Source organism: Halochromatium salexigens (assembly GCF_016653295.1).
Lineage (GTDB): Bacteria > Pseudomonadota > Gammaproteobacteria > Chromatiales > Chromatiaceae > Lamprobacter > Lamprobacter salexigens.
The window spans coordinates 1-114,211 of sequence record NZ_NHSF01000059.1; the positions used below are offsets into that span (position 1 = coordinate 1).

Annotated in this window: 105 protein-coding genes and 3 pseudogenes (1 of these 108 cut by a window edge); 60 read left to right on the top strand and 48 right to left on the bottom strand. The window is 63.6% G+C overall.

What is annotated here, in order from left to right:
* The first annotated feature begins 268 nt into the window (after positions 1-268).
* From efp to CCR82_RS19115, 4 genes are all read left to right on the top strand, one after another.
* Entirely contained in the window at positions 269-841 is a 573-nt protein-coding gene (gene efp / locus CCR82_RS09870) for an elongation factor P (RefSeq protein WP_201245570.1), read from the top strand.
* Positions 838-1,818 (top strand): EF-P lysine aminoacylase EpmA, encoded by a 981-nt coding sequence (gene epmA / locus CCR82_RS09875; protein WP_201245572.1) that lies wholly within the window; start codon positions 838-840, stop codon positions 1,816-1,818. Before efp ends, epmA begins: the two co-directional genes overlap by 4 nt.
* 169 nt (positions 1,819-1,987) lie before the next feature.
* Positions 1,988-2,191: a hypothetical protein gene (locus CCR82_RS09880; protein WP_201245574.1), complete on the top strand. Its 204-nt coding sequence runs from the start codon at positions 1,988-1,990 to the stop codon at positions 2,189-2,191.
* An 11-nt stretch (positions 2,192-2,202) separates the two neighbouring features.
* Positions 2,203-3,237 (top strand): diguanylate cyclase, encoded by a 1,035-nt coding sequence (locus CCR82_RS19115; protein WP_201245576.1) that lies wholly within the window; start codon positions 2,203-2,205, stop codon positions 3,235-3,237.
* 47 nt (positions 3,238-3,284) lie between these two features.
* On the opposite strand, the gene asd (CCR82_RS09890) is transcribed toward CCR82_RS19115, so the two are convergent.
* Both asd (CCR82_RS09890) and CCR82_RS09895 read right to left on the bottom strand, forming a co-directional pair.
* Entirely contained in the window at positions 3,285-4,178 is an 894-nt protein-coding gene (asd, locus tag CCR82_RS09890; protein ID WP_201245582.1) for an archaetidylserine decarboxylase, read from the bottom strand.
* Positions 4,171-4,839: an SCO family protein gene (locus tag CCR82_RS09895; RefSeq protein WP_201245584.1), complete on the bottom strand. Its 669-nt coding sequence runs from the start codon at positions 4,837-4,839 to the stop codon at positions 4,171-4,173. Before CCR82_RS09895 ends, asd (CCR82_RS09890) begins: the two co-directional genes overlap by 8 nt.
* Before the next feature lie 339 nt (positions 4,840-5,178).
* Between CCR82_RS09895 and msrB the strand changes: the two genes are divergently transcribed.
* The 3 genes from msrB (at position 5,179) to CCR82_RS09910 (ending at position 7,349) form a co-directional block, all read left to right on the top strand.
* Positions 5,179-5,577 (top strand): peptide-methionine (R)-S-oxide reductase MsrB, encoded by a 399-nt coding sequence (gene msrB, locus CCR82_RS09900; protein ID WP_201245586.1) that lies wholly within the window; start codon positions 5,179-5,181, stop codon positions 5,575-5,577.
* Positions 5,578-6,771 (top strand): D-alanyl-D-alanine carboxypeptidase, encoded by a 1,194-nt coding sequence (locus CCR82_RS09905; RefSeq protein WP_201245588.1) that lies wholly within the window; start codon positions 5,578-5,580, stop codon positions 6,769-6,771. It begins immediately after the preceding gene.
* Positions 6,772-6,920: 149 nt separating this feature from the next.
* A complete protein-coding gene (locus CCR82_RS09910; protein WP_201245590.1) occupies positions 6,921-7,349 on the top strand; it encodes an FKBP-type peptidyl-prolyl cis-trans isomerase in 429 nt (142 codons plus the stop codon).
* Between the two features lie 110 nt (positions 7,350-7,459).
* On the opposite strand, the gene CCR82_RS09915 is transcribed toward CCR82_RS09910, so the two are convergent.
* Positions 7,460-7,993: an EF-hand domain-containing protein gene (locus CCR82_RS09915; protein ID WP_201245592.1), complete on the bottom strand. Its 534-nt coding sequence runs from the start codon at positions 7,991-7,993 to the stop codon at positions 7,460-7,462.
* A gap of 219 nt (positions 7,994-8,212) precedes the next feature.
* Between CCR82_RS09915 and CCR82_RS09920 the strand changes: the two genes are divergently transcribed.
* From CCR82_RS09920 to CCR82_RS09930, 3 genes are read left to right on the top strand one after another with little or no spacing between them, the layout of a single operon-like run.
* On the top strand, positions 8,213-10,021 hold the full coding sequence (locus CCR82_RS09920; RefSeq protein WP_201245594.1) for a glutamine--tRNA ligase/YqeY domain fusion protein: 1,809 nt from the start codon (positions 8,213-8,215) through the stop codon (positions 10,019-10,021).
* The gene (locus CCR82_RS09925; protein ID WP_201245603.1) at positions 10,018-10,599 is read left to right on the top strand and encodes a DUF1569 domain-containing protein; all 582 of its coding nucleotides are present in this window, start codon (positions 10,018-10,020) and stop codon (positions 10,597-10,599) included. Before CCR82_RS09920 ends, CCR82_RS09925 begins: the two co-directional genes overlap by 4 nt.
* Before the next feature lie 11 nt (positions 10,600-10,610).
* Positions 10,611-11,288, top strand: a complete 678-nt coding sequence (locus tag CCR82_RS09930) for an LOG family protein (RefSeq protein ID WP_201245610.1) — start codon at positions 10,611-10,613, stop codon at positions 11,286-11,288.
* 55 nt (positions 11,289-11,343) lie between these two features.
* Here CCR82_RS09930 and CCR82_RS09935 read toward each other — a convergent pair whose 3' ends face one another.
* From CCR82_RS09935 to CCR82_RS09955, 5 genes are all read right to left on the bottom strand, one after another.
* The gene (locus CCR82_RS09935) at positions 11,344-11,703 is read right to left on the bottom strand and encodes a hypothetical protein (RefSeq protein ID WP_201245612.1); all 360 of its coding nucleotides are present in this window, start codon (positions 11,701-11,703) and stop codon (positions 11,344-11,346) included.
* A gap of 30 nt (positions 11,704-11,733) precedes the next feature.
* Positions 11,734-13,299, bottom strand: coding sequence for a cryptochrome/photolyase family protein (locus CCR82_RS09940; RefSeq protein WP_201245615.1), 1,566 nt, complete (start codon positions 13,297-13,299; stop codon positions 11,734-11,736).
* Between the two features lie 17 nt (positions 13,300-13,316).
* A complete protein-coding gene (locus CCR82_RS09945; RefSeq protein ID WP_201245617.1) occupies positions 13,317-13,649 on the bottom strand; it encodes a type II toxin-antitoxin system RelE/ParE family toxin in 333 nt (110 codons plus the stop codon).
* Positions 13,642-13,929 carry a type II toxin-antitoxin system Phd/YefM family antitoxin gene (locus CCR82_RS09950; protein WP_201245619.1) on the bottom strand — a complete coding sequence of 96 codons (288 nt, stop codon included), beginning with the start codon at positions 13,927-13,929 and terminating at the stop codon, positions 13,642-13,644. The genes CCR82_RS09945 and CCR82_RS09950 overlap by 8 nt, the downstream gene beginning before the upstream one ends.
* 78 nt (positions 13,930-14,007) lie before the next feature.
* Positions 14,008-14,940, bottom strand: a complete 933-nt coding sequence (locus CCR82_RS09955; protein WP_201245621.1) for a histone deacetylase family protein — start codon at positions 14,938-14,940, stop codon at positions 14,008-14,010.
* Positions 14,941-15,039: 99 nt separating this feature from the next.
* On the opposite strand from CCR82_RS09955, the gene CCR82_RS09960 reads away from it, so the two are divergent.
* A complete protein-coding gene (locus CCR82_RS09960) occupies positions 15,040-17,733 on the top strand; it encodes a bifunctional acetate--CoA ligase family protein/GNAT family N-acetyltransferase (RefSeq protein WP_201245622.1) in 2,694 nt (897 codons plus the stop codon).
* Between the two features lie 49 nt (positions 17,734-17,782).
* Here the strand turns inward: CCR82_RS09960 and CCR82_RS09965 are convergent, their stop codons facing one another.
* The 3 genes from CCR82_RS09965 to CCR82_RS09975 form a co-directional block, all read right to left on the bottom strand.
* The gene (locus CCR82_RS09965) at positions 17,783-18,097 is read right to left on the bottom strand and encodes a DUF3240 family protein (protein ID WP_201245624.1); all 315 of its coding nucleotides are present in this window, start codon (positions 18,095-18,097) and stop codon (positions 17,783-17,785) included.
* Positions 18,098-18,159: 62 nt separating this feature from the next.
* Positions 18,160-19,164 carry a sodium-dependent bicarbonate transport family permease gene (locus CCR82_RS09970; protein ID WP_201245631.1) on the bottom strand — a complete coding sequence of 335 codons (1,005 nt, stop codon included), beginning with the start codon at positions 19,162-19,164 and terminating at the stop codon, positions 18,160-18,162.
* Between the two features lie 156 nt (positions 19,165-19,320).
* Positions 19,321-21,030 carry a SulP family inorganic anion transporter gene (locus CCR82_RS09975; RefSeq protein WP_201245632.1) on the bottom strand — a complete coding sequence of 570 codons (1,710 nt, stop codon included), beginning with the start codon at positions 21,028-21,030 and terminating at the stop codon, positions 19,321-19,323.
* Positions 21,031-21,206: 176 nt separating this feature from the next.
* Between CCR82_RS09975 and CCR82_RS09980 the strand changes: the two genes are divergently transcribed.
* Complete coding sequence (locus CCR82_RS09980; protein ID WP_242513393.1) at positions 21,207-22,121, top strand: TonB-dependent receptor; 915 nt, start codon at positions 21,207-21,209, stop codon at positions 22,119-22,121.
* A 29-nt stretch (positions 22,122-22,150) separates the two neighbouring features.
* Positions 22,151-23,224, top strand: a complete 1,074-nt coding sequence (locus CCR82_RS09985; RefSeq protein ID WP_201245633.1) for an EAL domain-containing protein — start codon at positions 22,151-22,153, stop codon at positions 23,222-23,224.
* 11 nt (positions 23,225-23,235) lie between these two features.
* Here the strand turns inward: CCR82_RS09985 and msrA are convergent, their stop codons facing one another.
* Genes msrA through CCR82_RS10015 form a run of 6 tightly spaced genes read right to left on the bottom strand, consistent with a single transcriptional unit; the run spans position 23,236 to position 30,120 of the window.
* Entirely contained in the window at positions 23,236-24,522 is a 1,287-nt protein-coding gene (gene msrA / locus CCR82_RS09990; RefSeq protein ID WP_201245636.1) for a peptide-methionine (S)-S-oxide reductase MsrA, read from the bottom strand.
* A gap of 27 nt (positions 24,523-24,549) precedes the next feature.
* Positions 24,550-24,738, bottom strand: a complete 189-nt coding sequence (locus CCR82_RS09995; RefSeq protein ID WP_201245637.1) for a hypothetical protein — start codon at positions 24,736-24,738, stop codon at positions 24,550-24,552.
* Between the two features lie 29 nt (positions 24,739-24,767).
* Positions 24,768-28,223, bottom strand: a complete 3,456-nt coding sequence (locus CCR82_RS10000; protein WP_201245638.1) for an efflux RND transporter permease subunit — start codon at positions 28,221-28,223, stop codon at positions 24,768-24,770.
* Positions 28,216-29,331 (bottom strand): efflux RND transporter periplasmic adaptor subunit, encoded by a 1,116-nt coding sequence (locus CCR82_RS10005; protein ID WP_201245639.1) that lies wholly within the window; start codon positions 29,329-29,331, stop codon positions 28,216-28,218. The genes CCR82_RS10000 and CCR82_RS10005 overlap by 8 nt, the downstream gene beginning before the upstream one ends.
* 34 nt (positions 29,332-29,365) lie before the next feature.
* Positions 29,366-29,632 (bottom strand): hypothetical protein, encoded by a 267-nt coding sequence (locus CCR82_RS10010; RefSeq protein ID WP_201245641.1) that lies wholly within the window; start codon positions 29,630-29,632, stop codon positions 29,366-29,368.
* Positions 29,633-29,679: 47 nt separating this feature from the next.
* Positions 29,680-30,120, bottom strand: a complete 441-nt coding sequence (locus tag CCR82_RS10015) for an FKBP-type peptidyl-prolyl cis-trans isomerase (protein WP_201245643.1) — start codon at positions 30,118-30,120, stop codon at positions 29,680-29,682.
* Between the two features lie 161 nt (positions 30,121-30,281).
* Here CCR82_RS10015 and leuC point away from each other — a divergent pair, with 161 nt between their 5' ends.
* The 16 genes from leuC to CCR82_RS10095 all read left to right on the top strand — a co-directional run bounded on the left by leuC (position 30,282) and on the right by CCR82_RS10095 (position 47,459).
* Complete coding sequence (gene leuC / locus CCR82_RS10020; protein WP_201245644.1) at positions 30,282-31,700, top strand: 3-isopropylmalate dehydratase large subunit; 1,419 nt, start codon at positions 30,282-30,284, stop codon at positions 31,698-31,700.
* A gap of 3 nt (positions 31,701-31,703) precedes the next feature.
* Positions 31,704-32,354 carry a 3-isopropylmalate dehydratase small subunit gene (gene leuD / locus CCR82_RS10025; protein ID WP_201246034.1) on the top strand — a complete coding sequence of 217 codons (651 nt, stop codon included), beginning with the start codon at positions 31,704-31,706 and terminating at the stop codon, positions 32,352-32,354.
* A gap of 143 nt (positions 32,355-32,497) precedes the next feature.
* Complete coding sequence (gene leuB, locus CCR82_RS10030; protein WP_201245645.1) at positions 32,498-33,577, top strand: 3-isopropylmalate dehydrogenase; 1,080 nt, start codon at positions 32,498-32,500, stop codon at positions 33,575-33,577.
* Between the two features lie 51 nt (positions 33,578-33,628).
* Positions 33,629-34,744, top strand: a complete 1,116-nt coding sequence (gene asd, locus CCR82_RS10035) for an aspartate-semialdehyde dehydrogenase (RefSeq protein WP_201246035.1) — start codon at positions 33,629-33,631, stop codon at positions 34,742-34,744.
* Between the two features lie 86 nt (positions 34,745-34,830).
* Complete coding sequence (locus CCR82_RS10040) at positions 34,831-36,495, top strand: type IV pilus assembly protein FimV (protein ID WP_201245646.1); 1,665 nt, start codon at positions 34,831-34,833, stop codon at positions 36,493-36,495.
* Positions 36,492-37,358 (top strand): tRNA pseudouridine(38-40) synthase TruA, encoded by an 867-nt coding sequence (truA, locus tag CCR82_RS10045; RefSeq protein WP_201245647.1) that lies wholly within the window; start codon positions 36,492-36,494, stop codon positions 37,356-37,358. Before CCR82_RS10040 ends, truA begins: the two co-directional genes overlap by 4 nt.
* 31 nt (positions 37,359-37,389) lie before the next feature.
* Positions 37,390-38,016: a phosphoribosylanthranilate isomerase gene (locus tag CCR82_RS10050; RefSeq protein ID WP_201245648.1), complete on the top strand. Its 627-nt coding sequence runs from the start codon at positions 37,390-37,392 to the stop codon at positions 38,014-38,016.
* Positions 38,000-39,250, top strand: a complete 1,251-nt coding sequence (gene trpB, locus CCR82_RS10055) for a tryptophan synthase subunit beta (protein ID WP_201245650.1) — start codon at positions 38,000-38,002, stop codon at positions 39,248-39,250. Before CCR82_RS10050 ends, trpB begins: the two co-directional genes overlap by 17 nt.
* Positions 39,247-40,080, top strand: coding sequence for a tryptophan synthase subunit alpha (gene trpA, locus CCR82_RS10060; RefSeq protein ID WP_201245651.1), 834 nt, complete (start codon positions 39,247-39,249; stop codon positions 40,078-40,080). The genes trpB and trpA overlap by 4 nt, the downstream gene beginning before the upstream one ends.
* A gap of 22 nt (positions 40,081-40,102) precedes the next feature.
* Positions 40,103-41,044, top strand: a complete 942-nt coding sequence (gene accD, locus CCR82_RS10065; protein ID WP_201246036.1) for an acetyl-CoA carboxylase, carboxyltransferase subunit beta — start codon at positions 40,103-40,105, stop codon at positions 41,042-41,044.
* A 27-nt stretch (positions 41,045-41,071) separates the two neighbouring features.
* Entirely contained in the window at positions 41,072-42,364 is a 1,293-nt protein-coding gene (locus CCR82_RS10070; RefSeq protein WP_201245653.1) for a bifunctional folylpolyglutamate synthase/dihydrofolate synthase, read from the top strand.
* Between the two features lie 41 nt (positions 42,365-42,405).
* Positions 42,406-43,083 (top strand): SPOR domain-containing protein, encoded by a 678-nt coding sequence (locus CCR82_RS10075; RefSeq protein ID WP_201245655.1) that lies wholly within the window; start codon positions 42,406-42,408, stop codon positions 43,081-43,083.
* Positions 43,084-43,095: 12 nt separating this feature from the next.
* Positions 43,096-43,587, top strand: a complete 492-nt coding sequence (locus CCR82_RS10080) for a CvpA family protein (RefSeq protein WP_201245657.1) — start codon at positions 43,096-43,098, stop codon at positions 43,585-43,587.
* Positions 43,588-43,595: 8 nt separating this feature from the next.
* A complete protein-coding gene (gene purF / locus CCR82_RS10085) occupies positions 43,596-45,113 on the top strand; it encodes an amidophosphoribosyltransferase (RefSeq protein WP_201245660.1) in 1,518 nt (505 codons plus the stop codon).
* Complete coding sequence (locus CCR82_RS10090; RefSeq protein WP_201245662.1) at positions 45,110-46,327, top strand: O-succinylhomoserine sulfhydrylase; 1,218 nt, start codon at positions 45,110-45,112, stop codon at positions 46,325-46,327. Before purF ends, CCR82_RS10090 begins: the two co-directional genes overlap by 4 nt.
* A gap of 133 nt (positions 46,328-46,460) precedes the next feature.
* Positions 46,461-47,459 carry a CHAD domain-containing protein gene (locus CCR82_RS10095; RefSeq protein WP_201245664.1) on the top strand — a complete coding sequence of 333 codons (999 nt, stop codon included), beginning with the start codon at positions 46,461-46,463 and terminating at the stop codon, positions 47,457-47,459.
* A gap of 32 nt (positions 47,460-47,491) precedes the next feature.
* Here the strand turns inward: CCR82_RS10095 and dapE are convergent, their stop codons facing one another.
* The 3 genes from dapE to dapC form a co-directional block, all read right to left on the bottom strand.
* Positions 47,492-48,640 carry a succinyl-diaminopimelate desuccinylase gene (gene dapE / locus CCR82_RS10100; protein WP_242513394.1) on the bottom strand — a complete coding sequence of 383 codons (1,149 nt, stop codon included), beginning with the start codon at positions 48,638-48,640 and terminating at the stop codon, positions 47,492-47,494.
* A 75-nt stretch (positions 48,641-48,715) separates the two neighbouring features.
* On the bottom strand, positions 48,716-49,549 hold the full coding sequence (dapD, locus tag CCR82_RS10105) for a 2,3,4,5-tetrahydropyridine-2,6-dicarboxylate N-succinyltransferase (protein WP_201245665.1): 834 nt from the start codon (positions 49,547-49,549) through the stop codon (positions 48,716-48,718).
* Between the two features lie 103 nt (positions 49,550-49,652).
* The gene (dapC, locus tag CCR82_RS10110) at positions 49,653-50,849 is read right to left on the bottom strand and encodes a succinyldiaminopimelate transaminase (protein WP_201245666.1); all 1,197 of its coding nucleotides are present in this window, start codon (positions 50,847-50,849) and stop codon (positions 49,653-49,655) included.
* 140 nt (positions 50,850-50,989) lie between these two features.
* On the opposite strand from dapC, the gene CCR82_RS10115 reads away from it, so the two are divergent.
* Positions 50,990-51,379, top strand: coding sequence for a VOC family protein (locus CCR82_RS10115; RefSeq protein ID WP_201245669.1), 390 nt, complete (start codon positions 50,990-50,992; stop codon positions 51,377-51,379).
* Here the strand turns inward: CCR82_RS10115 and CCR82_RS10120 are convergent.
* From CCR82_RS10120 to map, 3 genes are read right to left on the bottom strand one after another with little or no spacing between them, the layout of a single operon-like run.
* Positions 51,364-51,969 carry a hypothetical protein gene (locus CCR82_RS10120; protein WP_201245671.1) on the bottom strand — a complete coding sequence of 202 codons (606 nt, stop codon included), beginning with the start codon at positions 51,967-51,969 and terminating at the stop codon, positions 51,364-51,366. The genes CCR82_RS10115 and CCR82_RS10120 overlap by 16 nt on opposite strands.
* A gap of 20 nt (positions 51,970-51,989) precedes the next feature.
* Entirely contained in the window at positions 51,990-54,653 is a 2,664-nt protein-coding gene (glnD, locus tag CCR82_RS10125; RefSeq protein ID WP_338073146.1) for a [protein-PII] uridylyltransferase, read from the bottom strand.
* Complete coding sequence (map, locus tag CCR82_RS10130; protein WP_201245673.1) at positions 54,650-55,492, bottom strand: type I methionyl aminopeptidase; 843 nt, start codon at positions 55,490-55,492, stop codon at positions 54,650-54,652. The genes glnD and map overlap by 4 nt, the downstream gene beginning before the upstream one ends.
* Positions 55,493-55,943: 451 nt before the next feature.
* On the opposite strand from map, the gene rpsB reads away from it, so the two are divergent.
* The 16 genes from rpsB to CCR82_RS10210 all read left to right on the top strand — a co-directional run bounded on the left by rpsB (position 55,944) and on the right by CCR82_RS10210 (position 71,197).
* Entirely contained in the window at positions 55,944-56,678 is a 735-nt protein-coding gene (gene rpsB, locus CCR82_RS10135) for a 30S ribosomal protein S2 (RefSeq protein WP_201245675.1), read from the top strand.
* 95 nt (positions 56,679-56,773) lie between these two features.
* Positions 56,774-57,667, top strand: a complete 894-nt coding sequence (tsf, locus tag CCR82_RS10140; protein WP_201245678.1) for a translation elongation factor Ts — start codon at positions 56,774-56,776, stop codon at positions 57,665-57,667.
* A gap of 28 nt (positions 57,668-57,695) precedes the next feature.
* The gene (pyrH, locus tag CCR82_RS10145; RefSeq protein ID WP_201245680.1) at positions 57,696-58,424 is read left to right on the top strand and encodes a UMP kinase; all 729 of its coding nucleotides are present in this window, start codon (positions 57,696-57,698) and stop codon (positions 58,422-58,424) included.
* Positions 58,421-58,978 carry a ribosome recycling factor gene (gene frr / locus CCR82_RS10150; RefSeq protein WP_201245682.1) on the top strand — a complete coding sequence of 186 codons (558 nt, stop codon included), beginning with the start codon at positions 58,421-58,423 and terminating at the stop codon, positions 58,976-58,978. Before pyrH ends, frr begins: the two co-directional genes overlap by 4 nt.
* A 51-nt stretch (positions 58,979-59,029) precedes the next feature.
* Positions 59,030-59,806, top strand: a complete 777-nt coding sequence (gene uppS / locus CCR82_RS10155) for a polyprenyl diphosphate synthase (protein WP_201245684.1) — start codon at positions 59,030-59,032, stop codon at positions 59,804-59,806.
* Positions 59,796-60,653 (top strand): phosphatidate cytidylyltransferase, encoded by an 858-nt coding sequence (locus CCR82_RS10160; RefSeq protein WP_242513395.1) that lies wholly within the window; start codon positions 59,796-59,798, stop codon positions 60,651-60,653. Before uppS ends, CCR82_RS10160 begins: the two co-directional genes overlap by 11 nt.
* A gap of 14 nt (positions 60,654-60,667) precedes the next feature.
* Positions 60,668-61,855 (top strand): 1-deoxy-D-xylulose-5-phosphate reductoisomerase, encoded by a 1,188-nt coding sequence (ispC, locus tag CCR82_RS10165; RefSeq protein ID WP_201245686.1) that lies wholly within the window; start codon positions 60,668-60,670, stop codon positions 61,853-61,855.
* A gap of 6 nt (positions 61,856-61,861) precedes the next feature.
* Positions 61,862-63,226: an RIP metalloprotease RseP gene (gene rseP / locus CCR82_RS10170; RefSeq protein WP_201245687.1), complete on the top strand. Its 1,365-nt coding sequence runs from the start codon at positions 61,862-61,864 to the stop codon at positions 63,224-63,226.
* A gap of 233 nt (positions 63,227-63,459) precedes the next feature.
* Positions 63,460-65,724 (top strand): outer membrane protein assembly factor BamA, encoded by a 2,265-nt coding sequence (bamA, locus tag CCR82_RS10175; protein ID WP_201245688.1) that lies wholly within the window; start codon positions 63,460-63,462, stop codon positions 65,722-65,724.
* A 42-nt stretch (positions 65,725-65,766) separates the two neighbouring features.
* Entirely contained in the window at positions 65,767-66,258 is a 492-nt protein-coding gene (locus CCR82_RS10180; RefSeq protein ID WP_242513396.1) for an OmpH/Skp family outer membrane protein, read from the top strand.
* Between the two features lie 13 nt (positions 66,259-66,271).
* Positions 66,272-67,348: a UDP-3-O-(3-hydroxymyristoyl)glucosamine N-acyltransferase gene (lpxD, locus tag CCR82_RS10185; protein WP_201245690.1), complete on the top strand. Its 1,077-nt coding sequence runs from the start codon at positions 66,272-66,274 to the stop codon at positions 67,346-67,348.
* Positions 67,349-67,390: 42 nt separating this feature from the next.
* Complete coding sequence (fabZ, locus tag CCR82_RS10190) at positions 67,391-67,825, top strand: 3-hydroxyacyl-ACP dehydratase FabZ (protein WP_201245691.1); 435 nt, start codon at positions 67,391-67,393, stop codon at positions 67,823-67,825.
* Between the two features lie 3 nt (positions 67,826-67,828).
* Positions 67,829-68,599, top strand: a complete 771-nt coding sequence (gene lpxA / locus CCR82_RS10195) for an acyl-ACP--UDP-N-acetylglucosamine O-acyltransferase (protein WP_201245692.1) — start codon at positions 67,829-67,831, stop codon at positions 68,597-68,599.
* Between the two features lie 10 nt (positions 68,600-68,609).
* Positions 68,610-69,851: a lipid-A-disaccharide synthase gene (gene lpxB / locus CCR82_RS10200; protein ID WP_338073147.1), complete on the top strand. Its 1,242-nt coding sequence runs from the start codon at positions 68,610-68,612 to the stop codon at positions 69,849-69,851.
* A complete protein-coding gene (gene rnhB, locus CCR82_RS10205; RefSeq protein ID WP_201245693.1) occupies positions 69,844-70,476 on the top strand; it encodes a ribonuclease HII in 633 nt (210 codons plus the stop codon). The genes lpxB and rnhB overlap by 8 nt, the downstream gene beginning before the upstream one ends.
* Before the next feature lie 163 nt (positions 70,477-70,639).
* The gene (locus CCR82_RS10210; RefSeq protein ID WP_201245694.1) at positions 70,640-71,197 is read left to right on the top strand and encodes a TlpA family protein disulfide reductase; all 558 of its coding nucleotides are present in this window, start codon (positions 70,640-70,642) and stop codon (positions 71,195-71,197) included.
* Between the two features lie 10 nt (positions 71,198-71,207).
* Here CCR82_RS10210 and CCR82_RS10215 read toward each other — a convergent pair whose 3' ends face one another.
* From CCR82_RS10215 to CCR82_RS10225, 3 genes are read right to left on the bottom strand one after another with little or no spacing between them, the layout of a single operon-like run.
* Positions 71,208-71,555, bottom strand: coding sequence for a hypothetical protein (locus tag CCR82_RS10215; RefSeq protein WP_201245695.1), 348 nt, complete (start codon positions 71,553-71,555; stop codon positions 71,208-71,210).
* Between the two features lie 11 nt (positions 71,556-71,566).
* Complete coding sequence (locus CCR82_RS10220; RefSeq protein ID WP_201245696.1) at positions 71,567-72,826, bottom strand: hemolysin family protein; 1,260 nt, start codon at positions 72,824-72,826, stop codon at positions 71,567-71,569.
* A 4-nt stretch (positions 72,827-72,830) separates the two neighbouring features.
* On the bottom strand, positions 72,831-74,363 hold the full coding sequence (locus CCR82_RS10225) for a hemolysin family protein (RefSeq protein WP_201245697.1): 1,533 nt from the start codon (positions 74,361-74,363) through the stop codon (positions 72,831-72,833).
* Between the two features lie 139 nt (positions 74,364-74,502).
* On the opposite strand from CCR82_RS10225, the gene ubiG reads away from it, so the two are divergent.
* The 3 genes from ubiG to CCR82_RS10240 all read left to right on the top strand — a co-directional run bounded on the left by ubiG (position 74,503) and on the right by CCR82_RS10240 (position 76,913).
* Positions 74,503-75,267 carry a bifunctional 2-polyprenyl-6-hydroxyphenol methylase/3-demethylubiquinol 3-O-methyltransferase UbiG gene (ubiG, locus tag CCR82_RS10230; protein WP_201245698.1) on the top strand — a complete coding sequence of 255 codons (765 nt, stop codon included), beginning with the start codon at positions 74,503-74,505 and terminating at the stop codon, positions 75,265-75,267.
* Entirely contained in the window at positions 75,264-75,875 is a 612-nt protein-coding gene (locus tag CCR82_RS10235; protein ID WP_201245699.1) for an NAD(P)-dependent oxidoreductase, read from the top strand. The genes ubiG and CCR82_RS10235 overlap by 4 nt, the downstream gene beginning before the upstream one ends.
* 69 nt (positions 75,876-75,944) lie before the next feature.
* Entirely contained in the window at positions 75,945-76,913 is a 969-nt protein-coding gene (locus CCR82_RS10240; RefSeq protein ID WP_201245700.1) for a CPBP family glutamic-type intramembrane protease, read from the top strand.
* Here the strand turns inward: CCR82_RS10240 and CCR82_RS10245 are convergent.
* The 4 genes and pseudogenes from CCR82_RS10245 to CCR82_RS19120 all read right to left on the bottom strand — a co-directional run bounded on the left by CCR82_RS10245 (position 76,910) and on the right by CCR82_RS19120 (position 82,354).
* Positions 76,910-77,107 (bottom strand): hypothetical protein, encoded by a 198-nt coding sequence (locus CCR82_RS10245; RefSeq protein WP_201245701.1) that lies wholly within the window; start codon positions 77,105-77,107, stop codon positions 76,910-76,912. The genes CCR82_RS10240 and CCR82_RS10245 overlap by 4 nt on opposite strands.
* Positions 77,108-77,127: 20 nt before the next feature.
* A partial coding sequence (locus tag CCR82_RS18685) for an ISAzo13-like element transposase-related protein (protein ID WP_242513397.1) occupies positions 77,128-77,586 on the bottom strand: 459 nt, incomplete at its 5' end.
* A 1-nt stretch (position 77,587) separates the two neighbouring features.
* Positions 77,588-78,131: pseudogene (locus CCR82_RS19345) on the bottom strand (ISAzo13-like element transposase-related protein); the annotation flags it as partial.
* A 395-nt stretch (positions 78,132-78,526) separates the two neighbouring features.
* The gene (locus CCR82_RS19120) at positions 78,527-82,354 is read right to left on the bottom strand and encodes an Lcl domain-containing protein (protein ID WP_201245704.1); all 3,828 of its coding nucleotides are present in this window, start codon (positions 82,352-82,354) and stop codon (positions 78,527-78,529) included.
* 523 nt (positions 82,355-82,877) lie between these two features.
* Here CCR82_RS19120 and CCR82_RS10270 point away from each other — a divergent pair.
* The 3 genes from CCR82_RS10270 (at position 82,878) to CCR82_RS10280 (ending at position 87,612) form a co-directional block, all read left to right on the top strand.
* On the top strand, positions 82,878-85,946 hold the full coding sequence (locus CCR82_RS10270; RefSeq protein ID WP_201245705.1) for a DUF349 domain-containing protein: 3,069 nt from the start codon (positions 82,878-82,880) through the stop codon (positions 85,944-85,946).
* Between the two features lie 113 nt (positions 85,947-86,059).
* Entirely contained in the window at positions 86,060-86,848 is a 789-nt protein-coding gene (locus tag CCR82_RS10275; protein WP_201245706.1) for a DUF2189 domain-containing protein, read from the top strand.
* A 98-nt stretch (positions 86,849-86,946) separates the two neighbouring features.
* Positions 86,947-87,612, top strand: a complete 666-nt coding sequence (locus CCR82_RS10280) for a sulfotransferase family 2 domain-containing protein (RefSeq protein WP_201246041.1) — start codon at positions 86,947-86,949, stop codon at positions 87,610-87,612.
* A gap of 91 nt (positions 87,613-87,703) precedes the next feature.
* Here the strand turns inward: CCR82_RS10280 and CCR82_RS10285 are convergent, their stop codons facing one another.
* The 8 genes from CCR82_RS10285 to CCR82_RS10315 form a co-directional block, all read right to left on the bottom strand.
* On the bottom strand, positions 87,704-87,940 hold the full coding sequence (locus CCR82_RS10285) for a glutaredoxin domain-containing protein (RefSeq protein WP_201245707.1): 237 nt from the start codon (positions 87,938-87,940) through the stop codon (positions 87,704-87,706).
* 43 nt (positions 87,941-87,983) lie between these two features.
* Entirely contained in the window at positions 87,984-88,979 is a 996-nt protein-coding gene (locus tag CCR82_RS10290; RefSeq protein WP_201245708.1) for a tyrosine recombinase XerC, read from the bottom strand.
* Positions 88,980-88,983: 4 nt separating this feature from the next.
* Positions 88,984-89,676 carry a DUF484 family protein gene (locus tag CCR82_RS10295; protein ID WP_201245709.1) on the bottom strand — a complete coding sequence of 231 codons (693 nt, stop codon included), beginning with the start codon at positions 89,674-89,676 and terminating at the stop codon, positions 88,984-88,986.
* Positions 89,673-90,506: a diaminopimelate epimerase gene (gene dapF / locus CCR82_RS10300; RefSeq protein WP_201245710.1), complete on the bottom strand. Its 834-nt coding sequence runs from the start codon at positions 90,504-90,506 to the stop codon at positions 89,673-89,675. Before dapF ends, CCR82_RS10295 begins: the two co-directional genes overlap by 4 nt.
* Positions 90,507-90,577: 71 nt before the next feature.
* On the bottom strand, positions 90,578-91,906 hold the full coding sequence (gene lysA / locus CCR82_RS10305) for a diaminopimelate decarboxylase (protein WP_201245711.1): 1,329 nt from the start codon (positions 91,904-91,906) through the stop codon (positions 90,578-90,580).
* 7 nt (positions 91,907-91,913) lie between these two features.
* Positions 91,914-92,147 carry an LPS translocon maturation chaperone LptM gene (lptM, locus tag CCR82_RS10310; protein ID WP_201245712.1) on the bottom strand — a complete coding sequence of 78 codons (234 nt, stop codon included), beginning with the start codon at positions 92,145-92,147 and terminating at the stop codon, positions 91,914-91,916.
* 72 nt (positions 92,148-92,219) lie between these two features.
* On the bottom strand, positions 92,220-92,348 hold the full coding sequence (locus CCR82_RS18930) for a hypothetical protein (protein ID WP_276570561.1): 129 nt from the start codon (positions 92,346-92,348) through the stop codon (positions 92,220-92,222).
* Between the two features lie 131 nt (positions 92,349-92,479).
* Complete coding sequence (locus tag CCR82_RS10315) at positions 92,480-93,022, bottom strand: L,D-transpeptidase family protein (RefSeq protein WP_242513398.1); 543 nt, start codon at positions 93,020-93,022, stop codon at positions 92,480-92,482.
* Positions 93,023-93,234: 212 nt separating this feature from the next.
* Here CCR82_RS10315 and CCR82_RS10320 point away from each other — a divergent pair, with 212 nt between their 5' ends.
* The 8 genes from CCR82_RS10320 to CCR82_RS10355 all read left to right on the top strand — a co-directional run bounded on the left by CCR82_RS10320 (position 93,235) and on the right by CCR82_RS10355 (position 102,613).
* The gene (locus CCR82_RS10320; RefSeq protein ID WP_201245713.1) at positions 93,235-94,326 is read left to right on the top strand and encodes an alpha/beta fold hydrolase; all 1,092 of its coding nucleotides are present in this window, start codon (positions 93,235-93,237) and stop codon (positions 94,324-94,326) included.
* Positions 94,327-94,373: 47 nt separating this feature from the next.
* Entirely contained in the window at positions 94,374-95,888 is a 1,515-nt protein-coding gene (locus tag CCR82_RS10325; RefSeq protein ID WP_201245714.1) for an SDR family oxidoreductase, read from the top strand.
* Positions 95,889-95,952: 64 nt separating this feature from the next.
* Positions 95,953-96,342: a CBS domain-containing protein gene (locus tag CCR82_RS10330; RefSeq protein ID WP_201245715.1), complete on the top strand. Its 390-nt coding sequence runs from the start codon at positions 95,953-95,955 to the stop codon at positions 96,340-96,342.
* 104 nt (positions 96,343-96,446) lie between these two features.
* Positions 96,447-99,044 carry an ATP-dependent chaperone ClpB gene (gene clpB / locus CCR82_RS10335; RefSeq protein ID WP_201245716.1) on the top strand — a complete coding sequence of 866 codons (2,598 nt, stop codon included), beginning with the start codon at positions 96,447-96,449 and terminating at the stop codon, positions 99,042-99,044.
* The gene (locus CCR82_RS10340) at positions 99,041-99,505 is read left to right on the top strand and encodes a DUF29 domain-containing protein (RefSeq protein ID WP_201245717.1); all 465 of its coding nucleotides are present in this window, start codon (positions 99,041-99,043) and stop codon (positions 99,503-99,505) included. The genes clpB and CCR82_RS10340 overlap by 4 nt, the downstream gene beginning before the upstream one ends.
* Positions 99,506-99,729: 224 nt before the next feature.
* The gene (locus CCR82_RS10345) at positions 99,730-100,002 is read left to right on the top strand and encodes a hypothetical protein (protein WP_201245718.1); all 273 of its coding nucleotides are present in this window, start codon (positions 99,730-99,732) and stop codon (positions 100,000-100,002) included.
* Positions 100,003-100,156: 154 nt separating this feature from the next.
* A complete protein-coding gene (locus CCR82_RS10350; protein ID WP_201245719.1) occupies positions 100,157-101,746 on the top strand; it encodes a nitrilase-related carbon-nitrogen hydrolase in 1,590 nt (529 codons plus the stop codon).
* 108 nt (positions 101,747-101,854) lie between these two features.
* Positions 101,855-102,613, top strand: coding sequence for an MlaE family ABC transporter permease (locus CCR82_RS10355; protein ID WP_201245720.1), 759 nt, complete (start codon positions 101,855-101,857; stop codon positions 102,611-102,613).
* 268 nt (positions 102,614-102,881) lie between these two features.
* Here CCR82_RS10355 and CCR82_RS10360 read toward each other — a convergent pair whose 3' ends face one another.
* The 10 genes and pseudogenes from CCR82_RS10360 to CCR82_RS10390 all read right to left on the bottom strand — a co-directional run.
* On the bottom strand, positions 102,882-103,130 hold the full coding sequence (locus CCR82_RS10360) for an AbrB/MazE/SpoVT family DNA-binding domain-containing protein (protein ID WP_201245721.1): 249 nt from the start codon (positions 103,128-103,130) through the stop codon (positions 102,882-102,884).
* Positions 103,123-103,443 carry a hypothetical protein gene (locus CCR82_RS10365; protein ID WP_201245722.1) on the bottom strand — a complete coding sequence of 107 codons (321 nt, stop codon included), beginning with the start codon at positions 103,441-103,443 and terminating at the stop codon, positions 103,123-103,125. The genes CCR82_RS10360 and CCR82_RS10365 overlap by 8 nt, the downstream gene beginning before the upstream one ends.
* A gap of 225 nt (positions 103,444-103,668) precedes the next feature.
* Positions 103,669-104,733 carry an RNA-guided endonuclease InsQ/TnpB family protein gene (locus CCR82_RS10370; RefSeq protein ID WP_420827327.1) on the bottom strand — a complete coding sequence of 355 codons (1,065 nt, stop codon included), beginning with the start codon at positions 104,731-104,733 and terminating at the stop codon, positions 103,669-103,671.
* A pseudogene (locus tag CCR82_RS19350) lies at positions 104,734-104,820 on the bottom strand (hypothetical protein); the annotation flags it as partial.
* Between the two features lie 46 nt (positions 104,821-104,866).
* A pseudogene (locus CCR82_RS19355) lies at positions 104,867-105,325 on the bottom strand (IS607 family transposase); the annotation flags it as partial.
* A 77-nt stretch (positions 105,326-105,402) separates the two neighbouring features.
* Positions 105,403-105,498, bottom strand: coding sequence for a hypothetical protein (locus tag CCR82_RS19360; protein WP_420827328.1), 96 nt, complete (start codon positions 105,496-105,498; stop codon positions 105,403-105,405).
* Positions 105,499-105,548: 50 nt separating this feature from the next.
* On the bottom strand, positions 105,549-105,698 hold the full coding sequence (locus tag CCR82_RS19125; protein WP_476702791.1) for a DUF6883 domain-containing protein: 150 nt from the start codon (positions 105,696-105,698) through the stop codon (positions 105,549-105,551).
* Between the two features lie 721 nt (positions 105,699-106,419).
* Entirely contained in the window at positions 106,420-106,905 is a 486-nt protein-coding gene (locus CCR82_RS10380; protein ID WP_201245725.1) for an Lcl C-terminal domain-containing protein, read from the bottom strand.
* A gap of 322 nt (positions 106,906-107,227) precedes the next feature.
* The gene (locus CCR82_RS10385; RefSeq protein ID WP_201245726.1) at positions 107,228-107,593 is read right to left on the bottom strand and encodes a four helix bundle protein; all 366 of its coding nucleotides are present in this window, start codon (positions 107,591-107,593) and stop codon (positions 107,228-107,230) included.
* A 49-nt stretch (positions 107,594-107,642) separates the two neighbouring features.
* A protein-coding gene (locus tag CCR82_RS10390; RefSeq protein ID WP_201245727.1) for an Lcl domain-containing protein crosses the window boundary here: on the bottom strand, positions 107,643-114,211 show its 3' portion. 547 nt of this gene lie beyond the right edge of the window; 6,569 of the gene's 7,116 nt are visible here — the last part of the coding sequence; the start codon falls outside the window, past its right edge; the stop codon is at positions 107,643-107,645.

A 114,211-nucleotide genomic window follows, 5' to 3' on the forward strand; every position in this document is an offset into this window, starting at 1 on the left:
TAGCGAACACCGGGGGCGTCGGTGTGGCTGTGGGGGTGGGCTTGAGAACCATCGGCTAACAACTCAAGTTTCAACCGCTTTCAGAAAAGCTACTGGTAACATGAGGGTTTCAAATTTGGAATTGCTGATCTCCCCACCAAGGTCTGCCATCGCTGTTGGTTTCGCGCTACTATATCGGGTTGATTTTCTATCCGGTTGCGGCGCCCAACGGCTCGACGTTGCCGGATTTCCATCGTGTTGATGGCAAGATGCACTGCAAGGGGACCTGATGGCAAATTACAAGACCAATGAATTCAAGGGCGGGCTGAAGATCATGCTCGACGGTGATCCTTATACGATCGTCGAAAACGAGTTCGTCAAGCCGGGCAAGGGCCAGGCCTTCAATCGCGTCAAGGTGCGCAACCTCAAGACCGGTCGCGTGGTGGAGCGCACCTTCAAATCCGGCGACTCGGTCGAGGCCGCCGATGTGCACGAAACCGACCTCCAGTTCCTCTACTACGACGGCGAACTCTGGCACTTCATGGACCCGAGCAGCTTCGAGCAGTTGACCGCCGATGAGGCGGCGCTCGGCGAGGCCTCGAAATGGATCAAGGAGCAGGATCTGTGCAATGTGACCCTCTACAACGGCCAACCGATCAGTATCGAGGCGCCGAGCTTCGTGGTGCTCGAGATCACCGACACCGATCCCGGCCTCAAGGGCGACACCTCGGGCGGCGGCGGTAAGCCCGCAACGCTCGAGACCGGCGCGGTGGTCAACGTGCCCCTGTTCGTGCAGACCGGCGAGATGATCAAGGTCGACACCCGCACCGGCTCCTACGTCTCGCGCGCCAAGGACGAGTGACCGTCCAGTCCTGGCCGCCGAGCGCCGGGCTTGGCGTCCTGCGCGCACGCGCCCGGATGCTACATCGGCTGCGTGCGTTCTTCGCCGAACGTGGCCTGTTGGAAGTCGAGACGCCGGTGCTGTCCCAAGCTGCGGTGACTGATCCAGCGCTCGCCTCGCTGAGCACGATCTGGGCGGGCTCAGCGGGAGCGCAAGGCGAGCGGCTCTACCTGCAGACCTCGCCAGAACTGCCGATGAAACGGCTGCTTGCGGCAGGCAGCGGCCCGATTTATCAAGTCTGCAAGGTGTTCCGCGACGGTGAACGCGGGCATCGGCACCATCCGGAATTCAGCCTGCTCGAATGGTACCGCCCCGGTTGGACGCTCGAGGCGCTGATCGACGAGGTCGCGGCACTGGTGCGGTGGCTGCTCGAACGGCCCGCGCTCGAGGTCGAGCGCATCCGCTATCGTGACCTCTTTCGCGAGCGCCTGCGGGTCGATCCCCTGCAGGCCGAGGTGAGCGCATTACAGGCAGCAGGGCAGGCGGCGGGCCTGAGCGGCTGCGACGGACTGGAGCTGGATCGCGACGGCTGGCTGGATCTGCTGATGAGCCGGTGTCTGGAGCCCGAACTCGGGCGCGATCGTCTGACCTTCGTGCGCGATTATCCCCCGAGCCAGGCGGCCTTGGCCCGCGTGCAGCCGGGTCCGCACCCAGTCGCGGCGCGCTTCGAACTCTATCTCGACGGCATGGAGCTGGCCAACGGTTTCGATGAGCTGACCGATGCTGGCGAGCAGCGGGCGCGCTTCGCGGCCGACCTGGACGCGCGGCGTGCGGCCGGCCTGCCGCAGCCGCCGCTCGACGAGGCCTTCCTCGCCGCGCTGGAGTCGGGCCTGCCGCCGACCGCCGGCGTGGCGCTGGGCCTCGATCGGCTGCTGATGTGTGCAATCGGAGCGGAGCATATCGATACAGTGCTCGCGTTTCCGGTCGAGCGGGCCTGAGGACAGGTCGCGACGGGCCTCGATCGAGATGAAGCCGTTGGCGTAACCGTAACTGTGAATGAATCCTCAGAAGAAAGTGGGGTGGCTGTGCTTAATTAAGTAAAGAGGATGACGAAAGCGCGCTTGTCTGCCAAATGAACGGTTGCCGAACGCTTGCTCGGAGACGGCCATGAACACAAGAGCCCCCATCGCTCTGGGCGCGCTGGCGTTCTCGTTCTGCGCGATGCCGCTGCGCACCTCGGTGCAGGCGGCCGAGCCGTTGGTCACCGGTCCGGCGTGGTCGGATGACGTGCAGGCTCGTATCGACTGCGTCCACTCATCCGCAGATTCCAGTGTCCTCAGGACGGCGGCATGCCTGGCGGTGATGCAATGAGCAGCAGAGTCGTGAGGGATCACACAGCGTCCTGGAGTCATCCTGAGGGGTTGTTGCGGGCGGTCGGTAACGGATTCATCGCGCTGACCATCTTGGCGGTGGTCGCGGTGACCTGGATGAGCTATGACCACCACCTGAGGTATTACTGCGGTTATCTGCGCATCCTGAGTCAGATGAGGGCGCAGCATATCAGCGAGCGTATCATCTCGCGTCATCCTGAATCCTGGAAGCACGAAGCCGCACGCATCGAGGCGCTGCTCGGACGCCAGCGCCCGGAGGCGCATCTTTCGTTGGAAGAATGCGTCTATGACAGCGACGGTCGCTTGATCGCTGCGGTCGGTGCCTGTCGCGGCGCCCCCTGTTTGCGAGAGCACGCCGAACTGCGCGACGCTGGGGTGAGCGTTGGGATGCTCGAGATTCGCATGGAATTGAATCCACTGGTGCGCCGAACGGCCATGATCGGCACCGTCGCCACGCTGATGGGCCTGGTCGCCATCGGCCTCTTCGGTTGGTTCCCGATGCGCGGCTGGCGCGAATCCCAGCAGCGAGTCTGCTTCTTGGCCGAGCATGATCCGCTCACCGAGCTGCTGAATCGTCAAGCCGCAGAACGGGTCTACGCACACGAGCGTGCACGCGCCTCCAGGCATGAGCTGGCGCTGTCGGTGCTCATCTTCGACATCGACCATTTCAAACGGATCAACGACAGCTATGGCCACGAACGCGGCGATCAGGTACTGCGCGCCCTGACGGCGCTGGTCAGTGAGCAGCTGCGCGCCAGCGATACCCTGGTGCGTTGGGGAGGTGAGGAATTCGTGATCATTGCACCGCACACGACGGTGGATCTGGCAGTGCAGTTCGGGGAAAAACTGCGAGCCGCAGTGGAAGCGGCGCACGTCGGTATTCCGGAGGCGGTCACGATCAGCATCGGCATCAGCCCCTGTGAGCGCACGGATAGCCTGCCTGCGGCCGTTGATCGGGCGGATGAGGCGCTGTATCGGGCCAAACGCGCAGGACGGAATCGGGTCGAACGGGCCGAGTCAGGTTGACGGCGGTCACGACGCAGAGGGGCGCGGATCAGGCGCAGGGCGTCGACTCACTGGATCTGCCCAATGGCGCTGCCAGCGCGGACCTGGGCGCCTGGGATCAGCGCCGAAGCCCAGGTCACGGCCTCGGCGCCGAACAACAGGATCACGGTCGAGCCCATGTTGAAGCGGCCGAGTTCGTCGCCGCGCGCGAGCCGGATGGGCCCAGATCCTGCCTCGGTGACAGTGACCGCCTTGATCCGTGGTGGCGTCATCCGGCCGGCCCAGACCGTCTCGATGCTGCCGACGAAGATCGCACCGACCAGGACCACGGCCATCGGTCCGGCGGCGGTCTCAAACAGGCAGACCACGCGCTCGTTGCGGGCGAACAGGCGCGGCACCCCGGCGACAGTGGTCGGATTGACGCTGAACAGCCGGCCCGGCACCTGAATGGTGCGGACCAGCGCGCCGCCGAGCGGCATGTGGATGCGATGATAATCGCGCGGTGACAGATAGAGCGTCGCGAAGCGCCCGTCGCGAAAGCGCGCCGCGAGCGCGCCATCCCCGCCGAGCAGGTGATCGAGCCGATAGCGCTGGCCCTTGGCCTGCAGCAGCTGCTCGGCACGGATGGCGCCGACCGCGCTGACCCGCCCGTCGACCGGACAGGCGATTGCATCCGCCGCTTCCGGCAATGGGCGCACCCCCGGACGCAGCGCGCGGGTGAAGAAGGCATTGAAGGTCGGATAGGCGCGCGGGTCCGGCTCCTCGGCTTCCTCGAGCGCGACTCGGAACAGCCGTGCATAGAGCTGGACCACCCAGGGCAAGAGCCCTGGCAGCCGGCGCTGGGTCAGCCAGTGCATCGCGTTCGACAGCGCATGCTGCGGCAGCCCGTATTGCAACAGCACGAACAGTCGCGCGCCGATCCCGGTGCGCTGGGTGCTGTCGGTCGCGGGTGACTCAGGCATCGTCCGGCTCGGTTGCGGGCGGGAAGGCATCCGGGCGCTCGGCCAAGCGCGCGAGGTCGGCCGCGATCTGCGCGGCGGGCTGGCTGCCCGGGAACAACGCCACCAGGCGCGCCTGCGGGCCGATCAGGAACAGCGGTGGCGGCTGCTCGTGATCAGCGGCATCGGCATCGGTATCAGCATCGCCATCGCCGCCGGCCCCCAGCGCCTGCTGGAGGCGCTCGAACTCGTCCTGGCTGGTGCTGAGCACGGAGAGATTGGGAGTCAAGCGCTCGAAATCGCGGGCCAACCTGGGCGCATCGTCTGCGCTGATCAGGAGTAGTTGAAGGTGTTGGCGTACCTCGGGCTGATCGGCGACCCGGTTGGCGATCTCGATCAGGCGCGCCACCCCGCGGTGTCCAGCCGCGCTACCGGGCGAACCGAAGGCGATCAGCGACCAGTGACCGCGCAGATCGGCGTGGGTGATGGTCCCCTGCGGCCCCCGTAGCGTCTCGAAGGCCGGGAGCGCCACGGGCGCGCGCATGAGCACGCCGTCGATGCGTAACGGAGCCTCATGCTCCCGCTGGAATTGATTGCCCCATTGATAACCGACGAGGAACAGGCCGACGGCGGCGAGGGCCATGATCAAGCGGGCGACCAGCGGGCGTGAGGAACGACGCCTCATCGAGGATGCCGCGCACGGGCGAGACCGCGCCGACCGGCGACCCGGCCTCGGGCGACACGGCCTCGAAAGGTGCGGCGTAACGACGCCGAGCGCGGGCGCGGGTAGACATCGGTGGGGTCGGACCCCATCAAGGTGCGTACTGGGAGCTGGAAGGGCCTGATGGGCATAGCGGTATCAGCGGTATCCAGGCAGGTGGCGAGCGCCCGGCGGCGCCCTGTCCGACTCGCGAGTATAACGACGCAAGGATCGCCGTCTCAACCAGGGGTGCCCACTGGGTCAGCCGCCCAATAGCCGCGGCCCCGCAGCCCTTTGTCATCGACCATTCAATGAGGCCAAGCCATGACCGACAAGATCGAAAAGACGGATGCCGAATGGCGCGCGCAGCTCAGCGCCGAGCAATATCGGGTGTTGCGCGAACATGGCACCGAGCCGGCTTTCACCGGTGCCTATTTCGACACCAAGACGCCGGGGCATTATCGCTGCGCGGCTTGCGAGGCTGAGCTGTTCGGCTCCGAGGAGAAGTTCGACTCCGGCACTGGTTGGCCGAGTTTCTACGCGCCGCTCGCCGAGTCTGCGGTCGAGACCCAAACCGATGGCAGCCTCGGCATGCGCCGCACCGAGGTCCACTGCGCCCGCTGCGGCTCGCACCTCGGGCATGTGTTCCCGGATGGCCCGAAACCGACCGGCCTGCGCTATTGCATCAACTCGGTGTCACTGGCGTTCGAGCCGGAGGCCTAGGTGTTGGTCAGGGTCTTACTGGCCAGCGCGCTGCTCTGGCTCTCCGGTCTCGCGCCCAGCCTGGCGGGACCGGTCGAGGAGGTGCTGGCCTTGCCGGAGGCGAGCCTGGTGCTCAGCGATGGGCAGCGCCTGCTGATCGCCGAGCAGCCCGATCGGCCGCTGGTGCCGGCATCGACCATGAAGCTGGTGATCGCCCTGGCGGCGATCGAGCGCTGGGGGCTGGCGCATCGCTTCGAGACGCGCTTCTACCTGGGGCCTGATGACCGGCTCTGGGTGCGCGGCGGCGGTGATCCCTATCTGGTCTCGGAGGAACTGGATCGCGTCGTCGCCGCGCTGAAGGCCGCTGGCGTGCGCGCCGTGACGGGCATCGGGCTCGACGCGGAGTTGTTCGGGACGCAGGTGCTGATCCCCGGGCGTTCGTCGAGCAACAATCCCTATGACGCGCCGGTGACCGCGCTTGCGGTCAATTTCAATACCGTCAGCCTGCGGGTCGCGGGTGGGCGTGTCCAGAGCGGCGAGGCGCAGACACCGCTCACCCCGACCGCGCAACGGCTTGGCCGCGGGCTCGGCGAGGGCAAGCATCGGGTCAATCTGGTCGATGGCGAGACCGCGCTTGCGCATTTCGGCGAGGTCCTGACGGCGAAGCTGCAACAGGCTGGGGTCCGCGTCGAGGGACTGTCCGCGCCTGGGCGGGTGCCCAGCTCGGCGCGGCTGATTTACACCCATCGCAACGGGCTGACGCTTGAACAGGTGCTCGAGAACATGCTCCAGTACTCGACCAATTTCGTCGCCAATGACCTGTTCCTGCTGCTCGGCGAGCGCGAGGGGCGGGCGCGCATGGCCGACGCCCAGCGCACAGTGGAGCAGTGGGCGCGGCAGACCTTCGGTTGGCGTGCGTTTCGCATCGAAGACGGCGCGGGCCTTTCGCGCGGCAACCGGCTCAGTGGACGCCAGATGCTCGATGTGCTCGAGCGCCTGCGGCCCTATCGCGCGCTGCTGCCAGCGCAGGACAACGACCCCGATGTGCGCGCCAAGACCGGCACGCTGCGCGGTGTCAGCACCTATGCGGGGTTCGTGCGGCGTGGGCGCGAGTGGCGGCCCTTCAGCCTGATGATCAACCAGCCGGTCGCCTATGGCTTGCGCCTTCAGGTCGCGAGTGCGTTGGCGCGGGGGCAGGGGCTGACTGGAGACTGATCTGGCGGAGGGCTCAGGGCCGCTGATGGCCTGCTTCGGTTTGCGCTCGGGGCGAGGCTCGTCTAAGGTGACTGGAACATCCTTGCTCGTGCCTGTTCTGGCGCGGGCCGTCATGCACCTTCATCCGAACCAACCCTTGGAGACGTTCTATGTCTGAAGCAAAAAGCGGCGATACCGTCAAAGTCCATTACACCGGCACCCTGTCCGATGGCACCGAATTCGATTCCTCGCGCGGCCAAGAGCCGCTCGAGTTCACCCTCGGGCAGGGGCAGATGATCAGCGGCTTCGAGGACGCGGTGCTCGGCATGGCCCTCGGTGAGAACAAGACCGTCACCCTCGCCTCCGAAGAGGCCTATGGTGAGCGCAACGAGGCCATGGTGCAGGAAGTGCCGCGCAGTGCCATCCCGCCGGAGATCGAACTCACCGAGGGCATGCTGCTGCAGGCACAGGGGCCGGACGGCGAGACGCTGCGCTTCACCGTGGCCGATTTCAACGAGGAGGCGGTCACGGTCGACGGCAACCATCCCCTCGCTGGCCGTGATCTGACCTTCCAGCTCGAACTGGTGCAGATCGCCTGAGTCGGTCACCACCAAGGTCTAGGGGCAGGGGGACCGAGCGATCGCAGCCATCGCTGCGGCCCGCCCCTAGGCGAGGCGCGCCGTCCCTGGCCGCGTCTGCGGGCAGGTGCTTACTGGTGCGGATTCTCCGTGCCCTGCTGCTGCATCTTCTGCATCTGCTCTTGCATCTGGCGCTGCATCTCATCGAAGAACGCGGTCGCCTCTTCCATGGTCGCAACACCGTCGCCATCAGCATCCATGCGTTGGAAGGAATCCATGGTCGGCTGTTCGAATTCCTCCAGGCTCACTTGGCCGTCGTCGTCCTGATCGAGGTTCTTGACGAAAGTCTCGCCTGGGTCCGGCATGCCGCGCTCTTTCATCGCTTCGAGCATTTCGGCCGGCACCTGCTCGTTGAACGCCGTACCGGCTTCCTCGACGCTGATGAAGCCGTCGTCATCGGCATCGGTCTCGGTGAAACGCGGCTGCTGCGGTGCGAGTGCCTCCTCGAGGCTGACCTTGCCATCGCCGTCGCTGTCGAGCTGCTGAATGAACGCCTCGGCGGGCTTGGCCTCGGTCCCGGCAGGTGCGGCCTCTTGGGCGAGGGCGCTGCCCGTGACCAAGGTTCCGGCAATCGCAAGGGCAAGGATCGACGTGGCTCTCTGCATGATCTGGCTCCGTGGGTGATGAATTGAGCGTGCGAACTCTCGGCCAGCGATGATCAAGCGATAGGCAAGTCACCGTTGTGCCGAGCTGGCGACAGGGTAGTGCTCCTGAGGCGTACTGGCAAACGCAGGGTTCAATGAAGGGCGGCAAGCCAGTATGCTGAGCGCTTTTCGCTCGCGGCTGGTGATCCCTGGCCGCTCGGGCCTTGGATGCTTCTCGCTATGGCTGATTCTGTCTCGACGCCGACCCGGACCAACTTCATCCGCCAGATCGTCCAGGACGACCTGGCGCGCGGTCAACACGCCCGCGTGATAACACGCTTTCCGCCCGAGCCGAACGGCTATCTGCACATCGGCCACGCCAAGTCGATCGTGCTCAACTTCGGACTGGCCGAGGACTTGGGCGGGGTCTGCCATCTGCGCTTCGACGATACCAATCCGGGCAAGGAAAGCCCCGAGTTCGTCGCGGCCATCAAGGCCGATGTGCGCTGGCTCGGTTTCGACTGGGGCGGGCCGGTGCGCTTCGCATCGGACTATTTCGAGCAGCTCTATGGCTTTGCGCTCGAGCTGATCGAAAAAGGGTTGGCCTACGTCTGTGACCTCTCGGGCGAGGAGACCCGCGCCTATCGCGGCACCCTGACCGAGCCCGGTCGCGACAGCCCCTATCGTGATCGCAGTATCGACGAGAACCGGGATCTGTTCCGGCGCATGCGCGCCGGCGAGTTCCCGGACGGCGCCCGCACCCTGCGCGCGAAGATCGACATGGCGGCGCCGAACATCAATCTGCGCGATCCGGTGCTCTATCGCATCCGCCACGGCGTGATCCATCATCAGACCGGCAGCGAGTGGTGCCTGTACCCGACCTACGACTACACGCATCCGATCTCGGATGCGCTGGAAGGCATCACCCATTCACTGTGCACGCTGGAGTTCGAGGATCACCGCCCGCTCTACGAGTGGTGCGTGGCCAACGTCTCGGTGCCCTGTCAGCCACGCCAGATCGAGTTCAGCCGGCTCAATCTCGAGTACACGGTGATGAGCAAGCGCTTGCTGACGCAACTGGTCTCGGAGCGGATCGTCGCCGGCTGGGATGATCCGCGTATGCCGACCATCGCGGGGCTGCGCCGGCGCGGTTTCACGCCGGGCGCGGTGCGCGGTTTCTGCGAGCGCATCGGCGTGACCAAGGCCGATAATTTGGTCGAGATGGGCGTGCTCGAGAGCGCGATCCGCGATGAACTCGATGCCAGCGCGCCGCGTGCGATGGCGGTGCTCGATCCGCTGCGGGTCGTGCTCACCAACCTGCCGGCGGACGCGCCCGCTGCGGTACAGGCGCGCAATCACCCGAAGGATGAGGCGATGGGATCGCGCGCGGTGCCGCTCGGCTCGGTGCTGTTCATCGACCGCAGCGATTTCGAGGAAACGCCGCCGAAGGGCTTCAAGCGCCTGATCCCCGAGGGCGAGGTGCGGCTTCGCAATGCCTATGTGATCCGCTGCGATGAGATCATCAAGGATGCCGATGGGGCGGTGATCGAACTGCGCTGTTCGGTCGACCCCGACACCCTCGGCAAGAATCCTGAGGGGCGCAAGGTCAAAGGCGTGATCCATTGGGTCGCGGCCGAGACGGCGGTTCGCGCCGAAGTGCGGCTCTATGATCGCCTGTTCACCGTCCCCCAGCCTGGCGCTGGCGAGCGAGACTTTCGCGAGGACTTGAATCCCGACTCCTTGCACACCCTCAGCGGCGCGCTGCTCGAGCCCAGCCTCGCCGAGGCGCAGCCGGGCGCGCGCTTCCAGTTCGAGCGCGAGGGCTATTTCGTCGTCGATCCCGACTCGACGCCCGAACGGCCGGTCTTCAACCGCACGGTGACCCTGCGGGATACCTGGGCGAAGGCGCAGGGCGCCGGCACTCATGGCGCTAGGGGCCAGGGGGCCGGCGTTCAGAGGTCAGGAGGCCACCAGCAGGCGTCATCAGTGGACGGTAAGGCTCAAGCCGCTTTAGCGCCGGATATCGGTGCATCCGGAGGCGCCGCATGAATTCGACAGCGCCGCCTCCACTCGAGCTGCCAGGTGCTGGCATTGGCTGGTTCGAGCGCACATTGCTTGGGGCGGGCATCCGCGCGGCGGATCGTTTCATCGGCAAGGATCGGCTGACGCGGATGTTTCGCCAGGAGGCCGAGCGCGCCATGGTGGTGGCGCGCGGCCTGAGCGAGGCGCAGGGGCGTGAGCGGGTGAGGATCGAACGCTTCATTGGCATCGAGGACAGTAGTCGCGACTGGTCGGTGTACATGACGCTCGAGCATCTGGTGATCGTCAACACCGCCATCGCCGCGATCTTGCCGCAGCTCTATTCCAACCGTGTGGTCGGCACCCAGGTCAAGATCGAGGAGGTTAAACCGGTGCCAGAGGCCGGTCCAGAGCAGATCGACGACCTTGCCGCCTTGGTCGACCGTTACACCGACATCGTTGACAAACTGGGCAACTTGCGTACAGGAGCCGGGCTCCCGCATCCCTGGTTCGGTACACTCTCGGCGGCGCAGTGGCACGCGCTAGCGACCACCCATAACAGCACCCATCGGCGTCAGATCGAGCGCATCAAGCAGGCGTTGAGCTGAGATCCATCCTCATGCAAGATGCACCACCGAAGACGCCGGAGTCGGAACGCGAGCGCGAGCTGCTGTGCGGTGCCGATGATCTGCTCGCTGACTTCGATCGCGGCGTGACCGTCTTCAATGAGTTCGTGCAAGGCTGCCGAGGCCTGTTTGATCTCGGGCGCAGCGTGACGGTCTTCGGCTCGGCGCGTTTTACTGACGGGCATCGCTGGTATCAGCTCGCGCGGGCGATCGGCGCCGAACTGGCGCGTGCGGGCTGTACGGTGATCACTGGCGGCGGCCCCGGCCTCATGGAAGCTGCCAATCGCGGTGCTCAGGAGGCGGGTGGCCTGAGCGTCGGCTGCAATATCCGCTTACCGCATGAGCAACAGTCCAATCCCTACCTCGATCGGGTGCTGACCTTCGACTACTTCTTCGTGCGCAAGGTCATGCTGCTCAAATACTCATCGGGGTTCGTGTTCCTGCCCGGCGGTTTCGGCACCCTCGATGAATTGTTCGAGACCTTGACGCTGATGCAGACCGGCAAGGTCGAGGCGTTTCCGTGCGTCGCCGCAGGCACGGCGTTCTGGCAGCCGATGCTGGAGGTCGTGATGACGCAGCTCTATGAGGCAGGCACGGTCGCGCCGGGGGAGGTCGATCTCGGTCTGCTCGATGATCCGGCTGAGATCGTTGCTCATTTGCGCTTGGTCTGATCCTTGGCTTTGTTGACTCTTTCGGCTCCCTCAGTCTGTCGGTCACGCTCGCTCATCACACTTCAGAAGCATTCCAGTTGCTGAACGCCAGCAGCCAGGAATCGATGCCCGGGTTGCGCACGCCTTGCGCGCGCAACGCCTCGCCGATCTCGATCATCAGTGTGCGGAACTCGCGCACCTCCTGTTGCCAATGCGCTGCCGGCAATTCTGGATGATCCGCCATCGTCTCGGCCGCCAGAGAGCCAGCCCCGGCCCACCAATCATTGCCATCGAGCTGCGCGAGAGCCTGTTGTGGTGATGTCCGCAGTAAGACGCTGAGCCCATGCACTTCCGCCGCGCGCGGGTGCTTGATCCGGTCAAGCAACTCAGCAAGCTGCGACAACGGTGTCGATAGCGGAGTGTTGAACGTCGTCATGGCCGGTTCCTGTTGGCGGTTGTCGTTGCGCTATTTCGTCCTCGCGGACGCTGAGACCCGATCATAAGCCGCCAGGGCCTCGGCACGGCTTGCCTTGAGATCGATGATCGGTGCCGGATACTCGCAGCCGAGCCGGATGCCGCATTGGGCCAACAGGCTCGCCGGGGCCTGCCAGGGCTGATGGATCAGCCGATCCGGCAGCTTGGCAAGCTCCGGACACCAGCGCCGCACGTAGCGCCCCTGGGTGTCGAAGCGCTCGCCTTGGCGCACCGGGTTGAAGATGCGGAAATAGGGCGCGGCATCGGCGCCGCAGCCGGCGCTCCACTGCCAGCCTTGGGTGTTATTGGCCAGATCGGCGTCGACCAGGGTGTCCCAGAACCAGCGCGCGCCTTCTTGCCAGGGCAGGCGCAGGTTCTTGGTCAGCAGCGAGGCGACGATCATCCGCGCCCGGTTGTGCATCCAGCCGGTGTGCCAGAGTTCGCGCATGCCGGCGTCGACGATCGGGATGCCGGTGCGCCCGCGCTGCCAGGCTTTGAGCGGGGGTTCGGTGTCGCCGCTGCGCCAGGGGAAGTCGGCGAAGCGTGGGTTCAAGGGCTCGCTTGGGGTGTGCGGGAAATGATAGAGCAGTTGATGGCTGAACTCGCGCCAGCCCAGCTCGCGCAGATAGGGCTCGGCGATGGCTTGGTCGGCGAATACTGCATCGGGGTCGGAGCTAGAGCCGGAATCAGAGCCGGAGCTGGGGCCGGAACCAGAGCCGAGGTGGGCCTCGCGAATCCGGGCCAGGATCTGGCGCGGACCGATCTCGCCGAAGTGCAGATGCGGCGAGAGCCTGGAGGTGCCAGGTTCTGCCGGCCAGTCGCGGGACTCGTGATAGGAGCAGATCGCGTCGATGAGGAAGCGCTCGAGCGCCTGCCACGCGCCAGCCTCGCCCGGCTGCCAAGCCTCGCGCAGACCCTGATCCCAGGGGATGCTCGGCTGCAGCGCGAGTGCCTCGACAGCGAGCCCGTCGATCGCATTTGGAACCGGCGGCAAGGTCTCAGGTGGCGCGGCTGGTGGCGCGTCTAGTGCTACGGCTGGTGCTGGCGCGGACCTGTGCGCAGTCTCCGTACGCTCCGCGAGCTGCGGCCCGAGCCGGCGCCAGTAGGGCGTGAACACGCGATAGGGCTCGCCGCTGCCGGTCTTCAGCGTCCAAGGCTCGCAGAGCAGTGCCGCGTTGTGGCTCGCGCAATCGATCCCGTCGGCGCGCAAGGCCTGTTTGATCCGGCTGTCGCGGGCGATGAGCGCCGGCTCGTAGCAGCGGTTCCAATGCACTTGGGAGGCGTCGGTCTCGGCGATCAAGGCGCGCAGGGTCGCCAGACTTTCGCCCTGGCGGATGATCAGCCGGCTACCAAGGCGCTGCAGATGCTCGCTGAGCGCGCACAGGCTCTGGTGCAGCCACCAGCGGGAAGCCGCCCCCGGTTGCCATGGCGCTGCTTCGTCAGGCGCATGGAGATAGACCGGAATCACGCGCTCGCCGCGAGCGAGCGCCGCCGCGAGGGCCGGATTGTCGCCGAGCCGCAGATCGCGACGCAGCCAGACGAGGGCCGTGGTGGGCATGGGGATCTGTTATGTGCTCAGGAAGACGGTCGAACCAAGCGTTCGAGCAACACCGAGTGCAAGTCTCGCCGCCCGTCAAACACGGCCATGACCAGCACCAGATTGCCCTCGATGCGGTAGACCAGGCGCCAAGGGCGTTCGATCAGCTCCCGATAGTGGTAGACATCGGCCGAGCGCAATTCGGGCACCACGCGGCCCCGCTCAGGGTTGTCTAACAGGGTGTCCGCCCGCGCCTGCAACCGATCGAGCACGTCAAGCGCATTGCCGATGGTGTCCTCGGCGATCCAGCTGACGATTGCATTCAGGTCGCGCTGAGCGGTGCGCGTCCAGCGCACCTCGGGCTCAGCCATCTTGCACGTCGGGCTGCGTCTGCAACCGCGTGCGCAGTGCCGCGAAGACATCCGCCTGTGGCGCCGTCTCCCCGGCGCTGACATCCCGCTCGCCCTCGGCCATCAGCTTTAGTATCAGCATGGCCCGCTCGCGCGCTTGGTACTGCGCGTAGTCCTGCACGACGGCGCGCGCGCGACCATTCTGGGTCAGCACCAGTGTGGCGGACTGATCCCGCGCCTGGTCTAGCAGCCGGGTAGCTTCGGCCTTGAACTGGCTGAGGCTCAGCACGTCTTCGCTCATCGGGGTAACCATATTCGGATTGAATTCAGTTGGCTCGATGCTATAGCCTGACCGAGGCGTCGTCAACGACCGCGTCATTTATCCATGCCCAATCAATTCATCGATATGCACCGCGACACTGCGCCCGAGCGCCGACATGCTATAGCCGCCTTCGAGACAGGAGACGATGCGCTCATGTGCGTGGCGCACCGCGATCTCGCGCAACTGCGAGGTGATCCAGGCATAGTCCGGCTCGCGCAGCATGAAATGCGCCATATCATCCTCGGCATGACCATCGAAGCCGGCCGAGATCAGGATCAACTCCGGGGCAAAAGCCTCTAGCCGTGGCAGACAGTGCGCCTCCATCGCCGCGCGGAAGGCCTCGCCGTTGGTGCGCGACGGCAGCGGCAGGTTGATCACATTCGATGCCGTCGGGCCGGCACCGGAGCCGGGGTAGAATGGATGCTGGAAGCTGGAGCAGAACAGCACCCGCTCATCGCCGGCGAAGATGTCCTCGGTGCCGTTGCCGTGGTGGACGTCGAAGTCGACGATGGCGATGCGTGAGAGTCCATGCGCGTTCATCGCGTGCGCGGCGCCGACGGCGACATTGTTGAAGAAACAAAAGCCCATCGAGCGCGCACGTTCGGCATGATGGCCGGGCGGGCGCACCGCGCAGAAAGCGGCGTGATGACGATCGCTCATCACCAGATCGACCGCCAGGATCGCGCTTCCGGCCGCGTGCAGCGCCGCGCTCAGCGAGCCGCTGCACATGGCGGTATCGCCATCGACCCAGACCAGCACATCATCGACGCTCGGTGCGGCCTCGAACAGGGCGTCGACGTAAGCCGGCTCATGCACCGCCAAGAGTTGCTCACGGCTGGCCTTGGGCGCGTCATAATGGGTCACCAGCATCTCCATGCCGGAGGCGATCATGCGATCCGAGATCGCGTGCAGGCGCTCCGGCACCTCGACATGGTGCGCGCCCATCTTGTGCTCGAGACAGTCTTGGTGAGAGATAAAGGCCAGATTCATGGGGCGCTTACTCAGGTGCTCGGGACGGTAGTCCGAAAGCTTAATCCCTTTGTCACACTTTTGCCTTGTTACCCGATTCGCCCCAGGAGGGGCCAGCCGATGCGACTCTCCGATGTCGACCAGCTTTTCGTTCCCGATGCGGTCGCGGTCTTTGGTGCCAGTGATCGCGAAGGCTCGGTCGGCGCCATGGTCTATCGCAACGTCCTCGCCGGTGGCTTCAAGGGCCCCTGCTATCCGATCAACCCCAAGTATGAGACGGTCGATGGCCAGCCCTGCTGGAAGGATCTGGCGGCGCTCGATAAGCATGTCGACCTGGCGTTGATCGCAACCCCAGCCGAGGCGGTGCCAGGGATCTTGGATCAATGCGGCGAGTTCGGGGTGCGTGCCGCGGTGGTGCATTCGGCCGGGTTCTCCGAGCAGGGTGATCGCGGTAGCGCGCTGCAGGAGCGGCTGGTGGAGGCGGCGCGGCGCAACCGGATTCGGGTGCTGGGGCCGAATTGCCTGGGCGTGATGCGGCCTGCGCACGGGCTGAACGCGACCTTTGGTACCGAGCTGCCACGGGCCGGCAACGTAGCCCTGGTCTCGCAATCCGGGGCGGTCTGCGCGGCGATGCTGGATCGCTCCGGGCCGCGTCGGCTGGGTTTTTCGGCGGTGGTCTCGCTCGGCGCGGCGGCCGATGTCGATTTCGGTGACGTGCTCGATTATCTGGCGCTCGATCCGCAGACCCAGAGCATCCTGCTCTATGTCGAGGGAGTGCGCGATGCGCGTCGCTTCATGAGCGGTCTGCGCGCGGCGGCGCGGCTGAAGCCGGTGGTGGTGGTCAAGACCGGTCGGCATCCGGCCGGCTCGCGCGCGGCGCGCTCGCACACCGGCGCCTGGGTCGGCTCGTCCGAGGTCTTTCGCGCGGTGCTCCAGCGGGGTGGCGCGGTGCAGGTCGAGCGGCTGGCGCAGTTGTTCGCGGCGGCACAGGTGTTCGGTGCGGGCCGGCGTCTGGCCGGCAATCGCATCGCCGTGGTCACCAATGGCGGTGGTCCCGGCGTGCTGGCGGCCGATCGGGCGGTCGATCATGGACTGATCCTGTCCGAGCTGACGGAGGCCACGCGCGCCAAGCTCGGGCAGGCGTTGCCGGATCATTGGTCGCATGGCAACCCCATCGATGTGATGGGCGATGGCTCGGCGCAGCGTTATCGCGATGCCCTCGAGGCCTGCCTCGCGGATGAAGGCGTCGATGGCGTGATCGCCCTGATGGCGCCCCTGGCGACCAGTGATCCGACCACCGTGGCGACGGAGGTGATCGAGGTCGTGAAGAAGACCCGCAAGCCGGTACTGACCTGCTGGATGGGCGAGAGCCGCGTGGCCGAAGCGCAGACGCTCTTCGCCGAGCACGGCGTGCCGCATTTCGAGTCGCCCGAGGTGGCGGTGGATGCGATGTCGTTCCTCGCCGAGCAGCGCCGCAATCGGATGCTGCTGATGCAGTCGCCGGGGCCCTTGTCGCAGCAGCTCGGGCCGGATATCGAGGGCGCGCGGCTGATCATCGAGGGCGTGATGGCCGAGGGGCGCAAGGTGCTCGGCACCATCGAGGCCAAGGCAGTGCTGTCGGCGTTCCGGATCAACAGCACCCAGGCGGTGCTGGCGCGCTCGCCGAACGAGGCGCTGATCGCCGCCGAGTCGCTCGGCTTCCCGGTGGTGATGAAGATCAACTCGCCGGATATCCGCTATAAATCCGATGTCGACGGCGTGCGCCTGGGGCTAAGCGATGCGCAGAGCATTCGCCGCGCCTATACCGAGCTGACCGAACGCGCGCAGAAGCTGCGACCACAGGCGCAAATCCAAGGCGTGACGGTCGAGCACATGGTGCCGACCCGCGCCGCGCGCGAGCTGATGGTCAAGGTGGTGCGCGATCCGATCTTCGGCCCGGTGATCAGCTTCGGCGCCGGTGGTACCGATATGAAGGTGCTCGAGGACAGGGCGCTCGGCCTGCCGCCGCTGAATGCCTTCATCATCCAGACCATGATCGAGCATACGCGGGTGGCGCGGCTGATGGGCGCCTACAGCAACATGCCGCCGATGAACCGGCAGGCGCTCTCACGCATCCTGCAGCGGGTCTCGGAGATGGTCTGCGAGCTGCCGGAGATCATCGAACTCGAGATCAATCCGCTGATCGGCAATGACCTGGACGTGATCGCCGTCGATGCCCGCGTCCAGGTCGATTACCGCCCGCCACAGATGCCGGTCTACGGGCACATGGCCATCCATCCCTATCCGCAGCATCTGATCGAGCAGGTGCCGCTGCCGGATGGCACCGATCTGACCATCCGCCCGATCCGCCCCGAGGATGCGCAGATGGAGCAGGATTTCGTGCGCAACCTGTCGGATCAGACCAAGTATTTTCGCTTCATGCAGACGATCAAGGAGCTGTCGCCCGAGATGCTGGTGCGCTTCACCCAGATCGACTATGACCGCGAAATGGCGCTGATCGGGGTGATCCGCGCGCCTGACAGCGAGGGCGGGGGACAAGAGCAGGAGGTCGGTGTCGCGCGCTACATGGCGCATCCGGGCGGTGATACCTGCGAGTTCGCGATCGTGGTCGCCGATGCCTGCCGGCGGCGCGGGGTGGGTGCGCGGTTGATGCGCTCGCTGATGCAGAATGCGCGCAACAAGGGGCTGCGGATCATGGAGGGCGAGGTCTTGAGCGCGAACTCGCGCATGCTGGCGCTGGTCAAGTCGCTCGGTTTTCGCATCGAGACCGATCGCAATGATCCGACCGTGAAGCTGGTGTCGAAGGTGCTATAGGGCACTTTGCCGACGTCGATGCCATCCCTGGCGACGGTGCAGGACAGCCTCACAGGCTGTGCGCGTACAGCACCTCGATATCATCGAGGTAGATGAGACCCGAGAAGTTGTCGAAGAATTTGTCGGCGACCTGCTTGGCGATCGAGCGGGCGACGTCGTCGCTGGCAGTGATGACCTCGATCTTGATGTTCGAGAAGGTATCCGAAACGGCCGGCTGGCCGGATGAGCGGGTATTGCGGCTCCCAACACCGCCGGCGGCCATCACGGTGTAACCGGTGGCGCCGCCGGCCTGGATGATCTTGGTGACCTTCTCCAGCAGCACCTTCTCGGTGATGATGACGAGCTTCGTGGCCTTTTGTGTCATGACGTGCTACCTAATTCTGTTGCGTTAAGCCTACCGGTGGATCGACGCGGCCGGGAGCGCCCTCAGGTGCCGAAGACCGCCTGTGCGAGGCCGATATAGAGCGGGATGCCGAGGGCGATCGCGACCGGGGTGCCGACGCTCGTCGATGAGCCGATGTAGGACGAGGGGTTCGCCGTCGGTATTCCAGCACGCAGCGTCGGCGGTCCGGAGATATCCGAGCTCGAGCCCGCGATCACGGCGAGCAGCACCACACCGCCGGGGCTGAAGCCGACCAGATAGTGGGCGATGGTCCCCAGCCCGAAGGCGATCAGGCCGTTCATCAGGGGCGCGATGGCCGCGTAGACGGCGAACCAGTGGGCGACGCGTCGCAACTCATTCAGCCGGGCATAGGCCTCGATGCCCATGATCAGCATCAACACCGAGAGCAGACCACGGAATAGTGGCTCGTAGAAGCTCTCGAAGACCCGATCGGGGTTCGTGAACAGCCCGAGGGCAATCCCGAGCAGCAAGGCCGAAAGCGCCGAGCCCTGCAGGCTTTCCTTGACGATCGGCCAGATCGCGACCTTTTCGCCGGCCCCGTCCTTCTTCTTCAGGTAGACACTGGCGAGCACGATGGCCAGGACCAGGGCCGGGATATCCATGAACGGATACAGCGCGACGGCCCAGGGCTCGTAGGGGATGCCTTCAGATTCCAGCACCACCGTGCCCGCGGCGAGGGTCGAGCCGCTCACGGCGCCGAATAGTCCGGCTGTCGCGATGCCGTCCTCGGTGCGAATGCCGGGCAGCAGCGCCAGGGTGTAGCGTCCGATGATGACGATCAAACAGCCCATGACCACCGCGATCAACGCGGGGAGCAGCATCGCCCCGATGTCGGCCTCACCGATGGCCATGCCCCCCTTCAGGCCGACCTTCATCAGCAGCATGAAGACGATGAACTTGTAGATCGCATCCGGGATCGTCAGCCGTGAGCCAAGCGCGGCGATCAGGATGCCACCCAACAGGAACGCCAGCGTTGGCGACTGCAGTTGGTGCAGGAAGCGTGCACCGAAATCGAGTAATACGTCCACGTTCTTCACTCCTCGTTGTTGATACGACTCGGAGAATGGAGGATATGGGCAGTCGGCCCCGATCGGTCATCGAACTTTCATCGCCGGCGGATCGATGAAGATCGATCGGTTCGTCAAATTCGATAGATTCTTCCGCGAAGCCCGAATGTATCAGCATCAGCCCGATTGGCCCCCTGGCGGTGGATCCCTGCGCTGTCCGGCTCGCTCGGAAATGGCGCGCTTGAGCGCATCGGAGCGCGCGTCGATCCAGTTCTCGAGCGGGATGACCTTGGCCAGGCCGAGGTTCTTGAGGCGTTTGCGCGGCTGCTCATGGAGCCCGGAAAGATAGACCCGGCAGCCATGAGCGAGTGCCGCGCGCAGCACCTCTTCGACCGCGAGCGAAGTGGTCACGCCGAGATGCGGGACATCGGTCATGTCGACCACCAACGAGCGCGTTTCGACCAGCTCGTGCTGTTGACGGGTCACGGCCTTGGCGGCGCCGAAGATCAGCGGTCCGCTCAAACAGAGCATGACGACACCGTTGCTTGGATTGCGCAGGATGCGTTCTTCCTCGGGATTGGCATGGGGGCAGCTCAGGCCGTCCTCGGTATGCGGTAGTCCGAGCACGCGCACGCCTTCCGATTGCAGATCGGCCAGCCGGCGGATGGTCAGCACATTGGCCACGAACAGGCCGATGCCGACGGCGGTGATCAGATCGACGAAGACGGTCATGGCGATGACGCCGTACATGATCAGCGCGCCGCGAATCGAGACCCTGTGCGCGCGTCGCAAGAAGCTCCAGTCGACGATGTCGAGGCCGACCTTGATCGCGATGCCGGCTAGCACGGCCTTTGGGATGGGTTCCACCAAGGCGCTGGCGCCGAACACCACGACCGCGAGGATCAGCGCTCTGGTCAGGCCGGAGAGGGCGGTGCGGGCGCCGGTCTGGATATTGACCACAGTGCCCATGGTGGCGCCAGCGCCGGGTAAGCCGCCGAACAGGCCGGACGCCATGTTGCCGAGCCCTTGACCCATCAGCTCCTTGTCCGAGTTGTGCACGGAGCGGGTGAGACTGTCGGCGATGACCGATGTCAAGAGCGCATCGATCGAGCCGAGCAAGGCCAACACCAGGGCATTGATGACGATGGTCTGCAACTGACCAGTGCTGAAGGTGGGGATCTGCAGCGAGGGCAGGCCGCCGGGCACGGCACCGATGGCACGATAGGGGGCGCCCTCGAACAGGGTGGGCAGCAGGTAGATCGCCGCCAGGGTGCCGGCGATCAGCACCAGGAGCTGCGGCGGGATGATGCGCCCGAAGCGCTTGGGCATCAGCACCAGGATCGCCAGCGACAGCAGCCCGAGCGTGGCCTCGGCGGGGTTGACCTCGGCGATGAGCGAGGGCAGGGCCGTCAACGCGCCGAGGACACCGCCGGTCGGCGGGTCGTGGCCGAGCAGCGGTGGCAGTTGGATGATGATCAGGATGAAGCCGATGCCCGACATGAAACCGGAGATCACCGTGTAGGGCATCATGGTGACGTAACGCCCGAGCTTGAGCAGGCCGAACGTCAACTGGAACAGGCCGGTGAGCATGACGGTGGTGAAGGCCATGGCCATGCCGTGTTCCGGGTTGGCCGCCGTCATGGTGGCGATGACGGCGGTGAAGACCACGGTCATCGGCCCGGTCGGCTCCGAGATCAGCGTCGGCGTGCCGCCGAACAGCGCCGCGAACAGGCCGATGAGCACGGCACCATAGAGGCCGGCCTCGGCGCCGGCACCGGAGGCGACGCCGAAGGCGAGCGCCATCGGCAGCGCGATCACGGCTGCGGTGACGCCCCCGAAGAGGTCGCCCTTGAGGTTTCCGAGATTGATCTGATTGAAGATGCGCATGGGTCTGCGTTCACCCCCTGCAGTGATTTGGTGTGAGGTGTGGCGCGCTAGAGTAAAGCTTGGAGGCCGGGAACCGAAATCGAAAACCCGGATCGATGCTATAGAGAACTCGGCGTTATACTATCCGTCGGTCGTGATCTGCTCTGGTTGCCGTTCGCCGTTACTGGGTGCCCTGTATGCGCTGGTCCACATTGTTGCTCGCCTTCCTGACGTCGTCGACCGCACTGTTGGCCGTCGGACCCGCGCGCGCGCAGCCGGGCGCCGATGCCTGGCGCTTGCGCCTCGAGTCCGGTGCCCTGCACCGGTGGCAGACCGACATCGACGCCGGCGGCGAGGTCGAGGTCGATGCCTGGTCGGTGCGGTTCGGCGCGGATCGCGCGGTGGCGCCGGATCTGCGCCTGGGGCTGTCGCTGGGTTATGACGAGCGCCAGTATCGTTTCCACGGCGCGAGCGGCTTTGGCGCCCTGGAGCCCTGGTCCGATGTGCGCGACCTGCGCCTGAGCGGCAGTCTGAACTGGAAGGCCAGTGAGCGCTGGAACCTCTTTGCGGTGCCAACCCTGGGCTGGTTCGCCGAGGAGGGGGCTGATCTGGACGCTGGTCAGAGTGGCGGCCTGCTTGCGGCGGCGAGCTATCGGGTCAATGAGCGCCTCAGCATCGGTCCCGGCTTCGGGGTCTTCTCCGCGCTCGAGGACGAGACTGATTGGTTCCCGGTCCTCGCCATCGACTGGCAGCTCAGCGAGACCTTGGCGCTGCGCACCGGCGGCGGCTTCGCCGCGACCCGGGGGCCGGGCCTGGTGCTGGACTGGCGCCCCACGGAGCGCTGGGCGCTGAAGCTCGGCGCGCGCTACGAGAAGGCGCGCTTTCGGCTCGACGACCGCGGCATTGCCGTGGGCGGCATCGGCCAGGAGACCTCGGTGCCGGTCTATCTCGGCGCGACGCGCCGCTTTGGCGCGCAGTTGAGCCTGAGCGTGATCGCTGGTGTAGAGTTCGCCGGCGAGCTGCGGCTCGAGGATGCCGATGGTGATCTCATCGACAAAACCCACTACGATTCGGCGCCTTTTGGGGGCGCGACGCTCGATCTTCGCTTTTGACCGCACGACTTCCATGATGGAGCGCTTCAATGACGAACGAACATGACTGTGAGCGCTGTGGTCCGCCGCGGTCGCCGCGTCAGGAGCCCGGGCGGCTTTTCATCTGGCCGCCGCTCGGGCATACCAAGCAGAAGCTGCGCGCCGCGTTGAAGGCCAACGCCCTCGCGAGCACCGAGACCCCGGATCAGACCGGTCTGATCATCCCCGTCGGTGGCGAGGACCATGCCGCCTTGGCGACCTTGCTCGCCGCGCAGACGACCCGGGCCGAGGCGCATGACAGCCGTGCCCTATTCATGGCCGGAGAAGGGGAGCCTGGCTTCGCGCAGTTGCGCCAGGTCGAGAGCCTGGAGACCTATATCGCGCGCGGGCGCGGCGCTTGGCTGCAGGAGATGCTGCACGCCCAGCGCGTCACCACCCATTTCCAGCCGATCTTCCATGTCGCCGAGCCCGATCGGGTCTTCGCCCATGAGTGTCTGCTGCGCGGCATCGACGAGCAAGGAGCGCCAGTGTCACCTGGCCTGATGTTCGAACTCGCCACGCAAGCCGATCTGGTCTTTCCGTTGGATCGCCTGGCGCGCATCACCGCCGTGCAGCATGCTGCGGCACATGAAGTCAGCAGCCGGATCTTCATCAATTTCACCCCAGCGGCGGTCTATGATCCGGTGAACTGTCTGCGCACCACCGTGGCGGCGGTTGAGAAGGCCGGACTGGAGCGTGAGCGCATCGTCTTCGAGGTCATCGAGACCGAACGGATCGGCGATCCCGAGCATCTGGCCAACGTGCTTCGCTATTATCGCGATGCCGGCTTCAGGATCGCACTCGATGACCTTGGCGGCGGCTACGCGGGGCTTGGTCTGCTGCCCAGCCTGCGCCCCGACTTCGTCAAGCTCGACCGCTCCCTGATCGATGGGGTGAGTCAAAACCGGGTGCAGGCGATCATCATCGAGCGCGTGACCCAGATGGCGCACGACCTCGGCATCGAAGTGGTGGCCGAGGGCGTCGAGCAGGCCGAGGATCTGGCTTGGCTGCAAGAGCACGCCGTCGATTACGTGCAAGGCTTTTTCCTGGCTCGGCCAGGGCCAGAGCCCCATACAGCGCCTTGAATCTGTAGCGCTCAGTCGCGATCCGGCACGAAGCTCAGCACGTTGCCATTGATGCAGTAGCGCTTGCCGGTCGGTGGTGGGCCGTCGTCGAAGACGTGGCCGAGGTGGATGCCGGAGCTGGCGCTGCGCACCTCGGTGCGGCGCATGCCATGGGAGCGGTCTTCATGGTAGGTCAAGGCCCCTTCGACCGGATTGAAGAAGCTCGGCCAGCCGCTCTTGCTCTCGAACTTGGTATCGCTGCGAAACAGCGCCGCGCCGGTGATCGGATCGACGAAGACACCGGGGCGCTTCTCATCCAGGTGCGAGCCGCTGAAGGCGCGCTCGGTGCCTTGCTCGAAGGCGATGCGCTGCTGCTCCGGGGTCAGGATCTGGAAGCCGAGCCATTGCCAGAAGCGCGCTTTATCGCCCTTGTAGCCGGTGTAGCGCGAGATTTCCTTGCCGTCCTCGAACAGGACCATGGTCGGGGTGGCGAACAGATCCTTCTCCAGCATCCAGCCTTCAGGTGGGCGCGGATTCAGGGTCGTGACCACTGGCACCGCTGAGGACCAGCTTTCGAGCACCTCGGCACGGAATGCCTGACAGAACGGACAGTCTTCGGCCTCGAACACGATGAGCTGGCGTTCGGCATCGAGGTCGCTGGCCTGCAGGCGATCGGCCTGCGGCTTGGCGGTCTCGCCTTGATCGGAACCAGGATAGGCGACCTCGGTGCCGCCGAGCCCACAGTAGCCATCGGGGTTCTTCGTCAGATAGTCCTGATGATAGGTTTCGGCGCGATTGTAGTGGCGCAGGGGGGCGATCTCGGTGGTGATCGGGCCGAAGCCGGCCGCGCTCAGCGCCTGCTGATAGGCGTCGCGGGTCTCGAGGGCGACGGCGCGTTGTGCCTCGTTGGAGACGTAGATCGCGCTGCGGTAGTTGCTGCCGACATCGTTGCCCTGGCGATCGCCTTGGGTCGGATTGTGGCTCTCCCAGAAGCCGATCAGCACCCGCTCGAGGCCGACCTGCTCGGGATCGAAGGTCACCTTGACCACCTCGGCATGATTACGTGCATCGCTCTTGCCGCGCTGGATGCGCTTCTCGAGGTTGAGCACGTCGCGATAGCTGGCGCGCTCGGCATCGCCGCCGGCATAGCCGGACTCGACATCGAGCACACCTGGGATCTCGGACATGCGCTTCTCGGCGCCCCAGAAGCAGCCCATGCCGAGGACGATCGACTCGGTCGCGGCCAGGGCCTGCAGGGGCAGGGTGACGACAAGGGTGGCGAAGAGGACGGAGGTCAGACGGCGGGAAAGCGAACGCATGGGTTTGTTGGCCTGATATTGACGGAGCTAGCGTCTAGGACCATCGCGAGGGTGGAGTTGTTTCATCAGTGAGCTACGGAAATGGCTCGACCTTTCGAAGGAGTCCATCGCTTCAAGCTCGCCGGGAATCGGCTCCGACAACTGCCAGATCACGACCTCGATCAGCACGCCGTTATCGAACTGTTCCTTCTTTCGATAGATCGCCTTCGCGGGCATGCTGGTCGAGCCTGTTTGCTGTCGATCGTTTAGCCCGTCGCAGTCCGAATCCACTCCACCCGCTTGCGCATCACCCCATAGTAGACCACCGGGATCACCACCAGCGTCAGCACCGTGGAGACGAACAGGCCAAACAGCAACGACACCGCCAGGCCCGAGAAGATCGGGTCGCTGAGGATGAACGAAACCCCGGCCATGGTCGCCAACGCCGTGAGCACGATCGGCTTGGTACGCACCACCGCCGAGCCGATGACCGCGCGTTCCAGCGGGTCGCCGGCGCGCACCTGCTGATTGATGAAGTCCACCAGCAGGATCGAGTTGCGCACGATGATGCCGGCGAGCGCGATCATGCCGATCATCGAGGTGGCGGTGAACTGGGCACCGAGCAGCGCATGGCCGGGCAGGATGCCGATGATGGTCAGCGGGATCGGCGCCATGATGATCAGCGGCACCACATAGCTGCGGAACTGGAACACCACCAACAGATAGATCAGCACCAGCCCGAAGGCATAGGCAATGCCCATGTCACGGAAGGTCTCGTAGGTGACCTGCCATTCACCATCCCATTTGATGCTGGGCTCATAGGGATTCTCCGGCTGGCGGGTGTACCACTGCGAGAGATCCGCATCAAGCTGACCGGCGATGATGAAGAGCCCGTACAGCGGACTGTCGATCTCGCCGGCCATGTTGGCGGTGACATAGACCACCGGCAGCAGATCCTTGTGGTAGATGCTGGACTCGCGCTGGCTGTCGACGACCGTGACGATCTCCGACAGCGGCACCAGCTGGCCGCCGCGCGAGCGCACCCGCAGCGCCAGCACCTGATCCAGATCGGCCTTGTCGGCCTCGTCGTATTCGACCCGGATCGGCACCGCGTACTTGACGTTGGCGCCGTGCAGATAGGCCATGTCCTCGCCACCGAGCACGCTGGCCAGAGCCTTGGCGACGCTGGCCTGATCGACCCCGAGCTGCGCCGCCTTGGGACGGTCGACCACGAGCACGAACTTGCGCCCTGGGTACTCCATCGAGTCATCGATATCGACGATGTCATCGGTGCCAGCGAAGACGTCGCGCACCTGCTCGGCAAGGGCCATCTGCTCGTCATAGTCGATGCCATAGATCTCGGCGACCAGCGGCGCGAACACCGGCGGTCCGGGCGGGATCTCGACGATCTTGGCGTTACCGCCATGGCGCTCGGCGATTGCCTGCAGCGGCTCGCGCAGTCGCAGCGCGATGGCGTGGCTCTTGTCCTCGCGCTGCTCGTCGGCGACCAGATTGACCTGTAGGTCGCCCTGATGGGCCTGATCGCGCAGATAGTACTGGCGCACCAGGCCGTTGAAGTTCATCGGCGAGGCGGTGCCGGCATAGGCCTGATAGTCGGCGACCTCGGGCTGCGTCTCCAGGTAATGCCCCAGCTCTCCGAGCACGCGCGCGGTCTGCTCCAGGCTGCTGCCCTCGGGCATGTCGAGCACGACCTGCAGCTCGCTCTTGTTGTCGAACGGCAGCATCTTCAGGATCACCATCTGACTCAGTGGGAGCAGCAGCGAGGCGCCGATCATGAGCAAGATGCCGGCCAGCAGCAGCCAACGGTTGATCAGGCCGCGTCGCCCTTCCAGGAACGGCGTGATCACCCGATCGAACAGCCATTGCAGCTTCGGATTGGCCTCGTCCTCTTCCGTTTCGTGCTTCTGATGCGCTGGTGCCGACTCGTTGCCAGCGGCGAGATGCGGGTTGGTCCCATCCTGTGGTGACGCAGCACGGCTCGGCGCGTATGACCCAGCTTGATGAGCGTGGTCGGCGAGCGCGGCATCATGGCGCCGGCCGAGCACCTGATAGGCGAGCCAGGGCGTGAGCACGAAGGCGACAGCCTGAGAGATTAGCATCCCCATCGAGGCGTTGATCGGGATCGGGCTCATGTAGGGTCCCATCAGCCCAGAGACGAAGGCCATCGGCAGCAGGGCGGCGATGACGGTGAAGGTGGCGAGGATGGTGGGGCTGCCGACCTCGTCGACCGCGCCTGGCATCAGGTCGAGCATCTTGTGCCGCCCGATGGCCATGTGGCGGATGATGTTCTCGACCACGACGATGGCATCATCGACCAGGATGCCGATCGAAAAGATGAGCGCGAACAACGACACCCGGTTGAGGGTGAAGCCATAGGCCCAGGAAGCGAATAGGGTTAACATCAGGGTGACGATGACCGCTCCGCCGACCACCAGCCCGGCGCGCCAGCCCATCGCCAGCGCCACCAAGACGATGACGGTGATCGTCGCGGAGCCCAGCTCGGTGATCAGCTTGCGCGCCTTGGCATCGGCCGTTTTCCCATCGTTGCGGGTGATGCTGACCTCGACCCCGTCGGGGATGAAGATGCCATCGAGTTGCTTGAAGCGCGCGATGACCTGCTCGGCGACGGCCACCGCATTGGTGCCTTCCTGCTTGGCCACGGCGATGGTGACCGCCGGGGTCGTGCCGGCCAGCACTTGGCCGTCGGCGGCGGTGACCGCGTCGACACCGGAACGATCAGCGGTGCCCGCACCCGGGCCCGCGCCCATCCAGACATAGGCCTGGGGCACCTCGGGGCCGCGCTCGATGCGGGCGACTTCACGCAGATAGACCGGGCGCCCGCCGTGCATGCCGACCACCAGTTCGGCGATATCATCGACGCTGGCGAGCATGGTCCCGGCCTGGACCCGAATCTCGCGGTTATCGGCGACGATGGCGATGTCGTCCCGACTGCTGTTGCCCGCCTGCAAGGCGCGGCTCAGGTCGCTTAGGTCGATGCCGTGCGAGGCCAGCGCCTGCGGATCGAGGATGACCCGCATCACCTGTTGCGGGGCGCCCACCGTGTAGACATCGCGGGTGCCGGCGACCCGTTTCAGTTCCTGCTCGATCGCATGCGCGACCTGCCCTAGCTCATAGGCGCCGAGCTGCTGATCCGCCGACCAGAGGGTGGCGGTGAGGATGGGCACGTTGTCGATGCCCTTGGGTTTGATCAGCGGATCGCCAACGCCGAGGCCTTCGGCCAGCCAATCGGCGTTGGAATTGACCTTGCTCCACAGCCGTACGATGGCCTCGGTGCGGTCCTCGCCCACCTCGAACTGGACCGAGATCAGCGCCATCCCCGGGCGCGAGACCGAGTACACATGCTTGACGCCCTGGATCTCGGAGAGCACCTGCTCGGCCGGGCCGGCGACCAGGTGTTCGACCTCGCTCGCCGAGGCACCGGGGAAGGGGATGAAGACGTCGGCGAAGGTGACGTTGATCTGTGGCTCTTCCTCGCGCGGCGTCATGAGGATCGCGAACAGCCCGAGCAGGAGGCCCACCAGCGCCAGCAGCGGCGTGATCTTGGCATCCTGAAAGCGTTGCGCGATGCGCCCGGAGATGCCAAGCGTCGTCTGCTGGCCCGGTGGAGCTGTCGCTCCGTCGGAGCTGGTGGCCTCAGTGGTTCCAGCGCTGTTCTCTGTTGTAACCTGGGACTCAGCCATCTTGGCGATCCTGGCGGTTCGCCTCCGCTTGGCGTTTGAGCGCGACACCGGCGGCGACGGGATCGAGCGCGACCCGCTCGCCTGGGCTCAGGCCGGAGAGCACGACGATCTCGCCATCGAGGCTCGAGCCGGTGCGAATCTTGCGCAGGTGGATACGGCCGTCGTCGCTGACTACATAGGCACCGGTGACCTCGGAGCGGTAGACCACGGCGGCGCTGGGGATGGTGAGTGCCTCCTTGTCACCGGTGACGATGGCGGTCTTGACGAACATGCCGGGGAAGAGCCCCTCGGTGTTGGTCTCCAAATCGGCGCGCACCTTGAAGGTGTTCGAGCCAAGATCGGCGAACGGGAAGACCGTAATGCGGCTTGGCTCGGCGATCTCGCCATTGGGTAGATAGATATTGATCTCGCCGCGCTCGCGCACCGCCGGGATCGCGCTCTGTGGCACATCGATGATCACCCGCAGCTCCTCCAGTGAGATCCCGCTCATCACTGGGCTGCCCGGGCTGGCCACCTCGCCAAGCTCGACATGGCGGCGGATGACGATGCCGGAGTAGGGGGCGCGAATCTGGGTGTATTCGAGCTGCTCCTGCGCCTGCTCCAGGTTGGCTTGCGCGGCTTCGAGACGGGCCTCGGCACTCTCGAGGTCGGCCTCGGCCTGGTCCATCGCCGACTCGGAGACGTTCTGCTGCTGATAGAGCCCTTGGATACGGGCGTACTCGTCGCGCGACTGCTCGAGCTGCGCCGAGGCCGATCGCAGCTCGGCGGCCGCTTGCGCGAGCCGTGCCCGATGCTCGGTATCGCGCAGACGCACGATGACCTCGCCCTTCTCGACGAAGTCATCGACATCGTACAGGATCTCCTCGACCTGACCGCTGGTCTGCGCCGAGACCGTGGTGCGATGGATCGCCTCGACCACGCCGTCGAGGCGGTATTCCTTCGGCACGACGCGATAGCGGACCTCAGTGGTGGCGAAGGTGGTGCTGGTTGGGTCTTGGCTCGGATCGGCATCGTTTGAGCCAGCATCGGTCGCGTTGCTGATGGCGATATGCGAGAACAGCAGCAGGGCGAGGGTCGCCAGCCGCCGGAGTCTTGGGTTCGATGGCATCGATGGACACTCCTTAAATTAGTATTTCCTAATATTAAGCCAGAAGCTCGTCCGGTGTCGTCGCGCGATTGCTCTCGAGCATGCGTTGGAAGTGCTTGGGGTCTCGTTTCAGGATGTCGACGTATTCATCCAAGAGCGTGGTCCAGTCCGGGCCGCCATGCTCTTGAAACTTGGCCAGCGCGACTAGCAGAATTTTCGCTGCTGCGCGGAGTTCGCGTTGGTCTCCCTCGCCGTAATGCTGCACCAGTTCGGCGTAGAGGGCTTCGACACGCTCGATTGGAGGCTGGACGTCTTTGGGCATCGGCAGTTGGCCTAGCGTGCTACTGGGTTTTAGGTGCTTAGTATAATTCAGAAGACATCGAGCACCTGCGCGTGGATGCGCAGTCTACGGCGCGCGAGTGGGTGATTGAAGTCGATCTCGACCTCGGTGTCGTCTGCGGTCAAGACGGTGCCGGGGGTCTCCTGTCCACCCGGGGTTTGGAACTGGATGACCTGGCCCGGCTCGAGCATGAATCCCTTTGGTAGATCACTGCGCGGAACCCGATGCTTCAGCGCCCCATCCGGGGTGCCGAAGAGCGCGGCGCCATCGGCTAGCATCTGCTCGTTGGCGCCGGGCTCTAAATCGACCAATAGGCTCTCAAGGCCGGATGCGAGCGTGCCATCGCCCATCCGGAAACGAATCGGTTCGTCGCCGAAGCTTGATAAGACTTCGGTGCCGTCATCGAGATAGACCGCGAGATGGAGGGTAACCTGTCTGCCCGGACCGATCTTGACGATGTTGGTATTCAAGCGTGGGAGGCCTCGCGTCTGTTTGCGACTCAGCTCAGTATGCCGCTCTTCGCGCAGCCATGTCTTGCGCCAATCGCGGGTGACTGTGTAACGCACGCATTGAGCCTTTCGCGCCGGCGGTTTATCCTGCACGGCTTCTTTTTCGATCGGAGCAACGCCCGATGGCGGCTCAAACCAACCCACCAAGAACACTTTTCGACAAGATTTGGGATGACCACATCGTGCGCACGGACGAGCACGACACCGCGTTGCTGTACATCGACCGCCAGCTGGTGCATGAGGTGACCTCGCCGCAGGCCTTCGAGGGGCTCAGGCTCGCCGGCCGCAAGCCGCGCCGCCCTGAGGCCAACCTGGCGGTGCCGGATCACAACGTGCCGACCAGCGATCGGCATCTCGGCATCGTCGATCCGATCTCGCGGCTGCAGGTCGAGACGCTCGAGGCCAACTGTCGCGAGTTTGGCATCCAACTCTTTGCCATGGGTGATCCCCGCCAGGGCATCGTGCACGTGATCGGTCCCGAGCAGGGTCTCACGCAGCCTGGTATGACCGTCGTCTGCGGCGACAGCCATACCTCGACCCACGGCGCCTTCGGCGCGCTCGCGTTCGGCGTCGGCACCTCCGAGGTCGAGCATGTGCTGGCCACCCAGTGCCTGCTGCAGCGCAAGCCCAAGAGCATGCTGGTCAGCGTGGATGGCGAGCTTGGTCGTGGCATCACCGCCAAGGACGTCGTGCTGGCGATCATCGGCGAGATCGGCACCGCTGGCGGCACCGGCCATGTGATCGAGTACGCCGGCGATGCGATCCAGGCGCTGAGCATGGAAGGCCGGATGACGGTCTGCAATATGAGCATCGAGGCCGGCGCGCGCGCCGGGTTGATCGGTATCGACGAGAAGACCATCGACTATCTGCGCGATCGCCCGCGGTCACCGAAGGGCGAAGTCTTTGAACAGGCGGCCGACTACTGGCGCTCGCTGAACAGCGATCCTGGCGCCGAGTACGACCGCGTGGTGCGCATCGATGCGGCCAATATTCGCCCGCAGGTGACCTGGGGTACCTCGCCTGAAATGGTGGTGCCAGTGGACAGCGAGGTTCCGAATCCGGATGCGGTGGCCGATCCGGTCAAGGCTGGCAGTTATCGCCATGCGCTGACCTACATGGGCCTAGAGCCGCTTACGCCGATCGCCGAAATCGGTATCGACAAGGTCTTCATCGGCTCCTGCACCAACGGTCGCATCGAGGACCTGCGCGCGGCGGCCGAGGTCGCCAAGGGGCGCCATGTCGCCGATTCGGTCATGCTGGCGATGGTGGTGCCGGGCTCGGGTCTGGTCAAGCAGCAGGCCGAGGCCGAGGGGCTCGACCGCATCTTCATCGACGCCGGTTTCGAGTGGCGCGATCCGGGCTGCTCGATGTGTCTGGCGATGAACGCCGATCGGCTTGAAGCCGGGGAACGTTGCGCCGCAACCAGCAATCGGAATTTCGAGGGCCGCCAGGGGCAAGGCGGACGTACCCATCTGGTCAGTCCAGCGATGGCCGCCGCGGCCGCCGTCGCCGGGCGCTTCGTCGACGTGCGGGAGTTTTAGATGATGCAACCCTTCGAGACCTTTCGCGGTGCGGTGATGCCGCTCGATCGCGCCAATGTCGATACCGATGCGATTATCCCCAAGCAGTTCCTGAAGTCGATCCAGCGCACCGGCTTTGGTGCGAACCTGTTCGACGAGTGGCGCTATCTGGACCACGGCGAGCCGGGGCAGGACTGCGCGGGCCGACCGCTAAACCCGGACTTCGTGCTCAATGATCCACGCTATGGCAAGGCCAAGATTCTGCTTGCGCGGCATAACTTCGGCTGCGGTTCCTCGCGCGAGCATGCGCCCTGGGCGTTGGCCGATCATGGGTTTCGGGTGCTGATCGCACCGAGCTTCGCCGATATTTTTCGTCAGAACGCCATCAAGAACGGTCTGTTGCCGATCGTGCTCGATGAGCAGACCATCGATGCGCTGTTCGCGCTTGCGGGCGGCGCTGTTCCGCTCGAGATCGAGGTCGATCTGAAGGGACAGCGCTTGCAGCCCAGCAGCGGCGAGCCGATCGCCTTCGAGATCGATGCCTTCCATCGCCATTGCTTACTTAACGGGCTTGATGACATCGGCCTAACGCTGGAGCGCGCCGACGAGATCGCCGCCTACGAGCAGCGGCGCCAACAGCAAGTGCCCTGGCTGTTCGCGTCGGCTGCAACCTAGCAGCTCGATCTTGCAGGCATGCACTGAGCGCCTCCGGCTGCGGATCGTCCAGCCAGGACTCCAGCGGCAAGTGGTCTAGCCTAGCAACGGAGAGCGAATCGCCAAATGGGCACTTTTTAATACACAATTTGGAGCGAACAGGTTTGACCAAGAAGATTCTGATTTTGCCCGGCGATGGCATCGGCCCCGAGATCGTTGCCGAGGCCGTGAAGCTGCTCGATTGCCTGCGCGCTGATTTTGGCCTCGCTGTCGAGACCGAGACCGCCTTGGTTGGCGGTGCCGCCTATGACGACTGCGGCTTGCCGCTGCCAGAATCGACGCTGGATCTAGCCAAGTCCGCCGATGCGGTACTGCTCGGCGCTGTCGGCGGCCCCAAGTGGGAGCCGCTCGAGATCGCGCTGCGCCCGGAGAAGGGTCTGCTCGGCCTGCGCGCCGGGCTTGGCCTGTTCGCCAACCTGCGCCCGGCGATCCTCTATCCGCAGCTTGCCGAGGCCTCGACCCTGAAGCCGGAAGTGGTCGCCGGGCTCGATATCATGATCGTGCGCGAACTCACTGGCGGTATCTATTTCGGCCAGCCGCGCGGTGTCGAGACGCTGGCCAGCGGCGAGCGGCGCGGCATCAATACCCTGGTCTACACCGAATCCGAGATCGAGCGCATCTGCCGCGTCGCCTTCGACACCGCGATGCGGCGCAACCGGCGCCTCTGCTCGGTGGACAAGGCCAATGTGCTCGAGTGCACCGAGCTCTGGCGTGAGGTCGCGATCCGCGTGGGCCGTGACTACCCGGAGGTCGAGCTCAGTCATATGTATGTCGATAACGCGGCGATGCAGCTGGTGCGCGCGCCCAAGCAGTTCGACGTGATGGTGACGACCAACATGTTCGGCGACATCCTCTCTGATGCGGCGGCAATGCTGACCGGCTCGATCGGCATGCTGCCCTCGGCCTCGCTGAATGCCGAGAATCAGGGCATGTACGAGCCGATCCATGGCTCGGCGCCGGACATCGCCGGTCAGGGCGTCGCCAATCCGCTCGCGACCATCCTCTCGGTAGCGATGATGCTGCGCTACTCGCTGTCTGCGCCGGAGCATGCAGATCGGATCGAGCAGGCTGTCTCCAAGGTGCTCAATCAGGGGCTGCGCACGGGTGATATCGCCGCACCTGGCACGACGGCGGTCGGCACGGCCGCGATGGGCGATGCGGTGCTCGAAGCGATTCGTGCTTAGGCTGGCTAGTCAGGCTCGCTGAGTCTTATTGATAACAGAGGTTAGAGCGTGATGAATCGGGTCGGTTTCGTTGGCTGGCGTGGCATGGTGGGCTCGGTCCTAATGGATCGGATGCGCGATGAGAATGACTTCGCGCTGATTCCCGAGGCGCGCTTCTTCTCGACCTCGCAACAGGGTGAACCGGGGCCTGATATCGGGCAAGGCGCCCAGGCGCTGCTCGATGCCCATGATTTCGACGCCTTGGCCGGGATGGACGCGATTGTCACCTGCCAAGGCGGCGACTACACCGAGCAGGTCTTCGAGACGCTGCGCGGACGCGGCTGGCAGGGCTATTGGATCGATGCCGCCTCGACGCTGCGCTTGCGTGAGGACAGTACCATTGTCCTCGACCCGGTGAATCTCGAGGTTATCAAGCATGCGTTGGACGCCGGCAAACGCGATTTCATTGGCGGCAATTGCACGGTGAGCCTGATGCTGATGGCGATCGGCGAGCTGTTGCGGCGCGATCTGGTCGACTGGGTTAGCGCCATGACCTATCAGGCCGCTTCGGGTGCCGGCGCGCGCAACATGCGTGAACTGCTCGCGCAGATGGGCACCTTGCAGACTAGCGTCAGCGACCTGCTGGCCGATCCGCGCAGCTCGATCCTCGATATCGACCGCGCGGTGACCGCGACCATGCGCGCCGGGACCTTCCCGAGCGAGCAGTTCGGCGTGCCGCTCGCCGGCAGTCTGATCCCCTGGATCGACAAGCCGATGGATAATGGCCAGTCGAAAGAGGAATGGAAGGCTGGGGTCGAGACCCACAAGATCCTAGGCCGCGCGGAGAACGCGATCCCGATCGACGGCACCTGCGTGCGCATCGGCTCGATGCGTTGCCACAGTCAAGGGTTGACGATCAAGCTCAAGCAGGCGATGCCCATCGATGAGATCACGACGATGCTCGCGGAAGCCAACGACTGGGTGCGGGTCATCTCGAACGAGCGCGAGCAGACGATCGCCGAGCTCTCGCCGGCGGCAGTGACCGGGACCTTGAGTATTCCGGTCGGGCGCCTGCGCGCGATGGCGCAGGGGCCAGCGTTTCTTAACGCCTTTACCGTCGGTGATCAGTTGCTTTGGGGCGCGGCCGAGCCCTTGCGCCGGATGCTTCGCCTCCTGCTCGAGCGTTGATGACGGCACCTATAGACACTCGGAAAGACTCTAGCTCTTGGACTGTCCTATGGCCATTTTCGCGATAAGCGACCGACTGTTAGAGGATGAGTTCCTCCACGGCGTCTAAAGCTCTGGGCGGGTTGCTCGCCGTCTTCCTGCTCCTGCCCGCCGCGCGAGTTCCCGCGCTGGATGTTGGCGAGCTGCGCACGCGGTCGGCGTTGAATCAGCCCTTCCACGGCGAGATCGATCTGCTCGATGTTAATGAGTCGGACCTTGACCAGGTCGAGGCGCGCCTTGCCCGCCCAGCGGCCTTCGAGCAGGCTGGGCTCGAACGGCCAGCATTCCTGACCGAGCTGCGCTTCACGCCGATGATCGGTCCAAAGGGTGGGCCGATCATCCAAGTCATCAGCCGCGCGCCGATTCGCGAACCCTATCTGGTCCTATTACTCGAGCTGCTTTGGCCGGGCGGGCGATTAGTGAAAGACTATGCGGTGCTGCTCGATCCGCCAGCGGTTTCATCCCCGCGCGCCGAACGCGCGACGGGGGTGCTCGAACGCGATTTTCCATTGCGCTATGGGCCAGTGCCTGCTGGGGTGGGACTCACCGAGGTTGGGAGACGTCTGGCGATGCCCGGCGCCACCTTGGAGCAGCTCGCGCTCGCGTTCCATCGCAACAGCCCGGGGGCCTTCGTCGACGGCAACATCAATCGTCTGCGGCAGGGAGCCGAGCTGATCATCCCAACGCGCGCCGAACTCCTCGCACTCGATCCCGAAGCCGCGCGTGAGCAGTATTGGGCTGCCGCCGCTGGTGCGCGGATCGCGCAGGTGCCACTGACTGATGTGGATGCGCGTTTGACCGATGCCAGCCAGGAGACGACTGGACGCACGGGCGCTCGGGTTGCGCGTACCGAACAACCACCGGTTGAGGCCGCGGGGCCGGCGCTGGCTCCAGAGGTTGGGGCCGATGAGGCGGCGTTAGTGCCAGAGCCTGGGACAGAGGACAAGGCGCCAGCACCAGCGGTCGGGGCAAAAGGGCTGGCGCCGACACCAGAATCCGAGTCGGGCGCGTCCATGGCGCTGCTCGAGGCCGAGCTATTGCTGATGCGCGAGCAGAGCGAGGCCAATCGTCAAGAGGCCACGGAACTGCGGGCGCGGGTACAGGAGCTAGAGGCGCGGTTGAGCACTATCCGCCGGTTGCTCGAACGGCGCAATGCGCAACTGGCTAACCTCGCCAATACGAATCTCGTCGCGGAGGTGGAGCCGATGCCTCCCAAGCCTGAAGCGGCGTTCGAGCAACAGTCTGCCGATGCCGCCGATGACGGCTCGCATCCGGCTGAGCAAGCGTCCGGGCTTGATCCGAGCACGACCCTTGCTGCCGGGCGCAACGCTATGCCTGGCTGGGCGCTACCCCTGGTCGCTGTCGTGCTGCTCTTGACGTTGCTCGGTTTTGTCCTGCATCGGCGGCGCAAGCAGGAAGAGTCCGCTGTGATGCTGGACTCCGCGGTCACTCGGGAGGCGCTAGACCCAACAGGACAGGATGAGGAGCTGTCTCTTGAGCTTGATGAACTCGAGCCAATGACCGATGCCGCGTCGGCCGAGTCATCGGAATCGAGGTTAGAGACAATCGCCGCGGGGAACGATCGGCCGAAAGACGACGCCGAGGAGGACGACTCACTCATCGCAATGCCGGTCGTCGAGGTGAACGATGTGGCGACCGAAGATGTCCCCGAGACGCGCTGGCACTTGGAGAGGGACGGGGACGGACGATGAGCTTGACCCATAAGACCGAGGGTCTTGCGCCGAGACGCATTGTGTTAGGCATCGAATACCTCGGCACCCCGTACTGTGGCTGGCAGTACCAGCATCATGCGCTCAGCGTGCAGCAGGTGCTGGAGGAGGCGCTGGCACGGGTCGCTGATCAGCCGGTGCGGGTGCATTGCGCCGGTCGCACCGATGCCGGGGTGCACGCGACCGGGCAGGTGGTGCATTTCGAGACCACGGCCGTGCGTTCCGAGCGCGCTTGGACGCTCGGCGTGAACGCGCACCTGCCCGATGAGGTCGCGGTGCGCTGGGCGCGCGCGGTCGATGCCGATTTCCATGCGCGCTTCTCGGCGGTGGCGCGGCATTATCGCTATCTGATCCTGCGCCGACCGGCGCGCTCGGCGCTCTGGCATCGGCGCGCCTTCTGGACCCATCGGGCGCTCTCGGTGGCGCCGATGCGCGAGGCGACGGCAGCGCTGATCGGGCGCCACGACTTCACCAGCTTTCGTGCCTTGGCCTGTCAGGCGAAGAGCCCGGTGCGCACCCTGCACGCTCTCGATCTGAGCGAGCGCGGCGACCTGCTGGTGCTCAGCGTCAGTGCCGACGGCTTCCTGCATCACATGGTCAGGAATCTGGTCGGGGTGCTGCTGGCGATCGGGCGCGGGGAGCGGCCGGTCGACTGGGCCGCCGAGCTGCTGGCGCTGCGCGATCGGGCGCAAGGTGGGGTCACGGCGCCGGCGCATGGGCTCTATCTGGTGCGGGTCGATTACCCGGCGGCCTTTGGGTTGCCGTCCGCTGCCGATGAGGCGGGAGTCGCTGCGCTGATGGGCGATGATCCAAGGCCAGACGAAAACCTGCCGGCTATGCTCTAATGCGCGGTTTGCGACGTAGACGGCGCGATCGATGCGAACACGGGTCAAGTTCTGCGGTCTCACCCGGCTCGACGATGTCGAGGCGGCGGTGGCGCTCGGGGTCGATGCGATCGGGCTGGTTTTCCATCCGGCGAGCCCGCGCGCGGTCGAGATCGAGCAAGCGGCGCGGCTGGTGAACGCGCTGCCGGCGTTCGTCAGCGCGGTCGGGCTGTTCGTCGATGCCGAGGCCGCGCGGGTGCGTGCCGTGCTCGAGCGGGTTGCGCTCGATGTCCTGCAGTTCCACGGCGCCGAGCCGCCCGCGTATTGCGCCGGCTTCGCCCGGCCTTGGATCAAATCGATCGCGGTCCGCGCCGGGGTCGATCTCGCGGCCGAAGCGCACCGCTATGCCGGCGCGCGCTCACTGCTGTTCGATACCTATGATCCCGCGCTCGCTGGGGGTACCGGACGCTGCTTCGATTGGGGATTGGTGCCCGCGCGGCAGGCGCGGCGCAGCATCCTCGCCGGTGGGCTCACGGCTGCCAACGTGGCCGAGGCGATTCGCCAGCTGCGCCCTCATGCGGTCGATGTGAGCGGCGGGATCGAGCAGGCGAAGGGGCTCAAGGCCCCTGACAAGATGACTGATTTCATGAAAGGTGTACGTGATGGCGACCAGAGCTGATGATCTCGCACAGGGCGTGCCGTCCGCGCTGACGGCGGCGCCCTATCAGTGGCCCGATGCCCGCGGCCACTTCGGCCCCTATGGCGGCATGTTCGTGCCCGAGACGCTGATGCATCCGCTCACCGAGCTGCGTCAGGCCTACGAGCGCTACCTGGCCGATGCGGACTTCCTGCGCGAACTCGATGCCGATCTGCGCGACTACGTCGGCCGCCCGTCGCCGGTCTACCATGCCGAGCGCTGGAGCCGCGAGCTGAGTGGCGCGCAACTCTTCCTCAAGCGCGAAGACCTCAATCACACCGGCGCCCATAAGGTCAACAACACCATTGGTCAGGCGCTGCTGGCGCGGCGCATGGGCAAGACCCGCATCATCGCCGAGACCGGCGCGGGCCAGCATGGGGTCGCCAGCGCCACCGTCGCCGCCCGGCTCGGGCTCGAGTGCGTGGTCTACATGGGCGAGGTCGATGTCGCGCGCCAGGAGGCCAATGTCTACCGCATGCGCCTGCTCGGCGCTGAGGTGGTCGCGGTCAAGTCCGGCACCCGCACGCTCAAGGACGCGCTCAACGAAGCGATGCGCGACTGGGTGACCAATGTCGACAACACCTTCTACATCATCGGCACCGTCGCCGGCCCGCATCCCTATCCGGCCATGGTGCGCGACTTCCAATCAGTGATCGGCCGCGAGGCGCGCGCGCAGATGATCGAGCAGACCGGGCGCCTGCCCGATGTGGTCATGGCCTGTGTCGGCGGTGGCTCCAATGCCATCGGACTCTTCCATCCGTTCATCGAGGACCAGGAGGTCGCGATGATCGGCGTCGAGGCCGCTGGCGATGGGCTCGCCACCGGCCGCCATGCCGCGCCGCTCTGCGCTGGCGAGCCCGGCGTGCTGCACGGTAACCGCACCTATCTGATGGAGGACGCCAACGGCCAGATCCGCGACACCCATTCGATCTCGGCCGGGCTCGATTATCCGGGCGTTGGCCCCGAACATGCCTGGCTCAAGGACAGCGGCCGTGCCCAGTACGTCGCGGTGACCGACGACGAGGCCCTGGCCGCCTTCCACGGGCTGACCCGCACCGAGGGCATCATCCCGGCGCTCGAGACCAGCCATGCGCTGGCGCAGGCGGCCAAGCTGGCGCCGACGCTGCGCAAGGATCAAAGCATCCTGATCAACCTCTCGGGGCGCGGCGACAAGGATATGCAGACCGTTGCGCGCATGGATGGGCTCGAGCTATGAGCCGTATCCAGACCCGCTTCGAATACCTGCACGCGCAGGGTCGCACCGCGCTGATCCCGTTCATCACCGCCGGCGATCCCTCGCCTGCGGTGACGCTGGAACTGATGCATCGGATGGTGGCCGCCGGCGCCGATCTGATCGAACTCGGGGTGCCGTTCTCGGACCCGATCGCCGATGGGCCGGTGATCCAGCGCGCCACCGAGCGCGCCTTGGCGCAAGGCGTCTCGCTGCGCGATGTGCTTGGCATCGTGCGCCGCTTCCGCGAGACCGACAGCGAGACGCCCGTGGTCTTGATGGGCTATCTGAACCCGATCGAGGTGATGGGCAACGCGGCCTTCGCCGAAGCCGCGCGCGAGGCCGGCCTGGACGGCGCGCTGATCGTCGATGTGCCGCCGGAAGAGAGCCACGAACTGGTCGATGCGATCAAGGCGCAGGGACTGGACCTGGTCTATCTGCTGGCGCCGACCTCGGATGCCGCGCGCATCGAGGCGATCGCCGAGGTCGCCTCCGGCTTCGTCTACTATGTCTCGGTCAAGGGCGTCACCGGCGCGAACACGCTGGATATCGATGAGGTCAGCGCCAAGCTCGACGCGATCCGCGCGCGCATCGCGCTGCCGGTCGGGGTCGGCTTCGGCATCCGCGACGCCGCGACTGCAGCCCAAGTGGCGCGGGTGGCCGATGCGGTGATCGTCGGCAGCGCGCTGGTCGGTCGCATCGAGACGCTGGCGGAGCAAGGCCAAGCCACGCGCATTCCCACGGTGATTGGCGATTTCCTCGGCGAGCTAAGGGCCGCGATCGACGCGACCGACAACGGAGGCCAGCATGGCTGAGAAGACTGCCCGCGGTGAGGCAATGAGCTGGTTCGAGAAACTGATCCCGAGTCGCATCCGTACCGAGGCGATCAGCAAGCGCGCGGTCCCGGAAGGACTCTGGGACAAGTGTCCGGGCTGCAACGCGGTGCTCTATCGCGCCGAGCTGGAGCGCAATCTCGAGGTCTGCCCGAAATGCGGGCATCACAACCGGGTGGTCGCGCGCAAGCGGCTCGAGCAGTTCCTGGACCCGGAATCGAGCGAGGAGATCGGCGCCGAGCTGGACTCGACCGATCCACTCAAGTTCAAGGACATGAAAAAGTACAAGGATCGGCTCAGCCAGGCGCAGAAGCAGACCGGCGAGAAGGAAGCGCTGATCGCCATGCGTGGCCGGCTCAAGGGCATGGCCTGCGTGGCCGCTGCGTTCGAGTTCCGTTTCATGGGCGGCTCCATGGGCTCGGTGGTCGGCGAGCGCTTCGTGCGCGGGGTCGATGCCGCGCTCGAGCTGGAGGCGCCCCTGGTGTGTTTCTCCGCCAGTGGCGGTGCGCGCATGCAGGAGTCGCTGTTCTCGCTGTTCCAGATGGCCAAGACCAGCGCGGCGCTCGGCAAGCTGCGCGAGGCACGGCTGCCGTTCATCTCGGTGATGACCGATCCCACCATGGGCGGTGTCTCGGCGAGTCTGGCGACGCTCGGGGATATCAATATCGCCGAGCCGGGCGCGCTGATCGGCTTCGCCGGTCCGCGCGTGATCGAGCAGACGGTGCGCGAGACCCTGCCCGATGGCTTCCAGCGCAGTGAATTCCTGCTCGAGCATGGGGCCCTGGACCAGATCTGCGATCGCCGCGAGCTGCGTGATCGGATCAGCGACCTGGTCGCGATGCTGATGCGCCGCTCGGTGATCGACGACGCCCCGGCGGCGGACAGCCCTGGCGCGAACGAATTGGCCGTGGTCGAGGCGCGCACCATGCCGCCGGGTCCGCTCTGAACGCAGCGCCCAGGCTGGTCGGGGCTGATGCGCTTTGAAACCCTAGCCGACTGGCTGGCCTGGCAGGAGACACTGCATCCGAGCCGGATCGATCTGCGGCTCGAGCGCGTGAGCGCGGTCTGGGCGCGGCTGCATCCAGAGCTAAGGCCGGGCGCACTGCCCTGTCCGGTCATCACCGTCGGCGGCACCAATGGCAAGGGCTCTTGCGTGACCTATCTCGAGGCCTGGTATCGAGCCGCCGGGTATCGCTGTGGCGCCTACACCTCGCCGCACCTGTTGCAGTACAACGAGCGCGTGCGTATCGACGGCGAGATGGCGAGCGATGCGGCATTGTGCGCAGCCTTCGCGCGCATCGATCAGGCGCGCGGAGAGGCACCGCTGACCTATTTCGAGTTCGGCACCCTCGCGGCGCTGGATTGCTTCGTGCGGGCCGAGGTCGAGATCGCCCTGCTCGAAGTCGGGCTCGGCGGTCGTCTGGACGCGGTCAACATGATCGACGCCGATGTCGCGCTGGTCGCCAGTATCGGCCACGACCATGCAATCTGGCTCGGTGACACCCTGGAGCAGATCGCCTTCGAGAAGGCCGGTATCTTCCGCCCGGGGCGGGCGGCCGTGATCGGCCAGCGCGATGCCCCGGCACGGCTGCGCGCGCGCGCTGAGGAGGTCGGCGCGCTGCCGCTGCAGCTTGGTCAAGAGTTGGATTGGAGTATCGCCGAAACCGGTCAATGGACCTGGCGCGGGCCGCACGGCAAACAGCATCGGGCACTCCCGACGCCTGCGTTGCGCGGTCGCTGCCAGCACGACAACGCCGCCGCCGCGCTCGGCGCCTTGGAGCAATTGCGCGATCGGCTTCCGGTCAACGTCGCGGCGCTCCGCCAAGGCTTGTTGCGGGTCACGCTCGGCGGGCGTTTCACGGTGTTGCCCGGGCAGCCGACCTGGGTGCTCGATGTGGCGCATAATGATCAGGCAGCGCTGGCGTTGGCCGAGAACCTTGCCAGCTATCCCTGCCACGGGCGCCGGTTCGCGGTGCTCTCACTGCTCGCCGATAAGGATCCGCGCGCGGTCATTGGCCCGCTTGCCGGGCTGATCGCGCACTGGCATCTGGGGCCGGCAGCCAGTGAGCGGGCCATGCCGCTGGCGCGCATCGAGGCGGCCTTGAGCGAGGGTGCGCCAGCGGCGACCTGGCGATCGCATGCGGATCTGGAACAGGCACTCGCCGCCGCTGCGGCCGAGGCCGAGCCAGCGGATCTGATCCTGGTGTTCGGCTCCTTCGTCACCGTCGAGGCGGCACTGCGCAGGTTGAGCCCGGCTGCTGTATAATTGCGACTGTTTTATGAATTGCACCCCGGGGCACCATGCAGATGGATGAAGCGGCCAAGAGACGGTTGGTCGGCGCGGCAGTGCTGGTCGCGTTGGCGGTGATCTTCGTGCCGATGCTGGTCGAGCGCGACGACACCGGTCTCGGCGAGCCGATCCTGATCCCGGAGGCCCCCGAGGACGAGGCCTGGCGCGAAGACGACCCGCGCGCCCTCGAGCCGCCGGCGGATGAGCGGCTTGCCGAGCCCGAAGACTTGCCGATGCCGCTCCCCACGCCAGAGCCGCCGGCGTCGGAGCCGGACGCCGAGGCGTCTCAGGACTGGACCTCGATACCGCCACCACCCGAGCGGGCCGAGCCCGCCGAATCGCCAGCCGCGCCGGCGCGGGCCGAACAGCGCGCGGATGCCTCCGCCTCGGCGGCAGCGGACAACAGCCGAGACCGCTCGACATCGACCCCGGCCGGACCCAAGCCAGTGCCAGCCGGTGCCCGCGCATGGGTCATCCAGGTCGCGAGCCTTGGCTCATCGGAGGCGGCGCGCGACCTGCAAGACGAGCTGCGCGGCAAGGGCTATCCCGCCTTCATCGAGCAGGCCGAGGTGGGAGGGCGTCGCTATTATCGGGTCCGGGTCGGCCCGGAGGTCGAACGCGCGCGGGCTGATCGCCTCGCCGAGCAGCTCTCGGCCGACACCGGTGGTCAGCCATTGGTGCAACGCTATCCTTGAGCGGTGAGCCCTATGATCTGGGTCGATTACGTCATCATCGCCATCATCGCGCTCTCGGCGCTGATCGGATTGGCGCGGGGGCTGGTTCGGGAGGTGATCTCGCTCCTGGTGTGGGGTGCCGCCCTGTTGGCAGCCTGGACGTTCTACGAGCCGGTGGCGCTCGAGCTGGCGCCGTGGATCTCGACGCCCTCGGTGCGCATCGCGGTGGCGGTGCTGATCCTGGTGCTTGGCGTGCTCATCGCTGGCGCCGTGCTCGGTTATCTGCTGGCGACCCTGGTCGACAAGACCGGGCTCGGCGGCACCGACCGGCTCATGGGGATGCTCTTCGGTGCCGCGCGCGGTGGTGTGTTGGTCGCCTTGGTGGTCTTCATGGCCTCATTGACGCCGCTCACCGAAGATCCCTGGTGGGATCAATCGCAACTGCTCGATCACTTCAAGGTCCTGGCCGATTGGATGCTGGAACAGGTACCGCCCGATGTCTACGAGCGCATCAAAGCGCTGTGAGTTAGTCCATGTGTGGAATCGTTGGCATCGTCGGCAAATCGCCGATCAATCAGATCCTCTATGACGCGCTGCTGGTGTTGCAACATCGCGGCCAGGACGCCGCCGGCATCGTCACCAGCGACAGCAAGAAGCTGCACATGCGCAAGGATACCGGCCTGGCGCGGGATGTCTTCCGTACCCGGCACATGCTGCGCCTGCGCGGCAACATGGGCATCGGCCATGTCCGCTATCCGACCGCTGGCGGCTCCTGCTCCTCGGAAGCACAGCCGTTCTACGTCAACTCGCCCTATGGGATCGTGCTCGCCCATAACGGCAACCTGACCAACGCCGAGGAACTCAAGCGCGACGTCTTCGTCGACGACCTGCGCCACATCAATACCGAATCCGACTCCGAGATCCTGCTCAACGTCTTCGCCCACGAGCTGCAACTGCAGAACAAATTGCGCATCGACGAGCAGGACATCTTTCGCGCCGTCGAGGGTGTGCATCGACGCTGTCGTGGCGGCTACGCGGCGGTGGCGATGATCCCGGGCTTCGGTGTCTTCGGCTTTCGCGATCCGCACGGCATTCGGCCGGTGGTCTATGGCAAGCGCGAGACCGAAGCCGGCGAGGAATACATCATCGCCTCCGAGAGCGTGGCGCTCGATACCATCGGCTTCGAGCTGATCGGCGACGTCGCGCCGGGCGAGTGCGTCTTCATCGACCGCGAAGGCCATCTGCACACCAAGCAATGCGCGCCGCAGCCGGTGCTCTCGCCCTGTATCTTCGAGTTCGTCTACTTCGCGCGGCCCGATTCGATCATCGACAACATCTCGGTGCACAAGGCGCGCTCGCGCATGGGCAAGAAGCTGGCGGCGAAGATCAAACGGGTTTGGCCAGGGCATGACATCGATGTCGTGATCCCGGTGCCGGATACCAGCCGCACCGCCGCCTTGCAACTGGCCAATCATCTCGGCGTGCCCTATGCCGAGGGCTTTATCAAGAATCGCTACATCGGCCGCACCTTCATCATGCCCGGCCAGCAGGTGCGCAAGAAATCGGTGCGCCAGAAGTTGAACGCGATCGATCTCGAGTTTCGCCGCAAGAACGTGCTCTTGGTCGATGACTCCATCGTGCGTGGCACCACCTCGCAGCAGATCATCCAGATGGCGCGTGATGCCGGCGCGCGACGCGTCTACTTCGCCTCGGCCGCACCGCCGGTGCGCTACCCGAATGTGTACGGAATCGATATGCCCTCGGCGAGCGAGCTGATCGCGCACGCGCGCAGCGAGGCCGAGATCGAGCGCGAGCTGGGCGCCGACCGGCTCTTCTTCCAGGATCTCGATGATCTGATCGATGCCGTGCAGAAGCGCGGCAAGAGCCTGGTCGACCGTTTCGATACCTCGGTCTTCGATGGTATCTATGTGACCGGTGATGTGACCCCGGACTATCTCGAAGAGCTGGAGCGAGCGCGCAGCGATGGCGCCAAGCAAGAGCGCCGCTCGGGTCAGGACGAGACCGTGATCGAACTCTACAACACCGCATGAAGCTCGCCACGCGCGCGATCCGCACCGGCCATCAGCGCACTGGCGAGGGCGAGCACTGCGAGCCGATCTTTGCCACCTCGAGCTTCGTCTTCGCGAGCGCGGCCGAGGCGGCGGCGCGCTTCTCCGGCGCGCAGCCGGGCAATATCTACTCGCGCTTCACCAATCCGACCGTGCGCGCCTTCGAGCAGCGGCTCGCCGCGCTCGAGGGGGGCGAGGCCTGTGTCGCCACCGCCTCTGGCATGGCGGCGATCCTGGCCACCTGCATGGGGCTGCTGCAGGCTGGAGACCGCATTCTCGCCGCGCGCAGCCTGTTCGGCAGCACCACCATGCTGTTCGACAAGTATCTCGCCCGCTTTGGTATCGCCACCGACTACGTCCCGCTCAGCGATCTCGACGCCTGGGCCGCTGCGATCCGGCCCGAGACCAAGCTGCTGTTCGCCGAGACCCCCTCGAACCCGCTCACCGAGCTGGTCGCGATCCGCCCCCTGAGCGAGATCGCCCATGCCCACGGCTGCCTGCTCGCGATCGATAATTGCTTCTGCACGCCGGCGCTGCAACGCCCGCTCGAGCAGGGGGCCGATCTGGTGATCCACTCGGCGACCAAGTACCTGGACGGACAGGGTCGTTGCGTCGGCGGCGCGGTGGTCGGCCCTGCCAAGCAGGTCGGCGAGGACGTCTTCGGCGTGGTGCGCACCGCCGGCCCCTCGCTCAGCCCCTTCAATGCCTGGCTGTTCCTGAAGGGCCTGGAGACCTTGCACCTGCGCATGCACGCGCATGCGGCGAGCGCACTGACACTGGCGCGCTGGTTGGAAGCGCATCCGGCGGTGGCGCGTGTCTATTATCCGGGGCTGCCCGACCATCCTCAGCATCATTTGATCGCGGACGGGGCGAGCGCCGGGGCGCAGGCGCAACAACGAACCGGCGGTGGAATCATCGCCTTCGAGGTCACGGCGCCGCAGCCGAACTGGGCGCGCAAAGCGGCCTGGTCGGTGATCGACGCCACGCAGTTGCTCTCGATCACCGCCAATCTCGGCGACACCAAGACCACCATCACTCACCCAGCGACCACCACCCACGGCCGGCTGAGCGCCGAGGCGCGGGCCGAGGTCGGGATCGGCGAGGGGCTGATCCGCCTCGCCGTCGGGCTCGAGGATGTGGCCGACATCCAGGATGATCTCGCGCGCGGTTTGGATGCCCTCGAAGACCGGCGTTGAGCCTGCTCGCCCCGCTCATCCAACGAGCGGACGCGCATGGCGCAAACCTTCGTCGTCACCGGTGATCAGGCCAGCGGCGCGGGCCGCGCCCACCCGCGTGCGTGTCCATACATACCGCCAAGGGAGCAACGCGATGCAAGAACACGAGCAAGTGGATGAACTCGATCCGGCCCAGCGTGCCGATCAGGCGAGCAAACAGATCCTGCGCCGGCTGCTCGGGACCATCGAGGCCAATGTCGAGGGCGCGCGCCAGAACCGCGACAGCGAATACCTGCATGATCTGCGCGTCGCGACCCGTCGCACGCGCTCGGCGCTGAGCCAGATCAAGGGCGTCTTTCCCGAAGCTACCGTCACCGATTTCAAGGCGCGTTTCGCCTGGCTGCAGCAGGTGACCGGGCCGGTGCGCGACCTCGATGTCTATCTGCTCGATTTCCCGACCCTGCGACAGCGCCTGCCGACGTCCTTGCAGCCGGATCTCGAGCCCTTGTACCAGTTGCTGCTCGCGCAACATGCCGAGGCCCAACAGCAGCTGGCGTTGGATCTCGCGTCGCCGAGATTCGAGCAATTGCTCGACGATTGGCGAGCCTTTCTCGATGCGCCCGTGGACCTCGCCCGGGCGCCTGCCGAGGCACCGCCGACCCAGGCCGCGTTGCCGATCAAACAAGTCGCCGATCAGCGCATCCGCACACTGCTCAGGCGGGTGCGCGCCGAGGGCCAGGCGATCAGCGAGGCGTCACCGCCGGAGGATCTGCACGAGCTGCGCAAGAGCGGCAAGAAACTGCGCTACCTGATGGAGTTCTTCCAGAGCCTGTACGCGAAGCAGCGGATGCGCGAGCAGATCAAGCAGACCAAGCGGCTGCTCGATAACCTCGGGCGTTTTCAGGACACGGCAGTGCAGGCCCGGCATCTGCGCGAGACCGCTGATGCGAGCGGTGGCGAGGCTCGGCTTCCCGCCGCGACCTTGCTGGCGATGGGGGCGTTGATCGGGCAACTGTTGCAGGATCAAGCGCGCGCTCGCGACGGTTTCGCCGAAGTCTTCGCCGGCTTCGACAGCGCCAAGAATGCCACGCGCTTCAAGGCCCTGCTCGCCGCTGATCCAACGCCCCGGCGCAAGCGCGCGCGAAAACGCTAGACGAGGATCGAGCCGTCGCTCCGACCCAAGACTCAGGTCAACAGGCGGCGCAGGATCTCGGCGTAGATGGCCGAGAGCTGGTCGAGTTCCTCGACGCCGACGCATTCATCGACCTTGTGGATGGTGGCGTTGATCGGCCCAAGCTCGACCACCTGGGCGCCGGTGGGTGCGATGAAGCGCCCGTCGGAGGTGCCACCGGCGGTCGAGCATTGGCTCGGCGCCTCGGTGACGGCGAGGATCGCGGCTTGGGTGGCGTCGACCAGGGCGCCAGCCGGGGTCAGGAAGGGATGCCCGGAGACGCGCCAGTCGATCTGGTGATCCAGCCCATGGCGGTCGAGGATCGCCTGGATGCGCTGCTGGAGCACCTCCGGCGTCTGCTCGGTCGAGAAGCGCAGGTTGAACAGCACCTCGAGTTCGCCGGGGATCACGTTATCGGCGCCGGTGCCGGCGTGGATGTTCGAGATCTGGAAGCTGGTCGGCGGGAAGTGCTCATTGCCCGCGTCCCAGTGCTCGGCACAGAGTTCGGCCAAGGCCGGCGCCGCGCGATGCACCGGATTATCGGCCAGCGTCGGATAGGCCACATGCCCCTGCTTGCCACGAATCCGCAGCCGCCCGCCGAGGCTGCCGCGCCGGCCGTGCTTGATGATGTCGCCGAGCCGCCGGTGGCTCGAGGGCTCGCCGACCAGTGCATAGTCGATCTGTTCGCCGCGCGCCGAGAGCGCCTCGACCACGCGGCGGGTGCCGTCGATCGAGGGGCCTTCCTCATCGCTGGTGATCAGGAACGCGATCGAGCCTCGATGATCGGGATGCGCGGCGATGAAGTGCTCGGTCGCGGTGATCATCGCCGCAAGTGAACCTTTCATGTCGCAGGCGCCGCGGCCATAGAGCAGGCCGTCGCGGATCTCGGGCGCGAAGGGGTCGGAGGTCCAGTCCGCGCGCGGACCCGGCGGCACCACATCGGTGTGACCGGCAAAGCAGAACAGCGGCCCGTCGCTGCCGCGCCGGGCCCAGAGGTTGTCGACCTCGCTAAAGCGCATCGGCTCGATGGCGAAGCCGAGCGCCGCGAGCCGCTTGGCCATCAACGGCTGGCAGCCGGCGTCCTCGGGAGTGACCGAGCGCCGGCGGATCAGGTCCAGGGCAAGCTCGAGGGTTGGGGAGGTTGCTGCGTCTGAGGACATCATGGTGCTGGTCAATCGAGAAGCGGCGAGACCGAAAAGCGTTTGGGTCCGTGGCTGGGCACTGGTTGGGATAAGCGCTCAGATATCGCGCAGCAGCTCGTTGATGCCGACCTTGCCGCGAGTCTTCTCGTCGACCTGCTTGATGATCACCGCGCAGTAGAGGCTGTGCGTGCCGTCCTTCGCCGGCAGGTTGCCGGGCACGACGACGGCGCCAGCGGGCACGCGGCCATAGCTGATCTCGCCGGTCTCACGGTGATAGATCTTGGTGCTCTGGCCGATGTAGACCCCCATCGAAATCACCGCACCCCGCTCGACGATGACGCCCTCGACGATCTCGGAGCGCGCGCCGATGAAGCAATCATCCTCGATGATGGTCGGCGCGGCCTGGATCGGCTCGAGCACACCGCCGATGCCGACGCCACCGGAGAGGTGGACGTTCTTGCCGATCTGGGCGCAGGAGCCCACGGTGGCCCAGGTATCGACCATGGTGCCGGAGTCGACATAGGCGCCGATGTTGACATAGGAGGGCATGAGCACGCAGCTCGGCGCGATGTAGGAGCCGCGTCGGGCGGTGGCCGGTGGCACCACGCGCACCCCGCCATCGCGGAAGTCCTTGGAGCTGACATCGGCGTACTTCGAGGGCACCTTGTCGTAATAGTTGGTGAAGCCGCCCTTGATGAACTGGTTGTCCTCGATGCGGAACGAGAGCAGCACCGCTTTCTTGATCCAATCGTTGACGACCCAGTCACCGGCATGCGGCTGGGCGACGCGCAGCTCACCGCGATCGAGTCGCTCGATGGTGTCGATGACCGCATCGCGCACATGGGTCTCGACCGTGCGCGGGGTAATCTCGGCACGGTGCTCGAAGGCCTGCTCGATGATGGCTTGCTGCTCGCTGTGTTGCTCGGACATGGTTGGCTCCGGTGAAGATTGCTGGAAAGAGAACGTGAATCAAATTCAGGTTAATCAGGAAAAACCGCGCTGCCCGATGAGCACGACGATGTCACGCGGTTCGTCATAACCGCTCACAGACGGCGCGGATGCGCTGGGCGGCCTCGATGCAGTCATCGAGTGGGGGCACCAGCGCCATGCGGATGTGGTTCAGGCCGGGGTCGCCGTGCTCGCCGGCACGCGACAGGAAGCGTCCGGGCAGCACGCGCAGGTTTTGCTCGGCAAGCAGCCGGCGCGCGAAGTCGGTATCCGGGATCGGTGTGCGCGGCCAGAGATAGAAGCCAGCCGGCGGGATGCTGAACGCGAGCACGTCTTCCAGAATCGCGGCCACGGCGGCGAACTTCTCGCGATACAGGCGCCGGTTCTCGATCACATGCGCCTCGTCCTGCCAGGCCAGCAGGCTCGCCTGTTGATGCTGCAGCGGCATCGCGCAGCCATGATAGGTGCGGTATTGGAAGAACGGTTCGATCAGCTGGGCATCGCCGGCGACGAAACCGGAGCGCAGCCCCGGCGCGTTTGAGCGCTTCGAGAGGCTGTGGAAACAGACGCAGCGGCGATAATCATCGAGCCCCAGCGCGGCGGCGGCCTGCAGCAGACCGGGCGGCGGGCTCGCCTCGTCGAGATACAGCTCGGCGTAGCATTCATCGGCGGCGATGATGAAGTCGTGCCGCTGCGCCCGTTCGATCAGCTGCATCAGTTGGGCCTGGCCCATCACCGCGCCGGTCGGGTTGCCGGGCGAGCAGAGATAGATCAGTCGGCAGCGCTCCCAGACGGATTCCGGCACGCGCTCGAGATCCGGCAGCCAGTGCGTGTCCTCGCTGCAAGGGAGCAGATAGGGCGAGGCCCCGGCGAGCAGCGCGGCCCCTTCGTAGATCTGATAGAAGGGGTTGGGCATCAGCACCAGCGCATCCTCGCGCGGGTCGATCATCGCTTGGGCGAAGGCGAACAGGGCCTCGCGGGTGCCGTTGACTGGCAGCACTTGCGTCTGTGGATCGATCCCGCTCGGGCCGAGCTTGAAGCGGCGAGCGAGCCAGTCGGCGATCGCTTGGCGTAGCTCGGGCAGCCCGCGCGTGCTCGGATAGCTCGAGAGCTGGTCGATATGCGCGACCAGCGCGTTGGCGATGAACGCTGGTGTGGCATGCTTAGGCTCGCCGATCGAGAGCGCGATGGCCGATAACTCGGCGGGCGGCTCGATATCACGCATGAGCGCCGCTAACTTCTCGAACGGGTAGGGTTGCAGGCGGCTGAGGTTCGGGTTCATCGCAGCGAGAAGACGGTGGGCTGGCGTCGAGCCTCGCCGCCATTGGAAAGCGGTTTCCTAGGCACAATCGCACAGTATAGGGCAGGGTGCCGATCCGCTCCACTCACAGACAGCCGAGACAGCCGGCGGAGGCCGTTCCGATGAGCCTGATCCATACCATCCATCACGTGAGCCTGATCGTCGCCGATACCGAGCGCGCGCTTGCGTTCTATCGCGATCTGCTCGGGCTCGAGGTCGAGCCGACGCGGCCGCAGCTGGGCTTCGCGGGCGCCTGGCTGCGCGTCGGTGCTCAGCAGATCCACCTGCTGGAGCTACCGAATCCGGACCCGGTCGCGGCGCGTCCCGCGCATGGCGGGCGCGATCGGCATCTGGCGCTGACGGTGCCCGATCTCGAGGCGGTGATGGCCGTGCTCGACGCCGCCGCGATCCCCTATACGCTCAGTCGCTCTGGCCGCCGCGCGTTGTTTGCGCGCGATCCCGATGCCAATGCGCTCGAGCTGATCGAGCAGCCGCCTCACCAGCCGTTGTAATACCAGAGGTTGTTCCAGTCCGAGGGGGGGCGTGGCTCGCCGCTGGCGTTGGAGGATTCAGAACGCTCGGGGGCTCGATCCTCGACGAGACTGCCGCGCGTGAGTGGACCGCCGGCCGTTGGCGGTGGGCGCCTTGATTCCACCGGCGGTCCCGCTGGTGTCAGCGGGTTGAACCAGGGGCCGCGGTTGAGGTACAGCCGGCGTTCGGTCTCGATCATCTCGCGCATCTCCTGTCGTCGCCGCCGTTGTTGGTCCTGGCGCTCGTCGCGCTTGGCCGCGCCGAGGGGGTCCAGCGCATCATGTCTGGCCTGATGCGCGGCGCGCCGTTGCGCATGTAACGCGCGGCGCTGGGCCCGCACTTCCTCCAGCCAGCGGGGGATTGGCGGCTGATGCGTGCCCGGCGCTGGCATGGGGGCCGGCATGGACGCATGCGGCGAAGGTGTCCGCGCGTCGGCCGCTTGCTGCTCATCGGCGGCTTGCTGCTCACCGAGCGGCGCGCCCCAGGCGATCTGGTCAGTGTCGGCAAGGCCGATGACCATGCTCGCGAGCAGGGCGAGGAGGCATGGGCGTGAAAGGCGAGTGATCGACATGGTCAACCCGGTGGGAGGCATCAGCTTGGATGTTGATCGAGGCGGTCGTGGACCTCGCGCCGCAGGCAGCTCAGGGTTTGACCGCAGCGGATCGGCGTGGCATCGCGGGTGGCGATGAAGAACACATCCTCGACCTCGGCGCCGACGGTGGCGATCTTGGCACCCCGGACCTGGATGTCGCAACGCTCGAAGACGGTTCCGATCTCGGCCAGCAGCCCGGGCCGATCGCGCGTGGTGAGCAGCATGAGCGTGCGCTGATTGGCCGCATCATCGGTGAAGCTGATGCGGGTCTCGATGGGGAAGTAGCGCAACTGACGCGGCAGGCGCCGATTGACGCGCGGCTCGGTGTGCGCGGACTGGCGCAGCTCGTGGCGCAGTTGCTCGGCCAGCTCGTCGCTGACCTCGCCCTGCTCGAGCGGCTCATGGTCTCGGGTCAGCACCTGGAAGACATTCAGCGCCATGTCGTCATCGGTGGTGATGATGCGGGCATTGACGATATCCAGGTTGCGCTGATCGAGCAGTGCGGTGATGCGCACGAAGAGATTCTCGCAATCCTGGGTGTAGATGAAGATCTCGGTACAGCCGCGCGTCGGTAGCAGGCGCGGATCGACCATCGGCAAATCCTCGGGCCGCGCCTCGAGGATGCGTCGGGTCTGCCAGGCGATCTCTTCCGGCTGGCTGGGCGCGAAGAAGTCCACCGAGAAACGAAACCAGAGATTGCGGCAGTCCTCGGCCTCGATGCCTTGACGCGCGAGGATGCGCATGGCCTCGATCTGTTTCTGCTCGATGAGCACATCCTGCGCTTGCGGGTTGTCGAGCCCGCGGTCGAGGCTGCGCCGCGCGGCGTGGTAGAGCTCGCGCAGCAGGGCGTCCTTCCAGGTGCTCCAGCGTTTCGGATTGGTGCCGCGCACATCGGCCACGGTGAGCAGGTAGAGGTAATCGAGGCGGTTGATATCGCTGACCTGCTCGGCGAAGGCCTGGATCACGGCCGGGTCCGAGATGTCCTTGCGCTGTGCGGTGACCGACATCAGCAGATGGTGCTCGACCAGCCAGGCCACCAGCCGGCTGTCGAATTCGCTGAGGTAGTGCAACTGGCAGAAATCCCAGGCATCGTGCGCGCCGAGCATCGAATGATCGCCGCCGCGCCCCTTGCCGATGTCGTGGAACAGCGCCGCCAAATAGAGGATCTCGAGCTTGGGCACGCGCCGCGCGACCGCGCTGCACAGCGGTAGCTCGTGATCGTGCGCGGGGACCGAGAAGCGGCGCAGATTGCGCAGCACGCGCAACGTATGCTCATCGACGGTGTAGACGTGGAAGAGGTCGTACTGCATGCGCCCGACGATATTGGCGAAGGCCGGGATATAGTTCGCCAGCACCCCGTAGCGATTCATCCGCCGCAGGGTGTCGGTGACCCCGCTCGGATGGCGCAGGATCTCCATGAACAGGCTGCGCGCGCGCACGTCCTCGCGAAAGGCGTCATCGATGCGATGGCGGTGCTCGCGGATCAGGCGGATGGTCGAGGCGCGTACCCCATGCAGTTGGGGGCGCAGCTGCAGCAGATGGAAGGCCTCGAGCAGTGCGATCGGGCGGTGTTTGAAGACCTGTTCATGGGTCACTTCCAGGTAGCCGCTGCGGCTTTGGAAACGCCGGTTGATCGGCTCCGGCGGGCCGATGCGATCCTGCAGCAGGATGGCCTCGCGAAATAGCTGCAGCAGCATCTCGTTGAGCCGGTTCAGCTCCATCACCGTGCGGTAGTACTGCTGCATGAACTGCTCCACGGCGAGGTTGTCGCTGTGGTCGCTGTAGCCGAACTGCTCGGCGAGGGTGCGCTGATAGTCGAACAGCAGCCGGTCCTCGTGGCGGCCGGTGAGCCGATGCAGGGCGAAGCGGATGCGCCAGAGCAGGGCGCGGCCCTCGATCAGGGCGAGGTGCTCGCTTTCGGTCAGGAAGCCGTGGTCGACGAGTTCGAGCAAGGAGCCGGAGCCGAAGTGGCGTTTGGTCACCCAGCTGATCATCTGGATGTCGCGCAGACCGCCCGGATTCTCCTTGATGTTGGGCTCCAGGTTGTAGGCCGTCTCGCCGTAACGGCGCCAGCGTTTGTGCTGCTCGGCGATCTTGGCCTCGAAGAAGCGGTCGGTCGGCCACAGGTGCGCGGGCGCGATCACCGCTTGGAGCTGATCGAAGAGCGCGGCGCGCCCGGTGATGAACCGCGCTTCGATCAGGTTGCTGATCACGGTGAGGTCATCGGCCGCCGCGCTGGCGCACTCGGAGAGGGTACGCACCGCGTGGCCCAGCTCGATGCCGATGTCCCAGAGGAAGGTGATGAGCGTGGTCAGCGGTGCCTGCAGCGGCTCGAGTTGGTCCGCGTCGACCAGGATCAGCAGGTCGATGTCCGAGGCCGGATGCAGCTCGGCCCGGCCATAACCACCGACGGCGATCAGGGCGCCGGCTTCGGTGTCCGGCATCAAACGCTGCCAGGCGCAGCGCAGGAGCATGTCGATCGCCTGCGAGCGCGCCTGCAGCAGTTGGCCAACGGGAGCCCCCTGGTCGTAGCTCTCGAAGAGCCTTGCGCGCACCTCCTTGACGGTGTCGCGAAAGTGCGCCAGCGCGGCGCCCTCGTCGACACCGAGCAGCTCGGCTTCGCGCTCGAGCACGCCGAGGGTGAGTGCGCTGTCGGTTCTCACCCGGCGCTGGCGCGCAGCCGAACCGGCGCTTGCAGGCCGTCGGCGGTGTCGAGGGCATGATCATCGCCCGCCGCCGCGCGCTCCTCCTCGCGCAGGGTCAGCACCTCGCGGCCCGTCTCGGTGATCAGGATCGTATGCTCCCACTGGGCCGAGAGCGCGCGATCCTTGGTGACCACGGTCCAGCCGTCCGGCAGCAGTTTGACGAAGCGCTTGCCGGCATTGACCATCGGCTCGATGGTGAAGCACATGCCCGGTTGCAGCCGCAGGCCATCGCCGGGCTTGCCGTAGTGCAGCACCTGTGGCTCCTCGTGGAAGGCAAGCCCGATGCCATGGCCGCAGTATTCGCGCACGACCGAGAAGCGATGGCGCTCGACGAAGGTCTGGATAGCATGGCCGATATCACCGAGCGTGGCGCCGGGGCCGGCCGCGGCGATGCCGACGCGCAGTGCCTGCTGGGTAGTGTCGACGAGCCGGCGCGCGAGCACGGTCGGCTCGCCGACGAAGAACATCTTGCTGGTATCGCCGTGGTAGCCGTCCTTGATCACGGTGATGTCGATATTGACGATGTCGCCTTTCTTGAGGCGCTTGTTGCCGGGAATCCCGTGACAGACCTGGTTGTTGACCGAGGTGCAGATCGAGCGCGGGAAGCCGCGATAATTGAGGGGCGCGGGAATCGCGTCGAGATCATCGACGATGAACGCATGGCAGATGCGATCGAGTTCGTCGGTGGTGGCGCCGGGGACGACATGCGGGCCGATCATCTCGAGCACGGAGGCGGCGAGCCGCCCCGCGACGCGCATCTTTTCGATCTCCTCGGCATTTTTTATGGCAACACTCATGGGCTCAGGATTCCGGCGGCTGCGATCATAGGGATTGATATAGCGGACACGCGGCTGTCTTCGATCTGGGATCGAGGAGACCGCTTATCGATTGGTTTGCGACGATCGAATCGAGCATGGTATAAGACGCGGCGGAGTGGGGCAATTTAAGCTCGCTCTGGCCAAGTGTCCCATCCTGATGCCTGAGCTTGACTCAATAGGGTACGGACCTGAGATGCCGGTCGTCTCACTGAAGGTCAAGGCTGGAAGCCCGGGAAACAACGCCGAGGCTGCCGAAGGAAGGGATACTGAAATCGATCGAAACCATGCCGCGATCGGCGCTGAGCCTCATCGCGCGCGATAAACGCCACACACGCACCGACACATGATGCCGGGTGCCTCGAAAGAGGTTGCATCATGGAGTGCGTGGAGGCCCAACCCGATACGAGAGAACATCATGAGCGACGTTTCAATGCGGCAGATGCTGCAGGCTGGTGTGCATTTCGGCCACCAGACACGCTACTGGAACCCGAAGATGGCCGCGTACATCTTTGGTCAGCGTAATAAGATCCATATCGTCAACCTTGAGCGTACCCTGCCGCTCTATCAGGAAGCGATGAGCTACCTGGGGAAGCTCGCCGCGAATGGCGGTAAGATCCTCTTCGTGGGCACCAAGCGGGCCGCGCAGGAGGCGATGCGCGAGGAAGCAAACCGCTGCAACATGCCCTTCGTCAACCATCGTTGGCTGGGTGGCATGCTGACCAACTTTAAGACTGTCAAGCAGTCCATTGCGCGGCTGAAGGAACTTGAGTCGATGTTCGAGGACGGGAGCATCGAGCGTTTCGGCAAGAAAGAGCAGCTCACGCTTCGTCGCGAACTCGATAAGCTCGAGCTTAGCCTCGGCGGCATCAAAAACATGGGCGGCCTGCCGGATGCGCTGTTCGTGGTCGATGTGGGCCATGAGAAGATCGCTGTTAACGAGGCCAATAAGCTTGGTATTCCTGTTGTCGGCGTCGTTGACACGAACAACGATCCGAGTCGGGTCGATTATGTGATCCCAGGCAATGATGATGCGATTCGCGCGGTGCGGCTTTACATCGAGGGTGCTGCGTCCGCCATCCTGGATGGTCGGCAGACGGCGGCGGCCATGGCCGGCGGCCGTGATCCGGCCGAGGAGTCAGAAGAAGTAGCAGCAGCTGCCGGCTGACATGCTCGGGCCGGGGGCCGGCTCGAGCGATTCTATTTTTTCAAGCTCGAGACGTTGTCGTCTCGAGCAATATCACGATTTTTCTGGAGTGACTCATGGCGATTTCAGCCGCACTGGTCAAGGAACTGCGCGAACGCACCGGCGCCGGCATGATGGAATGCAAGAAGGCGCTGGTCGAAACGGACGGGAACATCGACGCGGCCATCGAGGCGATGCGGAAGTCAGGTCAGGCTAAGGCCGCGAAAAAGGCTGGCCGTGTCGCCGCCGAAGGTGTCGTCGAACTCAGAATTGCGGATGATCACCATGCGGCCGTGATGGTCGAGGTCAATAGCGAGACCGATTTTGTTGCCAAGGATGCGCACTTCGCCGGTTTCGCCGCTGCGGTGGCCGAGACTGCGCTGGTCAGTACGGTTGCTGACGAGGGCGCGCTGGCCGCACAGCCGCTGGCGGGAGGGGATGGTGAGAGCGTCGAGGAAGCGCGCCAGGCGCTGATCGCGAAGATCGGCGAGAACGTCGCCGTGCGCCGCATGCACAGGTTCGATGCTCCCGTGGGAAGCTTCTATAGCTACCGGCATGGCGTGCGCATCGCGGTGCTAGTCGAGTTGGTCGGCGGCGACGAAGAACTAGGGCGTGATATCGCGATGCACATCGCCGCTTCGAGCCCGCTCTGCGTATCGGCCGAGGATGTCCCCGCCGAGGCGCTTGAGAAGGAGCGCGAGATCTTCAAGGCGCAGGCCCTCGAGAGTGGCAAACCAGCCAATATCGTCGATAAGATCACCGATGGCCGGATGCGCAAATACCTCGAGGAAGTGACCCTGCTCGGTCATGCGTTCGTCAAGGACCCCGATACGCAGGTCGGCGATCTGCTCAAGGCGCGGGGTGCCGAGGTCAAACGCTTTTTGCGCATGGAGGTTGGCGAAGGTGTTGAAAAGAAGGTCGAGAACTTCGCCGATGAGGTCAAGGCCCAGGCCGGTCAGGTCGACGCCTAGCTCTCTTAACTGACATTAGGATCGAATCGTGTCGCAGCCCGCTTATCGGCGTATCTTGTTGAAGCTGAGCGGTGAAGCGCTCATCGGGGACGAGTCTTGCGGCATCGATCCGATGCTCTTGGGACGTCTTGCGGATGATGTCGCGGCGTCCGCGCAGCAGGGTTTGCAGATCGCGTTGGTCATCGGCGGCGGCAATTTGTTTCGCGGCGCCGCGCTCGCCGCCGAAGGCATGGACCGCGTGACCGGTGACCACATGGGCATGCTGGCCACGGTGATGAACGCGCTGGCGATGCAGGATGCTCTCGAACGCCGCTCGGTGCCGACCCGGGTCATGTCGGCGCTGAAGGTCAATCAGGTCTGCGAGGACTATATCCGCCGCCGCGCGCTCAGGCATCTCGACAAGGGGCGGGTGACCATCTTCGCGGCCGGGACCGGCAATCCGTTCTTCACCACCGATTCCGCCGCGAGCCTGCGCGCGGTCGAGATCGGCGCCGATCTCCTGATCAAGGCGACCAAGGTCGATGGGGTCTTTTCCGAGGACCCGATGACCCATCCGGAGGCGATCTTCTACAAGCGCTTGACGTATGATCAAGCCATTGCCGAACGGCTGCAGGTGATGGATACGACCGCTATCGTGCTCTGCCGCGACAATGGGATTCCGCTGCGCATCATGAACATTTACGAGGCCGGCGCGCTTGCCCGAGTGGCGGCGGGCGAGGATATTGGCTCGCTGGTGGTGACTGGAAACGAACAATGATCGATGACATCAAGAAAGACGCCGCTGACCGGATGTCAAAGAGTGCCGAGGCGCTGCGCCACGAGTTGGCGAAGATTCGCACCGGCCGCGCCCATCCGTCGCTGCTCGACCATGTGAAAGTGAGCTACTACGGCTCCGAGGTGCCGATCAATCAGGTCGCGAATGTGGCGGTTGAAGACGCCCGCACCCTCACGGTGACGCCTTGGGAGCGGAACATGGTGCAGGCGGTCGAGAAGGCCATCATGCAATCCGACCTCGGGGTCAATCCGAACAGTGCCGGCGTCGTGATCCGTGTCCCGATGCCGGCACTGACCGAGGAGCGGCGGCGCGATCTGCAGCGCATTGCCCGGCAAGAGGCGGAACAGACCCGGGTTGCGGTGCGCAATATTCGCCGCGATGCGAATCATGAGCTCAAGGAGCTGGTTAAGGAAAAGCTGATCTCGGAAGATGATGAACGCCGCGGTCAGGAAATCGTGCAGAAGCTGACCGATCAGTTCGTTAAAGAGGTCGATCAGATTCTCGACGAAAAAGAACAAGACTTGATGGCGATTTGAGCGGCGCGCGCTTCCTTTTTGATGCAGCCTTGCGAAGTCCGCTGACGTTCAATGAGTTCCACGAATCAGCCTGACGGCGAAGGGCATCAACTCAGGGTTCCAGCCCATGTCGCCATCATCATGGACGGCAATGGCCGTTGGGCGCGACAGCGCGGCCTGCCGAGAACCCAAGGGCATCGCGCGGGCGCCAAAAGCGTGCGTGCGGTGGTTGAACAAGGGTTGCGCAGCGGCGTGCACATGCTCACGCTGTTTGCGTTCAGCAGCGAGAACTGGCGCCGCCCGCGCGCCGAGGTCAATACCCTGCTCGAACTCTTCATGAGCACCTTGCGCGCCGAGGTCAATCGGCTTATCGAGCACGACGTGCAACTGCGTTTTATCGGTGACCTCTCGGCTTTTTCGAACAAGCTCCAACGCCAGATCGCCGAGGCCGAGGAGGCGACCCGTGATGGCCACTCTCTCTTGCTTCAGATCGCCGCCAATTACGGGGGGCGTTGGGATATTGCGCAATCGGTGCGGGCTTTAGCGCGCGAGGTCTCGAAGGGACAGCTGCAAGCGGATGCCATCGATGAAGCGGCGATCGCCGGACGCCTCTGCACCGCCGGTTTTCCGGAGCCCGATCTGTTCATTCGCACCGGCGGCGAGAAGCGCATCAGTAACTTCCTGCTGTGGCAGAGTGCCTACGCCGAACTCTACTTTTCCGATCTGATGTGGCCGGAATTCGATGCCGATGCCTTTGTCGCCGCGCTGCGGGATTTCGGCCGTCGCCAGCGTCGCTTCGGCCTGACCAGTGAGCAAGTGACCGAACTGGCGGATGCCTATGGCGGCTGAGCACGCTCCTGGGGCACGCACTCAAGGATTGCGCGCGCGTGTGCTGACCGCGCTGCTGCTGGCACCGCTGGTGATGGGCGCGGTGCTGTTGCTGCCGAGCCCTTGGTTCGCCGGGCTGATGGCGCTGTTCGTCGCCATGGCGGCGTGGGAATGGTCGGCGCTGGCCGGTTTCGGCGCCCGCCTCGTGCGCGCGGGCTATATGGCGCTGATCCTGCTCTGTTTGCCGCTCGTCTGGCTGCTGGTGCCAGGCGCGTGGCACGCCTTCATCCTCGCGCTCGCCGCCCTCTGGTGGCTCGTGCTGGCGCTGCGCTTGCCCCTGATCCAGCGCATCGATCAGGCGCCGCGGGTCGAGCCCTCGCTGCTGATGCTCGGTCTGTTGGTGTTGGTCACGCCTTGGCTCGCGCTGGTCCATTTGCATGCCATGCTGACGCAGGGTCCGCTGATTGCCCTGAGTCTGCTGATGCTGATCTGGATTGCCGACAGCGCGGCCTATTTCAGCGGGCGGCGCTTCGGTCGCGCGAAGCTCTCGGCAGTGCTCAGCCCGGGTAAGACTCGGGTGGGCGTCTACGTCGGCGTGGCGGCGGCGGCCCTGTGGGGGCTGCTGGTCGCGTTGCTGCTCGGTTTGGCGGCGCCGCAAACGCTCTTTTTACTCGTGATCTGCGTGCTGACGGCGGTGCTGTCGGTGGTCGGCGACCTGTTCGAGAGCTGGCTCAAACGCCGGCGCGGGATCAAGGATGCCGGTTCCCTGTTACCAGGCCACGGCGGCATGCTGGATCGTATCGACAGCCTGACGGCGGCGGCGCCGATCTTCGCGCTCGGCTTCATCTGGCTCATCGGCGGGCAATAATGGGAGGAGAGGCTATGATCGGTATCACGGTGCTCGGGTCGACCGGCTCGATCGGGGTCAGCACGCTCGATGTGGTGCTGCGGCATCCGGAGCGCTTTCGGGTGGTGGCGCTCAGCGCGCATCGCAATGTCGAGCGCATGGCCGAACAGTGTCGGCGCGTTCAGCCTTCCTACGCGGTGATGGTCGATCCCGCCGCCGCAGCGTCCTTGCGCGAGCAGCTCGCGGACATGCCGAGGCCACCGGAAGTGCTAGCCGGCGCCGAGGCGCTCGAGACCATCGCCGCGCTGCCCGAGGCCGATTATGTGATGGCCGCGATCGTCGGTGCCGCCGGCCTGCCCTCGACGCTGGCCGCGACCCAGGCCGGCAAACGGGTGCTGCTCGCGAACAAAGAGGCCCTGGTGGTCGCCGGGGATATCGTGATGCGCGCCGCCGTGGCCAGCGGCGCCCTGTTGCTGCCGATCGATAGCGAACACAACGCCATCTTCCAGTGCATGCCGCCGAGCTTCGCCGATGGGCTTGGTCAATGCGGGGTGGAGCGCATTCTGCTGACCGCCTCCGGCGGGCCGTTCCGGGACGCCTCGCCGGCGTCGCTGGCGGCGGTGACGCCGGATCAGGCCTGTGCCCATCCCAACTGGCAGATGGGGCGCAAGATCTCGGTCGACTCGGCGACCATGATGAACAAGGGGCTCGAGATCATCGAGGCCTGCTGGTTGTTCAACACCTCGCCGGCCAAGATCCAGGTCGTGGTGCATCCGCAGAGCGTGATCCACTCGATGGTCCAATACTCCGATGGCTCGGTGCTGGCGCAGCTCGGCAATCCGGATATGCGCACGCCGATCGCCCACGCGCTCGCCTGGCCACAGCGCATGGCCTCGGGCGTCGAGCCGCTGGACCTGTTCGTCACCGCGCATCTCGATTTCGAGCCGCCGGCACCCGAGCGCTTCCCCTGCTTGGAACTGGCCTATCGGGCGGCGGCCGAGGGTGGCACCGGGCCGGTGGTGTTGAATGCCGCCAATGAGGTCGCGGTCGCCGCCTTCCTCGCCGAGCGCATTGGGTTCACCCAGATTGCCAGCCTGGTGGAGCGCACCATGGATCAACTGCCGGCCGAGCCGGTCGGCGCCGCCGGGCTCGAGCATGTGCTGGCAGTCGATGCCCGCGCGCGCGGGCTGGCCGAGCAAGGCCTGCGCGCGTTGGCCGCTTGATCCGTCATGCTCGATCTCCTCCTGAAACTCAGCGCCTTTCTCGTCGCCATCCTGGTGCTGGTGACGGTGCACGAATTTGGTCACTTCTGGGTGGCGCGCCGGCTCGGCGTCAAGGTCTTGCGCTTCTCGATCGGCTTCGGTCGGGCGCTGCTGAGCTGGCGCCGACGCGATGATCCGACCGAATATGTGCTCGCCGCGATCCCGCTCGGTGGCTACGTCAAGATGCTCGATGAGCGCGAGGAGCCGGTGCCCGAGGCCGAGTTGCACCTGGCCTTCAATCGACAAAGGCTCTGGGTGCGCTCAGCGATCGTGATGGCCGGGCCGGCCTTCAATTTCCTGCTCGCCTTGGTGCTCTACTGGCTGCTGTTCATGGCGGGTCAGTCGGGTCTGACGCCCGAGATCGGCGAGGTTCCGCCACAGAGTATCGCCGCCGACGCCGGTTTCGAGCCCGGTGACCGGGTGCTTGCCGTCGGCGATCGGCCCACGCCGACTTGGAGCGCGGTCTGGCTCGCGACCCTCTCCGAAGGGATCGGTGGCGAGGATCTTGGCATCCGTGTGCAGCGTCCCGATGGCAGCGAACAGATGCGGGTGCTCGCTGGCGATCGGCTCGCCGAACTCGAGCCGGGGCAGGGCTTTCTCGATGCGATCGGACTACAGCGCGTCTCGCCTGCGATCCCCGCCGTGATCGGCGAGGTGGTGCCCGGGCAGCCGGCGGCCGAGGCGGGACTCGAGACCGGCGATCACATCCTCGCCATCGATGGGGTCGAGATCGACGATTGGCAGCATCTGGTGTCGATCGTCCAGGCTCACCCGGACGAGCGCCTGCGGGTGACGCTCGCGCGCGATGGCGAGCGCGTTTTGCTCGATCTCCATCCCCGCGCGGTCGAGGTGGAGGGCGAGACGAGTGGGCGCATCGGCGCCGGGGTCGAGTACCCGGACGAGATCTGGGCCGATCAGGAGGTCTGGGTCCGCTATGGGCCGATCGATGCCGTCCTCGAGGCCGGGCGGCGCGTGGTCGATGTGTCGATGCTGACCCTGCGCATCGTCGGCAAGATGCTGGTGGGCACGGCCTCGGTCGAAAATATCAGCAGCCCGATTGGCATCGCCAACGCGGCGGGGGAGACTGCGAGCTACGGGCTGGCCTCGTTCGTGCAATTCCTCGCCTTGCTCAGCGTGAGCCTGGGGCTGATCAACCTGTTTCCGATCCCGGTGCTCGACGGCGGGCATCTGCTGTACTTCGCCATCGAGGGCGTGCTCGGCCGGCCCTTGTCCGAGGCGGTGCAGGAGCAGGGCCAGCGCGTCGGCATCGCCTTGCTGATTGCGTTGATGACGTTCGCCTTCTATGTCGATCTGGCGAAATTGCTGGGCTGATCTCGCGCACTGATCCTGCTGGGCTGATCCGTGCGAATCCCTTATACTCGAGCGCTTTGCTGGCGTGAGTCTCTCAGGCTGTCATCAGCGTTCGTGACACCGTCTCTCGAGTCTGGGCACGCCGCTCCTCAGATGAAGCACATCCTTAGCGTGAACAGGGGGTCAATGTGACGTCGTCCCGCGCAGATTGCGCAACAGGCCGCATCAGGGTAACGCTGTTGGCCTTGTGTCTCATGGCCGCCGGCGTCCAAGCCGCCGATTTCGAGGTTGCTGACATCCGAGTCGAGGGCCTACAGCGGATTGCCGCCGGGACTATCTTCAACTATTTGCCGGTCCAGGTGGGCGATTCGGTCAGTGACGGCATTACCGGCAACATCATCCGCTCGCTGTTCTCGACCGGATTCTTCAGTGATGTCAAGGTTGAGCGCGAAGGCGATGTCCTGATCGTCGTGGTGCGCGAGCGTCCAGCGATTGCCCAGATCGATCTCACCGGCAACAAATCCCTGAAGACCGAGCAGCTCAAGGAAGGACTCGAAGAGATCGGCATGGCCGAAGGCCGTGTCTTCAACCCGGCGATGCTCGATCGCATCGAGCAGGAATTGCGCCGGCAGTACTTCGGTGCCGGCAAATACGGGGTCGAGATCGAATCGACGGTCTCGCCGCTCGAGCGCAATCGGGTGGCGGTGCGCATCGCGATCGTCGAGGGACAGACCGCGCGCATCAAGCAGATCAACATCATCGGCAACCAGGCATTCAGCGACAAGGAGTTGCTCAAGCAGTTCGATCTCGGCACTACCAAGTGGTACTCGTTCTACACCAAGAACGATCAATACTCGAAACAGAAGCTCGGTGGCGACCTCGAGGATCTGCGCTCCTTCTATCTCGATCGTGGCTACGTCAACTTCGAGATCACCTCGACGCAGGTCTCGATCAGCCCCGACAAGGACGGCATGTACGTCACCATTGCGATCGAGGAAGGCGATGTCTATCAGGTCAAGGACATCAAGCTGGCGGGCGAGTCCAGGGTGCCGACCGAGCAGCTGTTCCCGTTGATCCATCTGCGCCGGGGCGAGGACTTTTCACGCATCAAGGCCACCGAGAGCGCCGAGCGCATCTCCGAGCTGCTCGGCAGTGAGGGCTACGCCTTCGCCAATGTCAACGCGGTGCCGGAGATCGATGAAGAGAACAAGGAGGTGATCATCACCTTCTTCGTCGATCCGGGTAAGCGAGTCTATGTCCGCCGCATCAATATGGAAGGTAACACCCGCACCCGCGATGTGGTGTTGCGCCGCGAGATGCGCCAGCTCGAGCGCGCCTGGTTCTCGACCGATCTGGTCAAGCGCTCGCGCGAGCGTCTGCAACGGCTCGGCTACTTCGAGGATGTGACGATCGAGACGCCGGCGGTGCCTGGGCTTGCGGATCAGGTCGATGTCGATGTGAGCGTAAAAGAAAAGCCGTCCGGGAACCTGCTCGCTGGTGTCGGCTTTTCGCAGTCCCAAGGCATCCTCCTGAATGCGAGTGTGACCCAGAACAACTTTCTCGGAACCGGTAAACGCGTTTCGATGGCCCTGAACACGAGTCGCAGTTCGCAACTCTATCGGTTGGCTTATACCAATCCTTATTACACGGTCGACGGGATCAGCCGCGGTTTCGACCTAAGTTATCGGGCAACCAACTTCGATGATCTCATTGGTGCCGATTTCACGACCGATGTCGGTTTGGCTGAGGTCAACTTTGGTTTGCCAATCTCGGATGTGAGTCGCGCCGGACTTGGGTTCCGTTATCAGTATACGCACTTCTTCGCTGGGAACACTTCGGAGCTAGCTCAGGATTTCGTCCAAGACAACGGCGACAAGTTCAACGATTTCTTCATTACGGCTAACTACTCACGAGATAGCCGTGATTCGGCTATTTTCCCGACCAAGGGCACCTTTCAGCGAGCCTTTGGAGAGATTGCCGTGCCGGGGAGCGACCTCCAGTACTACCGTTTGAACCTGGAGGGCCGGCAGTACATCCAGCTCACGCGCAAATTCACCTTCGCGCTGAGAGGCGATCTTGGCTATGGCGCTGGATACGGGGAGACTGCGCAACTACCGTTCTTCGAGAACTTCTATGCCGGAGGACCGCGTTCGGTGCGCGGTTATGATGCCTATTCCCTTGGACCGCGCGAGGTTGATGGCGATGATGATCCGGTCGGCGGGAATCTCAAAATGACCGGATCGCTGGAGGTCTTTGCGCCCCCGCCCATTGGTGGCCAATTCGAGAATACGGTGCGTCTTGGCGCCTTCCTCGACTTCGGCAATGTCTGGTGGACGGAGTCCGATCCGTTGGTGGCGCCCACGGGTTTCGATCTGGGGGATCTGCGCTATTCGACGGGCCTGTCATTCGCCTGGCTTTCACCCGTAGGGGCGCTGTCCTTGAGCCTCGGGTTTCCGCTCAATTCGGAGGATGATGACGAGACCCAAATCTTTCAGTTCTCATTTGGTCAGACATTCTGAACGTCAGACATTATGTTGAAACGATGCTGGATTGCTTCGCCTTTGCTCGCTCTTCTGCTGCTTGCCGGCACCGTGAATGCCGAGGAACCCTTCCGCATTGCCGTCATCGATCCCAATCGCATTGTCGAGGAATCACCTCAATATGAGGCCGCGCGTAATCTTCTGAGTGCGGAAGCGCAGGAGCGGGAGGCTGAATTGACCTCGCAACAAGAGGATATCGCGCGGTTGGAGACGCGCCTCGAGCGCGATGGTGCCCTGATGCGCTCTGATGAGGTGACGCGGTTGCGTAACGACATTCGCGCGCGCGAGCGACGCCTGCGTTATGCCCAGGAAGAGCTGCAGGCGGATTTTGCCCTGCGCCAGAGCGATTTGCGGACCAAGCTGGTGCAACAAGTCGAGGAGGTCGTCGAGCAGGTTGCCAAGGATAATGGCTTTGATCTGATCTTGAGCGAAGGCGTGGTCTATGCGAGTTCGCGCGCGGATATCTCGGACGAGGTGATCGACCGTCTCAAAGAGGTTTTTGAGAAGCGCTGAGACAGCAAACGCGATGTTGGTCAGTGAACTTGCAACCCGGATCGGCGCCGAGCTGCTCGGTCAGGGCGCCGACATCGAGATCGACGAGGTCTGCGCCCTGGACGAGGCGAGCGCGGCCGGCATCAGTTTTGTCAGTGCCAGGAAATATCTCCCCGCCTTGCGCGCGACCCGTGCCGCTGCGGTGATCCTGACACCTGAGTTGGCGGCGGAAGCACCCTGTGCCTGTTTGGTCGTCGACAATCCAACGCTGGCGTTCGCGCGTGTGGTCGAGCTGCTGCATCCGCGCCGACCGCCACCAGCCGGTTGGCACCCGAGCGCGGTGGTCGCGGCCAGCGCGCAGATCCATCCCTCGGCCTCGATCGGTGCACTCTGCGTGATCGAGGAGGGGGTCGTGATCGAGGCTGGCGTCGAGATCGGGCCGCATTGCGTGATCCAACGCGATAGCCTCATCGGCGAGCAGACGCGCCTGGTCGCCGCTGTCACGGTTTGCGCGCGGAGCCTCATCGGCAAACGTGTACTATTGCATCCTGGCGCGGTCATTGGTCGCGAAGGTTTCGGCTTCGCGCGCGATGGCGAGCGCTGGATTCGCATCCCGCAGATCGGGCGCGTGCGCCTTGGCGATGATGTCGAGGTCGGCAGCAACAGTGCCGTGGATCGTGGCGCCATCGGCGAGACGGTCATCGGCGATGGGGTCAAGATCGACAACCTGATCCAGATTGGCCATAACGTCGAGGTCGGCGAGAATACCGCCATGGCCGCCTGTTCCGGCATCTCCGGCTCGACACGGATCGGCAAGAATTGCACCATCGCCGGCGCGGTCGGCGTGGCCGGCCATTTGGAGATCGCCGACGATGTGCATTTCACCGGCATGGCGATGGTGACGCGCTCGTTTGAGCAAGCCGGTGCCTATAGCAGCGGTATCCCGGCGATGCCGAGTGCCGATTGGCGTCGCAGCGTCGCGCGCTTTCGCCATCTCGACGAGATGGCAAGGCGTCTGCGCCGGCTCGAGGAACAGGTTACCGAGCTGCAAGACGCTCAGCCCAGGTCGTCACCTGAGCGATGGCGAGAAAACAGTGATAAGACAGCCTGATGTTGGCGTGCAGCCGGCTCTGTGGAGGTGGATTTGATTAAGATGGATATCCATAAGGTGCTGAGCCTGCTGCCGCACCGTTATCCGTTCCTGTTGGTCGATCGCGTCGTGTTGTTCGAGCCGAATGAGCAGTTGATCGGTTTGAAGAACGTGACCTATAACGAACCGTACTTCAATGGGCATTTCCCGATCCGCCCAGTGATGCCGGGCGTGTTGATCATCGAGGCGCTGGCCCAGGCTACCGGCTTGCTGGCCATGGAGTCGCGGCCGGAAGAAGTGAATGAGAAATCGCTCTATTACTTCGTCGGCATCGATAATGCGCGCTTCAAGCGTCCAGTGGAGCCTGGCGATCAGCTCTTCCTCGATGTCAGGGTGCACAACGTCAAGCGCGGTATCTGGAAGTTCTCGGGCGAGGCGCGCGTCGACGAGCGCATGGTGGCGAGTGCCGAGATCATGTGTACCGCGCGGGACTTCTGAGTCTTGATCCATCCAACCGCCGTCGTCGATCCCTCGGCACAACTCGACGACGACGTCGAGGTTGGACCCTATGCGATCATCGGTGCCGATGTCAGCATCGGCCAGGGCACCTGGATCGGGCCGCACGCGCTCGTGAACGGACCCACCATGATCGGGCGCGATAATCGTATCTTCCAGTTCGCCTCGGTGGGCGAAGCCCCGCAAGACAAGAAATACGGCGGCGAGCCCACCACGCTGACGCTCGGCGATCGCAATGTGGTGCGCGAGTCGGCCACCCTCCACCGTGGCACGGTGCAAGGCTGCGGCGAGACGCGGATCGGCAATGACAATCTGTTCATGGCCTATACCCATGTGGCCCATGACTGCCTCATCGGCGATCAGGTGATCATGGCCAACGCCGCCTCCCTGGGCGGCCATGTGGTGATCGAGAACTGGGCGATCCTCGGCGGCTTCACCATCGTGCATCAGTTCTGCCGCATCGGCGCCCACAGCTTCAGCGCGATGGGCTCGGTGATTGGCAAGGATGTGCCGCCCTATATCACCATCGATGGTCATCCGGCGATCCCGCGCGGGATCAATAGCGAGGGGCTGAAACGCCGGCACTTCAGCAGCGAGCAGATCAACGCCATCCGCCGCGCCTATCGGCTGCTCTATCTGTCCAATCTCAAGCTCGACGAGGCGGCGCGGGCGCTCGCCGACTTGGCCGAGGCCGAGCCGGTGGTGGGCGTGATGACCGCGTTCCTGAGCGCGAGTGCCCGCAGTATCGTGCGCTGATCCAGCCGCCGTGCGATCGTCTATTCCGAGCCCACGCCCCGCGCTGATCGGCATCGTTGCCAACGAGCCCTCCGGCGATCAACTCGGTGCCTTGCTGATCCAGGCGCTGCGGGCGCTGCGCCCGGAGTTGCGCTTCGTCGGTGTCGCCGGTCCGAGGATGCTCGCACAGGGCTGCGAGACGCTGTTGCCGATGGAGCGCCTGTCGGTGATGGGGCTGGTCGAGGTGGCCAGGGTGCTGCCGGACCTGCTGCGCGCGCGCCGCGAGTTGATCGCACGGCTGCGGCAGCTGAAGCCGCTGGTGGTGATCGGCATCGATGCCCCGGACTTCAACCTCGGCCTGGAACGGCGCCTGCGCGTGCAAGGGCTTGCGACCGTGCATCTGGTGAGTCCCACCGTCTGGGCTTGGCGCGCAGGCCGCGTCAAGCAGATCCGGCGCGCGGTCGATCTGATGCTCAGCATCTTCCCTTTCGAGGCTGAGTTTCTGCGCGCGCAGCGGGTGCCGGTGGACTACATCGGTCATCCGCTGGCCGATGAGATCCCGCTTGATCCAAACTGCGAGGCGGCGCGTTTGGTGCTGGGACTGCTGCCAGAGATCCCGGCCGCAGATGGGGGGGCGGATGCCGAGCGAGCCGCCGAGTTTGGAACTGCGCTGATCGCAATCCTGCCTGGCAGTCGCCGGAGCGAACTCGAGCTGCTCGGCCCGCCGATGCTCGAGACCGCCGCCTGGTGCCATGCTCGACGTCCAGGTCTGCGCTTCATCGCGCCGATGGTCTCCGAGACGCTGCGCGAGCGCTTTGAGGCGATGCGCCGCGCGCGCGCGCCCGAGGTGCCGCTGCGCCTGGTCGACGGCCAAAGCCGCGAGGTGATGGCGGCGGCTGATCTGGTGCTCACCGCCTCGGGCACCGCGACCCTCGAGGCCCTGCTCTCGAAGCGACCCATGCTGGTCGCCTATCGGTTGCACCCACTGACCTATTGGCTGGTGACCAGGCTGCGGTTGATCAAGGTCCGCTATGCGGCCATGGCCAACCTCTTGGTCGGTCGCGAGCTGGCACCGGAGTTCTTGCAGGAGCGTTGCCGTGCTGAATTCATGGGACCCGCGCTGCTGCGGCTATTAGATGATGCCGACCGCCGTGCCGAAATCGAACACAGCTATCGGCAGATCCATCTCCAACTCAAACAGAATGCCGCCCGCCGCGCTGCCGCAGCCATCCTCGCGCTCATCGACAAGAGGGGAGGAAACGCCGATGGATGATCGATTATCGAATCATGCTGGACTGAACGATTCGGCCCCAAACGACCGGGTCGTCGGGGTCGACGAGGCTGGGCGTGGACCGCTCGCCGGCCCAGTCTGCGCGGCGGCCGTGATCCTCGATCCCGCGAACAATCCGCTTGGGATCAACGACTCGAAGCAGCTCTCGGCGCCACGGCGCGAGCGGTTGGCGTGCGAGATCAAGGCGTCCGCGCTGGCCTGGGCGGTGACCTTCGTCGAGGTTGCCGAGATCGACCGGATCAACATCCTGCAGGCCGCATTGCTGGCGATGCGCAAGGCGCTCGAGGCCTTGTCGGTGGCGCCAACGCTGGCGCTGATCGATGGCAACCTCTGTCCCTCCGGGCTGTGCTGTCCGGCGCAGGCGGTGGTGCGTGGCGATCAGACCAGCATTGCCATCGGCGCGGCCTCGATCCTGGCCAAGGTCGCACGTGATCAAGCGATGCAGGAGCTGGATCAGCGCCATCCGGGCTACGGCTTCGCACAGCACAAAGGTTATGGAACCAAGGCCCATCTCGAGGCCCTGGATCGGCTCGGTCCTTGTTGCGAGCATCGACGCAGTTTCGCACCGGTGCGTGCGTGTCTGGCGCGCGTGGAGGGGGCCGCTTGATCCGAGCCTTGCCGATTGGCTGGCGGCGTGGGATTTGTCAAGTCCCTATCTCAGCTCCGCCGACTACGTCGGCACCTTCGCGCCATGCAAGGTGCAATCGCCAGGCACCAAATCCCCCGCGCTGCTGTCCATGGACATCTAGCTTTAAGATGAGAGAGATATCATGCACGCTATCCAGATCCTTCGCACGCTCGGCCATCGAGCTGCTGGTCTGCGTCCAGGCCTGAGTACACTGCTGCTGCTCCTGGCCCTACCGGCGATCGCGTCGGCTGCCGGGGCGCAACTGACGCCGGTTTCGGAGGCGCCCATGGCGCCCGACTTCGAGCTGAGCGGTCCGAATGCCGAGGTCTACCGGCTCGAGGACTTTCAAGGCAAGCCGTTGATCGTCAACTTCTGGGCCACCTGGTGCCCTCCCTGCCGGGCCGAGATGCCCTCGATGCAGCGGGCCTGGGAGCAGGTCGAGTCGGAGGGCATCGCGATTATCGCGATCAATGTCGGCGAGGATAGCGAAGCGGTGAAGGCCTTCCTGGAGCAAGTGCCAGTGGACTTCCCGCTGCCGTTGGATACGGATTCCGCGGTAACCCAGCGCTGGCCGTTGCGTGGTCTGCCAACCACCTTCGTCGTGGCGCCAGATGGGCGTTTGGTCTATAAGGCCACCGGCGAGCGCGAATGGGATGATCCGGCGCTGCTCGATCAGGTGCGCGCGCTGAAGACCGACTAGCCGTCTCGCACTAAAGCAACAATCGTGTGGTGAGCATCAACGCCGCGATGCTGATCAGGATGAAGGTTGCGAACAGCAGCCAATGGAATCCGCGGTTCAGCCGCCGTGCAAGGCGTGGAAAGCCGCGCATCTCGGGGCTGGGCCTTGTCGGCACTGTTGTGAAGGTCTGAATGAAGACCAGCCCGCAGAGCGTCCAGAGCAGCAGGGCGATGACCGCTGGGAGCGCGGCCTGCAAGGCGTGACTGCCCGGATTGAAGATGATGATCGCGGCGCCGATCAATAACACGATCAGCAGTACGATCAGCGCGGATGTCAGCCCTCGCAGGCGGGTGGCGATTCGGGACAGGGATTCGAGCATCGGAACTCCGGTCAGGCGCGCTCGATCTTGAGCTTCAAGATCGCGCGCTCGTTTGCCTCGGTGACGGTGAAGCGCCAGCCGGCGTGCAGGATGCTCTCGCCGACGCCCGGGATGTGTCGCAAGCGGGCTTCGACGAAGCCGCCGGCGGTATGGAACTCGGTGGCCGGTAGATCGATGCCCAGCAGGGCGTTCAGCTCCGAGATCGGCACCCGCGAGTCGAACAGGTAGAGCCCCTGATCGATGCGCTGGTAATGACGCTTGCGCTTATGATGGTACTCGTCGAAGTCATAGCCAACCTCGATCTCGCCGACCACCTCCTCAAGGATGTCTTCCATGGTGATCATGCCAATGGCCGAGCCGAATTCATCGACGACGATGGCCATCTGATCCTCACGCTCGCGCAGCACCGGCAGCAGCTCATGGATCAGCTGTAGCGGCGAGACATAGAGCGCCGGGCGGACCAACTCACCGAGCGGCTTGGCCTTGACCGCTTCGTCCATCAGGTCCCAGACCGTGAGCGTGACCACGCCGGTGACATTGCCGATGTTGCCCTGATAGACCGGCAAGCGATTGAAACCAGATTGGCGCACCTGCTGCACCGCGTCATGGGTGCTGCGCAGATGATTCAGCGCGGTGATCTCGGCCAAGGGCACCATCGCCTCGCCGACGGTGGTGTCACCGAAGCGGATGGCGCGCTCGATGCGCTGACGATCGAACAGATCCACCTCGGCACCGCGGTCGGCCATGTCCACCAGGGTACTGAACTGTTGGCGGGTGATGAACAGGCTCGAGGCCGAGCGGGGACCGCGCGCGATGCGCGCCGCCGTGCGCGCGACCACCGAGAAGAACCAGACCAGCGGATAGAGCAGGATCGAGAACAGCCGCAGTATATAGACGACCATCGGCGCCAGTTCATCGGCCTTCTGCTGATAGACGCTCTTGGGCACGATCTCGCCGAACACCAGCAACAACGGGGTGAACAGCAGGAAGGCATAGAGTTCGCCGAGCGGCCCGAAGCCCTGGATCATCAACAGGGTGCCGAGCGTGGTCAGGGTGACGACGGCGATGTTGGTGCCAATCAGGGTCGTGGTCAGCAACACCTCGGGGCGCTCGAACATGCGCAATGCCAGCGCGGCACCGCGATCGCCTTTTGACGCCTGTGCGCGCAGCCGGAACTTATCGGCGTTCACCAGCGCGATCTCACTGCCGGAGAAGAAGCCTTCGAGCAGCAAGAGCGCGACCATGAGGAGAATGGCGAAGAGTGGGTCCATGGGCTCAGTGGTCTCCGGTATCGTCGAGCGTTGGTTCGGAGGCTGTGTTGGTTTCGACGGGCTCTAGGGGATTGGGCTCCGGGGGATCGGCCTCCAAGTCCTTCGGCGTCACCCCACCGCGCGAGACCCGCACCCGCGCGATGCGGTGTCCGTCCATCTCGAGCACCTGGATCTCGCAATCTTCGACGCGCACCCGGTCGCCCTGTTGCGGCAGTCGATCCAGATGCCGGAAGGCGACGCCGGCGATTGTGGTCATGCGCGGGTCCCAGATACCGAAGTTGGTGAGGTCGTTGAAGTCGGTCAGCTTCATATCGCCGGGCACCTCGTACAGGTTCTCGTCGCGCTCCAGATACATGGCCTGGCCCTTGGCCTCGCCGGAGAGGTGACCGAAGATAAACGTGAGCACATCGCGCATGGTGATGATGCCCTCGACGCCGCCGAACTCGTCGATCACCAGGGCGGCGCGGGTGCGATGCGCTTGGAAGAAGTCGAACATCTCATCGACGCGCTTGGTCGGCGGCGCCACCACCAACGGGCGCAGCAGGTCCTCGATGCGCAAGTTGGAGAGAGCCGGCTGATCCAGTACCAGCGGCAAGACATCCTCAAGTTGCAGGAAGCCGAGCAGGTTATCGCGCTGACCACGGAACACCGGCACGCGGGAATGCCGCAATGCCTTGAAGCGCTCCAACGCCTCGCTCAGGCTGAGATTGGCATCGATAAAGGCCGTGCGGGTGCGCGGGGTCATGATCTCGACGATCTCGGTGGCACCGGCATCGAGCAGATGGTAGATCAGCGTGCGCTCGGTGGCCTGTAATTCACCCTCGTCGGCCACCTGATCCACCAGCGAGCGAAACTCATCGATCTGGAGGATGTTGGCTGGCGCTATCTCGCGGCCGACGATCCAGGTGGTGACGCGATCCGAAACCAGCCGCAGCGTCACCCGCAAGGGGGTGACCAGTCGTACCCAGACACTCATCGGTGCCGCGACCAGCCCGGCGCTAATGCGCACCGGGTTCGACATGGCGATGGTTTTGGGGGTAACCTCGCCGAGCAGGAGTAACAGGGGGACCATGACCAACACGTTGATCACGCCGGCGCGCTCCTCGCCATAGAGCACCATCAGGATACCGGTCATGTTGGCCACGGCGGCGACGTTGATCAGCTGATTGCCGCAGAGCACGGAAATGATCAGCCGGCGCGGTTGATCGAGCAGCGCCTGCAGGGTGTCGATCTGCCGATGCCGGCGTCGGCGCAGCTCCTGCAGATCGAGTCGCGAGAGCGAGAACAGCGCGGTCTCGGAACCGGAGAAAAACGCCGAGCCGATCAGCAGCAGCACCTGGAACAGGATGCGGGCGAGCATCTCGGGCGTTGCCAGGAGTGCCGGGTCGAAGCTCAGGAAAGCGCCCATCTCCAAGGCCCATTGCAGGGGGAGCGCGGCGAGCGTGGCAAGCAGGCTTGTCGCACCCTCGGATGCCCCCGCTGTCGAGGCGATGAGCACCTCTTGCAGGACGGAGGTTTCGGAAAGCGATGCGGTCAAAGGTGGGGCCAGGTTGGTTCGGGACTGCGCGAGGCTAACCGAGGCTCCGTGCTTGGCACAACCAGCGGCGGCTCGGCTTGTAATCCGAACGCGCGAGCACGACCTTGCGGGATATCACTCACGGAGACATCGCGCGCTTATGACGGCTGTTCATCTCACCGCTCCCGATATCGACCCGAATGAGGTTGCTTATTTCGAAAAGCTGGCCCATCGTTGGTGGGACGAGCAGGGGCCGTTCTGGCCGTTGCACAAGCTGAACCGGTTTCGGGTCGACTATATCCGCGCCCAGCTCTGCCGCCTGTTCGCGCGTGAGGCGACCGCAACGCGCCCGCTCGAGGGGCTGCGACTGCTCGACATCGGCTGCGGGGGCGGCATCCTCAGCGAGTCGATGGCGCGACTCGGGGCGCAGGTGGCCGGCACCGAGATCACCGAGAAGAATATCCGCGTCTCCCAGCTCCATGCCGACTGGAGCGGGCTCGAGATCGACTATCGCCTGGCCACCGCGCACGAGCTTGCCGAGGCCGGCGAGACCTTCGATGCCGTGCTCAATATGGAGGTGGTCGAGCATGTCGAGCATCTGCCCGACTTTCTGGCCGATTGTGCGCGCTTGGTGCGCCCCGGCGGCGTGATGGTGGTCGCGACCATCAATCGCACCCCATTGGCCTGGCTGATGGCGATCATCGGTGCCGAGCGGATCATGGGCTGGCTGCCGAAGGGCACCCATCACTACCGCAAGCTGGTCAAGCCCGAGGAGCTGGTGCAAGGGCTTGGCGAGCAACTGGAGCCCTTTGATCGCACCGGCGTGCGGGTGAGTCCATTCAACCGATCCTTCAGCTTCACCCGCTCGATGGCGGTAAATTACATGATGCTATTTCGGCGCAACGCCGAGGCGGATAACCGATGAAGATCGCACTCTTCGGCGCAACCGGTGGCACCGGGCGGCAGGTGCTCGCCCAGGGCCTGGCCCAAGGTCATGAGGTGCGCGCACTGGCGCGCGACCCCGAAAAGCTGGAACCCGCGACCGGCCTCGAGATCATCGCCGGCGATGTCCTCGATCAAGCCGCCGTCGATGCTTGCCTGACCGGCACCGATGCGGTGATCTGCGTGCTCGGCAGTCACGGCAGCACGCAGCCGGTCGAGGCCGAGGGCAGCGAGCGCATCATCGCCGGCATGCAACGCCTCGGCATCCGACGCCTGATCGCGGTGACCTCGATGGGCGTCGGCGACAGTCGTGACCAGGTGCCCGGCTTCTTTCGCGTGATCATGCAGCTCACGCTCAAGAAGATCATGGCGGCGAAAGAGGTGCAGGAGCAACGGATCCGAGACAGCGGGCTCGACTGGACCATCGTACGCCCAGGCGGGCTGACCGATGGCCCCGCCACTGGTAGCTATCGCAGCGGTGTCGACAAGTCGATCCAGGCGACCCGCGTCGCGCGCGCCGATGTCGCGGATTTCGTGTTGCAACAGTTGCTTGACGAGCGTTATCTGCGTCAGGCGCCGGCGGTGAGCTAGCTAGTGAGCGAGGTCGCTGAAGTGGACCGGCTGCGGATGATTCGGTCGGCTCGGCTTGTTTTCTGAGCAATGTCCCTCGCGACCAAAGCCAAGGGCCTCCTGAAGACCGAGGGCGCCGGTCATGCGGCGCGCTTGACGGCGCTCTTCTTCGGCTATCTGTTCGCCGCGCTGCTGCTCGCCGCGTCGCTGACTTATCCGCTGATGCAAACCGGCTGGATCGATCATGAGCCGCAGCGGGTGATGGGGCGGCTCGCGCAGGTATTCATCCTGCTCGGTCTCTGGCCGTTCCTGCGACTGATGGGCCTGGCGAACTGGCAGGTGCTTGGATTCGCGCCCGCACGGTCCCGGTTATTGCGCGCGATCGGTGGCGGTTGGCTGCTTGGCATCGGCATCCTGGGCGCGCTGGTGTTGGCGGAGCTGGGGCTCGGCGTGCGCGTCCCGGATGTCGATGGGTTGCAGATACCGAGCCTGCTCGAGAAAGTCGTGGCGGCGCTGATCGGTGGGTTGCTGATCGGTCTGCTCGAGGAGACCTTCTTTCGTGGCGCGCTCTATACGGCGATTCGTCGGCGCGCGAGTGTTGCTGCAGCTGCGGCCGGGTCGGCGCTGCTCTACGCGTTGGTGCATTTCCTCAAGCCCCACGCGCTGCCGTCGGGTATCGCGTTCGACTGGGCCGGGACTTGGAGCATGTTCCTGCATGTCTTCGCGGGCCTGTTCCAGTGGCCGCATCTGGATTCGCTGCTGGCGCTGTTCAGTGCCGGCGTTTTCCTGGCGCTGGTGCGTGAGCGCGCTGGCCATATCGGCTGGTGCATCGGTCTGCATGCGGGCTGGGTCTTCGTCATCCAGCTCACGCGGCAGGTGACCGATGGCGATGAGGCTGCGTCCTTGGCCTTCCTCGCGGGTCACTACGATGGCGTCATCGGTTGGCTGGCTGCGCTCTGGATCGCGCTCTTGGCCTGGGACTATTGGCGGATCAGCGCCTGGTGGGTGACTCGGCGCGCTCCGGTCACCCCCAACGCGGCATCCCAGGTCGACCCCTAGCTTGGCAGCCGTTCACCACTGTCCGCGGTATCAGCGCTGGCGTTTGAGGTGGTGAGCGCCGTTGGCACCGCAGTCTCATCGCTGTCGCAGGCCATCTTGCAGCCGAACCAGAGCACGCACTGGCCGGGTGTGGCTTTCAAGGGTTTATCGGCTTCGATCAGGCTGACCTCTTTATCGCTACTGATCACCAGCATTAGGTGATTTCCAGAAACAGTTATACCGAGCAGGCAGGCTTGATCAAGATATCCCACTTCGGCAGATCGGGGTTGCGCAGTAGCCGCGCTTCGACCTCTCGCATGGCCTTCTTGGTGAGTTTGACGCCCTTGGCGTAGACCTCGCGTGAGAGCTCAACGACCGGGTGAAGCCCTTTCCACGTCATGCTCTTGGCCCATTCAAGCATGGTGTCGGCATCGGTCAGTTGAGTGCCGTTCCAATGCTGTTCGAGGATGCCCCAGCAGCGCTCGATGGGGTTGTACTTGCTGTGGTACGGCGGATAGTAGAGCAATTGGATTGGTGTGCTGATCGCATCGGCAAACTGCACCATCCGATGCAAAAACTGCGTGCGTTGCCCATTGCTCTCGGGGCCGTTGTCGGCCTTGATCTGCAGGAGTGTACAGGCGTCGCGTTCCTCGGCGGGCAGGCGTTGCCACCAGGCCTCTAAACGGTCGACGATNAAGTCGCTGGTCTTGGCTGAACGGCCAAAGCACAGGGCGAGTTCGCCGCGATCTTCGTCGACGATGCCGAAGGGGGTGTACTTCTCTTTGCAGCCCATGTCGTGATCCGCGGCTTGGTTCGCGCCGCGGGTGTGGCCGCCGCGTGAATACGGGCCCATCTTGACCGTGGCCTTACAGTCGATACTCAGGCGCCGGATGTTCGGGTCGGTGCCGCCGTCGTCTTTGTCGCGGAGGTTGGCGAAGATGGCCTCGGTCTGCGGAATTTTTTTTGGGGCTTGGCCTTGAGCACCGGGCGCAGCCGGTAGCCGTTACGATTGAGGATGTCGGCCATGGTGCTCGCGGCGGGCAGCTCGGCGTCGGCAAACCCGCGCGCCTTCAGCGCTTGGAGGGCGCTGGCGGCGGTCAGGCGTGTGTACGATAACGCGCCGCGAAAGCTCGGATCCTGCTGCGTGTGCGCTTCGGCAATCTCCCATAACGCCGCCGCTGCTTGCGGATGCTTCTGCTCCCAGGTCATGCGCCCAGAGACGAGCGCCTGTGCGCTCATACAAACACAGCCGCTGCGCTGCTCATGCANTGCGTGTGCGCTTCGGCAATCTCCCATAACGCCGCCGCCGCTTGCGGATGCTTCTGCTCCCAGGTCATGCGCCCAGAGACGAGCGCCTGTGCGCTCATACAAACACAGCCGCTGCGCTGCTCATGCACCCCGAGCTCGACCGCCGCACGACTCCAGCCGAACAGCGCCTCGGCCCGCCGCGGATTCGCGCCACAGTACTTCTCAGCCATCGCCGCTTGGAATGCACGGCGCTCGACGCGCTTCATCTTCGAGGCCGCAAGCTTGATATCTTCGACGTGCTCGGCTGTCAGCGTGCTGGCCGGCTGAGCATGAGAATCCGGGGGCATAGGCAGGAGGTTAGTGTCTGAGACATGCCACCAAGTATGTCATAGATCGGTATATCTAAAAGCGGAAATCGCCTTAGGGCTGTTGAGGACGTAGCCATGGTTGAAATTGACGTACCACGCGGAGTGCGAACCGTAGGCATACGGCGACGAAGACCAGAACCGTGACGAGACTGTATTCGGGAAGTAGTCCGTGTCAATCGCTGGCCCAGTCCGATCATTGCTGACGATCGACAGCAATTCGTGACGTGAGGGCAGCCGCCAGTCGCGCGCACCGCACAGACTCCGCTGATTGACCCGCTCGACAAATGCCTGGGTGTTGTAGTAGCTGGCCGGATCATTGCTATCGTAGCCATCACAGATAATGCCATGATAATCCGCATAGCCCTCAAAGCCGCCATTCGTGCTCGGATCAGTGTTGTACCAGTTGTAGCGGTCATCCTTATCATGCAGCCCGCCGTCATCGGTCTTGACCTCCCAGATCAGCCCGGTGACGTTGTCGCGCACGCAGGACCAGTCTGAGGCATCCGCCGGCAGGTCGCGGCCATCGGCATCGAGCTTGGTAAAGCTGAAGCCGGCATGGCCGTCGCTGGGGTTGTTGTGGGTGACATCACGGCCGTATTCCGCATCCTGCCCCGGGTAGCCGGCGACCGGGCAGTCGAGGAAGTTGCTGTTACCATCGGCGCACCAGTCGATACCTGTGTCGTTGAGCGGATAGGCAGCAACCGGCGGTGTGGGATCATCATCCGCTAGCATATAAGTGCGCGTCAGTGTGGTGGTCTCCCCCGCCTTGATGGCAACACCTGCATTATTTGGCGCAACCCAATCCTTTCCAAGGTATTTGAATTGGACCGTTTGCCCTCCAATAGGGATATTTGTTTCAGTGTCTTCGCTGTCAAACCAAGAATCGGTGTTAACGCGCCGCCATTGGGCACCAGCGTCAACCGCCTCACTGGGCTGCAAGGTGACTTGGAGGTGACCAATGTCGCCTGCAATCGCATTGGGAGTCTGAAAATACAGCCGTGGCGTATAACTCGAACATCCAACACTATTGCACGCTGCTACATTCCATCGGTAATTACGATCTGGTGACAGGTTAACAGGGAGTGAGGTTGTCGTGGTTGTTATATTGACGACCAGTAAATTAGAGGTCATATCACGTACCCCAACTTCATAATAATTGGCACCACTACTCCCCGACCAGTTCAAGGTGACCGTCGTGCTGCTCAGGATCGGCCCAGGATCTTTCTCCGTGCCCGGCTGCGTATTCGCCGGTGATAGCGGGAGAACCGTATCGGGCGGTGAGTCCGCAGGTAATCTGGTATTCAGAAATCCCTCGGGATCGACGGTTACACCTGGAGAGGGAAGACAGGCATCTCCTGTACCACCGGAACTGTTTGCAAAACCAGGGACACTAGTCTGGCGTCCGCGGGCAACACCAAAATGTAGGTGTGAATTTTCCTCCAAATCATAAATCGTGCCGATTTCCACCCCCCCCTTAACCTCAGCTCCTGCTGAAACCGATGAATCGACATGCCCGTATACAGCGGTAAACACCTCTCCGAGGGTCGTCCAGTGTTCAATTAGCACTGCATCACCCATTTCACCCCACGACACAACAGCTAACACCTTTCCCGGAGCAATGGTGAGGACAGGGCTTTCCGCAGTGCCGCGCAGATCTAATCCCAAATGTTCCGACCGAGAAAAATTAGGATATTCTTTTATAAAATTTGTGCTGACGTAAGCGCGCCAAATAGCAGTCTTGTCAACATTCAGGCAATCTTCACTGACTGCTCCGTAATTGACCGTGACTTCCAGTAAGTGATTCATGATCGGTGTCCATGCTGACGGCCACACTGCAGGACGGACTTTATCGGATATCGGCACCACAGAAAACTCGACAGGTTGCGATTCAACGCCGTCGTGATTGATTACAACGACCTGCCAGTCTGCCGGACTGCTGGAAAAATTCGCCCTGAGGTTAATTTCTGTCGAGGTGATGATTTCTGGTACCTTGATGAAAGGCTCGACGTCATCAGTCACATTCCGCAATCTTACTCGCGCATTCTCACTGAACTGGCTGCCTATCAATCGCAGGTGTTGTTCGCCATCTTTGCTAAAAAGCGCTTCCGGTTCCACATGATCCAGAATCGGAGGAGGCGGCACCGAAGCACTCCTGGGATCGACCCTGATCAAAAATTCCTTAGTGGTAGTGAGTAAGTCAGTGAAGGCTTCGATTTGAAATGACCACTCGCCTGAAAATAGGGGTATGCCGGTAATCATCCGATCCAACAGGAATAATCCAGGCGGCAGATTTCCAGTATGGCTGAAACCGACCGATTCCAGGGTAGGCGTTGTGCTGAGAAATTGCAGGTAAAAATGGCCGGCTTGGGTATTAGGCAATTGCGACTTGGTAATGAATTGCAGTTCTTGTTGGGCGTCAGGATTAACAATCAGCTCAATAACCCACGTCGCAATACGCTCAGCACCATTGACCATACTGCGCATGGTGATAGTAGGATAGAAAACCCCTGTCATGCTGGTTATACCAACGATTCTGCCTTCAGTATCCATGGTAAGCCCCATCGGCAAACCGGTCGCAGAAAAGGTATATTGAGACACCAAAGGATTGACGACAGGCGCGACCTCATCAGCGGTATAGGTATGCTCGACACTGAGCTCAATGCTAGTGACCGTAGAAAATGCTTCCGGCGCATAGTCGCAAACTTCTGCCGAAGAACAAAGCTTGAACATCACTGGCTGTCCCGAGCGTTTAGGTCTGGTGTCGGGCAGCAATTTAAAGAACGAGCTTTTTGAATAGCGTCGGATGCCTGCCTCGCGACTGGTCGCAAAAGGATCAGAATCGTAGACCAGCACGGAATCTTGATCGATGTCCGCAACCAGCACCCAATGTCGGTAGCGATTGCTCTCACAAGGCATCATTTCCCGAGTTATCGAGCCGCCTGCATAGAAATCGGCTCGAGAGACCCCGGAATGCCCCGAACAAATTGATCCTTGGTACGGAACCAAAGCGAGTACGGGCGTATTGCTGGCAAGCGCTTCGGTAATCCACTGTTCCGCTTGATGGCCAAGCCCTTGATATTGATACGCACCGTAAAGACCCAGGGCTTCGGCATATTTCGGGATATCGTTATAATGAATTCCGTCCGGTCCTCCACAATTCAAATAGAAGCTATCGGCTCCAAATGCATTTTCGACGCTGTCGTACAGCCATCCGGGAGTTTCTCCGTTATAACCGATTTTCGCAGGTGCGGGTGGATCAGTCTGACCATTGAGCAGGTAATCAGCTCCCATCAGCACTGCCGCAAACCCACAATATCCATTTTCACTTGAAGAGTTACAGTCGGGCGTGAATTGTGATATCCACCTGAAATCATTCCTTCTTTGCGTCTGTCCAAGTGCTAAGGTTTGCGCCATCGCCCCAGTCAGAGAGGTTTGCGCCAACAGGTCGGTAGACTCTGAGTCGTCAGCACTGGAAAACATGGCGATGACAAGATTGTCATCCGGCGCAAATGCCTCGCCTCCGGTGAAAATAGCTTCATCTTCCGGCCCAATGGCTGCATTGGCGGCGTTACGAGCAGCCTCTACCGTCGTTGAGTCGTAGACCGGACCGTCAGGGCGATTGCCTGACGGAGAGGCCACAAAGGTGAACACCTTGGCCAACTGCTCAAAAGCATTGCCTTCGTTGATCTGACCTTCTTCCTCATCGAGCTGACGCGCCAAAATGCGGGCAAAGATTGACCGAAGATTTTCGTTTAAGCCGACGCCTTCGCCCGCTAAGGTTTGCATGAAGGTCGTTACATACACTTCATGTACCGACCTAGAATCATCTTCTTTGGCTTGTGCCACGGATGTCGCTCCCGTTGGCACCAGAGCCACCAGCATGAGCGCGCACAGTGCCCACAAGACCAGTCGAGGCCATGCATAAGTCCGCAAGCGGGAAAGCAATGATCTGGACGATGGCATTATGCGGCCTCTTGGCTATCTCTTGTTGAGGTCACCCACTGGGGCAGCGATCCTGTTTGCTGAGAACATTACAGGATGTTCATCTTTTGATCAACTTGGCCAGCCCTTTTAAGGCGCATAAAAACAACATTTAATATCAGGTAGTTACGGAATCTAGTAAGCCTGGTGGCCATCGAGCCCAGCGATCTCTCGCAAACACGTTGAAGGAAAATCAGGGGCTTGCAGTCGGACGGATTTCGTCACCTTAAAAGGGGACTCGAAACTCCGTATACTGCTTCGCTCGGTGAACAGCGCTCGGGTTGATCGATCGAGTCGATCCAGCAAAATCGACCCGCCAGCCAGATACCACAGCGGTGATGAGGTATACAATGGGCGGTCAACGAGCCGTCACCTGCCCTTCCTTGCCATGCTGCTGAAACGTCTGTTCGGCCGACGCGCCGAGATCGAGGCCCCCGACGACCCACAACCCTCGCTCGAGCACGCGCTCGAAAGCATCGAGGTCGACGTCCGTCGCCAAGCCTGCCGGCAACTGACCGACTTGCGCTTGCTGCATGGTCTCGCCGCGCGCGACGAGGATGCCGGCGTGCGCGAGCTGGCCGAGGCCCGCTATCGGCGACTGTTGTGCGGCCTCGACGCCCAGGCGCCGAGCCTGGAGGCGCGCCTCGCCGAACTCGAGCGAGGGTTCGAGCGAGGGTTCGAGCGAGGGCTGACCGAGCCCTCGTCTGATCAATCGCCCCCTCACTCGCTCGACCCAGGATTGCTCGCGCAAGTCGCTCTCCAAGCCAGCGACGCCCCGTTGCGCCTCGCAGCGATCGGCCAGGTGATCGATACCGAGATCCTGACCCAGTGCGCGATCAACGATGCGGTTGCCGCGAATCGACTCGCGGCGGCGGAGCGCGTGCAGCACAAGGCCGGGCTCGAACAGCTCGTCAAGGCCTCCGGCAAACGTGACAAACGGGTCTACCGGCTCGCGCGCGAACGCCTCAAGCAGCGGCTCGAGCAAGAAGAGCGCCCCCGGCGCGCGCAGGCGCTAGGCGAGACCCTGTGCGAACGCCTGGAACGGCTCGGGCGCTTCGACAACTGGCTGCAAGATCGCTCCGTACTCGAGCATTTGGAGCAGCAATGGCAGACGATCGAGGCCGACGTCGATCAGGCCCTGAGCCAGCGTTTCCAGACCCTGCGCCAGCGCTTCCTCGACGGCTACGAAGCCTATCGCCAAGCCCATGCGGCGCGGATCGCCGAGCAAGAAGCGCAGGCCGCCGCCACCCGCGAACGCGAGACGCTCATCGAGCAGCTACGCGATCTCGCCAAGCGTGCTTCCGAGCTGGATCTGGAAACGCTCACGCAGGAGCAGGAGCAGCTGCATCAGGCTTGGCAAAACACCGGCCCGCCGGAGCCAACGGCCAAAGCCGAACTCGAGCAGGCCTATCGCCAGGCGCGGCAAGCGATCGAGGCGCCACGGCAGCAACTCAGGCAACGCCAGCAAAGCGAGCAGGCCGCAGCGCAGCTTCTCGCCGACCTGCGCCGCCAGCACGAGCGCGGCGGCCACCCGGATCGGCGCACACTCGAGGCGCTGCGCCAACGCCGCCGGACACTGCCGGACAGCGAGCCAAGTAGCGCCAGCGATGGCACCACGGACGCCAACTCGATCCCATCACCGCCGGCAACGCGGCTGCAGGAGATCGACCAACTCCTCGAGCGCCTCGAGCAACGCCGGCAACGGCATCGCAAACAACTGACGCGCAAGCTCGAGGCACTGCCGGAACGACTCACCGAGCTGGAAGCCCATCTCGACGCCGGCGAGCTGAAAAAGGCCGACCCGCTCTACCAAAGCATCAGCGCGACCCTCGAGCAGGCCCGCTCCGCCGCGCTCGGGCGCGAGACCATCAGCGCCATCGACGAACGCCTCAAGCGCATTGCCCCGCAGCTGCGCGAGCTGCGCCATTGGCGGCGCTGGAGCACCGATGAGCATCGCGCTCAGCTCTGCGCCGAGGCCGAGGCCCTCGCCGCCGATACCGAGCATGCCGATGAGCCCAGCATCAACCGCTTGCAGGAACTCAAGGCCCACTGGCAACAGCTCGACCATCAGGGCGCGCCGGCCGACGACGCGCTCTGGGAGCGTTTTCGCCAGGCCGGCGAGCAGATTCGAACGCGCTGCCGGCCGTTTCTCGAGGCACAGGCGGCGCTGCGCAGCGAGAATCGCAAACAGCGCGAGGCCTTGGCCAAGCGGCTCGAGGACTTCCTCGACAAGGTCGACTGGGAGCGCGTCGATTGGAAGAAGCTACACCGCGCCGAACGCGAGATGCGCCAGGCCTGGAACGCCCTGATCGAGGCGCCGGGGATCGAGGCATCGGGGATCAACGCAACGGGCGGTGACAACAAGGGCGCGCGGGATCGCGCGATCGAGGGCCGCTTCCGCCGCGCGCTGCGGCGGCTCGACCGCATCCTGGCCGAGGAGCGCGCCCGCAACCAGGCGCAGAAGCAGCAGTTGCTGGAACAGATGCGGGCGCTGGCCGATGAGCCCGATCTGCGCAAGGCGATCGACACCGCCAAGCAACTGCAACACCAATGGCAGACCACGGTGCCGGCACGCCACCGCGACGAGAACGCGCTGTGGCAGCAGTTCCGCGCCGCGAGCGATACGGTCTTCGCGCGCCGCGCCGCCGAATACGAGGCACGCGGTGCTCACTTGCGCGAGAACCAGGCCACTCGCGAGGCCATCTGCCGGGATCTCCTGGCCCTGGCGGAGTCCGATAGCCTCCGCGCGCCCGCCGAGCTGGAGCGCCAGAGCAGCGAACTCAAGCGACGTTGGAGCGATACCGAGGCATTGCCGGTGCCCCGCCAGGCCCAGGCGGCCTTGAACCGGGCCTGGCGCGAAGCCCTCGCTGCCGTGCGCGTGCGCCTTGCGAGCCTGCATGAGGCCGAGCGTTGGACCGGGATCGAGCGCCTGGCGCGACGCGCGACCTATTGCGACAACGCGGCCCGCCATCTGCTCGCGAACGGCGCGGCCGAGGAGGCCAGCGACTGCCAGCGCTTGCAACAGGACTGGGAAGCCTTACCGGCGATCGAGGACCCAAAGCTGGCGCGGGCGATCGACGCGGCATTCGACCAGGTGCTCGACAGTTGCCGCGATCCGCAGCAGCGCCCGACGCTCGCCACAGTGCTCGAAGAGAACCTGCGACGACGCGAATCGCTCTGTCTCACGCTCGAGATCATCGCCCAGATCGAGTCGCCCGATCGCCTGCAGGCGCAGCGCATGCAACGCCAGGTCGAGCGCTTGCGCGATCGCATGACCGAGGGCGAGCCCGGCGCCAGCGATGACGTCGGCGCCCTGCTGCGCGACTGGTATCTGACCACGCCGGCGGCGGCATCGACGGCGTTGGAGGCGCGTTTCGAGCGCATCGACGCGGTCCTGCGCGAGGGCGTGGTCCAGCCCGAGCCGAGCCCGAATCTAGCTGACATCGGTGTTGAGTAATTCCTTGCGTTTTGTCAGTGACTAGACCAAATTAGGGCCACTGCCCTCTGGCAGTGTCGAGTCAAGATAATAAACGCTTGTTACCAAACACCAAAGCACCGGAGGATTTCGCGATGGAGCAGACCACCGTCGCCGCCGATGTCCATGTCGAGGACATCACTGTCAATCAGATCAGTCTGTCCCACCCTTGGGAATGGCTCGAAAAGGGCTGGCGCGACATGATGAACGCGCGCCGTTACAGCTTCACCTACGGGGCGGTCATCGTCTTGATCAGCGGGCTGATGACGCTCGGCCTGACGGGCGAAGGGCTGTTCTACATCGTGCCTTTCCTCGCTGCGGGTTTCTACCTGCTCGCGCCCATCATCGGCCTTGGCCTGTATCAGATGAGCGCCCACCTCGAGCGCAGTGAGCCGATCAAGTTCTGTAGCGCGCTCGAGGCCTGGCGCAGCAATCAGGCTCAGCTTGGCGTGATCACCGCCGGCCTGTTGATTATCATGCAGTTTTGGATGATGTCCAATTTCGTGCTCTTCGCGCTGCTGTTCAATGGCATGCATCCGCCGCTGGAAAACTTCTTCGGCGCCGTCTTCCTCTCGGGACAGCACAATGCGTTCGCGTTCGCGAGCCTGGCGGTCGGCTTCACGCTGGCCTGGGTGGCTTACGCGATCAGCGCCATCTCGGTGCCGATGCTGATCGACCGCAAGGTCGACGGCTTCACCGCGATCCGCACCAGCGTCAGGGCGGTGACGCAGAACTGGGCACCGATGGCGCTGTGGGCGGTGCTGATCGTGTTCTTCATCGGCCTCGGCCTGGTGACCTTCTACATCGGCCTCGCAATCGCGATGCCGCTGGTCGGTCACGCCACCTGGCATGCCTATCGCGATCTGGTGCCGGCCGAGCACTGACACGCAGTTGCTGGCTTGCGGGGGGAGCGCCAATCCTGGCATTGGCGCTTGGCTGCTGGCATGGCAGCAGTCCCATGAACGGCGGTATACAATGCCGCATGCTGCTCTCCCCCAAGCACCAGTTCCTGTTCATCCATATCGCCAAGACCGGCGGCACCAGCGTGCGCGCGGCGCTGGCGCGCCGGCGCTGGGCCGATCCCTGGTATTGGCCGATGTTCGCCTGCAGCCGGCTCAGCCATCTCAGCGGCCATCGCATCGCCACCAAGCTGCCGCGCCATGCCAAGGCCATTGCCGCCAAGGAGTTGCTTCCGCGCGAGGTCTTCGAGGCGCTGTTCAAGTTCGCCTTCGTGCGCAACCCTTGGGATCTGCAGGTCAGCTCCTTTCACCATATTCGCCGCGAGCGCCCACGGTATCTCGGTGGCCATGAGGCGTTTCCGGCCTTCCTGCGCTGGAAGCTCGACCCCGAGCGCCCGCCGCAATATCACCTGGACACCTCGATCGAACTGCAGAGCGATTATCTGATCGACTTGCACGGGAAGCTGATCGTCGACTTCATCGGCCGTTATGAACGCCTGGAGCAGGACTTCAGCGAGGCCTGCGCACGGATTGGCATCGCCCCGCCCAGGCTCCCACACCGCCGCCAGGCCAACGACCGCCGCGCCGATTACCGCGCCTACTACGATGATCAGACCGCCGAGCTGGTCGCGCGACACTTCGCGCCCGATATCGAGCGCCTTGGCTATCGCTTCGATCCCGCCCCATGACGGGCCTGAGCGACAGCGATTACCGGCATCTGCTCAACGAGCTGGAGAAGAACTATCTGCTAGCGCTGCGGAATGCGCCTGAACACAGTCATTAGCGACCATGCGTCGCACGCTCGTAGAGATTGAGAAAAGCCTGCTCGGAGAATCCATCCAAGCGTTGGTCACCCACCAGGAGCGTCGGCACGCCCCGGGCACCCAGGCGTTGCAGGGCCTTACGCGCCTTGGGGCTGCGCCCGACATCGAGTTCGCTGAAAGGGATCTGGCGCGCCTCGAGAAAGGCCTTGGCGCGACGACAGTGCGCGCACCCCTGGCTCGTATAGAGCAACACGCGCGGGGTGCTGGATCTGCCGGTCCGCGAGCGGCCCATCGGCTCAGCGGCGTTTGCGCGCGCGCGGGTGCGCCTGGTCGTAGACCTGGGCGAGATGCTGGAAATCGAGATGGGTATAGACCTGCGTGGTGGCGATATCGGCATGCCCGAGCAGCTCTTGCACCGCCCGGAGATCACCCGATGACTCCAGGAGATGGCTGGCGAACGAATGACGCAACAGGTGCGGATGCAAGTGGCGATGGGCGCTGCGCTGCTGCGCCCAATGCTTCAGGCGCGCCTGCACCGTGCGCGGATGGATGCGCCGCCCACGGGAACTGACGAACAAGGCCGGCTCATCCCGCGCGGCGAGCAGCGGGCGCACGCCAAGCCAGGCATCGATGGCCCGCAGCGCGGCCTTGCCCACCGGCACTCGGCGCGTCTTCGCGCCCTTGCCGACAACGGTGAGCATGGCCTCGGCGGGGTCGATATCGCGCACATCGATCGCGATCAGCTCCGCCAGGCGCAGTCCGGATGAATAGAACAGCTCGACCATCGCCGTGTCGCGCAACGCCAGGGGCTCATCATCGGCGCTCGCCTCAGACCTCGCTTCGGGTTCGGCCTCAGATCCAGGCGGACCATCGCCCTCCCCGTCGCCAACGCCAGCGCCTGCCGTATCGGCATCCAGCAGCGCACTGAGCGTATCGGCATCCAGGTTTCCCGGCAGCCGGCGCGGGCTCTTTGGCGCTCGCAGTCCGCGCACCGGATTGTTGATCACCAGACGCTCGCGCAACAGAAAATCGAAGAAGCCGCGCAAGGCCGACAGCTCCCGGGCCAGAGTGCGACCGCCAATGCCGCCGCGATGGCGGGCCGCGAGGTAGCCGCGAATCGCCTCATCGCGCAGATCGGCCCAGGCATCGAGGCCCTGCTCGAGCCGCCAACGGCGGATGCGCTCGAGATCGCGCCGATAGTTGCTCAGGGTATGCGGTGAGGCCCGTCGCTCGCTGGCGAGATGCGCGAGAAAACGTGCGAGCAAGGGATCGGGTGCCGGCTCCTCGCTCATCGACTCAGCCCGCTCGCCCGCGATGGGCCAGGTCCGCCAACTTGGCGCCGGCAATGGCGCCGAGACGCTCGAGCAACTCAGTGCCCATATCTGGGGTGAACCGCTTCGGATCGGCGCTGCCAATCGCCAGCACCCCGGTATGTTCATGCGCATGCAGCGGCACCAGCGCGGCGGAATGGATCGCCACCGCAAGCGGGCCAAAGAGCGTCTCGGCCTGCTCCGGCGCGAAAGGGCCGCAGAGACAACGGTCACGGTCGACGAAATCGACGAAATCGCGCACCCGTGGATCCCCCGAGCGCTGCTCGCGTTGCTCGGCCTCGAGCGGAAACAACTTGACCGCGACCGCATCCGCCTTGAAATGCTCGCACAGCGCCTGCTCGAGCACCTGCAAGGCGTGTTGCAGATCAGGCGCCACGATCAGGCGCAGGGTCAACGCATGCAGGCGTTCGAGCAGAGCCTCGTAGTCATGCGCGCGCGCGACCAGGTGACGCAACCGGCCGCGCTCATTGGCCAGTTGCTCGCGCAGCACCGCCACCTGGCGCTCGATCAGCGAGGTCGCACTACCGCTGCCATGCGGCACATCGAGCTTGGCCAACACGGCCGGATGCCGCAGCAGGAAGTCAGGATGATGCACCAACCAGGCCGCCACGCGCTCGTCGTTGACCACCTGGTCCAGCTCATCGGTGAGACGATTCATCGGTCGATTTCTCCATCGAAAACACGCGTGGCCGGCCCGGTCATCGTCACCGGGGAGCCTTCGCCGGGCCATTCGATCAGCAGGGTTCCGCCCGGCAGGCTGACCTCGACACGCTCCTCGAGTTCACCCCAGAGGCGGCCGATGACCATCGCCGCGCAGGCGCCGGTGCCACAAGCCAGGGTCTCGCCAACACCTCGCTCCCAGACCCGCAGCCGGATCGCCGCGGCATGCTGGCGCTGCATGAAACCGACATTGGCCCCGCGCGGGAACAGCGGATCGCGCTCGATGCGCGGGCCGAGTTCGGCGACCGGTGCCTGCTCCAGATCATCGCTGACCGACAACACCGCATGCGGATTGCCCATCGACACGGCCCCTATGCGCAGTGCTCGACAACCGGCACCGAGATCGTAGGCCGGCGCGCGCGAGCGCGCCAGGAGCGGGATCTCGGCCGGTGCGAAGCGCGGCACGCCCATATCGACGCTGACCTGACCGTCGGCGCGCAGCTGCAGGCTGATCGCTCCCGCCGCCGTGCCGACCCGGATCAGATCCGCCTCGGCGAGCCCTTCATCGCGCACATAGCGCGCGAAACAGCGCGCGCCATTGCCGCATTGCTCGACCTCGGTGCCATCGGCATTGAAGATGCGATAGTGGAAGGCGGTTTCGGGCAGGCGCGGCGGCTCGACCAGCAGCACCTGATCGCAGCCGATGCCAAAATGGCGATCGGCGAGCTGGCGAATCTGCTCGGCGTCAAGTTCGATGCGTTGGCGGATCGCGTCGATGACGACGAAATCATTGCCCAACCCCTGCATCTTGGTAAAACGCATCCGCATTCAGGACCGCCCGCACGCTGGCGCATGCGCGAGGAACGATGCCCTGGGCGCGATGATCTCGCGACAGTGCCTCATGGCAAGGTCTCCTCGCCGGCGAACAACTCACTCAACGTCTCGCGGCGGCGCACCAGATGGGCCTGATCGCCATCGACCATCACCTCGGCGGCGCGCGGGCGGCTGTTGTAATTGGAACTCATCGAGAAGCCATAGGCACCGCTACCGCGAATCGCCAGCAGATCCCCCTCGGCCAACGCCAGCCGGCGCGCGCGGCCGAGGAAGTCGCCGGTTTCGCACACCGGGCCGACGATCTCGTACAGCTCGGGCGAAGGCGTAGGGCGTGTATTCGGGTCGGCGGCCTGATCCGCAACGGGGGCCGGCGTCGAATCTGGCCGCAGCTCTGACTTCGGATCGGGATCGGGGCGCCGCACCGGCACGATTTCCTGCTCGGCGCCGTAGAGGGCCGGGCGCAACAGATCGTTCATCGCCGCATCGACGATGGCGAAGCGGTGCGTCGGCGTCGGCTTCAGATATTCGACGCGCGTCAACAGCACGCCGGCATTGCCGGCGATCGCACGCCCCGGCTCCAGGATCACCTCGAACGCGCGCGCGCCGAGCCGCTCCGAGAGGGCTGCGGCGTAGGCCGCTGGCAACGGCGGATCTTCGTCGGTATAGCGGATGCCGAGCCCACCGCCCAGGTCCAGGTGCTCGATCGTGATCCCCTGCGCGGCGAGCCGATCGGCCAGCAGGAGCACGCGCTCCAGCGCATCGATGAACGGCCCCAGGCTGGTCAGCTGCGAGCCGATGTGGCAATCGATGCCAACCACGCGCAACCCCGGCTGCTCGGCCGCGTGCCGATACACGGCCTCTGCCGCCTCGATGTCGATGCCGAACTTGTTCTCCTTGAGTCCGGTGGAGATGTAGGGATGCGATTGGGCGTCGACATCCGGGTTGACCCGCAGCGAGACCGGCGCCACGACACCGCGCTCGATGGCGAGCGCGTTGATGCGCGCCAGCTCGGATTCGGACTCGACGTTGAAGCAGCGGATGCCGACCTCGAGCGCGCGCTCGATCTCGTCGGCACGCTTGCCGACCCCGGAGAAGATGACCTTGCCCGGATCGCCGCCGGCCGCCAACACCCGCTCCAGCTCGCCGACCGAGACGATGTCGAAACCAGCCCCCAGGCGCGCGAGCAGATTCAGCACCGCCAGATTGGAGTTGGCCTTGACCGCGAAACAGATCAGGTGCGGGCGGGTGCCCAAGGCGTCATCGAACGCCCGCCAATGCCGCGACAGGGTCGCGCGCGAGTAGACGTAGCAAGGGGTGCCGAAGCGCTCGGCGATGGCCTGCAATGGAACCTGCTCGGCATGGAGCTGGTTCCCCTGATAGTGGAAATGATCCATGTCGGGGTCAGCGCTGGTCAGGCAGTGGTCGGAAGGTTGCGGTCGCGGGCGCGGGCGGCGGCACGGGCACATCATCGCGCGCCTCGCGCCCCGCCGCCGAGGCATCTGGAGCGGGGGTCGCCGCTTCGGACTCCGCATCCGGCAGGTACAGCGGACCCTTTTGACCACAGGCGGTCATCATCTGCCCCAACGCAAGGATGGTGATGACGAGGTACAGCAGCGAGCGAGCCCAGCAATGCATGGTTCAATCGTGTCGGATCGCGTGTCGTCGAGCACGCAGCCGGGCTCGTCCCGGCTGCTCAGCCCAGGCGACTTACTTGCCGATCACGCCTTTCACGAAGCCGACCACCTTGTCTTGTGTCTCCCTGGCCCAGGGCGGCTGCGGCCAGTTCCAACCAATGATGATGCCGACGGCAACCCAAAACACAGCGATGAGTAACATCTTCGACCTCCGCCGCACGCTGGCGGCCTCTAGAACGGTGAATGGAAGGCCCGTGAAGTATGAATGACTTCGAGCACCTGAGCCACCTTTGGGCGAGCTCCGATCCGGCGAGCCAGGGCCCGTCCGGCGCGCTAGGGCAAGAGCGTAATCGGTGTGCCATCAGCCACCAGCGCCCAGATCTCGTCCATCTCCTCGTTGCCGACCGCGATACAGCCGTTGGTCCAGTCCTGGCGCCGGTACTCCTCGGCCAGACGCGGCGAGGACAGCCAGTTGGGGAGCCCGTGGATCATGATCATGCCCCCGGGCGAGACGCCCAGCGCACGCGCGACCGTGCGATCCAGGTCATTCGGATAGGAGACATGGATCGACTTATGGAAGGCGCTGTTCGGATTGCGCCAGTCGAGCACATAGTTGCCCTCCGGCGTGCGCTCATCGCCCTCCTGCACCTTGTGACCGCGCGGCTGGTCCCCCAGCGAGATGCGATAGGTGCGATACACCTCGCCATCCTTGTGCAGCTCGAGCCTGCGCTCGGCCTTCCTGACCAGCACCCGATCGACGTAGGGGCTGCGTTCAGGCTCCGGTTCCGGCTTGGACGCGCAGCCAACGGCGAACAGCATCCACAGGCTGAACCAGCACACGAGTCGGCGGCTGCGCGCCCGACAGAGCCCGATCATCGACAATCGCATCGTTGTGAACGCGTTAAGCGAGAAACATCAGGTGGATTCTACGCAAGGTGCGCACCTGGAGATAGCCCATCGCGTGAATTTCGCTCGCTGACCCCAGATCAGTCGCTGCACGCCCGCGATTCGACAGCCCAACCCGGCGCCTGTGCTAGCATCCGCGATGCCTTTACACCTGATCGAGCACTGGCTGAGCCTTCCTCCCGATGCGAATCCTGCTGCGAATCCTGTCGAGCCTCTTGCTGCTGGTGGTCCTGTTTGGACTGCTCGCGGTTGTGCTCGGCCCTTTTCTGGTCAGTCCCAATCCCGCGCCTGGCGTCGCTGACGCCAGCACCGTCGCGGCACCCGAGAGCCGATTCATCCAGTTGCCCACGGGCCAGGACGACACCCAGACCTTCCATCTCTTCGCCCGTCCCGGCCCTGAACGTCCGGCCCGCCCAGCCCAACCGGACCAAACCCAACAGCCCCCGGGCAATGCCTCCACTTCGCCCGACACCGCGCCCGCCTTCGTGCTATTGCACGGCTTCACCTTCAACCTCTTCACCTGGAACCGGCTGTTCGATGCGTTCGCGCAGCACGGGGCAGTCGTCGCCTACGACCAACTGCCCTATGGCCTGAGCGCGAAGCCGGTGCCCGATGCCGAGCGTGGCGATCCCGACCTCTACAGCAAAGCGGCGGCGCTGGAGCAGTTGTTCGCCCTGCTCGACACCCTGGAGCTGGAGCGCGTCATCCTGGTCGGCAACTCCTCGGGTGGCACCCTGGCGCTGGAGGCCGCGCTCGCGCAACCCGAACGCGTCGCCGGCCTGATCCTGATCGCGCCCTGGGTGTACTCCCAGCGGCCGATCCTGCCGGACTGGCTGGTCGAGCTGCCGCAGATGCAACGCCTCTCGCTGGCCCTGGCGCGCTACCTTGGCAGTCAGAGCCCACTGCTCGATTATTCCTACGCCGACCCCACACGGATCGACGAAGAGCGCCGCGCATTGACCAGCGCGCATCGGCTGCTGGCCGGCTGGGATCTGGCCTGGGGCGCGTTACTGAAACGCTCGCTGAGCGATCCTGTCACCATCGCCGAGCGGCTCGACGCGATCACTCAGCCGGCACTGGTGCTCACTGGCGATGCGGATCAGGTGGTTCCGGTCAGCGATACCGCCGCCACCGCCGAGGCCCTCGCGAACGCCACACTCGTGACCTTGCCCGCTTGCGGCCATCTGCCGCAAGAGGAATGTCCGGCCCAAGTCGAGGCCGCCGTCAGCGCCTGGCTCGAAGCGCGCGGACTGGCCCCGGCACCGACACGCTGAGCCGCTGCAGCAGGTCGAGGCAGCCATCCACAGCAGGAGCAGGCGATATGACCGACACGACCGAGCAGACCCCACAGACGAGCCCAACTGCGAAGCGCGCCGCAGACGATGCGCCCGCCCCCCGCTGCCTAGTGTTCGGCGCCAGCGGCTACATCGGCAGTCATCTGGTGCCACGCCTGCTGCAGGAAGGCATCGCGGTGCGCACGAGCAGCCGCAACGCCGCCACACTCGCGGCGCGCGGCTGGGACGGCGCCGAAATCGTCGTCGCCGACGCACTCGACCCGGCGAGCCTGGACCAGGCGCTGGCCGGTATCGAGATCGCCTACTACCTGGTGCACTCGATGGCCGCCGGCAAGGACTTCGGCCGGCTCGATCTGGAGGCGGCGGCCAACTTCGCCGCCGCCGCCGAGCGCGCCGGGGTCAAGCGCATCGTCTATCTCGGCGGCCTGGTGCCGGACGACGCCGAGAGCGAGCACATCGTCTCGCGCCGCGATACCGGCGATGTGCTGCGCCGTGGATCGGTGCCGGTCACCGAGCTGCGCGCCGGGATCATCGTCGGCCCCGGCTCGGCGGCGTTCGAGGTCATGCGCGATCTGGTCTATCACCTGCCGGTGATGATCACGCCGCGCTGGGTGCAGTCCCAATCGCCGCCGCTGGCGCTCGACAATCTGCTCATGTACCTGGTGCGGTTGCCGCAGATCGACGCCGCCGAGGGCCGCATCTTCGATGCCGGCGGATCGGAGACCCTGACCTATCGACAGATGATGCGCATCCTCGCCGAGGTCGGCGGCCGTCGCCCACCGTTGATCATCCCGGTGCCGGTCCTGACCCCGAAGCTGTCGGCCTACTGGCTGCGCTTCATCACCGCCGTGCCCACCAACATCGCCCGCGCCCTGATCGAGGGGCTCAAGCACGATTTTTCCGCCGACGATGCCGAACTCAAACGCCTGGTCCCGCAACAGTTGCTCGGCTTCCGCGAGGCGGTCGAGGCGGTCTTCGCGGCCGAGCGCGAAAGTTCACCGATCGTCGCCCGCTGGACGGAAGGAGCCTTCGCCGTGCGTCAACAACGCATCGACTATGCCTATTACGCCAAACGCGCCGGCGGTAGCGCCGAGACCAGCGCACCGCCGAGCGTCGTGTGGGCGCTGGTCTCCGGCATCGGCGGCGACGAGGGCTGGTACTACATGAATGGCCTCTGGCAACTGCGCGACCTGCTGGATTGGCTCGCCGGTGGCCCCGGCGGGCAGCACGGCCGCCGCCATCCGACCGATCTGCGCGTCGGCGATCGCATCGGCTCCTGGAGCGTGCTCGGCGTCGAGCCCGAGCGCCGCCTGAGCCTGGCCTTCGGCATGCGCGCGCCGGGCGCCGGCATGCTGGAATTCGACCTCGAGCCGCGCGCCGATGGCGGCACCAAGCTCAGCATCACTGCTTACTGGCATCCGGCCGGCGTCTGGGGGCTCGCCTACTGGTACAGCTTCCAGCCGGTCCATCGGTTCATCTTCAGCGGCACCGCGCGTGCGATCTGCCGCCGCGCCGAGGCACGGGCCAACACTGGCGACTGAGGCCCGCAATCGCCGCTCGGCCACCACACCAACCAACGAGAACGACGACCCAAGGAGACCCACCATGCACGTCAGCGACTACATGACCGCAACCCCAGTGACCATCGAGACCAGCGCCGACTACCAGGAGGCGTTTCAGATCATGCAAGAGCGCGATCTGCACCACCTGCCGGTGGTGAACGCCGCAGGCGCCGTCACCGGCATCCTGACCCGACGCGATCTGCAACTGGCCGCGCGCTGCTTCAAGGAGGCGCCGGCCGAAGTCGGCGAGGTGATGCACAGCCCGGTCACCACCATCGCTCCCGATGCCGATCTCGCCGCTGCGGTCGAGCGCATGCGCAGTGACCGGATCGGCTGCCTGCCCGTCTCGACGGATGGTGGCCAGAACATCGTCGGCATCATCACCGAGACCGACCTGCTGCGCGCACTCGCACAACTGCTCGCAGAACGCTGAGCGGTTGTCGCCATAGCCAGCACGCCAGGCCCAACACCTGCTTGAATTCTCGTTAGAGTCGCCGCAACTCGGTCATAACCTTAGTGTTTGTCGGAGATAAGCAGATGAGAATGGACAAGCTGACAAGCAAGTTCCAAATGGCCCTGGCCGATGCACAAAGCCTGGCGGTCGGGCGTGACCATCAATTCATCGAGCCCGTGCATCTGATGGTGGCGCTGCTCGATCAGGACAGCGGCACCGTGCGCCACCTATTGGCACAGGCCGATGTCAGCGTCAACCGGCTGCGCTCGGCGCTCGGCGAGGCGCTCGAGCGCCTGCCGCAGGTCTCGGGCAGCGGCGGCGATGTGACCGTCTCCAATGCCTTGGGTAAACTGCTCAACCTGACCGATAAGCTGGCCCAATCGCGCAACGATCAGTACATCAGCTCCGAGCTGTTCGTCTTGGCCGCACTGGAGGACAAGGGCGAGCTTGGCAAGCTCTTGCGCGAGGCCGGTGCCAGCAAGGGCGCGCTCGAGAAGGCGATCGAAAGCCTGCGTGGCGGCGAGGCAGTCAACGACCCCAACGCCGAGGAGCAGCGCCAGGCACTCGAAAAATACACCATCGACATGACCGAGCGCGCCGAGCAGGGCAAGCTCGATCCGGTGATCGGCCGCGACGATGAGATCCGCCGCACGATCCAGGTGCTCGCGCGCCGCACCAAGAACAACCCGGTGCTGATCGGCGAGCCTGGCGTCGGCAAGACCGCCATCGTCGAGGGGCTGGCGCAGCGCATGGTCAACGGCGAGGTGCCCGAGGGGCTCAAGACCAAGCGTCTGCTGGCACTCGACATGGCCGGACTGATCGCCGGCGCCAAATTCCGCGGCGAGTTCGAGGAACGCCTCAAGGCCGTGCTCAACGACATCGCCAAGCAGGAAGGCGACGTGGTGCTGTTCATCGATGAGCTGCACACCATGGTCGGTGCCGGCAAGGCCGAGGGCGCGATGGACGCCGGCAACATGCTCAAGCCGGCGCTGGCGCGCGGTGAATTGCACTGCATCGGCGCGACCACGCTCGATGAGTACCGCAAGTACGTCGAGAAGGATGCGGCGCTCGAGCGGCGCTTCCAGAAGGTGCTGGTCGACGAGCCCAACGTCGAGGACACCGTCGCCATCCTGCGCGGGCTCAAGGAACGCTACGAAGTCCATCACGCGGTCGAGATCACCGATCCGGCGATCGTCGCCGCCGCCACGCTCTCGCATCGCTACATCACCGATCGCCAGCTCCCGGACAAGGCGATCGATCTGATCGACGAGGCCGCCTCGCAGATCCGCATGGAGATCGACTCGATGCCCGAGGAGATGGACAAGCTCGACCGGCGGCTGATCCAGCTCAAGATCGAGTGCGAGGCGCTGAAGAAGGAATCCGACGAGGCCTCGAAGAAGCGCCTCGGCGACCTCGAGGAGCAGATCGGCAGGCTCGAGCGCGAGTTCTCGGACCTGGACGAGATCTGGAAGTCGGAGAAGGCTGCGGTCCAAGGCACCGCCCATATCAAGGAGGAACTCGACCGCGCCCGCGTGGAGATGGAAACGGCGCGCCGCGCCAGCGACCTCACGCGCATGTCCGAGCTGCAATACGGGCGCATCCCCGAACTCGAGAAGCGGCTCGAATCCGCCGCCGAGGCTGAGGGCACCGCGACCCAGCTGCTGCGCAACAAGGTCGGCGCCGAGGAGGTCGCGCAGATCGTCTCCAAATGGACCGGCATCCCGGTGAGCAAGATGCTCGAGGGCGAGCGCGACAAGCTGCTGAAGATGGAGGGCGAGATCGAACAACGCGTGATCGGCCAGCAGGAGGCGGTGCGCGCGGTCAGCGATGCGATCCGCCGCTCGCGTGCGGGCCTGTCTGATCCCAATCGCCCGATCGGCTCCTTCCTGTTCTTAGGCCCCACCGGTGTTGGCAAGACCGAGCTGTGCAAGGCGCTCGCCTCGTTCCTATTCGACACCGAAGAGGCGATGGTGCGCATCGATATGTCCGAGTTCATGGAGAAGCACTCGGTCGCGCGGCTGATCGGTGCCCCGCCCGGCTATGTCGGCTATGAGGAAGGCGGTTACCTGACCGAGGCGATCCGCCGTCGGCCCTATGCGGTGATCCTGATGGATGAGGTCGAGAAGGCGCACCCGGACGTGTTCAATATCCTGCTGCAGGTGCTCGATGATGGGCGGCTCACCGATGGCCAGGGCCGCACGGTCGATTTCCGCAATGCGGTGATCGTCATGACCAGCAACCTCGGCTCCGACATCATCCAGCAGAAGGCTGGCGAAGCGCAGTATGGCGAGATGAAGGACGCGGTGATGGAGATCGTGCGCCAGGCCTTCCGCCCCGAGTTCATCAACCGGCTCGATGAAATCGTGGTCTTCCATCCGCTCGACGAGGCGCAGATCCGGGCGATCGCTGGCATCCAGATCGGCTATCTGAAGGAGCGACTGGCCGATCGCGACATGGGGCTCACCATCAGCGATGCCGCGCTCGACCTGCTCGGCGAGGCTGGCTTCGACCCGGTCTATGGCGCGCGCCCGCTGCGCCGTGCGATCCGCGCCCAGCTCGAGAACCCGCTCGCGCAGCAGATCCTTGCCGGCAAGTTCGCCCCCGGCGATACGATCGAGGTCGATGCGCGCGATGGGCAGTTGCTGTTCGAGTCGGTGGTCGAGGGGGAGCTGGTCGAATGACTGACCTTGCCAGGCTTTACCAAACCGATTACGCCGTCTGGGCACAGCGCAACGCCGAACTCTTGCGGGAGCGACGCTTCGAGGAGCTCGATATCGAGCATCTGCTGGAGGAGCTCAGCGATACGAGCAAGAGCGATCGCCGCGAGCTGTTCAGTCGGCTGCTGGTGCTACTGGCCCATCTGCTGAAATGGGAGTACCAGTATGCTCAGCTCAGCGAACGCTGGCGCGAATTCGATGGGCGCAGCTGGCGCGCGACCATCGTTGAGCAGCGCGAGCAACTCGCCGGCTTGCTGCGTCAATCGCCCGGCCTCCAATCCGCGATCGAGGACATCATCACGGAAGCCTATCCGGCGGCCGTGCGGCTCACTTGCAAGCAGACGCAACTGCCGGTGTCCACCTTCCCCGAGCACTGCCCTTACAGCCGCGCGCAGCTCTTCGATGATGATTTCTACCGCTCATAAATGCCTGAGATAATCGAAATAATCTGTCCTTATCCCAGCCATGTTCACGCCGTCAACACCAGTGCGGGCGAACCCGTCTTACCTGACTCTTGCGTGCGTTTAAGGTCTCGCCTGAGCGCGTCGCGACCATGATTGGCACTTGGTTATCGCGCCTGAACGAACCTTAAAGAGCCGCTCAAGGTCTGTCAAGTTGTCAAGGACAGCGCCTACGAGGCTATGCGCCCATGAAGCCTGACACCCGCACCGCGATGCATGAACTCATCGCACAGGTGCGCGAGACGCTCCCCTTCGACGCACCAGCGACGCAAACCTGCAGCGGCGAGTGCCGAGGCTGCTCGCTGAAGCTGCTCGACTACCTCGATGGCGAGTTGTGCGGCTGGGAGCAACGCCTCGAAGCCGGCGACACACCAAATTTTGGCGACCTCTCACGACTGGCGAAGACCAGCCGTAAGGTCTATGCCGCGCTCGAAAAGAACGGGTTCTCTGACCGTCGCTAAAGACGCGCGTCCGGCTCGAACAAACACTAGGCATGCCGTCCATCGCTCGGGCGCCTCGCCCGCGACATCGATGCGCCGACTGACTCGACTCGGTCGCATGATGGTATCGTTCCCGGCATCGAGCCAGCCTTCTTCACACCAGCATCCTGAACGCATGAACGACACCGCCGACAGCCTCGCCCAACTCCATGTGCGCGCCGCCACCCCGCGCGACGTTCCCGCCATCCGCGCCCTGTTCGAGCGCGCCTATGCCGGCAGCGGGGTCAGCAGCTACAGCGCGGCGATGCTGCGCGGTCAGATCAACAAGTTTGCCGAGGGCCAATTCGTCGCCGAGTACCACGAGGATGAGGGCGCGCGCCTGATCGGCTTCTGCTCCAGCTTCCTGGTCAGCGGCGAGATCGCCCTGAAGCCGCACGGCTGGAACTGGATCACCGGCAGCGGCTACGCCTCGCGCCACGACCCGGATGGCGATTACCTCTATGGCATGGAGGTCTGCGTCGATCCCGAATACCGCGGGCTGCGGATCGGCCAGCGCCTCTACGACGAGCGCAAGAAGCTGGTCCAGTCGCTGGCGCTCAAGGGCATCATCTACGGCGGTCGCCTCCCCTCGCTGGACGCCGCGCTGACACGCGATGAGGACCCCTACGAGAGCCCGCAAGCCTATGTCGAGGCGGTGGTGGAAGGCCGCGAGCGCGATCCGGTGCTGACCTTCCAGTTGCGCAACGACTTCCAGGTCATCGGCCTGATGCCGGGCTACTGGCCCGAGGACAAGCAATCGCGCGGCTACGGGGTGCATTTGCTGTGGCGCAACCCACACGCGCCGGACGAGGAGGAGGAGGCGCGCGCCAAGCACTATGGCGGTCGGCTGATGGATACAGTGCGCGTCGCCACCGTCCAGTATCAGCAGCGGCGGGTCAAATCGTTCGACGAATTCCTCGACATGCTGCGCTACTTCGTCGACGTCACCGCCGACTATCGCGCCGACTTCTGCGTCTTCCCGGAGCTGTTCTCGTTGCAATTGCTCTCGATGGAGGATCAGGAACTCTCACCGGCCGAGGCCATCGAGGCCCTCACGCATTACACCGATCCGATCAAGGACGCGCTGCGCGAGATGGCGATGCGCTACAACATCAACATCATCGCCGGCTCGCATCCGACCAAGATGGACAACGGCCGGGTCGAGAACATTTGCTATATCTGCCTGCGCAGCGGCGAGGTCCATGAGCAGGCCAAGATCCATCCGACCCCGAACGAGGTCTACTGGTGGAACATCGAGGGCGGCAACGAGCTGGCCGCGATCAACACCGACTGTGGCCCCATCGGCGTGCTGATCTGTTACGACGCCGAGTTCCCGGAGCTAGCCCGGCATCTGGTCGATCAGGGCGCGAACATCATCTTCGTGCCCTTCTGCACCGATGAGCGCCAATCCTATCTGCGGGTGCGCTACTGCGGTCAGGCACGCGCGGTCGAGAACCAATGCTATGTCGTCATGTCCGGCAACTGCGGCAATCTGCCCAACGTCGCCAACATGGACATCCAGTACGCGCAGAGCTGTATCCTGACGCCTTGCGACTTCCCCTTCGCGCGCGATGGCATCGCCGCCGATACCACGCCCAATGTTGAGACCGTCGCCTTCGCCGATCTCGGGCTCAAGGCGCTGCGCGAGGCGCGCAACTCCGGTACCGTGCAAAACCTCAAGGATCGCCGCCATGATCTCTACACCACGGTTTGGCGCGAGCGTTAGTCGCGACAGCTCAGGATGCCACTGAGCTTTTCCGACCTCGGCGCGAGGAGCGTCGGTCGAGGTCGCATCGGCCGGGCATGGCCCGACAGACACCGGCAGCAGCCAGCGATGCGCGCCCGCCTGAACGCACTCGAACGCCTCGGCCTGGCAGCGGTGACGCTCCTGCTCTGCCTGCAACTCTACCTCGGCATCCTCTTGGGCCGCGCCCAACTCGATCTGCCGGCGCTCGCGCGCGCGTTGCGCCAAGCCGGGCTCTCGGTGCTGCCGGCGCTGACCCTGGTCGCTGCCGCCGCTGGCGTCATCCTTGGCCATCAGGCGGCGCGGTTGCTCGCCGAGATCGACCTGCCCAGCCTGATCCTGGTGCCGGTGATCTACGCGGTGGTGATGGAGCTGATCCCGCTGTTGGTCGGGGTCCTGGTCGCGGGTCGGGCCGGTGTCGCGCTCGCCGCGCGGCAAGCGACGCTGGTCTCCAGCGGCAAAGTCGATGGGCTGTTGGTGAGCGGCATCAACCCGATCCAGTTCACCACCGGGCCGGTGCTGCCGGCGATGCTGGCGATGTCCTTCGCGCTCTGCGTGTGGGGCAATCTGGTCGCGCTGAGCGCGGCGCTGCTCTGGCTGTGGGTGGTGGCCGATGTGCCGCTCTATCTCTTCAATGATGCGCTGCGCCAAGCCCTGGCTCCGAGCGATCTGCTCGAGGCCCTGGGCAAGCCACTCCTGTTCGCGCTCGTGATCGCCTTGATCGCCACCACCAACGGCATCGCCGCCGGCCGCGACGTGGCTGGTGTCAGCCAGGCCGCGACCGATACCATGATCGGTGCCGTGACCGCGATCCTGCTCATCGACCTCGCCTTCGTGCTGATGCGCTGATGGCGAACCTCCCAGCGACGTTTCAGAGACTTGCCGACAACATGTGGCATGCGGGTGTCGATGCGCCCCAACGCGGCGCTGAGTCGGTTGCGGGTGGTCTCGAGGTGGGCCTGTTCTTGGGATTCGGTCCCTGAGCTGAACAACGGATATCTCGGGTTTCGGTGCCGATAGCCGAGGATGATCTGTGCCTGGAATTCCACCAGTGCGGCCTTGCCGTTCGGATTGTGCGCTGCCGTGAACAGCACATTGGCGTCTAGGAACACGCGCATCAGGTGTTTTGCAGACGCTCGAGAATCCGTCTGCGCTCACCGGCCGAGAGCGCATCGGCGCGGTCCCATTCGGCGATCTGCGCATCCGTGTAGTGCTCAAGCTCCAACACCGCGGCGGGTTTCAGCCGCAATTCGCCTCCGCATTCCTCAACGATCACGGCGCCACCCGGCTTGATCCCCAGATGCTTGCGCATGCCTGCGGGCAGGGTGACTTGCCCGCGACTGGAAACCGTCAGGACTTCACGCATCGGATGCTCCGATTGTCTGAATGTCAGGATTGCAGATTAGCAGAAGCGGGTAGGCCGTGCGCGGCTCGACGACGGGCGTGTCAGGGTCTTGATCGGCGGCCGGCGACTGGCGCAGCGCGCGGATGGAGGCCAGCTTGCGGTAGGTGACGGAGTGGCTGTTGAGCTCGTCGAGCGCCCAGGCGTCGAAGACGGCGCCGCTGGCCTTGAAGCTGAGCAGGTTGTGGGCGACGAGGTCTTCGAGTCCGTCGGGACGCGGCTCCGGGGAGCCAGCGCGCTGAACCGCTTGCGGACAACCCAATTCGGTAATCTCCAACTCTGATGCGGTAGAAGCCGGATGCGCCGGCGAGCTTTCTTAGCTCAGTAATTGCGTCCAGCGCGTCAGCGGTTTCCATCTGCTCAAGCACCGTTTTTACTGCAGCAAGCACGGCCCGGTCTCGAATCTTCTTCAGGTCACGCACAAAGCTCGACCGAAAAGTGACCTTCAACCCGCGTCCTCCAGCACCTTGAACACAGACTGATTCTGTTTCGTTAACATACGCTAACGCGCACCCTCGATGAGGATGGGTGAATCCACCAAAGCCCGCAGGAAAATCCCACGAGCGCCATTCTCGTCGCGTTCCATTTCGATACCGTTCGAGCGAATGACCTTTGCAGCACCGATGTTGACGATCTCACCCGTCCAGCTCGCTGTCTTCGATGTGTACGCCTCGCAGACGCGCACCAGCGTCTTCCCACGTTCGATGCACTTCTGCTCGAGCCGTTGGCTGAACCGAAAGTGTGCAAACGAGAGGAGGCTGCGGACGGACTTACGGCGGAGCTTTCGCCCAGCCTTTGTCGTCATCTGCTTGGTCTCAAACGTCGGCAGCAGGATGACATCGAAGTTATCCGTTAGAAAACGAGCGACTTTCCAATGGAGTTCGTCGATCAGTTGCTTGATCTTGCGTCGGATGGCATCGGCCGCTCTCGTAAAAGACAGGCGTTTGCGTTTCCCTTCCGCTTTGTCGCGACGAGACAAGAGACGGTCCAGATGATGCGCTAGACGCACGATCCTCTGGAAATCGTCTTGCCCTAGATGACCGGCGTGATGGTCGCTAAAGAATGTCTGGAATGTTCTCACCCCCGGGTCAAGGGCCACCAGACGGCCTTGGTTCTCGGCTGCATCTGATTCTTTTAGAACCGGGAGGGAGACGTACCACTTGTTGGCAAACTTGATGACGCGACCATCACGCAGACTCATCGGTAGCGCCTCTGCGAATTTGACTTCGCCCAAGGCGCTAACGTTGAACCCACGTCTGTCCTTTGACCACTGATCATTCCTGAGAAAGAACGATTGCTGCGCATCCTTGCGGGATTTGTAGCGGCACCGGCTGAACTCGCCCGTGCGCTTGAACGTTGCGATCGCTTGTTTGATGGTCTGGCAGGCTTCTGCGACAGCACCATCGCGGATGGCTCGCGGACAGTCCTTTGTCCAGGGATATTCCTCAGCTAGATGGGGGATCAGGTACTTCTTGATCGCCATGAAGTTCGGGTGGACGATCCGAAGATTCAGCAGCCAAATCGTCTCGTTGTAGACGAACCGATAGGTGCCGATCCAGGCGTTCAGCCGCTTCTCTTGCGAGCGCGTGGGTCGCATTCGGATGCGCTTCGCCCGTGTGATCGGTTCGTCTGTCTTGTCCGCCAGCGAAGCCATGAAGGATGGCCAGTAGGTCTTCGGCGAGTTCGCGTTCGGGTTCTCTTTGATGGTCACTGAGAACCACGAGTTCGCTGCCGCAGTCGCGGATAATCCACTCAATGAGGTCACATCCGACACGGGCGAGTCGGTCCTTGTGGGCAACCACAACCGTGAGCTTCTCTCCGCGCAGGACGCGTCCCAGTACGGATTGAAGCCCTTGACGCTGATCGTTGAGGGCGGAGCCGATGTCTTGGACGATGTCGGCTTCGGGGAAGCGTTCTCGCATCGACTGGACTTGTCGCTCGAGGTCGGGCTTCTGCGCGGGCGAAGACGCGCGGCAATAGCAGACGACAGTGGGCGTGGTCTCGACGGTGGCTCCAAGGTAGGAGTCGACATCGAACCGACGCTGCCCGCTGGCAGTGCGGTAGGTGCTAATGCGTCCTTCGTCGGCATATTTTCGGAGGGTGTTGGCATGGAGTCCTAGGATCTTAGAGGCTTCTCGTGAGGGTACATACCTTGGCATGTGCGCTTCGCGTTTGGTTTGTTATGTTGATGTAAGTTAGTATACTAACACCTGGGTTTTAACTCTGTCTTCATCGCTCAAGCCACGTAGCAACTGGTCAATCGGGGGAAGTCCTCTCCGTGGCGGACGATCCATGCAGACAGCACCGTTGCCGCACCGCGCGCGGTCCGCATCGAAAACCGGACCACATAGACGTCTCCGAATCCATTGTCCCCCTTGGCAATCACCGCAAGAGGTCGGCGTTGGTCAGCGTGATGCCTAAGGCGGACTCGAACACACGCGCCTTGTGTCGCCCCTCGCCATGGGCTGGATTGAGCACGTAGTCTTCCAGCTTCGTGCCCAACTCTGCCCGATGTCCGTTTGGAAGGCCCATTTTGCAACGCCTATCATCGATGCCGGCTAGGAGACCCGATCGCGGCCCCGCTGACGCCAAAAATGCCGGACTCTCCCAGCGCCCCTAACAAGTCGGGGTCAATGCAGACAATGTTGGAACCTTCCGCCATGCTCGCCGTATATCGACCGCGTTGGCGGAGGTCGTCGTCGGCCACGCTTTCGCAGGTTGGCAGCAGCCTTTAACCGGTTTCAATCACAGTTCATCGCTCGAGTCTAGCAGTTCGAGGCGATCTTCTACGCGGCAAAGCTGATGCCAATGGACAACCCGACTCGGTCGCTCCCAAGGTTGACGCGACAAAAAAGCCGATGCGCAGCGAGCTTTCGCAAGTCACACATTGACTCAAGGCAAAGCAGCCGTTTTTGATCGCCCTGATTGTGCGAACAGCACACGAAGCCTCGCGGCGGATGCGCACCTGCCCTTGTTCACTCGTGGTTGGCGCACTTCCAATCCGCAAACCGTCAGCAGCACTGTTCGGCTGAGCTGCCATGGGAAGATTTTTCTATGGTTTTAGGAGCGGTCACGGCTAGTGCAACGCTGCTGAAGTCCCGATACATGCTGACCACTCACACCATTGTCGATATTGGAGCTTGGGCACTTTCTGGTGGTATCGAATCTTTGGCAGCGTTGCACTAGATGCATTATGGGTAGCGCCCCCAACCGGCATCAGTGCTGCGAGATCAATGCATGACAAAAGACAAAATCACTGTTCCGCACGCATGATGAGGCGAACGCGCTCGCCGCCGTACTTACTGCCGTAGTCGACGCCGCCATGGACGAAATTGACGTGCCACGCGCTGTACGAATTGCTGGCATACGGCGACGAAGACCAGAACCAGTTAGAGGGTGTATTCGGAAAAAAATCCTCATTGATCGCTGGATCGTAGCAGCGTCGCTCGACCAGTGACGCCAGCTCATTCTTATTCGGCAGGCGCCACTGATCACTGTCGGCAGCTCGCAGCAGCGCCGCTTGCCAGGAGAAGGTCTCGGCGCTGCCGGTGGCGCAGCCCGTCCCGCTCAGCCCTTCCGCGCATTGTTTCCAGATCAGCCCGGTCTCCCGATCGGTGACGGTACCGTTACCGTTGTCTCGAAAACGACTGTCGGGAGCGGTCGCGACCACCACCTCGTTGCAGGTCCGCTCGGCGTGCGTCGCGACCATGAACAGGCTCAAGCCAAGGGCGGTCAGCATGCGCGTCATAAGTCCAGTCATCTGGGCCTCTCTTCTGTTTCGTGAATTCAATAATGAGACGCTGGTCAAGCCCGTGCCCGAAGCAACGAACCATCACCAGGGCCAATGTGCAGGTCACGCAAGACACGGCGCTTCATGCTGCCGGGCAGATAGCCCTCCTCGGCGGCAAACATTCTTATTGTTTTTGTTGACGTTGCCATGGTTGAAATTGACGTTCCACGCGTTGTTCGAATTGTTGGCATTCGGCGACGAAGACCAGAACCATCGAACGCATTACCGATACACTTCGGCTAGCGGGGCGCATCCATTCGGTAGCACCCCGTTAGACAGGACATGCCAGGCCCGGCACAAGTGTGCGCCAACCGCCACTTTGTTTACCGACGGCAACGACCAATTCGCTGATGGCCTGAAAGTGCTTGAAGCTCTGGAAGGCTTGCAATTCCTTGCCAAGCTGGATCTGGAGCTTGAGATCATCGACCGCCTCGACTAACTGCGTCACGCGAGCAACCTGATCGTCACCGCGTGGTGCGGCACGACGGACCAACTGGCAAATGGCCATGGCTTGGCGGCGCAGGTCCGTGCCCAAGGTGTATTTGTGATAGCGCGGAAAGTCGCGCATCGCTTGCTCGATGGCGAGCAGCAGCCGGTTGGCATCACGCCAGAGCGGGAAATGCTGCGGCTGTCTCACCAATCACCCGAATCACTGCTGAACGCTAGGTGGCTGACAAAAGGCCAAATCACTGTCCCGCGCGCACGAGGCGAACGGGAAGGTCGCCGTTCACATAGCCGTCGTTGTAGACGCTGCCATGGTCGAAATGGACGACCCACGCGCCGTTCGAAGCGCTGGCAACCGGCGACGAAGACCAGAACCTAGATGATCGAGCGTTCGGAAAATAATTCGTATCGATCGCTGGGTCAGTCCGATCATTACTGACGATCGAAAGCAGCTCATCGACAGAGGGCAGGCGCCAGTCTTTTGCGCCGCACAGACCTTGCTCATTGACAGCCTGCACATAGGCGTGGGTATCGCAGTCACTCTGGTTGCAGCTGCCTCCATCCTGGGTTCCAGCGCGCCCACCATTGGTCTCGGGGTTGTACCAGGTGTATTCGTGGTCCTTATCCCGCAGCCCATCGTCGTCGGTCTTGACCTCCCAGATCAGCCCGGTGTGGTTGTCGCGCACGCAGGACCAGCGGGTGCCATCGATTTCGCGGCCATCATCACTCCAAGCCGCATCCTGGATCGACAGCGGATCGCCGTTGGCATCGAGCTTGGTGAAGTCGAAACCGGCATGGCCAGCGCCAACTTTATCCAATCGCCCTTCGCGAGCTAGGGCATCGCGACCGTATTCGCCATCCTGGCCGGGGAAATCAAACGCCGTGTCTGAGCAGTCGAGGTTGTTGGTGTTGCCATCCGCGCACCAGTCGATGCCGGTGTCGTTGAGGGGGTAGGTGGCTGTCGGCGGTGTGGGATCATCATCATCGACAGGCGTATAGCGTCCCGTCAAAGGGGTGGTCTCACCGACACTGATGGAAACGGTCGCATCACTTGGCACCTCCCAATCATCGCCGATGTCTTTGAATTCGACTGTTTGCGCACCAATGGGGATGTTGGTCTCAGTCTGTTCACTGTCGAACCAGGAATAAGTGTTAGCGCGCCGCCATTGAGCGCCAGCGGCTACCGCCTCGTCGGGCCGCAGGGTGACTTGGAGGCTGCCGGTAGGCCCAAAGTAGAGCGGTTCCTCAGTGAACAACGTGAAACCTTCGCTGGTGACGATGTCGAGCCGCACTCGATACCTTTCGCCGGTTTCTAGCCCCTCTAATCGATGCGGACTCGTAACATCTTCGAGCGTGTTACCTAGACCAACAACCTCGTCGATCTTCTTATAAGACAAGTCGTAGCGTTCCACACTCCCAATACCAGGTTCTACAGGCTCCCAACGGGCAATAACAGCGCCGTCTCCCGGTGCAAGTTCAAGTTGTAACCAGGGTGTCGCTAACATGAGCGGATGCCCATCATTCAGAAACGCATCCATCACCGTGTCGCCATCACCGTTGAGATCAAGCTCTGCGTATCGGTTATTAATATCAAGGCGAAGATTGCGGATAAACTGATCAGGTAGACCGTCACCGCTGGTATCAGCATGCCAGCGCTCATCATCAGGGAAAGCGTCGAGTTCGTTAATGATCGCGTCGCCGTCGCTATCACTATAGATCTCGGCATCGGTGATCAGTAAATCGTAGGAAAAGTTATCAATCCAACTTAATGGGGCGCAAGACATCCATGCGGACTTGCACTCGAACAGTCTGTTTTTGTCCATCTCTGGCTGCAGACGAATCTCGATCTTGCCGTCAGTACGTTCGTTATAGGTCAACAGACGGTACCTGTTACCTCGATTGTCTGTGATTCCGATCACCTGGCCATCGTCGTCCTGCCAGGGGGTTATCCCTTGCAGGTGCAAGTCTAGCGCGCCATATTTTCCCACTAGGGTATTTCTAATCTGCTCCGTTTGCAGATCAGTCGTCTGAATGAGTGGTGAGCTAACCCGATTCAACACGAGATAATCGTCATCTAGCCATTTAACCGCATGCTGAGAAACTGGGGCGAAGTAATAACCGGCCCGATCATTGTCATTGACCCTAAGAAAGGCATGAGTTTCTTCAGTGATTGACTGAAGCCAATCACTTGACACTTCAATGCCGCCATTTTCAGCAGGATCGTCAAAATGGCTTGCAGAAGAAGCGCGAAGTATAAAGTGATGTGGATCAAGGGGAATATTGCTTGTAGCCTCACCCACAAACTTGCCATATTCGCCTAAAAATTTTTCAAAGCTCAGCTCTTTAAGCCCTGCCATTGCATGCAGTGTCTGAAGAACATTGCCATGATCCAAAAACTCGGAATAGCCGCTAACGACATGGTCGAATATCAAGAACGTCGAGTTTTCGTGTTGTAAAGGATCAAATCGCAGCGATTCCCTTGGTTTCAGCAAATAAGACTGAAGCACTGTTGGGTCGATTTCATCGTCTAAGATGAGCACAGTCACGTTATGCCCAACACTTTTATTGTAAACGATTAAATCATAACTTCCGTCATCATGTCGTTCTGAAATCAGCGCAAGCCCCGGGCGCAGATCGCGTAAGCTCGCAGTCTTAAACACATAGCGATGATCAAGATCAAAACGCGTCGCACGATTTTCCAGGCGGCCGCCTATAGGTTCAAAGATATCGTAGCCAAAACTTTCGCGAAAGATGCCGCGTGTTTTATTGACAACACTGACACTCCCTAAGTTAAAGTCATCGCTCAGAAACTCCCACCAAGATTTGTTCGATTCTCCTAGTACATTTATCAGTTCGATAGAACTTATTTCATCAGAGTCTTCTTTGATATGCCGTGCAAGGTCACTAGGCTTGAAGCCCTTAATAACCCGATTTTCGCTACCCCCAAAGAGCGCTGGCTCACCGCTCACGAATTCGTCTTCATAGCGCCCTAAGTTTAGCACAAGGTTTACTGCAACATCGCCGCGCCATTCCGCCGCGTCAAATATCTGATCCTTGAGTTCTCGCTTGCTGTGTTCAAAATACAGGCGGTAACGAGGCAAATAAAGTGGTGGTTCTTTTTGGTCGGAAACTACAAAAGGATGCACACGGTTTACGTTTTGACCAGCTGTGAGGTTACCTGTAAAAATGCTCTTAGTGTCTTCTTCTCCTAGAGGGATCAGAGAGCTTTCAGCACCGATCACACTCAATCTGGGATAGGTGAAATCAAGCTCGCCATTTTCGTCCACTTCAATGCTGAAAGGTATTTCATCAGGCGTTAAAAATTGAGCAGTGGCCAAACCAGCAAATTTATTAGCAACCAATGCTATTTTAGCCGCTTTAGTACCCATAAAGTAGTGAGGCAGTTCAGCGACCGCCTGTAATGCGATTTTACGAATATTTTTAATGGCGTCCGTTGCTGAATTCTTCAGATAGTTCGTAAGCACCGCGCCTACAGTAGCTAAACCGTCTCCAATGTCATCAGCTCCAATTTCATCAGCTTTTAAATCGCTAACTGCTTTCAAAACACGCTTCATGTTATTAAGGTTTTTCGTTAGCTTTTTCAAGTATGCACTGTACAGAGAATACCCATCTGACAGTTTGCCATTCCCAACCCCAGCAAGTTTTTTAAGCATTTCCGAGTGAATTTCTCCAAGAGCTTCATTATATTTACCGCGACCATCTATCGTTGTGTACAGACTGCTTTGTACCACTCCTACGAGAGGTATCTTTTGATCATCTTTTTTGCCAAATGCCAAATGGCTCGCTGCTCTAATCTGAAACGCCTGAATAACAGTAATATTGTAATTTTCTTTAAAATTTTTCTCGAAATCTTTAAATTTCTCGAGATCTTCAAGGTTGCTTCCGAGCAATGTTGAAAGCATGTCATACATAATTTCTGGTACTGTGACACTCCATAAAATGTCTTGAAAAGTAAATTTATACTCTCTGTGCAAATGATCAATCAAATTGTTTCCTTTAGCATACCCTAAAGACCAGTTATGCCCACCAGCTTTCAGAAGCACTTGACCCCTATTAAACATTTGGTCTTGGTCTGCCAGCTGTGTGGTAGGCAAAACAGCAAGAAAGCTTTTAACAGGAGCAATGGCTGCTTTCAGATCATCTCGTAAATTTTTCACATGCTGACCAAAGCGTTGCGAATTTTGTATATGTTTGCTCAACTCACCTCTAATCTCATCGTCCTCTATCCCATCTACTACTTTTTGATTGAGATCGAAATATAGTACAGCTGTCATATCCAGCATAAACTCAACGATCTCTGCAAACTCAACAATTCTTTTCGCTTTCTTACTGGTATTTTCTAAGCCAGCGCCAATATCCTCAAAAGCCTTAGCGCCCAATTTGATGCCCGCGACTAATTCAACAAGGTAGGATACGCCCTGAGCGACATTCATTACCGCCGGCAAGTCCACACGCGACAAATTCTTGTGGATGACATAGTCGCGTTGTTGGTTCTTAAAAAACTCTCCTTCATTGAAAAGACTAGGATCCCAAGTCGTCCCTGGTATCTTAGTCGATTTAAAATCTTGTTTCGTCCATTTCATTAATATATCAGTTAAAGGGAGCTGCCTAGCACTCATGGAGAGAACTCCGCCGGGGGCGGGATCAATTAAGGGGCGAAGAAATTGCTGCAACGGGTTGAGATCGTTATCACGCGGACTGACTCCGAAGTGAATCGGAAGACCATTATTAACTTTTAAGTTGCCATCATCTTCATAGGACAGGCTTATCCAACTATTCACTTCATGAGCATCATCTGATTTCTTGTCGTTATCATCTGACTTCGCCTGTTCCGCCATTACCTGAGCCGTTATAGGCAAAGCCGAAGAGTTTAGGACGGCCCCAGACTGATCTGGCAGGGTAACGCCCGCCCTCGCTGATAACGTAGAAATCCCTAATTCTCGGGAACCTCCTAACAGGGCTACCGCTTCAGTGCGCAATTCACGGATATATTGCTCGTAAAGCGCAACTCGCGCACCTCCATAGGCGATCTTGCCAGGTAACAGATCGACTGCATGCTCAAAGGTATCGGCATACTCTTCTGCCAGGGTAACAGCAATATCTTTTTGCTCTTCACGGGGCATGACCGCCAAGTTAATATCACCAGAAAAAATATCGGCCATTACTGTGGTTTCGTAGTCGATCCGACCCGCCCAGCGATCAACGTTAAAACCCAGTAGTACCTGCTCCTGAACCAGTGATTCACTCCCGTCTTCTTCATAACGCACTACGGGGCGTTGTACCGCCATATCGATCAGAAAGTCACGGGAGCCGCCTTCATGGACGTATACGACCTCCGCTTCTGTATCGATACTGTCGGGATCGCCAACTGCCGGCACTCTGGCAACGTCACGAGCCTGAGTCACTGGCCGTTCGCGGAGCCGGGGAAAGAATGGCTTGAAGTCATCGTCATCGAGATAGCCGTTCGTCGCATCGCTCGCAATACCGCTCAAGGTCTCCCCGATACCGTCTGTAGACATCTGCTGCAGCAGTGCGACAAGATCAACCACCCCTTGCAGTTCTTGGGGGGTGATCAAAAGAAATTGATCCGGCGTCAAGCCCAGTGCTTGGCCAAGTTCTTCCCGTGCCAAATCCCATCTTTGCAACAGCGTACCGCTGGTCAACAAATCACCGTAACGCACGGCTAATGTCGTTAGAGGAGTCACGTCACAGGGAGAAGCGGGACAAAACGACTCATACTGGCCGTAAACATCTCCCTGCACACCGTCAACAAGGTTTGCAACCACATAATAGTCGGATGCTTGTTGCTTCAGTGTTACTGAATAGAGGCCATCGACATCTGCGATGCCAGTGCCAAGCTGTTCACCGTCGGCAACATTAAACACATGGACTTCTGCAGCATGGTTCAATGAATGATGCACTTGACCATACAGCACACTAACCTCTGATAACTCCCCACCCGGCAAACTTTCCTCTACCAGCGCCAGCGTCTGCGGATCAATCTCAATCTGCGTAAAGTCATTTCCACCCACACGCACCCAAGGCGTCTGCCCCTGAGCATCCAACGGCAGCGCAAGCACTTGTTCGCCGGTGTCGCGGCGAATGCTGACCTGCCCGGTGTTGTCATCGAAGGCGTATTGATACGCATGCTCGGGCAGATGGAAGCGGGCGTTACTCGCCAAGGCCGGAGCCATATCGGTCAGCCGGGCATGCTCGCCACGCAGGTCGATTTCGAGTTCGCCATATTGCTGACCAGGCAGCACATGTAGGGCGATTTCGCCTTCAACCTGCAACGTTTCGGCGCTGTCGCTGAGATACCATTGATGCGGCGCGCTGGGGTTGAACGGGGGTAAATCGAGCGGGCTGGCACTCTGCCGGGTTACGGCTTGGGTGTCGGGATCGACCTGGAGGCGATAGGTCTCGCCGTTGGCGTCGATGATCGGGGTTTGCCCTTGGCCGTTGAGGGGCAGGTCGGCGAGGTGTCGCCCAGGGGCTGCGCTCTGCTCGATGCTGACGACATCCCGTGCTGGTCGATAGTGGTGGGCATAGGCGCCCGCCTCGGCTTGATACGGCTGAAAATCGACCCGTATGTCGATGCCCATGGCGGCCATCAAGACCGTGCCCATGTCCGCTACTTCCAGTTGATCTCCATCGGCGGCGGTGAGGATGATCTCGGTGCCGGTGAGCGTTTCACCACTGGTGTTGGTCGCCGTGAATGAGCCGCCCAGCGAGAACTCCATGTCCATCAGGCTATTGGCGTAGTCCTCGGAAACGTCGTTATCATCAAAGA

Excerpts from the sequence above, each read along its gene's own strand:
- rnhB (WP_201245693.1), top strand. The coding sequence starts at position 69,844 with ATGGATGATCGATTATCGAATCATGCTGGACTGAACGATTCGGCCCCA.
- trpB (WP_201245650.1), top strand. The coding sequence starts at position 38,000 with ATGGCGACCAGAGCTGATGATCTCGCACAGGGCGTGCCGTCCGCGCTG.
- leuC (WP_201245644.1), top strand. The coding sequence starts at position 30,282 with ATGGCGGCTCAAACCAACCCACCAAGAACACTTTTCGACAAGATTTGG.
- CCR82_RS10160 (WP_242513395.1), top strand. The coding sequence starts at position 59,796 with ATGGCGGCTGAGCACGCTCCTGGGGCACGCACTCAAGGATTGCGCGCG.
- CCR82_RS09895 (WP_201245584.1), bottom strand. The coding sequence starts at position 4,839 with ATGAGGCGTCGTTCCTCACGCCCGCTGGTCGCCCGCTTGATCATGGCC.
- CCR82_RS10220 (WP_201245696.1), bottom strand. The coding sequence starts at position 72,826 with ATGGACCCACTCTTCGCCATTCTCCTCATGGTCGCGCTCTTGCTGCTC.
- msrA (WP_201245636.1), bottom strand. The coding sequence starts at position 24,522 with ATGCGTTCGCTTTCCCGCCGTCTGACCTCCGTCCTCTTCGCCACCCTT.
- CCR82_RS10325 (WP_201245714.1), top strand. The coding sequence starts at position 94,374 with ATGACCGACACGACCGAGCAGACCCCACAGACGAGCCCAACTGCGAAG.
- CCR82_RS09975 (WP_201245632.1), bottom strand. The coding sequence starts at position 21,030 with ATGCGCATCTTCAATCAGATCAATCTCGGAAACCTCAAGGGCGACCTC.
- dapE (WP_242513394.1), bottom strand. The coding sequence starts at position 48,640 with ATGATGTCCTCAGACGCAGCAACCTCCCCAACCCTCGAGCTTGCCCTG.
- accD (WP_201246036.1), top strand. The coding sequence starts at position 40,103 with ATGAGCTGGTTCGAGAAACTGATCCCGAGTCGCATCCGTACCGAGGCG.
- CCR82_RS10005 (WP_201245639.1), bottom strand. The coding sequence starts at position 29,331 with ATGCCATCGAACCCAAGACTCCGGCGGCTGGCGACCCTCGCCCTGCTG.
- bamA (WP_201245688.1), top strand. The coding sequence starts at position 63,460 with ATGGCCGCCGGCGTCCAAGCCGCCGATTTCGAGGTTGCTGACATCCGA.
- CCR82_RS10320 (WP_201245713.1), top strand. The coding sequence starts at position 93,235 with ATGCGAATCCTGCTGCGAATCCTGTCGAGCCTCTTGCTGCTGGTGGTC.
- CCR82_RS10235 (WP_201245699.1), top strand. The coding sequence starts at position 75,264 with ATGAAGATCGCACTCTTCGGCGCAACCGGTGGCACCGGGCGGCAGGTG.
- CCR82_RS09920 (WP_201245594.1), top strand. The coding sequence starts at position 8,213 with ATGGCTGATTCTGTCTCGACGCCGACCCGGACCAACTTCATCCGCCAG.
- CCR82_RS10115 (WP_201245669.1), top strand. The coding sequence starts at position 50,990 with ATGAGCCTGATCCATACCATCCATCACGTGAGCCTGATCGTCGCCGAT.
- CCR82_RS10350 (WP_201245719.1), top strand. The coding sequence starts at position 100,157 with ATGAACGACACCGCCGACAGCCTCGCCCAACTCCATGTGCGCGCCGCC.
- CCR82_RS09915 (WP_201245592.1), bottom strand. The coding sequence starts at position 7,993 with ATGCAGAGAGCCACGTCGATCCTTGCCCTTGCGATTGCCGGAACCTTG.
- CCR82_RS10340 (WP_201245717.1), top strand. The coding sequence starts at position 99,041 with ATGACTGACCTTGCCAGGCTTTACCAAACCGATTACGCCGTCTGGGCA.
- rseP (WP_201245687.1), top strand. The coding sequence starts at position 61,862 with ATGCTCGATCTCCTCCTGAAACTCAGCGCCTTTCTCGTCGCCATCCTG.
- CCR82_RS09940 (WP_201245615.1), bottom strand. The coding sequence starts at position 13,299 with ATGCCCACCACGGCCCTCGTCTGGCTGCGTCGCGATCTGCGGCTCGGC.
- CCR82_RS10380 (WP_201245725.1), bottom strand. The coding sequence starts at position 106,905 with ATGCTGACCGCCCTTGGCTTGAGCCTGTTCATGGTCGCGACGCACGCC.
- CCR82_RS10215 (WP_201245695.1), bottom strand. The coding sequence starts at position 71,555 with ATGCTCGAATCCCTGTCCCGAATCGCCACCCGCCTGCGAGGGCTGACA.
- CCR82_RS19125 (WP_476702791.1), bottom strand. The coding sequence starts at position 105,698 with ATGGGCCTTCCAAACGGACATCGGGCAGAGTTGGGCACGAAGCTGGAA.
- asd (WP_201245582.1), bottom strand. The coding sequence starts at position 4,178 with ATGCCTGAGTCACCCGCGACCGACAGCACCCAGCGCACCGGGATCGGC.
- CCR82_RS10010 (WP_201245641.1), bottom strand. The coding sequence starts at position 29,632 with ATGCCCAAAGACGTCCAGCCTCCAATCGAGCGTGTCGAAGCCCTCTAC.
- lpxD (WP_201245690.1), top strand. The coding sequence starts at position 66,272 with ATGTTGGTCAGTGAACTTGCAACCCGGATCGGCGCCGAGCTGCTCGGT.
- CCR82_RS09995 (WP_201245637.1), bottom strand. The coding sequence starts at position 24,738 with ATGCCCGCGAAGGCGATCTATCGAAAGAAGGAACAGTTCGATAACGGC.
- ubiG (WP_201245698.1), top strand. The coding sequence starts at position 74,503 with ATGACGGCTGTTCATCTCACCGCTCCCGATATCGACCCGAATGAGGTT.
- CCR82_RS10075 (WP_201245655.1), top strand. The coding sequence starts at position 42,406 with ATGGATGAAGCGGCCAAGAGACGGTTGGTCGGCGCGGCAGTGCTGGTC.
- leuD (WP_201246034.1), top strand. The coding sequence starts at position 31,704 with ATGCAACCCTTCGAGACCTTTCGCGGTGCGGTGATGCCGCTCGATCGC.
- CCR82_RS10120 (WP_201245671.1), bottom strand. The coding sequence starts at position 51,969 with ATGTCGATCACTCGCCTTTCACGCCCATGCCTCCTCGCCCTGCTCGCG.
- CCR82_RS10240 (WP_201245700.1), top strand. The coding sequence starts at position 75,945 with ATGTCCCTCGCGACCAAAGCCAAGGGCCTCCTGAAGACCGAGGGCGCC.
- truA (WP_201245647.1), top strand. The coding sequence starts at position 36,492 with ATGAGCTTGACCCATAAGACCGAGGGTCTTGCGCCGAGACGCATTGTG.
- CCR82_RS10295 (WP_201245709.1), bottom strand. The coding sequence starts at position 89,676 with ATGAATCGTCTCACCGATGAGCTGGACCAGGTGGTCAACGACGAGCGC.
- CCR82_RS10270 (WP_201245705.1), top strand. The coding sequence starts at position 82,878 with ATGCTGCTGAAACGTCTGTTCGGCCGACGCGCCGAGATCGAGGCCCCC.
- CCR82_RS10040 (WP_201245646.1), top strand. The coding sequence starts at position 34,831 with ATGAGTTCCTCCACGGCGTCTAAAGCTCTGGGCGGGTTGCTCGCCGTC.
- trpA (WP_201245651.1), top strand. The coding sequence starts at position 39,247 with ATGAGCCGTATCCAGACCCGCTTCGAATACCTGCACGCGCAGGGTCGC.
- asd (WP_201246035.1), top strand. The coding sequence starts at position 33,629 with ATGAATCGGGTCGGTTTCGTTGGCTGGCGTGGCATGGTGGGCTCGGTC.
- dapC (WP_201245666.1), bottom strand. The coding sequence starts at position 50,849 with ATGAACCCGAACCTCAGCCGCCTGCAACCCTACCCGTTCGAGAAGTTA.
- lptM (WP_201245712.1), bottom strand. The coding sequence starts at position 92,147 with ATGCATTGCTGGGCTCGCTCGCTGCTGTACCTCGTCATCACCATCCTT.
- CCR82_RS10315 (WP_242513398.1), bottom strand. The coding sequence starts at position 93,022 with ATGATCGGGCTCTGTCGGGCGCGCAGCCGCCGACTCGTGTGCTGGTTC.
- dapD (WP_201245665.1), bottom strand. The coding sequence starts at position 49,549 with ATGTCCGAGCAACACAGCGAGCAGCAAGCCATCATCGAGCAGGCCTTC.
- CCR82_RS10290 (WP_201245708.1), bottom strand. The coding sequence starts at position 88,979 with ATGAGCGAGGAGCCGGCACCCGATCCCTTGCTCGCACGTTTTCTCGCG.
- efp (WP_201245570.1), top strand. The coding sequence starts at position 269 with ATGGCAAATTACAAGACCAATGAATTCAAGGGCGGGCTGAAGATCATG.
- CCR82_RS10095 (WP_201245664.1), top strand. The coding sequence starts at position 46,461 with ATGCAAGAACACGAGCAAGTGGATGAACTCGATCCGGCCCAGCGTGCC.
- CCR82_RS09935 (WP_201245612.1), bottom strand. The coding sequence starts at position 11,703 with ATGACGACGTTCAACACTCCGCTATCGACACCGTTGTCGCAGCTTGCT.
- CCR82_RS10280 (WP_201246041.1), top strand. The coding sequence starts at position 86,947 with ATGCTGCTCTCCCCCAAGCACCAGTTCCTGTTCATCCATATCGCCAAG.
- CCR82_RS09930 (WP_201245610.1), top strand. The coding sequence starts at position 10,611 with ATGCAAGATGCACCACCGAAGACGCCGGAGTCGGAACGCGAGCGCGAG.
- frr (WP_201245682.1), top strand. The coding sequence starts at position 58,421 with ATGATCGATGACATCAAGAAAGACGCCGCTGACCGGATGTCAAAGAGT.
- CCR82_RS09985 (WP_201245633.1), top strand. The coding sequence starts at position 22,151 with ATGACGAACGAACATGACTGTGAGCGCTGTGGTCCGCCGCGGTCGCCG.
- tsf (WP_201245678.1), top strand. The coding sequence starts at position 56,774 with ATGGCGATTTCAGCCGCACTGGTCAAGGAACTGCGCGAACGCACCGGC.
- uppS (WP_201245684.1), top strand. The coding sequence starts at position 59,030 with ATGAGTTCCACGAATCAGCCTGACGGCGAAGGGCATCAACTCAGGGTT.
- CCR82_RS10050 (WP_201245648.1), top strand. The coding sequence starts at position 37,390 with ATGCGAACACGGGTCAAGTTCTGCGGTCTCACCCGGCTCGACGATGTC.
- CCR82_RS10345 (WP_201245718.1), top strand. The coding sequence starts at position 99,730 with ATGAAGCCTGACACCCGCACCGCGATGCATGAACTCATCGCACAGGTG.
- CCR82_RS10090 (WP_201245662.1), top strand. The coding sequence starts at position 45,110 with ATGAAGCTCGCCACGCGCGCGATCCGCACCGGCCATCAGCGCACTGGC.
- CCR82_RS10070 (WP_201245653.1), top strand. The coding sequence starts at position 41,072 with ATGCGCTTTGAAACCCTAGCCGACTGGCTGGCCTGGCAGGAGACACTG.
- CCR82_RS09980 (WP_242513393.1), top strand. The coding sequence starts at position 21,207 with ATGCGCTGGTCCACATTGTTGCTCGCCTTCCTGACGTCGTCGACCGCA.
- CCR82_RS09965 (WP_201245624.1), bottom strand. The coding sequence starts at position 18,097 with ATGACACAAAAGGCCACGAAGCTCGTCATCATCACCGAGAAGGTGCTG.
- CCR82_RS09960 (WP_201245622.1), top strand. The coding sequence starts at position 15,040 with ATGCGACTCTCCGATGTCGACCAGCTTTTCGTTCCCGATGCGGTCGCG.
- CCR82_RS10355 (WP_201245720.1), top strand. The coding sequence starts at position 101,855 with ATGCGCGCCCGCCTGAACGCACTCGAACGCCTCGGCCTGGCAGCGGTG.
- fabZ (WP_201245691.1), top strand. The coding sequence starts at position 67,391 with ATGGATATCCATAAGGTGCTGAGCCTGCTGCCGCACCGTTATCCGTTC.
- rpsB (WP_201245675.1), top strand. The coding sequence starts at position 55,944 with ATGCGGCAGATGCTGCAGGCTGGTGTGCATTTCGGCCACCAGACACGC.
- purF (WP_201245660.1), top strand. The coding sequence starts at position 43,596 with ATGTGTGGAATCGTTGGCATCGTCGGCAAATCGCCGATCAATCAGATC.
- CCR82_RS09925 (WP_201245603.1), top strand. The coding sequence starts at position 10,018 with ATGAATTCGACAGCGCCGCCTCCACTCGAGCTGCCAGGTGCTGGCATT.
- CCR82_RS10360 (WP_201245721.1), bottom strand. The coding sequence starts at position 103,130 with ATGCGTGAAGTCCTGACGGTTTCCAGTCGCGGGCAAGTCACCCTGCCC.
- CCR82_RS19360 (WP_420827328.1), bottom strand. The coding sequence starts at position 105,498 with ATGCGGACCGCGCGCGGTGCGGCAACGGTGCTGTCTGCATGGATCGTC.
- CCR82_RS09910 (WP_201245590.1), top strand. The coding sequence starts at position 6,921 with ATGTCTGAAGCAAAAAGCGGCGATACCGTCAAAGTCCATTACACCGGC.
- lysA (WP_201245711.1), bottom strand. The coding sequence starts at position 91,906 with ATGGATCATTTCCACTATCAGGGGAACCAGCTCCATGCCGAGCAGGTT.
- map (WP_201245673.1), bottom strand. The coding sequence starts at position 55,492 with ATGAGTGTTGCCATAAAAAATGCCGAGGAGATCGAAAAGATGCGCGTC.
- CCR82_RS10245 (WP_201245701.1), bottom strand. The coding sequence starts at position 77,107 with ATGCTGGTGATCAGTAGCGATAAAGAGGTCAGCCTGATCGAAGCCGAT.
- msrB (WP_201245586.1), top strand. The coding sequence starts at position 5,179 with ATGACCGACAAGATCGAAAAGACGGATGCCGAATGGCGCGCGCAGCTC.
- CCR82_RS09880 (WP_201245574.1), top strand. The coding sequence starts at position 1,988 with ATGAACACAAGAGCCCCCATCGCTCTGGGCGCGCTGGCGTTCTCGTTC.
- CCR82_RS18930 (WP_276570561.1), bottom strand. The coding sequence starts at position 92,348 with ATGTTACTCATCGCTGTGTTTTGGGTTGCCGTCGGCATCATCATTGGT.
- CCR82_RS09945 (WP_201245617.1), bottom strand. The coding sequence starts at position 13,649 with ATGGCTGAGCCCGAGGTGCGCTGGACGCGCACCGCTCAGCGCGACCTG.
- dapF (WP_201245710.1), bottom strand. The coding sequence starts at position 90,506 with ATGCGGATGCGTTTTACCAAGATGCAGGGGTTGGGCAATGATTTCGTC.
- CCR82_RS09950 (WP_201245619.1), bottom strand. The coding sequence starts at position 13,929 with ATGAGCGAAGACGTGCTGAGCCTCAGCCAGTTCAAGGCCGAAGCTACC.
- CCR82_RS10330 (WP_201245715.1), top strand. The coding sequence starts at position 95,953 with ATGCACGTCAGCGACTACATGACCGCAACCCCAGTGACCATCGAGACC.
- CCR82_RS10275 (WP_201245706.1), top strand. The coding sequence starts at position 86,060 with ATGGAGCAGACCACCGTCGCCGCCGATGTCCATGTCGAGGACATCACT.
- CCR82_RS10000 (WP_201245638.1), bottom strand. The coding sequence starts at position 28,223 with ATGGCTGAGTCCCAGGTTACAACAGAGAACAGCGCTGGAACCACTGAG.
- CCR82_RS10210 (WP_201245694.1), top strand. The coding sequence starts at position 70,640 with ATGCACGCTATCCAGATCCTTCGCACGCTCGGCCATCGAGCTGCTGGT.
- CCR82_RS09955 (WP_201245621.1), bottom strand. The coding sequence starts at position 14,940 with ATGAATCTGGCCTTTATCTCTCACCAAGACTGTCTCGAGCACAAGATG.
- ispC (WP_201245686.1), top strand. The coding sequence starts at position 60,668 with ATGATCGGTATCACGGTGCTCGGGTCGACCGGCTCGATCGGGGTCAGC.
- clpB (WP_201245716.1), top strand. The coding sequence starts at position 96,447 with ATGAGAATGGACAAGCTGACAAGCAAGTTCCAAATGGCCCTGGCCGAT.
- CCR82_RS10080 (WP_201245657.1), top strand. The coding sequence starts at position 43,096 with ATGATCTGGGTCGATTACGTCATCATCGCCATCATCGCGCTCTCGGCG.